The 115,343-nt window shown below is 59.5% G+C and carries 99 protein-coding genes, 2 tRNA genes and 1 other RNA gene (1 of these 102 running past the window's edge); 41 read left to right on the forward strand and 61 right to left on the reverse strand.

Annotated features, from left to right (window positions below; all coding sequences use genetic code 11):
- Window positions 1-93: 93 nt before the first annotated feature.
- The 9 genes from msrQ to mrcB form a co-directional block, all read right to left on the reverse strand.
- Entirely contained in the window at window positions 94-714 is a 621-nt protein-coding gene (gene msrQ, locus ACVWVP_RS18560) for a protein-methionine-sulfoxide reductase heme-binding subunit MsrQ (RefSeq protein WP_457407534.1), read from the reverse strand.
- Window positions 714-1,727: a protein-methionine-sulfoxide reductase catalytic subunit MsrP gene (gene msrP / locus ACVWVP_RS18565; protein WP_259175199.1), complete on the reverse strand. Its 1,014-nt coding sequence runs from the start codon at window positions 1,725-1,727 to the stop codon at window positions 714-716. Before msrP ends, msrQ begins: the two co-directional genes overlap by 1 nt.
- A gap of 63 nt (window positions 1,728-1,790) precedes the next feature.
- Window positions 1,791-2,648, reverse strand: coding sequence for a CDP-diacylglycerol--serine O-phosphatidyltransferase (gene pssA, locus ACVWVP_RS18570; protein WP_178919572.1), 858 nt, complete (start codon window positions 2,646-2,648; stop codon window positions 1,791-1,793).
- Between the two features lie 143 nt (window positions 2,649-2,791).
- Complete coding sequence (gene ilvC, locus ACVWVP_RS18575; RefSeq protein ID WP_003194132.1) at window positions 2,792-3,808, reverse strand: ketol-acid reductoisomerase; 1,017 nt, start codon at window positions 3,806-3,808, stop codon at window positions 2,792-2,794.
- A 47-nt stretch (window positions 3,809-3,855) separates the two neighbouring features.
- On the reverse strand, window positions 3,856-4,347 hold the full coding sequence (gene ilvN, locus ACVWVP_RS18580) for an acetolactate synthase small subunit (RefSeq protein ID WP_003176102.1): 492 nt from the start codon (window positions 4,345-4,347) through the stop codon (window positions 3,856-3,858).
- Window positions 4,348-4,349: 2 nt separating this feature from the next.
- Window positions 4,350-6,074, reverse strand: coding sequence for an acetolactate synthase 3 large subunit (locus tag ACVWVP_RS18585; protein WP_178919571.1), 1,725 nt, complete (start codon window positions 6,072-6,074; stop codon window positions 4,350-4,352).
- Between the two features lie 431 nt (window positions 6,075-6,505).
- Entirely contained in the window at window positions 6,506-6,835 is a 330-nt protein-coding gene (locus ACVWVP_RS18590; RefSeq protein WP_178919570.1) for a YqcC family protein, read from the reverse strand.
- A complete protein-coding gene (locus ACVWVP_RS18595) occupies window positions 6,835-7,569 on the reverse strand; it encodes a tetratricopeptide repeat protein (protein WP_457407536.1) in 735 nt (244 codons plus the stop codon). Before ACVWVP_RS18595 ends, ACVWVP_RS18590 begins: the two co-directional genes overlap by 1 nt.
- A gap of 16 nt (window positions 7,570-7,585) precedes the next feature.
- Window positions 7,586-9,910, reverse strand: coding sequence for a penicillin-binding protein 1B (mrcB, locus tag ACVWVP_RS18600; protein WP_457407537.1), 2,325 nt, complete (start codon window positions 9,908-9,910; stop codon window positions 7,586-7,588).
- Between the two features lie 118 nt (window positions 9,911-10,028).
- On the opposite strand from mrcB, the gene ACVWVP_RS18605 reads away from it, so the two are divergent.
- The 3 genes from ACVWVP_RS18605 (at window position 10,029) to ACVWVP_RS18615 (ending at window position 12,499) form a co-directional block, all read left to right on the forward strand.
- Window positions 10,029-11,585 (forward strand): bifunctional aminoglycoside phosphotransferase/ATP-binding protein, encoded by a 1,557-nt coding sequence (locus ACVWVP_RS18605; protein WP_178919567.1) that lies wholly within the window; start codon window positions 10,029-10,031, stop codon window positions 11,583-11,585.
- 93 nt (window positions 11,586-11,678) lie between these two features.
- The gene (locus tag ACVWVP_RS18610) at window positions 11,679-12,023 is read left to right on the forward strand and encodes a pentapeptide repeat-containing protein (protein ID WP_178919566.1); all 345 of its coding nucleotides are present in this window, start codon (window positions 11,679-11,681) and stop codon (window positions 12,021-12,023) included.
- Window positions 12,024-12,226: 203 nt separating this feature from the next.
- Window positions 12,227-12,499 carry a TfoX/Sxy family protein gene (locus ACVWVP_RS18615; RefSeq protein WP_176998402.1) on the forward strand — a complete coding sequence of 91 codons (273 nt, stop codon included), beginning with the start codon at window positions 12,227-12,229 and terminating at the stop codon, window positions 12,497-12,499.
- A 243-nt stretch (window positions 12,500-12,742) separates the two neighbouring features.
- On the opposite strand, the gene ACVWVP_RS18620 is transcribed toward ACVWVP_RS18615, so the two are convergent.
- Genes ACVWVP_RS18620 through ACVWVP_RS18630 form a run of 3 tightly spaced genes read right to left on the reverse strand, consistent with a single transcriptional unit; the run spans window position 12,743 to window position 15,422 of the window.
- Complete coding sequence (locus tag ACVWVP_RS18620) at window positions 12,743-13,510, reverse strand: heme ABC transporter ATP-binding protein (protein WP_178919565.1); 768 nt, start codon at window positions 13,508-13,510, stop codon at window positions 12,743-12,745.
- Window positions 13,510-14,493 carry a FecCD family ABC transporter permease gene (locus tag ACVWVP_RS18625; RefSeq protein WP_457407659.1) on the reverse strand — a complete coding sequence of 328 codons (984 nt, stop codon included), beginning with the start codon at window positions 14,491-14,493 and terminating at the stop codon, window positions 13,510-13,512. Before ACVWVP_RS18625 ends, ACVWVP_RS18620 begins: the two co-directional genes overlap by 1 nt.
- Before the next feature lie 50 nt (window positions 14,494-14,543).
- Window positions 14,544-15,422, reverse strand: coding sequence for a heme/hemin ABC transporter substrate-binding protein (locus ACVWVP_RS18630; RefSeq protein WP_457407538.1), 879 nt, complete (start codon window positions 15,420-15,422; stop codon window positions 14,544-14,546).
- A 156-nt stretch (window positions 15,423-15,578) separates the two neighbouring features.
- Here ACVWVP_RS18630 and ACVWVP_RS18635 point away from each other — a divergent pair, with 156 nt between their 5' ends.
- On the forward strand, window positions 15,579-15,896 hold the full coding sequence (locus tag ACVWVP_RS18635) for a Rieske (2Fe-2S) protein (protein ID WP_178919563.1): 318 nt from the start codon (window positions 15,579-15,581) through the stop codon (window positions 15,894-15,896).
- On the opposite strand, the gene sfsA is transcribed toward ACVWVP_RS18635, so the two are convergent.
- Complete coding sequence (sfsA, locus tag ACVWVP_RS18640; RefSeq protein ID WP_457407539.1) at window positions 15,893-16,606, reverse strand: DNA/RNA nuclease SfsA; 714 nt, start codon at window positions 16,604-16,606, stop codon at window positions 15,893-15,895. The two genes, ACVWVP_RS18635 and sfsA, sit on opposite strands and share 4 nt — an antisense overlap.
- Window positions 16,606-17,778, reverse strand: coding sequence for a pyridoxal phosphate-dependent aminotransferase (locus tag ACVWVP_RS18645; protein ID WP_259175187.1), 1,173 nt, complete (start codon window positions 17,776-17,778; stop codon window positions 16,606-16,608). The genes sfsA and ACVWVP_RS18645 overlap by 1 nt, the downstream gene beginning before the upstream one ends.
- Before the next feature lie 321 nt (window positions 17,779-18,099).
- Between ACVWVP_RS18645 and dksA the strand changes: the two genes are divergently transcribed.
- The 14 genes from dksA to ACVWVP_RS18715 all read left to right on the forward strand — a co-directional run bounded on the left by dksA (window position 18,100) and on the right by ACVWVP_RS18715 (window position 37,677).
- A complete protein-coding gene (gene dksA / locus ACVWVP_RS18650) occupies window positions 18,100-18,543 on the forward strand; it encodes an RNA polymerase-binding protein DksA (protein ID WP_065910298.1) in 444 nt (147 codons plus the stop codon).
- A gap of 84 nt (window positions 18,544-18,627) precedes the next feature.
- Entirely contained in the window at window positions 18,628-19,515 is an 888-nt protein-coding gene (gene gluQRS / locus ACVWVP_RS18655) for a tRNA glutamyl-Q(34) synthetase GluQRS (RefSeq protein WP_457407541.1), read from the forward strand.
- A 62-nt stretch (window positions 19,516-19,577) separates the two neighbouring features.
- Window positions 19,578-19,754 carry a hypothetical protein gene (locus ACVWVP_RS18660; protein WP_003176118.1) on the forward strand — a complete coding sequence of 59 codons (177 nt, stop codon included), beginning with the start codon at window positions 19,578-19,580 and terminating at the stop codon, window positions 19,752-19,754.
- Window positions 19,738-22,692 (forward strand): sensor histidine kinase, encoded by a 2,955-nt coding sequence (locus ACVWVP_RS18665; protein WP_176998409.1) that lies wholly within the window; start codon window positions 19,738-19,740, stop codon window positions 22,690-22,692. Before ACVWVP_RS18660 ends, ACVWVP_RS18665 begins: the two co-directional genes overlap by 17 nt.
- Before the next feature lie 22 nt (window positions 22,693-22,714).
- Window positions 22,715-24,145 (forward strand): sigma-54-dependent transcriptional regulator, encoded by a 1,431-nt coding sequence (locus ACVWVP_RS18670; RefSeq protein ID WP_178919559.1) that lies wholly within the window; start codon window positions 22,715-22,717, stop codon window positions 24,143-24,145.
- 697 nt (window positions 24,146-24,842) lie between these two features.
- Window positions 24,843-26,246 (forward strand): polynucleotide adenylyltransferase PcnB, encoded by a 1,404-nt coding sequence (locus ACVWVP_RS18675; protein ID WP_457407542.1) that lies wholly within the window; start codon window positions 24,843-24,845, stop codon window positions 26,244-26,246.
- A 2-nt stretch (window positions 26,247-26,248) separates the two neighbouring features.
- The gene (folK, locus tag ACVWVP_RS18680; RefSeq protein WP_457407543.1) at window positions 26,249-26,734 is read left to right on the forward strand and encodes a 2-amino-4-hydroxy-6-hydroxymethyldihydropteridine diphosphokinase; all 486 of its coding nucleotides are present in this window, start codon (window positions 26,249-26,251) and stop codon (window positions 26,732-26,734) included.
- A gap of 365 nt (window positions 26,735-27,099) precedes the next feature.
- Window positions 27,100-27,900 carry a 3-methyl-2-oxobutanoate hydroxymethyltransferase gene (gene panB, locus ACVWVP_RS18685; protein ID WP_176998413.1) on the forward strand — a complete coding sequence of 267 codons (801 nt, stop codon included), beginning with the start codon at window positions 27,100-27,102 and terminating at the stop codon, window positions 27,898-27,900.
- On the forward strand, window positions 27,897-28,748 hold the full coding sequence (panC, locus tag ACVWVP_RS18690; RefSeq protein ID WP_178919556.1) for a pantoate--beta-alanine ligase: 852 nt from the start codon (window positions 27,897-27,899) through the stop codon (window positions 28,746-28,748). Before panB ends, panC begins: the two co-directional genes overlap by 4 nt.
- A 241-nt stretch (window positions 28,749-28,989) precedes the next feature.
- Window positions 28,990-30,654, forward strand: a complete 1,665-nt coding sequence (gene pgi, locus ACVWVP_RS18695; RefSeq protein ID WP_176998415.1) for a glucose-6-phosphate isomerase — start codon at window positions 28,990-28,992, stop codon at window positions 30,652-30,654.
- Window positions 30,655-30,777: 123 nt separating this feature from the next.
- Window positions 30,778-32,715, forward strand: a complete 1,938-nt coding sequence (acs, locus tag ACVWVP_RS18700; protein ID WP_457407544.1) for an acetate--CoA ligase — start codon at window positions 30,778-30,780, stop codon at window positions 32,713-32,715.
- A gap of 16 nt (window positions 32,716-32,731) precedes the next feature.
- On the forward strand, window positions 32,732-33,601 hold the full coding sequence (locus ACVWVP_RS18705; RefSeq protein ID WP_178919554.1) for an oxygenase MpaB family protein: 870 nt from the start codon (window positions 32,732-32,734) through the stop codon (window positions 33,599-33,601).
- A 56-nt stretch (window positions 33,602-33,657) separates the two neighbouring features.
- Window positions 33,658-34,674, forward strand: coding sequence for a class I SAM-dependent rRNA methyltransferase (locus ACVWVP_RS18710; protein ID WP_457407545.1), 1,017 nt, complete (start codon window positions 33,658-33,660; stop codon window positions 34,672-34,674).
- A gap of 87 nt (window positions 34,675-34,761) precedes the next feature.
- Window positions 34,762-37,677 (forward strand): DUF748 domain-containing protein, encoded by a 2,916-nt coding sequence (locus ACVWVP_RS18715; RefSeq protein WP_457407546.1) that lies wholly within the window; start codon window positions 34,762-34,764, stop codon window positions 37,675-37,677.
- Between the two features lie 295 nt (window positions 37,678-37,972).
- Here the strand turns inward: ACVWVP_RS18715 and ACVWVP_RS18720 are convergent, their stop codons facing one another.
- The 16 genes from ACVWVP_RS18720 to rlmE form a co-directional block, all read right to left on the reverse strand.
- The gene (locus tag ACVWVP_RS18720) at window positions 37,973-38,593 is read right to left on the reverse strand and encodes a BON domain-containing protein (protein ID WP_178919551.1); all 621 of its coding nucleotides are present in this window, start codon (window positions 38,591-38,593) and stop codon (window positions 37,973-37,975) included.
- A gap of 295 nt (window positions 38,594-38,888) precedes the next feature.
- Entirely contained in the window at window positions 38,889-40,994 is a 2,106-nt protein-coding gene (pnp, locus tag ACVWVP_RS18725) for a polyribonucleotide nucleotidyltransferase (RefSeq protein WP_178919550.1), read from the reverse strand.
- 196 nt (window positions 40,995-41,190) lie between these two features.
- Complete coding sequence (gene rpsO / locus ACVWVP_RS18730; RefSeq protein WP_003177875.1) at window positions 41,191-41,460, reverse strand: 30S ribosomal protein S15; 270 nt, start codon at window positions 41,458-41,460, stop codon at window positions 41,191-41,193.
- A 115-nt stretch (window positions 41,461-41,575) separates the two neighbouring features.
- A complete protein-coding gene (truB, locus tag ACVWVP_RS18735) occupies window positions 41,576-42,493 on the reverse strand; it encodes a tRNA pseudouridine(55) synthase TruB (RefSeq protein WP_176998421.1) in 918 nt (305 codons plus the stop codon).
- Between the two features lie 3 nt (window positions 42,494-42,496).
- Entirely contained in the window at window positions 42,497-42,892 is a 396-nt protein-coding gene (gene rbfA, locus ACVWVP_RS18740; RefSeq protein WP_016973761.1) for a 30S ribosome-binding factor RbfA, read from the reverse strand.
- A gap of 159 nt (window positions 42,893-43,051) precedes the next feature.
- Window positions 43,052-45,577 carry a translation initiation factor IF-2 gene (gene infB / locus ACVWVP_RS18745; protein ID WP_178919549.1) on the reverse strand — a complete coding sequence of 842 codons (2,526 nt, stop codon included), beginning with the start codon at window positions 45,575-45,577 and terminating at the stop codon, window positions 43,052-43,054.
- A 27-nt stretch (window positions 45,578-45,604) separates the two neighbouring features.
- Window positions 45,605-47,086: a transcription termination factor NusA gene (gene nusA / locus ACVWVP_RS18750; RefSeq protein WP_178919548.1), complete on the reverse strand. Its 1,482-nt coding sequence runs from the start codon at window positions 47,084-47,086 to the stop codon at window positions 45,605-45,607.
- A gap of 47 nt (window positions 47,087-47,133) precedes the next feature.
- Window positions 47,134-47,592: a ribosome maturation factor RimP gene (rimP, locus tag ACVWVP_RS18755; RefSeq protein ID WP_176998424.1), complete on the reverse strand. Its 459-nt coding sequence runs from the start codon at window positions 47,590-47,592 to the stop codon at window positions 47,134-47,136.
- 140 nt (window positions 47,593-47,732) lie between these two features.
- A tRNA-Met gene (locus ACVWVP_RS18760) sits at window positions 47,733-47,809 on the reverse strand.
- A gap of 96 nt (window positions 47,810-47,905) precedes the next feature.
- Window positions 47,906-47,991, reverse strand: a tRNA-Leu gene (locus tag ACVWVP_RS18765).
- Window positions 47,992-48,013: 22 nt separating this feature from the next.
- Window positions 48,014-48,397, reverse strand: a complete 384-nt coding sequence (gene secG, locus ACVWVP_RS18770; protein ID WP_010206600.1) for a preprotein translocase subunit SecG — start codon at window positions 48,395-48,397, stop codon at window positions 48,014-48,016.
- 4 nt (window positions 48,398-48,401) lie between these two features.
- Entirely contained in the window at window positions 48,402-49,157 is a 756-nt protein-coding gene (gene tpiA / locus ACVWVP_RS18775) for a triose-phosphate isomerase (RefSeq protein WP_016973764.1), read from the reverse strand.
- A gap of 66 nt (window positions 49,158-49,223) precedes the next feature.
- A complete protein-coding gene (gene glmM, locus ACVWVP_RS18780) occupies window positions 49,224-50,561 on the reverse strand; it encodes a phosphoglucosamine mutase (protein ID WP_178919547.1) in 1,338 nt (445 codons plus the stop codon).
- Between the two features lie 16 nt (window positions 50,562-50,577).
- Window positions 50,578-51,429, reverse strand: a complete 852-nt coding sequence (folP, locus tag ACVWVP_RS18785; RefSeq protein WP_457407548.1) for a dihydropteroate synthase — start codon at window positions 51,427-51,429, stop codon at window positions 50,578-50,580.
- Between the two features lie 8 nt (window positions 51,430-51,437).
- On the reverse strand, window positions 51,438-53,348 hold the full coding sequence (gene ftsH, locus ACVWVP_RS18790) for an ATP-dependent zinc metalloprotease FtsH (RefSeq protein ID WP_178919545.1): 1,911 nt from the start codon (window positions 53,346-53,348) through the stop codon (window positions 51,438-51,440).
- A gap of 200 nt (window positions 53,349-53,548) precedes the next feature.
- Window positions 53,549-54,199: a 23S rRNA (uridine(2552)-2'-O)-methyltransferase RlmE gene (gene rlmE / locus ACVWVP_RS18795; protein ID WP_010206606.1), complete on the reverse strand. Its 651-nt coding sequence runs from the start codon at window positions 54,197-54,199 to the stop codon at window positions 53,549-53,551.
- Between the two features lie 105 nt (window positions 54,200-54,304).
- On the opposite strand from rlmE, the gene ACVWVP_RS18800 reads away from it, so the two are divergent.
- Entirely contained in the window at window positions 54,305-54,613 is a 309-nt protein-coding gene (locus ACVWVP_RS18800; RefSeq protein WP_178919544.1) for a YhbY family RNA-binding protein, read from the forward strand.
- A gap of 9 nt (window positions 54,614-54,622) precedes the next feature.
- Here ACVWVP_RS18800 and ACVWVP_RS18805 read toward each other — a convergent pair whose 3' ends face one another.
- The 8 genes from ACVWVP_RS18805 to grpE all read right to left on the reverse strand — a co-directional run bounded on the left by ACVWVP_RS18805 (window position 54,623) and on the right by grpE (window position 65,091).
- Window positions 54,623-55,027 (reverse strand): MFS transporter, encoded by a 405-nt coding sequence (locus tag ACVWVP_RS18805; RefSeq protein ID WP_178919543.1) that lies wholly within the window; start codon window positions 55,025-55,027, stop codon window positions 54,623-54,625.
- Window positions 55,028-55,055: 28 nt separating this feature from the next.
- On the reverse strand, window positions 55,056-55,532 hold the full coding sequence (gene greA / locus ACVWVP_RS18810; RefSeq protein WP_017139258.1) for a transcription elongation factor GreA: 477 nt from the start codon (window positions 55,530-55,532) through the stop codon (window positions 55,056-55,058).
- Complete coding sequence (gene carB / locus ACVWVP_RS18815; RefSeq protein WP_176998429.1) at window positions 55,529-58,750, reverse strand: carbamoyl-phosphate synthase large subunit; 3,222 nt, start codon at window positions 58,748-58,750, stop codon at window positions 55,529-55,531. Before carB ends, greA begins: the two co-directional genes overlap by 4 nt.
- A gap of 105 nt (window positions 58,751-58,855) precedes the next feature.
- On the reverse strand, window positions 58,856-59,992 hold the full coding sequence (carA, locus tag ACVWVP_RS18820; RefSeq protein WP_457407550.1) for a glutamine-hydrolyzing carbamoyl-phosphate synthase small subunit: 1,137 nt from the start codon (window positions 59,990-59,992) through the stop codon (window positions 58,856-58,858).
- 259 nt (window positions 59,993-60,251) lie between these two features.
- Window positions 60,252-61,058 (reverse strand): 4-hydroxy-tetrahydrodipicolinate reductase, encoded by an 807-nt coding sequence (gene dapB / locus ACVWVP_RS18825; protein ID WP_122486192.1) that lies wholly within the window; start codon window positions 61,056-61,058, stop codon window positions 60,252-60,254.
- A 10-nt stretch (window positions 61,059-61,068) separates the two neighbouring features.
- Complete coding sequence (dnaJ, locus tag ACVWVP_RS18830; protein ID WP_178919542.1) at window positions 61,069-62,193, reverse strand: molecular chaperone DnaJ; 1,125 nt, start codon at window positions 62,191-62,193, stop codon at window positions 61,069-61,071.
- Between the two features lie 318 nt (window positions 62,194-62,511).
- A complete protein-coding gene (gene dnaK, locus ACVWVP_RS18835; protein ID WP_457407552.1) occupies window positions 62,512-64,428 on the reverse strand; it encodes a molecular chaperone DnaK in 1,917 nt (638 codons plus the stop codon).
- 102 nt (window positions 64,429-64,530) lie between these two features.
- Window positions 64,531-65,091: a nucleotide exchange factor GrpE gene (grpE, locus tag ACVWVP_RS18840; RefSeq protein WP_457407553.1), complete on the reverse strand. Its 561-nt coding sequence runs from the start codon at window positions 65,089-65,091 to the stop codon at window positions 64,531-64,533.
- 254 nt (window positions 65,092-65,345) lie between these two features.
- On the opposite strand from grpE, the gene recN reads away from it, so the two are divergent.
- Window positions 65,346-67,019, forward strand: coding sequence for a DNA repair protein RecN (gene recN, locus ACVWVP_RS18845; RefSeq protein WP_178919540.1), 1,674 nt, complete (start codon window positions 65,346-65,348; stop codon window positions 67,017-67,019).
- Window positions 67,020-67,104: 85 nt separating this feature from the next.
- On the opposite strand, the gene fur is transcribed toward recN, so the two are convergent.
- Complete coding sequence (gene fur, locus ACVWVP_RS18850) at window positions 67,105-67,509, reverse strand: ferric iron uptake transcriptional regulator (RefSeq protein WP_083360362.1); 405 nt, start codon at window positions 67,507-67,509, stop codon at window positions 67,105-67,107.
- A 98-nt stretch (window positions 67,510-67,607) separates the two neighbouring features.
- Here fur and ACVWVP_RS18855 point away from each other — a divergent pair, with 98 nt between their 5' ends.
- Window positions 67,608-68,135, forward strand: a complete 528-nt coding sequence (locus tag ACVWVP_RS18855; RefSeq protein ID WP_178919539.1) for an outer membrane protein assembly factor BamE — start codon at window positions 67,608-67,610, stop codon at window positions 68,133-68,135.
- A 63-nt stretch (window positions 68,136-68,198) separates the two neighbouring features.
- Here ACVWVP_RS18855 and ACVWVP_RS18860 read toward each other — a convergent pair whose 3' ends face one another.
- Complete coding sequence (locus ACVWVP_RS18860) at window positions 68,199-68,501, reverse strand: RnfH family protein (RefSeq protein WP_178919538.1); 303 nt, start codon at window positions 68,499-68,501, stop codon at window positions 68,199-68,201.
- Entirely contained in the window at window positions 68,494-68,928 is a 435-nt protein-coding gene (locus ACVWVP_RS18865; RefSeq protein ID WP_016973780.1) for a type II toxin-antitoxin system RatA family toxin, read from the reverse strand. Before ACVWVP_RS18865 ends, ACVWVP_RS18860 begins: the two co-directional genes overlap by 8 nt.
- 165 nt (window positions 68,929-69,093) lie before the next feature.
- Here ACVWVP_RS18865 and smpB point away from each other — a divergent pair, with 165 nt between their 5' ends.
- Window positions 69,094-69,576, forward strand: coding sequence for an SsrA-binding protein SmpB (gene smpB / locus ACVWVP_RS18870; protein WP_176998554.1), 483 nt, complete (start codon window positions 69,094-69,096; stop codon window positions 69,574-69,576).
- 36 nt (window positions 69,577-69,612) lie between these two features.
- On the opposite strand, the gene ACVWVP_RS18875 is transcribed toward smpB, so the two are convergent.
- A complete protein-coding gene (locus ACVWVP_RS18875; RefSeq protein ID WP_176998436.1) occupies window positions 69,613-70,380 on the reverse strand; it encodes a GntR family transcriptional regulator in 768 nt (255 codons plus the stop codon).
- A 250-nt stretch (window positions 70,381-70,630) separates the two neighbouring features.
- Here ACVWVP_RS18875 and ACVWVP_RS18880 point away from each other — a divergent pair, with 250 nt between their 5' ends.
- From ACVWVP_RS18880 to ssrA, 4 genes are all read left to right on the forward strand, one after another.
- On the forward strand, window positions 70,631-72,325 hold the full coding sequence (locus tag ACVWVP_RS18880) for a lactate permease LctP family transporter (protein WP_457407556.1): 1,695 nt from the start codon (window positions 70,631-70,633) through the stop codon (window positions 72,323-72,325).
- A gap of 70 nt (window positions 72,326-72,395) precedes the next feature.
- On the forward strand, window positions 72,396-75,206 hold the full coding sequence (locus ACVWVP_RS18885; RefSeq protein WP_457407557.1) for an FAD-binding and (Fe-S)-binding domain-containing protein: 2,811 nt from the start codon (window positions 72,396-72,398) through the stop codon (window positions 75,204-75,206).
- Between the two features lie 136 nt (window positions 75,207-75,342).
- Window positions 75,343-75,624: a hypothetical protein gene (locus ACVWVP_RS18890; RefSeq protein WP_457407558.1), complete on the forward strand. Its 282-nt coding sequence runs from the start codon at window positions 75,343-75,345 to the stop codon at window positions 75,622-75,624.
- Window positions 75,625-75,725: 101 nt separating this feature from the next.
- Window positions 75,726-76,122, forward strand: a transfer-messenger RNA (tmRNA) gene (ssrA, locus tag ACVWVP_RS18895).
- Between the two features lie 245 nt (window positions 76,123-76,367).
- Here ssrA and ACVWVP_RS18900 read toward each other — a convergent pair.
- On the reverse strand, window positions 76,368-77,063 hold the full coding sequence (locus ACVWVP_RS18900; protein ID WP_457407559.1) for an EcsC family protein: 696 nt from the start codon (window positions 77,061-77,063) through the stop codon (window positions 76,368-76,370).
- A gap of 204 nt (window positions 77,064-77,267) precedes the next feature.
- Here ACVWVP_RS18900 and ACVWVP_RS18905 point away from each other — a divergent pair, with 204 nt between their 5' ends.
- The gene (locus ACVWVP_RS18905; protein ID WP_457407561.1) at window positions 77,268-78,293 is read left to right on the forward strand and encodes a hypothetical protein; all 1,026 of its coding nucleotides are present in this window, start codon (window positions 77,268-77,270) and stop codon (window positions 78,291-78,293) included.
- A 135-nt stretch (window positions 78,294-78,428) separates the two neighbouring features.
- Window positions 78,429-79,862 (forward strand): ArnT family glycosyltransferase, encoded by a 1,434-nt coding sequence (locus ACVWVP_RS18910; protein WP_457407563.1) that lies wholly within the window; start codon window positions 78,429-78,431, stop codon window positions 79,860-79,862.
- Window positions 79,863-79,877: 15 nt separating this feature from the next.
- Here the strand turns inward: ACVWVP_RS18910 and ACVWVP_RS18915 are convergent, their stop codons facing one another.
- Complete coding sequence (locus ACVWVP_RS18915; protein WP_457407564.1) at window positions 79,878-80,366, reverse strand: TIGR00645 family protein; 489 nt, start codon at window positions 80,364-80,366, stop codon at window positions 79,878-79,880.
- A gap of 163 nt (window positions 80,367-80,529) precedes the next feature.
- Here ACVWVP_RS18915 and ACVWVP_RS18920 point away from each other — a divergent pair, with 163 nt between their 5' ends.
- On the forward strand, window positions 80,530-82,353 hold the full coding sequence (locus tag ACVWVP_RS18920; protein ID WP_178919523.1) for a hypothetical protein: 1,824 nt from the start codon (window positions 80,530-80,532) through the stop codon (window positions 82,351-82,353).
- A 3-nt stretch (window positions 82,354-82,356) separates the two neighbouring features.
- Here the strand turns inward: ACVWVP_RS18920 and ACVWVP_RS18925 are convergent, their stop codons facing one another.
- Window positions 82,357-82,686, reverse strand: a complete 330-nt coding sequence (locus ACVWVP_RS18925; protein ID WP_178919521.1) for a PA4575 family protein — start codon at window positions 82,684-82,686, stop codon at window positions 82,357-82,359.
- Between the two features lie 318 nt (window positions 82,687-83,004).
- Window positions 83,005-85,443, reverse strand: coding sequence for a Lon protease family protein (locus ACVWVP_RS18930; protein ID WP_178919519.1), 2,439 nt, complete (start codon window positions 85,441-85,443; stop codon window positions 83,005-83,007).
- 267 nt (window positions 85,444-85,710) lie between these two features.
- Here ACVWVP_RS18930 and ACVWVP_RS18935 point away from each other — a divergent pair, with 267 nt between their 5' ends.
- The 6 genes from ACVWVP_RS18935 (at window position 85,711) to ACVWVP_RS18960 (ending at window position 90,980) form a co-directional block, all read left to right on the forward strand.
- Complete coding sequence (locus ACVWVP_RS18935) at window positions 85,711-86,199, forward strand: DUF3015 domain-containing protein (RefSeq protein ID WP_176998451.1); 489 nt, start codon at window positions 85,711-85,713, stop codon at window positions 86,197-86,199.
- A gap of 91 nt (window positions 86,200-86,290) precedes the next feature.
- On the forward strand, window positions 86,291-88,144 hold the full coding sequence (locus ACVWVP_RS18940; protein WP_259175151.1) for an Lnb N-terminal periplasmic domain-containing protein: 1,854 nt from the start codon (window positions 86,291-86,293) through the stop codon (window positions 88,142-88,144).
- A gap of 112 nt (window positions 88,145-88,256) precedes the next feature.
- The gene (locus tag ACVWVP_RS18945) at window positions 88,257-88,556 is read left to right on the forward strand and encodes a chorismate mutase (RefSeq protein WP_259175150.1); all 300 of its coding nucleotides are present in this window, start codon (window positions 88,257-88,259) and stop codon (window positions 88,554-88,556) included.
- A gap of 217 nt (window positions 88,557-88,773) precedes the next feature.
- Window positions 88,774-89,859, forward strand: a complete 1,086-nt coding sequence (locus ACVWVP_RS18950; protein WP_259175149.1) for a type I restriction endonuclease — start codon at window positions 88,774-88,776, stop codon at window positions 89,857-89,859.
- A gap of 205 nt (window positions 89,860-90,064) precedes the next feature.
- Entirely contained in the window at window positions 90,065-90,421 is a 357-nt protein-coding gene (locus tag ACVWVP_RS18955; RefSeq protein WP_457407566.1) for a hypothetical protein, read from the forward strand.
- A 70-nt stretch (window positions 90,422-90,491) separates the two neighbouring features.
- Window positions 90,492-90,980, forward strand: coding sequence for a GreA/GreB family elongation factor (locus ACVWVP_RS18960; RefSeq protein WP_457407567.1), 489 nt, complete (start codon window positions 90,492-90,494; stop codon window positions 90,978-90,980).
- On the opposite strand, the gene gdhA is transcribed toward ACVWVP_RS18960, so the two are convergent.
- The gene (gene gdhA, locus ACVWVP_RS18965; protein WP_178919513.1) at window positions 90,977-92,314 is read right to left on the reverse strand and encodes an NADP-specific glutamate dehydrogenase; all 1,338 of its coding nucleotides are present in this window, start codon (window positions 92,312-92,314) and stop codon (window positions 90,977-90,979) included. The two genes, ACVWVP_RS18960 and gdhA, sit on opposite strands and share 4 nt — an antisense overlap.
- A gap of 360 nt (window positions 92,315-92,674) precedes the next feature.
- Window positions 92,675-94,339 carry an energy-dependent translational throttle protein EttA gene (ettA, locus tag ACVWVP_RS18970; protein ID WP_178919511.1) on the reverse strand — a complete coding sequence of 555 codons (1,665 nt, stop codon included), beginning with the start codon at window positions 94,337-94,339 and terminating at the stop codon, window positions 92,675-92,677.
- Window positions 94,340-94,623: 284 nt separating this feature from the next.
- On the opposite strand from ettA, the gene ACVWVP_RS18975 reads away from it, so the two are divergent.
- Window positions 94,624-98,475: a sensor domain-containing protein gene (locus tag ACVWVP_RS18975; RefSeq protein ID WP_178919510.1), complete on the forward strand. Its 3,852-nt coding sequence runs from the start codon at window positions 94,624-94,626 to the stop codon at window positions 98,473-98,475.
- A 240-nt stretch (window positions 98,476-98,715) separates the two neighbouring features.
- The gene (gene glyA / locus ACVWVP_RS18980) at window positions 98,716-99,969 is read left to right on the forward strand and encodes a serine hydroxymethyltransferase (RefSeq protein ID WP_058427701.1); all 1,254 of its coding nucleotides are present in this window, start codon (window positions 98,716-98,718) and stop codon (window positions 99,967-99,969) included.
- Window positions 99,970-100,025: 56 nt separating this feature from the next.
- Here glyA and ACVWVP_RS18985 read toward each other — a convergent pair whose 3' ends face one another.
- The 5 genes from ACVWVP_RS18985 to ACVWVP_RS19005 all read right to left on the reverse strand — a co-directional run bounded on the left by ACVWVP_RS18985 (window position 100,026) and on the right by ACVWVP_RS19005 (window position 105,033).
- Window positions 100,026-100,766 carry a hypothetical protein gene (locus tag ACVWVP_RS18985; RefSeq protein ID WP_457407569.1) on the reverse strand — a complete coding sequence of 247 codons (741 nt, stop codon included), beginning with the start codon at window positions 100,764-100,766 and terminating at the stop codon, window positions 100,026-100,028.
- Between the two features lie 110 nt (window positions 100,767-100,876).
- A complete protein-coding gene (locus tag ACVWVP_RS18990) occupies window positions 100,877-101,533 on the reverse strand; it encodes a YopT-type cysteine protease domain-containing protein (RefSeq protein ID WP_256732816.1) in 657 nt (218 codons plus the stop codon).
- A gap of 101 nt (window positions 101,534-101,634) precedes the next feature.
- On the reverse strand, window positions 101,635-102,597 hold the full coding sequence (gene yjiA / locus ACVWVP_RS18995; RefSeq protein WP_457407571.1) for a GTPase: 963 nt from the start codon (window positions 102,595-102,597) through the stop codon (window positions 101,635-101,637).
- 156 nt (window positions 102,598-102,753) lie between these two features.
- A complete protein-coding gene (locus tag ACVWVP_RS19000) occupies window positions 102,754-102,951 on the reverse strand; it encodes a YbdD/YjiX family protein (protein WP_003194308.1) in 198 nt (65 codons plus the stop codon).
- Window positions 102,952-102,966: 15 nt separating this feature from the next.
- Window positions 102,967-105,033 (reverse strand): carbon starvation CstA family protein, encoded by a 2,067-nt coding sequence (locus tag ACVWVP_RS19005; protein WP_178919504.1) that lies wholly within the window; start codon window positions 105,031-105,033, stop codon window positions 102,967-102,969.
- A 175-nt stretch (window positions 105,034-105,208) separates the two neighbouring features.
- Here ACVWVP_RS19005 and ACVWVP_RS19010 point away from each other — a divergent pair, with 175 nt between their 5' ends.
- The gene (locus tag ACVWVP_RS19010; protein ID WP_178919502.1) at window positions 105,209-105,577 is read left to right on the forward strand and encodes a PilZ domain-containing protein; all 369 of its coding nucleotides are present in this window, start codon (window positions 105,209-105,211) and stop codon (window positions 105,575-105,577) included.
- A gap of 3 nt (window positions 105,578-105,580) precedes the next feature.
- Here ACVWVP_RS19010 and ACVWVP_RS19015 read toward each other — a convergent pair whose 3' ends face one another.
- The 4 genes from ACVWVP_RS19015 to katB all read right to left on the reverse strand — a co-directional run bounded on the left by ACVWVP_RS19015 (window position 105,581) and on the right by katB (window position 109,929).
- Window positions 105,581-106,306, reverse strand: a complete 726-nt coding sequence (locus tag ACVWVP_RS19015) for a hypothetical protein (protein ID WP_457407572.1) — start codon at window positions 106,304-106,306, stop codon at window positions 105,581-105,583.
- Window positions 106,307-106,322: 16 nt separating this feature from the next.
- Window positions 106,323-107,690: a DNA repair protein RadA gene (gene radA / locus ACVWVP_RS19020; RefSeq protein WP_016973846.1), complete on the reverse strand. Its 1,368-nt coding sequence runs from the start codon at window positions 107,688-107,690 to the stop codon at window positions 106,323-106,325.
- A 35-nt stretch (window positions 107,691-107,725) separates the two neighbouring features.
- Window positions 107,726-108,265: an ankyrin repeat domain-containing protein gene (locus ACVWVP_RS19025; RefSeq protein WP_457407573.1), complete on the reverse strand. Its 540-nt coding sequence runs from the start codon at window positions 108,263-108,265 to the stop codon at window positions 107,726-107,728.
- A gap of 122 nt (window positions 108,266-108,387) precedes the next feature.
- On the reverse strand, window positions 108,388-109,929 hold the full coding sequence (gene katB, locus ACVWVP_RS19030; RefSeq protein WP_457407574.1) for a catalase KatB: 1,542 nt from the start codon (window positions 109,927-109,929) through the stop codon (window positions 108,388-108,390).
- A 287-nt stretch (window positions 109,930-110,216) separates the two neighbouring features.
- Here katB and mscL point away from each other — a divergent pair, with 287 nt between their 5' ends.
- Window positions 110,217-110,636 carry a large-conductance mechanosensitive channel protein MscL gene (mscL, locus tag ACVWVP_RS19035; protein WP_178919494.1) on the forward strand — a complete coding sequence of 140 codons (420 nt, stop codon included), beginning with the start codon at window positions 110,217-110,219 and terminating at the stop codon, window positions 110,634-110,636.
- A 44-nt stretch (window positions 110,637-110,680) separates the two neighbouring features.
- Here the strand turns inward: mscL and ACVWVP_RS19040 are convergent, their stop codons facing one another.
- A complete protein-coding gene (locus ACVWVP_RS19040) occupies window positions 110,681-111,457 on the reverse strand; it encodes a ferredoxin--NADP reductase (RefSeq protein WP_259175141.1) in 777 nt (258 codons plus the stop codon).
- Between the two features lie 444 nt (window positions 111,458-111,901).
- Here ACVWVP_RS19040 and ACVWVP_RS19045 point away from each other — a divergent pair, with 444 nt between their 5' ends.
- Together ACVWVP_RS19045 and ACVWVP_RS19050 are read left to right on the forward strand one after the other, a co-directional pair.
- Window positions 111,902-112,612, forward strand: a complete 711-nt coding sequence (locus tag ACVWVP_RS19045) for a helix-turn-helix transcriptional regulator (protein ID WP_178919491.1) — start codon at window positions 111,902-111,904, stop codon at window positions 112,610-112,612.
- Window positions 112,613-112,783: 171 nt separating this feature from the next.
- Window positions 112,784-113,908, forward strand: coding sequence for a methyltransferase (locus tag ACVWVP_RS19050; protein ID WP_178919489.1), 1,125 nt, complete (start codon window positions 112,784-112,786; stop codon window positions 113,906-113,908).
- A 65-nt stretch (window positions 113,909-113,973) separates the two neighbouring features.
- Here ACVWVP_RS19050 and ACVWVP_RS19055 read toward each other — a convergent pair whose 3' ends face one another.
- The 3 genes in view from ACVWVP_RS19055 to ACVWVP_RS19065 are tightly spaced (at most 12 nt apart) and all read right to left on the reverse strand, a layout consistent with a single transcriptional unit that may run on beyond the window.
- Window positions 113,974-114,141: a DUF2474 domain-containing protein gene (locus ACVWVP_RS19055; protein ID WP_457407577.1), complete on the reverse strand. Its 168-nt coding sequence runs from the start codon at window positions 114,139-114,141 to the stop codon at window positions 113,974-113,976.
- A 12-nt stretch (window positions 114,142-114,153) separates the two neighbouring features.
- Window positions 114,154-115,161: a cytochrome d ubiquinol oxidase subunit II gene (cydB, locus tag ACVWVP_RS19060; RefSeq protein WP_176998469.1), complete on the reverse strand. Its 1,008-nt coding sequence runs from the start codon at window positions 115,159-115,161 to the stop codon at window positions 114,154-114,156.
- A gap of 1 nt (window position 115,162) precedes the next feature.
- Window positions 115,163-115,343, reverse strand: partial view of a cytochrome ubiquinol oxidase subunit I gene (locus ACVWVP_RS19065; protein ID WP_457407578.1) — the end only. Its footprint extends 1,259 nt past the window's final position; 181 of the gene's 1,440 nt are visible here — the last part of the coding sequence; its start codon lies off the right edge, out of view; it ends in the stop codon at window positions 115,163-115,165.

Here is a 115,343-nt window from a genome sequence, read left to right on the forward strand (position 1 = left end):
ACTTAACTCATTGAAACTCAAGGAGTTTTCCGTTTCGACTGCGCCGGAAGTGGGGCGAATTATAGGCTTCCAGAATCTGCCGTCAACCCTTAATTACGCTTTTGTTGCAGAAACTGGTTTTTTCGCAATAAGGCGTGGAATTCTGCGCATTACCGGCGGTATCCGCAGCATCAGGAGCAAAGCACCTATAAAGGCATAGACAGCCCATTCCTTTAGATCCGCTCGCACAATCCACAACATATGCAGCAAGCCGAGCCCGAGAATCACATAGACCAGACGGTGCAATTTCTTCCAGCGACTCCCAAGCCGACGCTGGCTATAGCGGTTCGACGTCACCGCCAGCACTAATAAGGACAGAAAACCCAAGGTACCCACAATAATGTAGGGACGTTTACGCAATTCCACCCCAAGCTGCGACCAATCGAGCCCCAGAACAAACACACAATAAGCCGCCAGGTGCAGCACGACATACGTAAAGCACCACAACCCCAATTGCCGGCGCACCGCTATCCACCCTGCCCAACCGCTCAATTTCTGCAGCGGTGTCATTCCCAAGGTAATCAGCAGCAGAATCAGAGTGCCCAACCCCAGGCGATCAACCAGCACTTTGCCCGGATCCGGCCCTAAGGCAAAACTCCATGCTTCGTACAACCAGAAAAGCGGCCACACAGCCACGGCTATAAAGACGCTAATGCGCCAGATGGGATAGCGCATCAGTAGTTCTTCCGCAAATCCAGATTGGTATACAGAGAGGCAACCTCATCCGAGTACCCGTTGAACATCTGCGTCTCGCGCACGTTGGGACTGAATAGACCGCTCGGCAACCGGCGCTCCCGAGCCTGGGTCCAGCGAGGGTGGTCGACTGTCGGGTTCACATTCGCATAAAACCCATATTCGTCCGCTGCGATGCTTTGCCATGTAGTTTTCGGCTGCTCGTTCACCAGACTGATTCGCACGATGGACTTCACACTCTTGAAGCCATACTTCCATGGCACCACCAGCCGCAATGGCGCGCCGTTCTGATTCGGCAACTCCCGCCCATACATGCCAACGGCAAGAATCGCCAAAGGGTTCATCGCTTCATCCAAACGCAGCCCCTCTACATAAGGCCAATCGATCAAACCGAAGCTTGATCGCTGACCAGGCATGCTCTTGGGATCTTTAAGGGTTTCAAAGCGGATGTATTTGGCTTTGGACGTAGGCTCCACCTGCTTGAGCAAGGCCGAGATGGGAAAGCCCATCCACGGAATGACCATCGACCACGCCTCGACACAGCGCAAACGATAGATTCGCTCCTCCAGTTGGTAAGGCTTCATGAAGTCTTCCAGGGCATAGCGCCCCGGCTTCGCAACCTCGCCATCAATCACCACACTCCAGGGTTCGGTTTGCAGCGACCCCGCATTGGTTGCAGGGTCGCCTTTGCCGGTGCCAAATTCATAGAAGTTGTTGTAGTGGGTCGCGTCCTTGAACGGGGTAATCGCCTCCCCCGTCACGGTCACAGCCTGCCACTTGGTCTCGGGAAGTTTGTCGGCAAACCAGCTGGGCGCCTTGCCTGCCTCGACATCGGCATAACGCGAAGCATCGTTGGCACTTGCCCAACGCGGTAAGCTGCTGGCCGCAATGCCAGCAAGCGCCCCACCGAGCAAGCTACGGCGTGAGAGATAGAAGGATTCAGGTGTGACGTCCGATTCGTGGCAATCGGACGCTTTGGGCAATTTGATTAGCATGGCAACTCCGCAGTATTGGAGAACTGATGCACCAATAGACTGCGGAGTATGGGGGAAATTACATTAAGGCAATGTTTTGTCCCGACGCAGATGCAGCAAGTACTGAACCGGCCCCGAAGCCGCGTAGATCAGGAACGCCAGCAGCAGAATGCGAGGTGGGTCGCTGAACACGACGGCGAACACAAGCACCACCACCAGGATCGCCACGAAAGGCACGCGCCCCTTGAGGTCGAACTCCTTGAAACTGTTGTACTTGATATTGCTGACCATCAGCATGCCGGCCGCCGCCACCATCAAGGCCACCAGAAACGACATCTTGGAACCCTGGATGCCGTAGTCACTGAACGCCCAGACAATGCCCGCCACCACTCCGGCAGCTGCCGGGCTGGCCAGGCCGATGAAGTAGCGCTTGTCGGCAGTACCCACCTGGGTATTGAAACGCGCCAGGCGCAAGGCTGCGCCCGCGACATAGATGAAGGCAACCATCCACCCCACCTTACCCATGTCTCCCAGGGCCCAGGCAAACGCCAGCAGAGCAGGAGCAACGCCAAAGGCGACCATGTCCGACAACGAATCGTACTCGGCGCCGAAGGCACTTTGGGTGTTGGTCATGCGCGCGACACGGCCATCAAGGCCGTCGAGCACCATGGCCACAAAAATAGCTATGGCCGCAAAACCGAAGTATTTGCTGGCACTCGCCGCATCACCCGCTGCCAGCGCACTCTGCGCACTCATGGAGTTGATGATGGAATAGAACCCGGCAAACAAGTTCGCCGTGGTGAACAGATTGGGCAGAAGATAGATACCACGATGCCGGACCTTGCGACCTTCCGCATCATGCCCTTCTTCGACATGCTCATCGATCGGTAGCAGGCTATCGGCGTCAGAGGCCTGGCCCGGCTCTTCGGGACGTTCGGTCATGGACTTTACCTTGCAACGGTGTGAAAAAATTCGACAAATACTTGCAGAGCGCGTTCGCCTGCAAACGATGCAGCTTTATACCAGAACCCGCCCCCAAACGAAAAAACGCGGCCTAAGCCGCGTTTTTCCTTGATGCGTACGACTTAGTTCTTGGCTTTGTCGACGATCTTGTTGGCACCGATCCACGGCATCATGGAGCGCAGTTGCTCGCCGATGACTTCGATGCCGTGAGCGGCGTTGTTACGACGCTTGGCGGTCATCGAAGGGTAGCCGGTTGCGCCTTCGCTGATGAACATTTTGGCGTACTCGCCGTCCTGAATACGTTTCAGGGCGTTGCGCATGGCCTGACGGGACTCGGCGTTGATCACTTCCGGGCCAGTCACGTACTCGCCGTATTCGGCGTTGTTGGAGATCGAGTAGTTCATGTTGGCGATACCGCCTTCGTACATGAGGTCAACGATCAGCTTCAGTTCGTGCAGGCATTCGAAGTAGGCCATTTCCGGCGCGTAGCCGGCTTCAACCAGGGTTTCGAAACCGGCTTTGACCAGCTCAACGGTACCGCCGCACAGAACGGCTTGTTCGCCGAACAGGTCGGTTTCGGTCTCGTCCTTGAAGGTGGTTTCGATGATGCCGGTACGACCGCCACCCACGCCAGCAGCGTAGGACAGGGCGACGTTCTTGGCGTTGCCCGACGCGTCCTGGTAGATCGCGATCAGGTCAGGGATACCGCCGCCTTTGACGAACTCGGAACGCACGGTGTGGCCCGGTGCTTTCGGCGCGATCATGATCACGTCGAGGTCAGCGCGCGGCACAACCTGGTTGTAGTGGATCGCGAAGCCGTGGGAGAAGGCCAGGGTGGCGCCCTTCTTGATATTCGGCTCGATTTCGTTCTTGTACAGCGAGGACTGGAACTCGTCCGGGGTCAGGATCATGACCAGGTCGGCAGCCGCAACAGCAGAAGCAACGTCAGTCACTTTCAGGCCATGGGCTTCAGCCTTGGCAACAGTGGCCGAGCCTTTGCGCAGGCCGACAGTCACGTCAACGCCGGAATCTTTCAGGTTGCACGCTTGTGCATGACCCTGGGAACCGTAGCCGATGATGGCGACTTTCTTGCCCTGGATGATCGACAGGTCACAATCTTTATCGTAATAAACTTTCATGAGGTTCCTCTATATATCCAGGCCGTAAGGCCATTCGCTAATTTGGGTTAGATGCTGAGTACTTTGTCGCCACGGGCAATCCCGGTGACACCACTGCGTACCGTTTCCAGAATCGAGGCCGTCCCGATCGACTGGATGAAGCTGTCCAGCTTGTCGCTTGTACCGGTCAGTTGAACGGTATAAACGCTGGCGCTCACATCGACGATCTGCCCGCGATAAATGTCGGTAGTCCGTTTGATCTCGGCACGTTGGGCACCCGTGGCCTTGACCTTGACCAGCATCAGCTCGCGCTCGATGTGGGCACTTTCCGACAGGTCGACCAGCTTGACCACTTCGATCAGCTTGTTGAGGTTCTTGGTGATCTGCTCGATCACCTCATCGTGACCCACGGTGGTCAACGTCAGACGCGACAGAGTCGGGTCTTCGGTCGGGGCCACGGTCAGGCTTTCGATGTTGTAGTTGCGTTGCGAAAACAGGCCGACAACACGAGACAGAGCGCCGGGTTCGTTCTCCAGAAGCAGGGAGATAATGTGCCGCATGATTAAGTACGCTCCGTCTTGTTCAGCCACATGTCGCGCATAGAGCCGTCTTTGATCTGCATCGGGTAGACGTGCTCGCTGGTATCCACCTGAATATCGATGAACACCAGGCGGTCCTTCATGGCGAACGCCTCTTCCATCTTCGGCTTCAGATCTTTCAAATCGGTGATGCGAATGCCGACGTGGCCATAGGCTTCAACCAATTTTACGAAATCCGGCAGCGACTCCATGTAGGAATGGGAGTGACGGCTGTTGTAGCTCATGTCCTGCCACTGACGAACCATGCCCAGCACGCCGTTGTTCAGGCAGACGATCTTCACCGGAAGGCCGTACTGCAGGCACGTCGACAGTTCCTGGATGTTCATCTGGATGCTGCCCTCACCGGTGACGCACGCGACATCGGTGTCCGGAAAGCTCAGTTTCACGCCCATGGCCGCAGGGAAACCAAAGCCCATCGTGCCCAGGCCACCGGAGTTGATCCAGCGGTTAGGCTTGTCGAACTTGTAGTACTGCGCGGCGAACATCTGGTGCTGGCCCACGTCGGAGGTCACAAAGGCGTCGCCCTTGGTCACTTCGCACAGGGTCTCGATCACGGTTTGTGGCTTGATGATGCTGCCGTCGCCCTTGTCATAAGGGAACAGGCCGCGGTCACCGCGCCATTCGTCGATCTGCTTCCACCAGCTGGCAACGGATTCCTTGTTCGGCGTCTCGCCGATGTCCTTGAGCGCGGCAACCATTTCGGTCAGCACGCTTTCCACAGGACCCACGATCGGCACGTCGGCCTTGATGGTCTTGGAGATGGACGCCGGGTCGATGTCGATGTGGATGATCTTGGCGTTCGGGCAGAACTTGCTCGCGCCATTGATCACACGGTCATCGAACCGCGCGCCCACGGCCAGGATCACGTCGGCGTGGTGCATGGTCAGGTTGGCTGTGTAGCTACCGTGCATGCCGAGCATGCCGACGAACTGACGGTCCGTACCCGGGAATGCGCCGAGGCCCATCAAGGTGTTGGTCACTGGCAGGTTGAGCAGCTTGGCCAATTCGGTCAACGGTGCGGAACCGCCGCCCAGAATCACGCCGCCACCCGAGTACAACACAGGGCGCTTGGCCGCCAGGAGCATTTCTGCGGCCTTGCGGATTTGCCCCGAGTGCCCACGAACGGCCGGGCTGTAGGAGCGCAGCTTGGCTTTCTTCGGGAAGACGTATTCGAATTTTTCAGCCGGGTTGGTCATGTCTTTCGGCACATCGACCACCACAGGGCCCGGGCGACCGGACTGTGCGAGGTAGAAAGCCTTTTTCATGACTTCCGGGATTTCCGATGGGTGCTTGATCATGAAGCTGTGTTTCACGATCGGCCGGGAGATACCGATCATGTCGGTTTCCTGGAATGCATCGGTACCCACCATGGTGCTAGGCACCTGGCCGGAGATGATCACCATCGGGATGGAGTCCATGTACGCAGTCGCGATGCCGGTGATGGCATTGGTTGCGCCTGGGCCGGACGTTACCAGTACCACACCGGCTTTACCGGTGGCACGGGCGTAACCGTCAGCCATATGGGTTGCAGCTTGTTCGTGGCGAACCAGGATGTGGTTGACAGCCGGTTCCTTGAACAGTGCGTCGTAAACATGCAGCAGAGCACCACCTGGGTACCCGTAGATATAGTCGACGCCTTCGTCACGCAAAAAGCGGACGAGCATCTCACCACCAGATAAAAGCTCCACGTTGTTCACCTCTAAAACGCCAGAATACCGTCCGTTGAAAACCGACGGGTCTTAATAGGTTTACTTCTCAACAGAGCATGAGCGACGGTGGTCGCCGACTACGTCAGCACTGACTGAGCAAGTATTGGGATCGTCCCAAGTGTTGCGGGCTTTTCCCACCCAGCGCGAGGTAACGCGTTGCGGGTGTTACAGGTCGGCGCGGATGTGCGCCTCATGATCTGCTGAGCGGGCCTGCTTCTGGCAGTCCCGATACAGCGGACTTTGGATTCTTCTGTTTCAGGCCCTTCAAGTCAAGCAATAATTGCGCTTTTTTCCAACTAAGCGCATGAGAACGTAGAAGAAAGGGCTTTGAGGAGGGATAAAACTCGCCTGAATGTCGTCAAGCGGTAGAAATGTGCGCAAGACTGCCGGAAAAACCGGCAGTCAGGCAATTAACGAGCGTCGACGATCAGTTGATCGAACTTTTTCAGCGCGTTACGCAAGCCAAGGCTCTCTTGCGGGCGATCGGCGTAGACCATCTCGGCCATCTCCAGGATCCCCGACGCGTTGGGCAATGGCAGATCCTGCTCGAGGATCTGCTTCATACGCACCAGGAAGATCCATTGCAGCCACTGGTGAAAGTCCAGGGTATCGACCGAAAACGGCTCGACACTGCTGAGCGCCTCGACGCTGGGGGACACTTCGTCCCACCAGCCTTGCACGCGCAACTCGCGCTCGATCAGCAACAACTGTTCGGCAATTGCTGGAAACCGTGCATCCATCAGAGGCTGACCTTGGCTTTTTGTCGAGCCTGGGCGGCACCGGCAGCATCACCCTGGGCGGCACGTGCATCACCGATCAAGGCCCACAGATTGGCTTGCAGATCGGGGCGACCGTTGGCCAGGGACAGGCCGCGACGGGCAAATTGCTCGGCTTGCGGTGCATCCCCCTGGGCCATGCGCACCTGAGCCAGGCGATACAGGACTTGCGGTTCACGCGGCGCCACGCGCTGGGCGCGCTCCAGGCTCGACGAGGCGCCATTCAGGTCACCACCCGCCTGCTGCTGCTGGGCGGTAGTAAGCAATGCCAGCACCGGGCCGTCCAGTTGCTCGTCAGCCGAGAGGCCGCCGGCGTTGGACGAAGACGGAATACCGCTCGGCGTCGACGGCATGGTGTAGGTGCCCTGGTTGATCGGCGCCGTTTGAATCGGCGTGGAATCGATCGGCCCCGATGTGCTTGGCCCAGGCGTCCATGGCTCGGCACTGATCGGCGCCGATGTGGTAGCGCCACCACCCGGCACCATCACCACCACGCCGGAATCCTGCGGCATGGCTTGAGGCCTGGCTTGGGCAGGACGGTTCGTCACGGTCTGGCGGAAACCGCCATTGGCCGAGATGCGATCGTTGTTGGAGACGGTCGTGCTTGAGTCCACCACCGGAATCGAACCGCGCTGCACGCTGGCGCAACCGTTGAGCAAAGCCAGAGCTGTAATAGCTGGAATCCACCACTTGTTCACTTGAAACCCTCTTTGCTTAATTCATCCAGCCCTTGACCCAATCCATCACCGACTCCGCACTGGCAGGGGCACCGCTACCGCAGGCGGGGCCGGCAGGTGGCTCGCTGCCGCGAATATACGGCATCTGCACCGCACCCGGGCAGTTGGCATCAGAGCCCTGCCCTGTGTGCGGATCGATCCACGCCTGCACGATGTTATCCGGCTGCGGCATATTAAGCGGCAGCGGGTCGGCTTTGCGCATGAAACTTGTCCACACCTGCAACGCGCCCGTCGCACCCGTGAACGGCGTCTTGCCGTTGTCGTCACGCCCCATCCAGACCACCGCCAGCACATCCTGGCCGAAACCGGCGAACCAGCTGTCACGCGAGTCGTTACTGGTGCCGGTCTTGCCCGCCAAGGTCAGGTTGGACGGCAGCACTTTATAAACAGAGCTGCCGGTGCCTTCACGCATCACGCGCTGCATCGCGTTCTGGATCAGGTAGATAGAGCCTGCATCAAAGCGCTGCTGAATCTGGAACGGGTAACGCTTGAGCGGCTCGCCCTCAGCGGTCAGCACACTGCGAATGCCGCGCATCGGTGTATTGAACCCACCGTTGGCGATCGTCTGGTACATCGTAGTGACTTCCATCGGCGTCATAGCGCCGGCGCCCAGCAGCATTGATGGGAACGCCGGGAACTCGCGGTTGATGCCTAGGCGTCCGAGGGTTTTCAACACATTCGGCACGCCGACTTCAAGCCCGAGGCGCGACGTGGAAATGTTGTAGGAATGCGCCAATCCCTGATAGAGGAAAATCGTACCGTTGGAGCGACGCTCGAAGTTTTTCGGCGTCCACACCTGGCCATCTGCCAATTTGACCGACAACGGGTCATCCGACAGCCAACTGGTAAGGGTGTATTTGCTCGGTTTTTCCAACGCAGTAAGGTAAACCGCCGGCTTGACCAGCGAGCCGATCGGCCGCACAGCGTCCAGCGCACGGTTGAACCCGGCAAAACTGGCCTGGCGACTGCCGATCATGGCCTGGACTTCACCGGTTTCCGGGTTGGTCACGACCATGGCCGCTTCAACGTCATCGATGCCCTTACGACCGGTCATGCGCTTGAAGGTGTCATTGACCGACGCCTCGGCCTTCATCTGCAGGATCGGGTCGAAACTGGTGAAGATCCGCAGGCCTTCTTCGGTCAAGTCTTCGTCGCGATAGTCTTCACGCAACTGGCGTTTGACCAGGTCGATGAAGCCGGGGAAGGAACTGTCCGCCAGCTTGCCGCGCGTGGTAACGCCCAACGGCATCCTCTTCGCCGCCGCCACCTGCTCAGCCGTGGCCACGCCCTGCTGTTCAAGCACATCGAGCACCAGGTTGCGACGCTCCAGCGCACGCTCAGGGTTTCGACGTGGGTTGTAATAGGACGGCCCCTTGACCATGCCGACCAGCAACGCCACCTGATGCAGCTTCAACTCGGACAGCGGCTGGCCAAAAAAGAACTGACTGGCCAGGCCGAAACCATGCACGGCCCGCTGGCCGTCCTGGCCGACGAATACTTCGTTGAGGTACGCCTCGAGAATTTCCTGCTTGCTGTAGTGCAACTCAAGCAGCATCGCCATCATCGCTTCGGTCAGTTTGCGGGTCAGGCTGCGTTCGTTGGTGAGGTAGAAGTTCTTGACCAACTGCTGGGTCAGCGTACTGCCGCCCTGGGTCATTTTGCCGCCGGAGGTGTTCACCCAGATGGCCCGGGCAATCGACTTGGGCGAAACGCCCCAGTGGCTGTAGAAATCGCGGTCTTCCACCGCAACCAACGTCTCCAGCAGGTACGGCGGAACCTGATCGAGCTTGATGAGGATGCGGTCTTCAAGATTCTTGGGATAAATGCCGCCGATCAGCAGCGGTTCAAGGCGCACCACTGGCAGTTTCGAGCCATTGAGGGACGACAGCTCGGCAACATAATCACCAGAGAAGCGCACGCGCACCGGCTGGGCTTTCTCCAGGCCTTCATAGAACTGGAAGCCTCGGGTGTTCAGGTCGACGGTGTTACCGCTGACCGCCGCCGCGCCCGGGCCATTGCTCACGGGTTCGCGGCGGTAGCCCAGTGCATCCAGCTCAGTGAGAAAGTCATCCTTGCTCAGCTTCTGGCCGGTAAACAGCTCCAGCGGGCGTGCATACACCTTGGCCGGGATGGTCCAGCGCTTGCCGGAGAACTTCTCCTGCACCACGGCATCGAGGTACACCGCAAAGCCGGCGAGCACCACAAGGCCGACCAGGCCGAGCTTGAGCGCCCAGCCCAGCCAAGGGCGCAGGCCGCGGGAAGGAGGTTTTTTACGGGAACGGGGAGATCGGGTTCGAGTCATGGCGGCGGATTATACGCACTTTATTGATCATCAACATGAGCCGGACAGCGGTTTGCACGACCGCTCGTAGCGGCCATAATGCCCGCCATGATTTCCCCCCGACTTTGAAGGATCGCCCGTGAGCCAGTCCCTGATCGCTGCCCTGCAAAACCCGGCTTTATACCCACACCCGGTTGAAGCGTTTCAAGTCATCGAAACCCATATCTCCTGGGTGATCCTGACCGGCCCCTACGCCTATAAATTGAAGAAGCCGATGAACTTCGGCTTTCTCAACTTCACGGCCCTGGAAGACCGCGGCCACTTCTGCAACGAAGAACTGCGCCTGAACGGGCGCCTGACCGAAGATTTGTATCTTGAAGTGTTGCCGATTACCGGTACCGCCGAAGCCCCGCAATTGGGCGGTGAAGGCCCGGTGATCGAGTACGCGCTGAAAATGCGCCAGTTCCCACAAAGCCAACTGCTAAGCACCTTGCAAGCCAATGGCGAACTGACCAGCGCGCACATCGATGAGATGGCCAAACAGATTGCACACTTTCACCTGACAGCCCCGAAAGTGCCGCAGGATCACCCGGCCGGTACACCGGACGAAGTGATGGCACCGGTGCGGCAGAACTTCGAACAGATCCGCCCGTTCCTCAGCGACAAGGCCGACCTGGTTCAACTCGAAGCCCTGCAAGCCTGGGCCGAAAGCAGTTTCGAGCGTCTCAAGCCCTTGCTCGCCCAGCGCAAGCTCGACGGCTTCACTCGCGAATGCCACGGTGACATCCACCTGGGCAACGCCACCTTGATCAATGGTCGTGTAGTGATCTTCGACTGCATCGAATTCAACGAGCCGTTCCGCTTCACCGACGTCTACGCCGACACCGGCTTCCTGGCAATGGACCTGGAAGACCGTGGCCTCAAATCCCTGGCACGCCGCTTCATCAGCCAGTACCTGGAATTGACAGGCGACTACAAAGGCCTTGAAGTGCTGAACTTCTACAAAGCCTACCGCGCCCTGGTCCGTGCCAAGATCGCACTGTTCAGCATGCCAAGCGAGGCCAGCCCGGTACAACGCGCCACCACCCTGCGCCAGTACCGCAACTACGCGAACCTCGCAGAAAGCTACAGCACCATTCCGTCGCGCTTCCTGGCCATTACCCACGGCGTTTCGGCTGTCGGCAAAAGCCAGGTCTCGATGCGACTGGTGGAAGCCTTGGGCGCCGTGCGCCTGCGTTCAGACGTTGAACGCAAGCGCCTGTTCGGTGAACAACAGGTGGAAAACACGCCACAAGCCGGCATTTATGCAGCCGACGCCAGTGCAGCGACCTACGCCCGCCTGAATGAAATTGCCGATACCGTGCTGCGTGCAGGCTTCCCTGTGGTGCTGGATGCCACGTTCCTGAAGCACGAACAGCGCAGCGCCGCCGCCAAAGTGGCTGAAGCGACTGGCGCTCCTTTCCTGATCCTGGATTGCAACGCACCACAGGCCGTTATCGCCAGCTGGCTGGCACAACGTCAGGCGGACAAGAACGATCCTTCCGACGCAACACTGGCGGTCATTGAGGAGCAACAAGCCAACCGTGAGCCACTGACCGCCGAGGAACTGCTGCTCAGCCATCGTGTCGAGACCAATGAAAGCGGGACACTCGACGCCTTGGTCGCCCACATTCGCCAGCGCCTGCCAGGCCTGTAAGAAATATTTCTTGGTCGTGTCACCGACTTAGGGCGCACGACCAGGCAATAGTGGCACTATAATGGCGTCATAAATCCAACAGGAGTCGCCGTCATGAGTCAGCCCAAGCTTCTTGATACCCCGCTCTACTCGCTCCTGCATAAAGATGACATCCGAGGTTTCAACCAGGAGCGCCCCAAAGACGGTGCCATCAATATGCGTGGCGGCGACTTCCGCGGGCTCGACCTGCGTGAGCTGAACGCTACCGGTGTGGACTTCACCGACGCGTACTTTCGCTCCGCTGACCTACGCGGTTTGGACTTGCGCGACTGCTCACTGGAAGGCGCCAGCCTGGCCCATGCACAGATCTCAGGGGCTTACTTTCCGCCTGAACTGACCGCCGATGAGATCCTAATGTCGGTCAATTTCGGTACCCGCCTGCGTTACCGCACCAAGTAATGCCATTACCCAAAACCCCGGTCACGCCCAGGCGCGCCGGGGTTTTATGCCTGCCTTTTGTCAAAATCCTCGCGCCATTCTTATAAGCTTTTCAGCCGTTCCTGACCAAAGAACTACGCTTTTCCTACTGAGCGCTACACTCCTTTTCAGGCTTGCCTGGTCACGATACCCACCGCACCATTCGGCCGTCGCAAGGAGGCTTGATGAACGATGAGCTGCAACACCTGAAAAATCTTGGCAAGACGTCGGCGCAGTGGCTGCATGCGGTGGGCATCCACAGCGCGTCCGATCTGCGCCGCTTGGGAGCGGTCGACGCCTACCGAGCCGTGCGGACGCGTGGATTCCGGGCGTCCAAAGTGCTGCTGTATGCCATCGAAGGCGCATTGATGGATGTGCACTGGAACGACATTCCGTCGGAGCGCAAGGAAGCGTTGAACCGTCAGTTGGATGCTATTTCAGCGCGGCAGAAGAATTAGATTCACGATCAGACCCAGCCTTTACGGGCATGACAAACACCTGTTTGAGAAAACTTGAGGAGCAAGGAAAAACAAAGGTTGACTCTCAAATGAGAATCGTTATGATTATCACAACTGGTCGCGAGATCAGCCGATAACTGAAAGACCATTGGTTCGGACTCTCAGATTATCTCCTCATCAGGCTAATCACGGTTATTTGACCCGGCTCTTGCCGGGTCTTTTTTTGCCTGCAATAAATCGACTTCAGCGCGCAATAATCAATGGGTGGCCACGTTCGGGATGCGGCTGCACCAACACCTCCAGGCCAAAGACAGCCTTGAGCGGCTCGGGCAGCAAGACCTTCGAAGGTATATCCAGCGCATGAGGGCGTCCCTGTTCCAGCAACAGGATACGATCGCAGTAACGCGCTGCCAGGTTAAGGTCATGGAGGATCACCAGCACCGCCGCCCCCCGATCCGCAAAGTGGCGGATGGCCTGCAGGGTGGTGTGCTGGTGCAACGGGTCGAGCATCGATGTGGGCTCATCCAATAGCAGCGTCTGGCCAGCTTCACCCGGCCATAACTGTGCGAGAACCCGCGCAAGATGCACCCGTTGACGCTCCCCACCCGACAGCGCCAGGTAGCTGCGGCCACTCAAGTGCCCCACATCCGCCGCCTGCAGGGCCGCGCTGATGATTTCATCATCACGCACCCGACCCGTCTGATGAGGCAAGCGCCCCATGCCGACCACCTCTTCGACACGGAAGGCAAAGTCCAGCGTCGATACCTGCGGCAGCACTGCCAGCCGCTGCGCACGTTGCGAACCACTCCAGTCAGCCAACACGTGCTGGTCAAGCCAGACATTGCCCTTATCCGGCTGCAACTCTCCACACAACGCGCCAAGCAACGTACTTTTGCCCGCCCCGTTGGGGCCCAGCACACCCAACACTTCCCCCGGCAACAGGTCCAAGGTGACATCAGCCAGAACCGTCTTGTGACCGCGCCGGATCTGCAGCTCTTCCACTCGCAGCATCAGGCACGCCCCCGCAACAACAGGTAGAGAAAAAATGGCGCACCAATAAACGCAGTCACGATACCAATCGGCAACTCAGCCGGCGCCAGCGCCAAGCGAGCCACCAAATCGGCGAACAGCAACAGGCTCGCCCCTGCCAATACCGATGCGGGCAACAACACCCGGTGATCCGGTCCGGCCAGCAACCGCACCAGATGTGGAACCACCAGCCCGACAAAACCGATCATGCCGGCTGCCGCCACGGCGGCTCCCACCCCCAGCGCGGTACAGAAGACCAGCTCACGCTTAAGCCTCTCGACATCAACACCCAGGTGATTGGCCTCGGACTCTCCCAGCAACAGCGCATTCAACGCCTTGGCCCGCCGCGGCAACCACAGCGCCACACCGCCACTCACCAACAGCAACGGCCACAACCGCGAATAGCTCGCACCATTGAGGCTGCCCAGGTTCCAGAAGGTCAGCGTGCGTAAAGTGGCGTCATCCGCCAGGTAGGTAAACAGCCCAACCGCCGAACTGGCGAGGGCTGTAAGGGCAATACCGGCGAGCAGCATCGTTGCCACGTTGGTCTGGCCATTACGTCGCCCCAGGCGGTAGACCAGGGCCGTCACCCCGAGCCCCCCGAGGAACGCACACAGCGACAATAAATACGGCCCAACCGCATCCGGCAGGCCGCCAAAGAACGAACCACCGACTATCGCAATCGCCGCCCCCAGCGCAGCACCGCTGGACACCCCCACCAACCCTGGATCGGCCAGCGGGTTGCGAAACAGTCCCTGCATCGCCACACCCGACAGTGCCAAAACGCCCCCCACCGCCAGCCCGAGCAACGTTCGCGGCAGGCGAATCTGCCCCAGGATCAACTCGGCCTGCTCCAACCCTTGCGCCTCAATCGGTATACCCATCAAGCGCAACGCAGCCTTGAGCGTATCCACCAGCGGTAGGCTGACCGGCCCCAAGGCCAATGAGAGCCAGGTCGCCAACACACACAGCAACGCCAGCCCGATAAACAGTGTTTTGGGTTTAACCAGCGTCGTCATGGGGCGGGCTTGGCCTGGGACGGGTAAAACCCGGCAGACAGCTTCACCAGGCTTTGCGGCAGACGCGGTCCGAGCCCACCCACCAGCAGCGTCGGATCCACTTCAAACACCCGGCCCTGCTTGGCGGCCGGTGTGGAAGCCAGAATCGGGTTTTCCTTGAATAGCGCTGCACGCGCCGCATCACCGGTAAGGGCACGATCAGCAAACACCAGAACATCCGGACTCAAACCTGCCAGCGACTCCACCGAAAACGGCTTGTAACCACTGTGGGTTGCCAGGTTATGTCCGCCAGCCTGTTGCAGCATCCAATCGGCAGCCGTGTCTTTACCCGCGATCAGCGGCTTGCCACCCGCGTGACCGAGCAACAGCAGCACACCCGGGGATTTCTGCGTGGCCTGGGCCTTGGCAACCCAACTTTTCTGCTGCTCAAGAGCCTGTTCATATCCAGTAAACAATTCGTTGGCTTTCGCCTCGCTGCCCAACAGTTTGCCCAAGTGCTGCAAGTTGCCTTTCAACGTCGGCAGGTCCGGTTGGGCCGAGAACAACTCCACCTGCACACCAGCACCGCGAATCTGGGCCAACACGGGCGGCGGCCCCATTTCCTCGGTGCCTACCAGAATCTGCGGGCGCAAACTCAGAATGCCTTCAGCCGACAACTGCCGCTGGTAGCCAATGCTCGGCAGCGCCTTGAGCGACTCGGGATGCTGACTGGTGGTATCAACCCCCACCAACTTCGACTCCGCGCCAAAGGCCGTCACCCATTCCGACAGCGCACCACCGGCACTCACCCAGCGTTGTGGCAGTTCGGAGGCGACTGCCCCATGGTTGACCAGCAGTGAGGCAACAAGCGCAATAGCGCTGGTACTCAGGCGCATAACAGGGTTTCCTTCCAGGGGCAGGGCCAATCAAGCACTCAGGGATGTGACAGACAACACCTGCCAGGCATCGTATTGAGCGCCCGGTCAGCCGACGGGCGAAGCCGGCATTTGATAATTGTTTGCATTTGAACGTCAAGGCACTTAAGGATTGAAATGAAGTTTCTCTGCCCCTCCGCCACCCTCGCGCCCAATAGCAGCCTTGGTTTTGAAATCGATGGTTGCAAATTGTTGGCCGTGCGCCGGGGCGGCGTCGCCTACTTCTATATCAACCGCTGCCCCCATCGCGGCATCCCGCTGGAATGGCAGCCCGACCACTTCCTCGACACCAGCGCCAGCCTGATCCAGTGCGCCACCCATGGCGCGCTGTTCCTGATCGAAAGCGGTGAGTGCATCGCCGGCCCTTGCGCCGGCCAAAGCCTCACCGCCCTGCCCGGTCGCGAGGACGAACAGGGGTTGTGGGTGGAACTCTAGTCGCCCATCACGACATCCAGGCGCCGGTCGACGTAAATTTCTTCAGGCGTTACCCGCACGCCATAGGCCAACACCTCCACACCGGCAGCCTTGGCCTCACGCAATGCCGCGGCGTAACCGGCATCTATTTCAACGGCCGGGCGCACCGCATCCACGCCCGACAGATTGACGCAATACAACTGCACCGCCCGCACGCCTTCACGCGCCAGATGCGCCAGCTCCCGCAAATGCTTGGCACCGCGCTGGGTGACGGCGTCGGGGAAAGCCGCGACCGTCGAGCCATCAAAACCCAGCGTGACGCTCTTGACCTCGACGTAAGCCGAGCCCTGGGGATAATCGAGCCAAAAGTCGATGCGGCTTTTTTCTTGGCCGTAGGGCACTTCACGCTTCAGGGCAGTAAAGCCGTTGAGCTCAGTGATGACACCCGCGTGTAGCGCCTCCTCAACCAACTGATTGGCCCGCGCCGTATTGACGCACGCGAGGCGCCCCTGGGGCGTTTCGGCGATTTCCCAGGTGCCCGGCAACTTGCGCTTGGGGTCCGTTGACCGGCTGAACCAGACCTGCCCACCCTCCACCATGCAATTGAGCATCGAGCCGGTGTTCGGGCAGTGAATGGTCAGCAACTCGCCGGTAACGGTTTCGATATCGGTGAGAAAACGCTTGTAGCGGCGAATCAGCCGCCCTTCTTCGAGGGGAGGATGAAAGCGCATCAGCCTTGCCAGCTCCGCAAGCCACGGGCGATACGTTCCACCGCCTCCTGCAGTCGATCGAGGTTTTGCGTGTAGGCAAAACGCACATGATGCCCCGCCTGATGGCGGCCAAAGTCCAGCCCGGGGGTAAAAGCGACATGCTCGGTTTCGAGGAAATGCCGGCAGAACGCGAAGGCATCACCGCCAAACGCGCTGATATCAGCGTACAAATAGAACGCCCCCTCTGGCTCCACTGCAATGCCGAACCCCAGTTCACGCAGCGCTGGCAGCAGGAAGTCGCGACGACGGCCAAACTCGGCGCGGCGCTCTTCCAGAATGCTCAGGGTTTGCGGGGTGAAACAGGCCAAGGCCGCGTATTGGGCCATGCTCGGCGCGCTGATGTAGAGGTTTTGCGCCAGCTTCTCCAGCTCGCCCACCGCCGCCGGTGGCGCCACCAACCAACCCAGGCGCCAGCCGGTCATGCCGAAATACTTCGAAAAACTATTCAGGACAAAGGCGTCATCGTCGACTTCCAGCACGCTGGCAGCGTCTGTGCCATAGGTGAGGCCGTGGTAGATCTCGTCGACCACCAGGTGACCATTACGTGCCTTGATCGCATTCGACAGGCTGGCCAACTCATCTCGCGCAAGAATGGTTCCGGTCGGGTTGGCGGGCGACGCCACGAGCGCGCCAACACTGTCCTGGTCCCAATGCCTGGCCACCAGGTCGGCGGTCAGCTGATAGCGAACCTCAGGCCCCACCGGCACCAATTGGGCCGCGCCCTCCACCAGCCGCAGGAAATGCCGATTACACGGGTAACCTGGGTCCGCCAGCAGCCAATGTTTGCCCGGGTCGACCAACAGACTGCTCGCCAGCAACAGCGCGCCCGAACCACCAGGGGTGATCAGGATGCGCTCAGGGTCCACGCTCAAACCGTAGCGTTGCCCGTAAAAACCGCTGATGGCCTCACGCAATTCCGGCAGGCCACGGGCTGCGGTGTAGCGCGTCTTGCCGTTCGCCAGCGCGGCCTGGCCGGCCTGGATGATCGGCTCGGCCGTGGTGAAGTCCGGCTCGCCGATCTCCAGGTGGATCACGTCATGACCCGCAGCCTGCAGCTCATTGGCGCGCGCCAGCAACGCCATGACATGAAAAGGTTCGATGGCGCGACTGCGCGCACTGTAGGGCTGAGCCATTAGCCTTCCTTAGACGGTGAGGACAAAATCTGGATTCTACCGAACCCGCGCCGTAAAACATGTTCTATTGCCTGCCCCGTGGCCTGCGATGAACCGGGCAGGCGCTTGCAAAACGACTAAAATCAACACTCGAGGCTCCTCATAACCAGCCATGCCGGGCTGCTACCGTTTGCAACCCGCGCGCGATGGGCCTCGACAACCGGGAGTGGCGCACCCCGAATCTATCTGGTAAGTTCGCCCGCTTGCAGCCGCAGGGCCGGCAGGTGTCGGTGACGTTGCAATCCTGCGCAATGGATTAGAAGAGTGAGAGGCGGTCTATTCATGTCCACCCAAGCAAAGCAACAACAATCCTCAGGCCTCAGCGGCTTCACACCCTATGTCGAGGCAAAGGGTGAGGAGTACATGAGCGAGCCCATGCGCAAGCACTTCTCCAATATTCTGAAGAAGTGGAAGCAGGACTTGATGCAGGAAGTCGACCGCACGGTTGACCACATGAAGGACGAAGCAGCCAACTTTCCTGACCCGGCAGACCGTGCCAGCCAGGAAGAGGAATTCGCCCTCGAACTGCGCGCCCGTGATCGCGAGCGCAAGCTGATCAAGAAAATCGACAAGACACTGCAACTGATCGAAGACGAGGAATATGGCTGGTGCGAATCCTGCGGCGTCGAGATCGGTATCCGTCGCCTGGAAGCACGCCCTACCGCGGACCTCTGCGTAGACTGCAAGACCTTGGCTGAAATCAAGGAAAAACAGGTCGGCAAGTAATCCCTGCCGGGCTGAACGAATGGGGCGTGCAAACGCCCCATTTTTGTTTCTGGCGTTTACCGATTTTCCAGTAGTATCCGGCCCATGACTGCCTCTACCTATATCGGGCGCTTCGCCCCCACACCCAGCGGCCACTTGCACTTCGGCTCCCTGGTCGCCGCCCTCGCCTCCTACCTCGACGCCCGCGCCAACCATGGCCGCTGGCTGATGCGCATGGAAGACCTCGATCCCCCTCGCGAAGAACCCGGCGCCCAGGCCGCGATCCTGCACGCCCTGGAAAGCTATGGCTTCGAGTGGGACGGGGAACTGGTCCGACAAAGCGAGCGGCACGAAGCCTACGCCAAAGTACTGAACGACATGTTCAACCATGGCCTGGCCTACGCCTGCACCTGTTCACGCAAACAACTGGAAGCCTACAACGGGATTTACCCGGGGCTGTGCCGCAATGCCGGGCACGACCAGCAGGACGCCGCCATTCGTTTGCGCGTGCCTGAGCTTGCATATCACTTTACCGACCGTGTGCAGGGCGAATTCCGACAACACCTCGGCCGCGATGTAGGAGACTTCATCATCCGCCGTCGCGACGGCCTCTATGCCTACCAATTGGCCGTAGTGCTCGACGATGCCTGGCAGGGTGTGACCGATATCGTGCGCGGCGCCGACTTGCTTGACTCCACGCCACGCCAACTCTACCTGCAAGAATTGCTGGGCCTGCGCCAACCGCGCTATCTGCACGTGCCGCTGATCATCCAACCGGACGGCAACAAGCTGGGCAAATCCTACCGATCACCGCCATTGACACCTGACCAGGCCACGCCTTTGTTATTGAGAGCACTGCGCGCCCTGGGCCAGCAGCCGGGCAACGAGTTGCTGTACGCCAGCCCACGGGAGCTGCTGGATTGGGGGATTGCGCACTGGGACGCGACAAAGATCCCGCGCACACTCACGCTGGCCGAAGCGCATTTGAACTGAAGGCGCTTGCAGCTTGCCAAGCATCCGTTACCATCGCCCCACGTTTTTACACAGAGGCCAACATGTACATCTATCGATTGGTCCTGCTGCTGGTCGTCGGGATCTACCTGTTTTCTCCCGCCATCATGGATTGGTGGATCGACGCCACGGGCGCCTGGTATCGCCCCTATCTGCTGTGGCTGATCCTGATCGTCGTGACCTTCATCCTGCAGAGCCAAAAAGATGCCGATGAGCTTTAGCCTCACCCAGATGCTGCTGATCAGCGCCGCCTACCTGGCCGCGTTGTTCGGGGTGGCCTGGATCAGTGAGCGCGGAATGATTCCGCGGGCGATCATTCGCCATCCGTTGACCTACACCTTGTCCCTGGGCGTCTACGCCAGTGCCTGGGCGTTTTATGGCACGGTGGGCCTGGCCTACCAGTACGGCTACGGCTTTCTCTCCAGCTACCTTGGCGTGTCCGGCGCGTTCCTGCTGGCGCCGGTGCTGCTGTACCCGATCCTGAAAATCACCCGCACCTATCAGCTATCCTCCCTGGCCGACCTGTTCGCCTTCCGCTTCCGCAGCACCTGGGCGGGCGCCTTGACCACCGTGTTCATGCTGATCGGCGTGCTGCCGCTGCTGGCCCTGCAGATCCAGGCCGTGGCGGACTCCATCAGCATCCTGACCCGTGAGCCGGTGCAGCACCGGGTCGCGCTGGCCTTCTGTGCGCTGATCACGCTGTTCACGATTTTCTTCGGCTCGCGCCATATCGCCACTCGCGAGAAACACGAAGGCCTGGTCTTTGCGATCGCCTTCGAGTCAGTGATCAAGCTGATCGCCATCGGCGGCGTCGGACTCTATGCGCTCTATGGCGTGTTCGACGGCCCACAACAGCTCGAACTGTGGCTGCTGCAGAACCAGACCGCCCTCGCCGCCTTGCACACGCCGCTGCAAGAAGGCCCGTGGCGCACGCTGTTGCTGGTGTTCTTCGCCTCGGCGATCGTGATGCCGCACATGTACCACATGACGTTTACCGAGAACCTCAACCCGCGCTCGCTGGTCAGCGCCAGCTGGGGCTTGCCACTGTTTTTGCTGCTGATGAGCCTGGCGGTGCCGCTGATCCTGTGGGCCGGTTTGAAACTGGGCGCAACCACCAACCCCGAATACTTCACCCTCGGCATCGGCATTGCCGCCAACAACCCGGCCCTGGCGCTGCTGGCTTACGTTGGCGGGCTTTCCGCCGCCAGCGGGTTGATCATCGTCACCACCCTGGCGCTGTCGGGCATGGCGCTCAACCACCTGGTGCTGCCGCTGTACCAGCCGCCCGCCGAGGGCAATATCTACCGCTGGCTGAAATGGACACGCCGCGCGCTGATCGTCGCGATCATCATGGCCGGCTACGGTTTCTACCTGCTGCTGGGCGCGGGGCAAGATCTGGCCAACCTGGGCATCGTCGCGTTCGTCGCCACCTTGCAGTTCCTGCCGGGAGTGCTGTCGGTACTCTATTGGCCAACCGCCAACCGTCGCGGTTTTATCGCCGGCTTGCTGGCGGGCATCCTGGTGTGGATCGTCACCATGCTCTTGCCGTTGGTCGGCAATCTGCAGGGCTTCTACATCCCGCTGCTGAACATGATTTACGTACTGGACGACACCAGCTGGCACATGGCGGCCATCGCCTCGCTGGCCGCCAACGTTCTGATGTTCACCCTGATCTCGCTGTTCACCAACGCCAGCCCCGAAGAAACCAGCGCCGCCGAAGCCTGCGCAGTGGATAACGTGCGCCGGCCGCAACGCCGCGAACTGCATGCGGCGTCGCCCCAGGAGTTCGCCACGCAACTGGCCAAGCCCCTCGGCGCCAAGGCCGCACAAAAAGAAGTCGAGCAAGCGCTGCGCGACCTGTACCTGCCGTTCGACGAGCGGCGCCCTTACGCGCTGCGTCGTCTGCGTGACCGCATCGAAGCGAACCTCTCGGGCCTGATGGGCCCGAGCGTGTCCCAGGACATGGTGGAAACCTTCCTGCCCTACAAGGCGGGCGGCGAAAACTACGTCACCGAAGACATTCACTTCATCGAAAGCCGCCTTGAGGACTACCACTCGCGCCTCACCGGCCTGGCCGCCGAACTCGATGCCCTGCGCCGCTACCACCGTCAGACGCTGCAAGAGCTGCCGATGGGCGTGTGCTCCCTGGCCAAGGACCAGGAGATCCTCATGTGGAACAAGGCCATGGAGGAACTCACCGGTATCGCCGCCCAGCGCGTGGTGGGCTCGCGCCTGAACACCCTGGGCGAACCGTGGAAGGAGTTGCTGCAAGGCTTCATCAACCTGCCCGACGAACACTTGCACAAGCAGCACCTGGCCCTCGATGGCCAGACCCGTTGGCTCAACCTGCACAAGGCTGCGATCGACGAGCCGCTGGCACCGGGTAACAGTGGCCTGGTGTTGCTGGTGGAAGACCTGACCGAAACCCAGATGCTCGAAGACAAGCTGGTGCACTCCGAGCGACTGGCCAGTATTGGCCGCCTGGCAGCGGGCGTCGCCCATGAAATCGGCAATCCGATCACCGGTATCGCCTGCCTTGCGCAGAACCTGCGGGAAGAGCGCGAAGAAGACGGCGAAATCACCGAAATCAGCGGGCAGATCCTTGAACAGACCAAGCGTGTTTCCCGCATCGTGCAGTCGCTGATGAGCTTTGCCCATGCGGGCGCCCATCAGAATCAGGACGAAGCGGTATGCCTGGCCGAAGTGGCGCAGGATGCCATTGGGCTGCTGGCCTTGAACCGGCGCAATTTCGAAGTACAGTTCTTCAACTTGTGTGATCCGGACCATTGGGTCGACGGCGACTCACAACGCCTGGCCCAAGTGCTGATCAACCTGCTGTCCAACGCCCGCGACGCAACACCGGCGGGTGGCGCGGTAAGGGTCAAGACCGAGGCTTTCGAGCACACGGTCGACCTGATCGTCGAGGACGAGGGCAGCGGCATTCCACAGAACATCATGGACCGATTGTTCGAACCCTTCTTCACCACCAAGGACCCAGGTGAAGGTACCGGTCTGGGCCTTGCACTGGTCTATTCCATCGTTGAAGAGCATTATGGACAAATCACCATCGACAGCCCGGCTGACACCGAAAGCCAACGCGGCACCCGTATTCGGGTGACCTTGCCGCGTCATGTCGAAGCGACGTCCGCTGTGAACTGAGACCGTCGAGAGAATTGAATCAATGCCGCACATTTTGATCGTCGAAGACGAAACCATTATCCGCTCTGCCTTGCGTCGCCTGCTTGAACGTAATCAGTACCAGGTCAGCGAAGCCGGCTCGGTGCAGGAAGCCCAAGAGCGGTTCAGCATTCCCACGTTCGACCTGATTGTGAGTGACCTGCGCCTGCCGGGCGCTCCGGGCACCGAGCTGATCAAGCTTGGCCAGGGCACCCCGGTGCTGATCATGACCAGCTACGCCAGCCTGCGCTCGGCGGTAGACTCCATGAAGATGGGCGCGGTGGACTACATCGCCAAGCCTTTCGACCATGACGAAATGCTCCAGGCCGTGGCCCGCATCCTGCGTGACCGTCAGTCGGCCAGCAGCGCACCGGCCGAACAGCGCCCTGCGGGCAAGGCGGCCGACAAGCCGGGGGTGGATAACAGCAACGGCGAAATCGGCATCATCGGCTCATGCCCGCCGATGCAAGACCTGTATGGCAAGATCCGCAAAGTCGCGCCTACCGATTCCAATGTCTTGATCCAGGGCGAGTCGGGCACCGGTAAAGAGCTGGTGGCACGCGCCCTGCACAACCTGTCCAAGCGCGCCAAGGCGCCGATGATCTCGGTGAACTGCGCAGCCATCCCTGAATCGCTGATCGAATCCGAATTGTTCGGCCACGAAAAAGGCGCGTTCACCGGCGCCAGCGCCGGACGTGCGGGCCTGGTCGAAGCGGCAGATGGCGGCACGCTGTTCCTTGACGAGATCGGCGAGCTGCCCCTGGAAGCCCAGGCCCGCTTGCTGCGTGTGTTGCAGGAAGGCGAGATTCGCCGCGTCGGCTCGGTGCAGTCGCAGAAGGTAGATGTACGCCTGATCGCGGCGACTCACCGTGACCTGAAAAGCCTGGCCAAGATCGGCCAGTTCCGTGAAGACTTGTATTACCGCCTGCACGTGATCGCCCTCAAGCTGCCGGCCCTGCGTGAGCGCGGCGCCGACGTCAACGAAATCGCCAATGCGTTCCTGTTGCGCCAGAGCGCCCGCATCAACCGTACTGACCTCAAGTTTGCCCCGGACGCCGAACAGGCCATCCGGCATTACTCGTGGCCGGGTAACGTGCGGGAACTGGAAAACGCGGTCGAACGCGCGGTGATCCTGTCGGAAAGCCCGGAAATCTCTGCCGAGCTGTTGGGTATCGATATCGAGCTGAGCGACCTGGAAGACGACGATTTCATTGGCCTGGCCCCGCAACAGGGCGGTGGTAGCAATACCAGCCATGAGCCGACGGAAGATTTGTCACTGGAAGACTACTTCCAGCATTTCGTCCTCGAGCACCAGGACCACATGACCGAGACCGAACTGGCTCGCAAGCTGGGCGTAAGCCGCAAGTGCCTGTGGGAACGCCGCCAGCGCCTGGGCATTCCACGGCGCAAGACCGGTGTGGCCAGCGAGAGTTGAGGGTGTTCCCCCACAGGTAACACCCTCAGATGTGAAAAAACTGTTACCGCTGAATTTTTACGTAACAAAAGCCGGGGCTTACGGTAACGAAGCCCCGGCTTTTTTTGGCCTGTCAAAAACCAAATTCCTCTCCAAACCCCCGGTTTCATTGGCCGACGCAAAAGTTGGCACGCACCCTGCTATATGCTTAGTACAAAAACAATAACAAGCTTTGTACAAGACAATAAAAATAAGACGAATCGACTCACGCATAACAAAAACAACACGGCGGAGGCGCAGCTAACTGATTCTTTTGGAGAGGCGTTGCATTTGGGGCTTGCCCCGCAACCAGGCCGAGAACAACAAAAACTGCTCTAAGGCAGAGCCTGAACTGGTTGGATCGTAGATCAGCAACACAGCGACCAAAGCAATCCGTTTGCTCTTGACTCCCGATTGGGAGTGTCATGAAGGTGAAGCTTCATGGCGAGGGCGATCAACAAAAACAAGAAGCCCGAAATCAATAATAAAAATAGAGCACGCAACTACTTCTGGGGGAGCTTCGGCTCCCCTTGTAGTTTCTGCGATTTGACCTTCCAAGGCTTATGGCGCAAGGCCTGCAGCTTGTTCCTACACCATCCCCTGACTAAATGCTAGAATCCCCGCCCATCATGCGGTCATTCTTCGTTATGGCCGAACATTCCTTCAAACAGTGCATCCCATGCTGAAGAAGTTGTTCCAGTCATTCCGTTCTCCCTTGCGTCGTACGCAACACAAACGCAGCACGCCTGAAGTGCTCAACAGCAGCCAGCATTCGCTGCAACGCGCTCAATTCAGCCGTTATGCAGTGAATATCGTCGAACGCCTGCAGAACGCCGGCTACCAGGCTTATCTGGTCGGTGGCTGCGTGCGCGACATGCTGCTCAACATCACGCCCAAGGATTTCGACGTCGCCACCAGTGCCACGCCCGAGCAAGTGCGTGCCGAATTCCGCAATGCGCGAATCATCGGCCGTCGCTTCAAGCTGGTGCACATCCACTTCGGCCGCGAAATCATCGAGGTCGCCACCTTCCGCGCCGGTCATCCGCAAAACGATGAAGAGGAAGACACCAACCAGTCTTCCCGCAACGAGAGCGGCCGTATCCTGCGCGACAACGTCTACGGCACCCTGGAAGAAGACGCACAGCGCCGCGACTTCACCATCAACGCCTTGTATTACGACCCGGTCAGCGAGCGCATCCTCGATTACGCCAACGGCGTACACGACATCCGTAACAACCTGATCCGCCTGATCGGTGATCCGGTCCAGCGCTACCAAGAAGACCCGGTGCGCATGCTGCGTGCAGTGCGGTTTGCCGCCAAACTGAACTTCGGTATCGAGAAACACACCGCCGCGCCGATTCGCGACCTGGCCCCGATGCTGCGCGAGATCCCTTCGGCACGCCTGTTCGAAGAAGTGCTCAAGTTGTTCCTCTCGGGCTACGCCGCCGACACCTTCGAAATGCTGGTGGACCTGCAGTTGTTCGATCCACTGTTCCCGGCCAGCGCCGAAGCACTGGAATACAACCCGACATACACCCACACCCTGATCAGCGAAGCCCTGATCAACACCGACCTGCGCATCAAGCAGAACAAACCGGTCACCCCGGCGTTCCTGTTTGCCGCCCTGTTGTGGCCGGCCCTGCCAAAACGCGTATTGCGCCTGCAGGACCGCGGCATGCCGCCGATTCCGGCCATGCAGGAAGCCGCGCACGAGCTGATCGCCGAGCAGTGCCAGCGCATCGCTATTCCGAAGCGCTTCACGATGCCGATTCGCGAGATCTGGGACATGCAGGAGCGCCTGCCACGTCGCAGCGGCAAACGCGCCGACCTGCTGCTGGACAACCCACGCTTCCGTGCGGGCTACGACTTCCTGCTGCTGCGTGAAAGCGCCGGCGAGCAGACCGACGGCCTGGGCGACTGGTGGACCGACTACCAGGACGCCAATGACAGCGAGCGTCGTGACATGATCCGTGATCTCGGCAGCAAGGGTGACGGCGAAGGCACAGGCCCGAAAAAGCGTCGTCGCAGTGGTACCAAGCGCAAACGCAGCGCCGCTGACGCCTCAGGCGCCTCGGGCGATTAAACGTGGAACGCATCTACATCGGCATGGGCAGCAACCTGGCTGCCCCGGACCAGCAATTGCGCAGTGCCATCGAAGCACTGGCGCAGTTGCCCGGCACAACCGTCGCCAGCGTGTCGGCCTTCTACCAAAGTGACTCCCTGCTCCCGGGCCAACCGCGCTACACCAACGCGGTGGCCGCCTTGGACAGCAGCCTCGCGCCGCTGGAACTGCTCGATGCCCTGCAAGCCATCGAGAACGATCAGGGTCGCGAACGCCTTGAACGGTGGGGCCCGCGCACCCTGGACCTGGACATCCTGCTGTTTGGTGATCGCCTCATCGAGGAGCCGCGCCTGAAGGTGCCGCATTACCAGATGCACCTGCGGGCCTTTGTGCTGTATCCGCTGGCCGAACTGGCCCCCGCCACGCTGCAACTACCCGGTGGTCAGCGACTCAGCGACCTGTTGGCCGCGTGCCCATTCGTCGGCCTGGAACGCCTGCCCCAAGACTGACTCGGTCAATGTGGGAGCGGGCTTGCCTGCGATAGCATCACCTCGGCCTCACTGAAAGACCGAGGCGCCTGCATCGCAGGCAAGCCAGCTTCCACATTTTGATCCCATGTAGCCTGAAAACGCCGCTGAAGTTGCTGAATCGCGTCAGTAACAGCGGTAACACCGCCGTCGTAACAATGCGGTAACACATCCAATTGACTTCCCGTGTCCCCATCACGACTATAGGCGTCCCGCTGCCGTCAACACGGCGCTCAAGGGCGCAATCCAGGCCTTATAAGCACTGCTCTCAAGACAGTGCGCCTGTATAAACGAAGACTCACGCGCGTTACTCGCTGTTTCCAAGCGCCTGAACGAGGACCCTTTTCATGCCAGACATTACCCTGACCACCTTGCAGAGCCTCAAGCTCAAAGGTGAAAAAATCACCATGCTGACCTGCTACGACGCCACCTTCGCCCACGCCAGTTGCCAGGCGGGCGTGGAGGTGTTGCTGGTGGGTGACTCCCTGGGCATGGTTCTTCAAGGGAATGACAGCACCCTGCCTGTTACGACCGATGACCTCGCTTACCACACCGCCAGCGTCAAACGCGGCAACGACGGTGCGTTCATCATTGCTGACCTGCCGTTCATGGGTTACGCAACACTCGAACAGACCTTTCAGAACGCCGGCAAGCTGATGCAAGCCGGTGCGCACATGATCAAAGTGGAAGGCGCCGTGTGGCTCGCCGAGTCCATCCGCCTGCTGGCGGAACGTGGCGTGCCGGTGTGTGCGCATATGGGCCTGACGCCGCAGTCGGTGAACATCCTCGGCGGCTACAAGGTTCAAGGCCGTAATGAGGCTCAGGCACGCCAGATGCGTGCCGATGCGATTGCCCTGGAACAGGCCGGCGCCGCAATGATCCTGCTCGAATGCGTGCCCAGCGAACTCGCCGCCGAAATCACCCAGGCCGTCAAAGTGCCGGTCATCGGCATTGGCGCAGGTTCGGCCACCGACGGCCAAGTGCTGGTGGTGCATGACATGCTCGGCCTGTCGATCAGCGGCCGCGTACCCAAGTTCGTGAAGAACTTCATGGCCGGCCAGGACAGCATCCATGCCGCGTTGAGCGCCTACGTCGCTGAAGTCAAAGCCGTTACCTTCCCTGGCGTCGAACACGGATTCTCTGCATGAACACCGTAAAAACCGTACGTGAACTGCGGGCTGCCGTGGCCCACGCCCGCAGCGCCGGCAAACGCATTGGCTTTGTGCCCACCATGGGCAACCTGCACAGCGGCCACGCCACCCTGGTGACCAAGGCTGCGCAACAGGCGGACTTCGTGGTGGCGAGCATCTTCGTCAACCCGCTGCAGTTCGGCGCTGGCGAAGACCTGGACAAGTACCCGCGTACCTTGGCGGCCGACCAGGAAAAGCTGCTGCAAGCCGGCTGCAACCTGCTGTTCGCGCCCACCGTCGAAGAGATGTACCCCGGCGGCATGACCGGCCAGACGCGGGTCAGCGTGCCGCAACTCTCCGAAGGCCTGTGCGGCGCCAGCCGCCCTGGGCATTTCGAGGGCGTGGCGACAGTGGTGAGCAAGCTGTTCAACATGGTCCAGCCCGACATGGCCGTGTTTGGCCAGAAGGACTACCAGCAACTGGCGGTGATCCGCGCCATGGTCCACGACCTGAACATGCCGATCCAGATCATCGGCGAGCCCACCGTGCGCGCCGACGACGGCCTTGCGCTGTCGTCGCGCAATGGTTACCTCACCGAAGAGCAGCGCGCCATTGCCCCAGTGCTGTACCGCAGCCTCAGCCAGATTGCCGAGGCGATCAAAGCCGGTGAGCATGATTTCGCCAAGCTGCGCGCCGAGCAGGTCCAGCAGATCGAAGCCGCCGGCTTGCGCATCGACTACCTGGAAGTTCGCCAAGGCGTGCACCTGCGCCCTGCCACGGCCGAGGACCGCGACATCGTGATTCTGGTGGCCGCCTACTTGGGCGCCACGCGGCTGATCGACAACCTGCACCTGAACCTGGCCTGACACTCCCCGCCTTTTCCCACCTCAAAAACAGCACGCCTGTTGCCCTGCCCGCTGTGCCGGTATAAAAAAGTACCGGCTACAGCGCAGACAAAGCCAAGACATATTCACACGCTAGGTTTAATGTAATCGCCCTGCGCTCTTGGTTAGCGCTGTCCGGGGTCGGCCGCTTGAACAAAGCAGGACGTTCCGGACTTTGAAGTGTCCTAAAGGCAGTCCCCGTAATAAAAGGAAACCCGCAGCGATGGCGTACTACCGCACTCCTCATGACGTTACCGCTCTGCCCGCCTGGCAAGCGCTCAATCAACATCGCCAAGCCATGCAGGATTTCAGCATGCGCGAAGCGTTCAATGCCGATCCTCAGCGTTTCTCCCAGTTCACCTTGAGCAGCTGCGGACTTTTCCTCGATTACTCGAAAAACCTGATCACCAGCGAAACCCGCGACTTGCTGGTGGGTTTGGCCAAGGAAGTCGGTCTTAAAGATGCGATTAACTCGCTGTATGCAGGCGAGCCGGTCAACTCTTCCGAGGGCCGCCCTGCCCTGCACACCGCCTTGCGCCGCCCAGTGGGCGACAAGCTGTCGGTCAACGGCGTGAACATCATGCCGGACGTGCACAAGGTGCTGAACCAGATCACTGACTTGGTCGGCCGTATCCACGACGGCCTGTGGCGTGGCTACACCGAGAAGCCGATCACCGACGTGGTGAACATCGGTATCGGTGGTTCGTTCCTCGGCCCGGAGCTGGTGTCCGAAGCGCTGTTGTCCTACGCCCATAAAGGCGTGCGCTGCCACTACCTGGCGAACATCGACGGCAGTGAGTTCCACGAGCTGACCATGAAGCTGCGCGCCGAGACCACGCTGTTCATCGTCTCGTCGAAATCCTTCAACACCCTGGAAACCCTGAAGAACGCCCAGGCCGCCCGTGCCTGGTACCTGGCCCAGGGTGGCTCGGAAGCCGAGCTGTACCGCCACTTCATCGCGGTATCGAGCAACAACGCCGCGGCCGTGGCGTTCGGTATCCGCGAAGAGAACATCTTCCCGATGTGGGACTGGGTTGGCGGCCGTTACTCGCTGTGGTCGGCCATCGGCTTGCCCATTGCGCTGGCCATCGGCATGTCCAACTTCAAGGAGCTGCTGTCCGGTGCCTACACCATGGACCAGCACTTCCAGAACGCGCCGTTCGAACAGAACATGCCCGTACTGCTGGGCCTGCTGGGCGTGTGGTACGGCAACTTCTGGGGCGCGCAGAGCCACGCGATCCTGCCGTACGACCACTACCTGCGTAACATCACCAAGCACCTGCAACAACTGGACATGGAATCCAACGGCAAGAGCGTGCGCCAGGACGGCACGCCCGTGTCCACCGATACCGGCCCGGTGATCTGGGGCGGCGTCGGCTGCAACGGCCAGCACGCGTACCACCAGTTGCTGCACCAAGGGACCCAACTGATCCCGGCCGACTTCATCGTGCCGATCGTCAGCTTCAACCCGGTCTCTGACCACCACCAGTGGCTGTACGCCAACTGCCTGTCCCAGAGCCAGGCGCTGATGCTCGGCAAGACCCGCGCCGAAGCCGAAGCCGAGTTGCGCGACAAGGGCATCCCGGAAGCCGAAGTGCAGAAGCTGGCCCCGCACAAGGTGATCCCGGGCAACCGTCCGAGCAACACCCTAGTGGTTGAGCGCATCAGCCCGCGTCGCTTGGGCGCGCTGGTCGCCATGTATGAACACAAAGTGTTTGTGCAGAGCGTGATCTGGGGTATCAACGCCTTCGACCAATGGGGTGTGGAGCTGGGTAAAGAGCTGGGCAAAGGCGTGTACAACCGCCTGACCGGCGCCGAAGAAACCTCGGCCGAGGACGCTTCGACCCAGGGCCTGATCAACTACTTCCGTGGTCGTCACCGCGGCTAAGGGATCGGCACTACACTGATGGTCTGAAATGGCGGGAGCACACCGCCCTGTGTAGGAGCCGGCTTGCCGGCTCCTACACAGGGCGCTCCCCTCTTGTCCCTAAAACAAGAATAAGGACCGCTCATGTTCGATATCAGCTCGTTTCCCACCACCGATGCCGTCCGCCGAGCTGCGCAGCTCAGCCAAGAGGACTACAAGCGCCTCTATCACCAATCCATCGAACAGCCCGACACCTTCTGGGCCGAACAGGCCAAGGGCTTCCTCGACTGGATCAAACCCTGGCACACCGTTCAACGTTCGGACATCAAGACCGGCGCAGCGCAATGGTTTGCCGGTGGCCAGCTGAACGTCAGTTACAACTGCATCGACCGTCACCTGGCACAACGTGCCGATCAACCGGCCTTCATCTGGGAAGGCGATGACCCGACAACATCATCCAAAATCACCTACCGCCAACTGCACCAAAACGTATGCCGTCTCGCCAATGTGCTGAAAAGCCGTGGCGTGAAGAAAGGCGACCGCGTGTGCATCTATATGCCAATGATTCCGGAAGCAGCCTACGCGATGCTGGCCTGTACGCGTATTGGTGCGGTGCATTCCGTGGTGTTTGGCGGGTTCTCGCCCGACGCCTTGCGCGACCGCATTCTCGACGCCGACTGCCGCACCGTGATCACCGCCGATGAAGGCGTGCGCGGCGGCAAGCCGGTGGCGCTGAAACAGAACGTCGACAAGGCACTGACCAGTTGCCCGAATGTGAGCACCGTACTGGTGGTGGAGCGCACCGGGGCGGCCGTCGGCTGGAGCGAAGGCCGCGACCTCAAGTATCAGCCCGCCGTGGAGGCGGCGAGCGACGACTGCCCGCCCGAGCCAATGGACGCCGAAGACCCGCTGTTCATCCTCTACACCTCCGGCAGCACCGGCAAACCCAAGGGCGTGCTGCACACCACCGGTGGCTATCTTCTGCAGGCGGCGATGACCTTCAAGTACGTGCTCGACTACCGCGACGGCGAAGTGTTCTGGTGCACCGCCGACGTGGGCTGGGTCACCGGCCACAGCTATATCGTGTACGGCCCGCTGGCCAATGGCGCCACCTCGCTGATGTTCGAAGGCGTGCCCAGCTACCCGGACAGCTCGCGCTTCTGGCAAGTGATCGACAAACACCAAGTGAACATCTTCTACACCGCGCCCACCGCCTTGCGCGCCTTGATGCGTGAGGGCCACGGCCCGCTGGAAAACACTTCCCGTGCAAGCCTGCGGCTGTTGGGCAGCGTCGGCGAACCGATCAACCCGGAAGCCTGGGACTGGTATTTCAATGCCGTGGGCGAGCAGCGCTGCCCCATCGTCGACACCTGGTGGCAGACCGAGACGGGCGGCATCATGCTCAGCCCCTTGGTCAGCGCACAGCGCATCAAGCCCGGTTGCGCCACCCAACCGATGTTCGGCGTGCAGCCGGTGCTGTTGGATGAGCACGGCAAGGTGCTGCACGGGGCTGGCAGCGGCGTATTGGCGATCAAGGCCAGTTGGCCCGGGCAGATCCGCAGTGTCTACGGCGACCCGCAGCGCATGATCGATACCTACTTCAAGCCCTACCCCGGCTACTACTTCACCGGCGATGGCGCTCGCCGCGATGAGGACGGCGACTACTGGATCACCGGGCGCATCGATGATGTGATTAACGTGTCCGGCCACCGTATCGGCACCGCCGAAGTGGAAAGCGCACTGGTGCTGCACGACCAGGTCGCCGAGGCCGCAGTGGTGGGTTACCCCCATGACGTCAAGGGCCAGGGCATCTATGCCTTCGTCACCCCCATGAATGGCGTAGAACCCAGCGACACACTGAAAAAACACCTGTTGGAACTGGTCAGCAAGGAAATCGGCAGCTTTGCCAAGCCGGAACTGATCCAATGGGCGCCAGCCCTGCCAAAAACCCGCTCCGGCAAGATCATGCGGCGTATCTTGCGCAAGATCGCCTGCAACGAACTCGACAGCCTGGGCGACACCTCGACCCTGGCCGACCCGAGCGTGGTGGACGGCCTGATCGACAAACGCCTGAACCGATAGGAACCCTTGAGTCGCCATGGAATTTATCCGCAGCCGTATCGAAACCCAGTTGATGAGCCTCACCGGCCTGTCACTGGGCCAACTGGACTTGGAAAACCCCAAGGGCGATCCTGGCCTGTTCGGGCCCGACTCGGTGAGCTGGCAAGTGCATGGCGACTTCAGCAGCATGTTGATCGGCGGCATCAGCGCCTTGATGTTGCAAGCCTTGCACCCACTGGCCCTGGCGGGTGTGTGGGACCATTCGAATTTCCGCCAGGACATGCTCGGGCGTTTGCGGCGCACTTCGCAATTCATCTCCGGCACCACCTTCGGCTCCCGCAAAGACGCCGAATGGCTGATCGAAAAAGTGCGCACCATTCACTTGCAAGTGGTCGGCCACGCACCGGATGGGCGACCTTACGCGGCCAGCGACCCAGAGTTGCTGACCTGGGTGCACGTGGCGGAAGTCAGCAATTTTCTGGCGGCGCACCTGCGCTATCGCAACCCTCATCTCTCGGGGCGGGATCAGGACCGCTACTACAGCGAAATCGCCTTGGTGGCTGAACGCCTGGGCGCGCGGCATGTTCCCCGTTCACGGCAGGACGTTTCGGATTATCTGGAGCGTATCCGCCCTCAACTGCTGTGCGATGAGCGCAGTCGCGAAGTGTTGCGCCTGCTGGTCAATGCGCCCGCCCCTAGCACCCTGGCCAAGCCCTTTGGCAGCTTGATGATGCAGGCCGGGATCGATCTGCTGCCGGAATGGGCGAGCACCCTGCTCGAACAGCACCAAAGCCCGTTGCAGCGCCAGATGATCCGCGCCGGGGTAAAACGCAGTGCGCCACTGCTGCGCTGGGCCATGCGCAATGGTTCAGTGCAGCGCGCCCATCGGCGGATGGGGTTGATGTAGGCAACGCCGCATAACTGTTAAACTTCGCGCCCTCTTTTCCCAGAAAGGCGCGCTCCATGTCTCCTCTGAATCAGGCGCTGCGCGCCGCCCTCGACTATCGCCAAGACCTGATCAACGAGCTGCACGCCCAAGGCACCGACTGCTACCGGTTGTTCCACGGCAGCCAGGAGGGCGCTGGAGGCCTGACCATCGACCGCTATGGCCCACAACTGCTGGTGCAAAGCTTCCACCAGTCGCTGGAAACCGCCGACCTGCTGGACCTGCATCAACTGATCAACCAGTACATGGGCCTGGAATTGTTGCTGGTCTACAACGACCGCTCCCGTGGCAATTCGCGGATCGACCGTGAAGACACGGTGTACCGCGCCGAACCCGCGGCATTGGAAGACCTGGTCGGCCAGGAGTGGGGCCTCAACTACCGTGTGCGCGGTCGGCATGCCGGGCAAGACCCGCTGCTGTTCCTCGACTTGCGCAACACGCGCGGCTGGGTCAAGGCCCACAGCGCCGGCAAGAGCGTGCTGAACTTGTTTGCCTACACCTGCGGCGTGGGCTTGAGCGCGGCAGCCGGGGGCGCCCGCGAGGTGTGCAACCTGGACTTTGCCGAGGGCAACCTGGCGGTCGGGCGCGAAAACGGCCTGTTGAACCCGCAATTGCCCACCATGGAATTCGTGCAGTCCGACTACTTCCCGGCGATTCGCCAATTGGCGGGGCTGCCGATCACTCAGCGGCGCGGCCAGAAGTTGCCGAGTTATCCACGCCTGGAGCAGCGTCAATACGACCTGGTGTTACTCGACCCTCCGGCGTGGGCCAAGAGCGCTTTCGGCACCGTCGATTTGTTGCGCGACTACCAAAGCCTGCTCAAGCCGGCATTGCTGGCCACCGCCGACAACGGCGTGCTGATCTGCTGCAACAACCTGGCGAAGGTCAGCATGGATGACTGGCGTGAACAGGTACTGCGCTGCGCCGAAAAAGCCGGTCGACCGGTCCGCGAATGGACCGTCATGACCCCGGGCGCCGACTTCCCGTCCCGTGACCAGCAGCCGCCGTTGAAAACCCTGATCCTGCAACTGTAGGAGTTATCCCAACGGAGCCTGTTCTTCGGAACCGAAAACCCGTGCCATACTCCAAGGCACTCTCGTTCGACACAGATGGCGTCACCCATGCCCAAAGGATTGATTCGCGCCGTCGGCGCCTTGTTGACTGCTCTGGCTCTGTACAGCTTGCTGGGCTTTTTGATTTTGCCCGGCATTGCGCTTCGCATCGCCAACCAACAGTTGGCCCATTACGCTACCGTGCCGGCGCGCATCGAGCGCATCGAGCTCAACCCGTTCAGCCTGGAGCTGACCGTGTGGGGCCTGCAAATCGGTGAACCCGGCAAGGAACAAGTCGGCTTCGAACGCCTTTACGCCAACCTGCAGATCGACAGCCTCTGGACCCGCGCCCTGCACCTGGCAGACGTCGAGTTGGACAAACCCAAGACCGAGCTGCTGTTCGACAAGTCGGGCCAACTGAACCTGGCGCAACTGTTCAAGCTGCCGCCGAGCGAGCCGACCCCGGCCGATCCCAACGCCAAACCATTCCCGCTGCGCATCGAGCGCATCAAGCTGGCGAGCGGCTATGTGCATTTCCAGGATCTGCGTCCCAGCGAGCCGATCGAATTCCTCTACGACAAACTCGACTTCGAGCTGAAAAACCTCAGCACCCTGCCCGAAGACAACGCCGACATGACGTTGGTGGCCGCAGGCCCTGAAGGCGGGCAAATCGACTGGAAAGGCAATTTCAGCCTGGTGCCGATCATGTCCGAGGGCACCCTGAAAGTCACCGATGGCAAGATGAAAGCCTGGTGGCCGTATGTACGTGATGCCTTGCCGCTGGTGCTTGAAGACGGTGTATTGAATTTCAGCACCGACTATAAGTTCAGCCTGGCCAAAGAGACCGAACTCAACCTGACCAACACCGCAGCGAGCATCGCGCCGTTTGCAATCAAGGCCCCGGACGGGCGGCCGTTGGCGCGTCTGGAGCGCCTGGACGTCAGCGAAACCACGGTTGACCTGGCCAAGCAGCAGGTGGTGGTCGGCAAGATCCGCAGCAACAAGCTCGAAACCTGGGCCGCCCGCGAAGCCGATGGGCAACTGGACTGGCAGAAGCTGTTTGCCAGTCAACCGAGTAAACCGGCCAAGGCGGAACCCGCCACCGCACCGGCCACCGCTGACTCGCCCAAACCTGAACCTGCCGCGCCGAGCAAACCCTGGCAGGTGCTGCTCAAAGACGTACAGCTGCGCAATTATCAGGTGCACCTGGCCGACCGCCAGGTCAAACCTGCCGTCGCGCTGGAACTGGGCCCGCTGAATGTCGATGTACAGAACTTCGACAGCCTAAACCAGAACCCCTTCACCTTGAAGGTCGACACCGGCCTGGGCAAGCAAGGCAAGATCTTCGCAACCGGCGAAGTGAACCTCAACCCGATCAGCGCCAAGCTGAAAGTGAACACCCAGGACATCGACCTGCGGGTTGCCCAGTCCTATATCAGCCCGTTCATTCGCCTGGAACTGCGCAGCGGCATGTTGGGCAGCAACCTGGATGTGAACCTCAAAAGCGCGGACCCGCTGAAACTGCAGGTCACCGGCCGTGCGCAAGTCGATCAATTGCATACCCTGGACACCCTCAAGACCCGCGACTTCGTCAAATGGCAGCGTCTGGTGCTGGAGGGCGTGAACTACCAGCATGGCGACAGCCTGTCGATCGACAAGGTCAACCTGCTGCAACCGTATGCGCGCTTCATGATCAACGACGACCGCACCACCAACGTCGATGACCTGTTGATCCCGCAACCCGCCGACAAAACATCCAAGCCCGCCAGCAAGGAAAAGCCGTTGGGCATTCGTATCGGGCAAATTGCGATCAATGACGGGTCGGCCAACTTTGCCGACTTCAGCCTGACACCCAACTTCGCCACGGCGATCCAACAGCTCAACGGCCAGATCGGCACCATTGACAGTCGCCAGGCCAAGCCGGCCAGCGTCAACATCAACGGCAAGGTGGACCGCTATGCACCCGTGACCATCAAGGGCAGCGTGAACCCGTTCGACCCGATGGCCGCGCTGGATATCGCCACCAGCTTCAAGCGTGTCGAACTGACCACCCTGACCCCCTACTCCGGCAAGTTTGCCGGCTTCCGTATTCGCAAAGGCCGGCTGAACCTCGACCTGCACTATGTAATCACCAAGGGCCAGCTCAAAGCCGAAAACAAAGTGGTGGTCGAGCAACTGCAACTGGGTGAAAAAGTCGACAGCGCGGACGCCGTGGACCTGCCGATTCGCCTGGCCATTGCCTTGCTCAAGGACAGCGATGGCAAGATCTCCATCGAGCTGCCGGTGACCGGCGACTTGAACAACCCGCAATTCAGCGTGATGCCGATTGTGTGGCAGACCCTGCGCAACCTGGTGGTACGTGCCGCTACGGCCCCCTTCAAATTCATTGGTGGGCTGATTTCCGGCGGCGGTGCTGAGGATTTGGGCAACGTGTCCTTCGCTGCAGGTTCCAGCGATTTGAGCAAGGATGCCGAAGGCGCCTTGAACAGCCTGGCCAAAGCCTTGAAAGAACGCCCAGCCTTGCGCCTGGAAATCGAAGGGACCGCAGCCGCCAGCAGCGACGGTCCTTTCCTGGCGGCACAACGCCTGGAGCGTGAATACCAATACAACTACTACAAGATCCTGCAGCGTCGCGGCGATAAAGTCCCGGCCCAGGCCTCGCTGTTGGTCGTACCGGAGAAAGAGAAAGCGCCGTTGCTGGAAGGCATTTATCGCACCCGCCTGAAGCAACAACCGCCAGCAGAGTGGAAAGACCTGAGCAACGACGACCGCTCTGCGAAGCTGCGTGAGGGCGTGATCAAGTTCTGGAGCACCAGTGACGTCTTGCTGCGTCAACTGGGTCAGGACCGCGCCAGCACGATCAAGGACTACTTGGTGGACAAGGGGCAGCTTGAAGACGAACGGGTGTACTTCATTGATGCGAACATGGGACAGGCGGAGAAAGATGGCCGGGTGGTGACCCCGATGCATCTGGATGCTGAGTAACCTCCTCAGCACCTCATCCAACTGTGGGAGCGGGCTTGCCCGCGAATGCGGTGAATCAGTCGACCCATCGGTTAGCTGACACGACGCTTTCGCGGGTAAGCCCGCTCCCACATGGGATATCTGTTGTGATGAAGTTTTTTTATCCAACCTCAAATAGAACAGGCCCCGACACGAATGCCGGGGCCTGTAATGACCACATCCTTGTGGTCGGTCGCATGAACTCCAGAGGTGCATTGGGTGGATATCTAACTCACCTTAAGCCGCCGCCGTCTAGTTCAAGACGAATCCTTAAGCATTACTCTGCCTTCAGGCCATCGGCCGATACAGCTTTAACGCCTTTGATTTTCTTGGTGATGTTCACCGCGGTGGTTTTCTGGGCTTCAGTGACGGCTACAGCCGAAGACAGGGAAACTACACCTTTGTTGGTTTCGACTTTGATGTCGGTGCCAGGAATGCCTTTCTCGGTTACCAGATCAGCTTTCACTTTGGTGGTGATCCAGGTATCAGAGGTCGACTCTTTAGCGCTGGCAGCGGCGCCCTTGGTCTTGTCGATGCCGTCAGCCTTGGTAGCACCGCCAGCCATCAGGCCATCAGCGGATACGGCGGTTACACCTTTGATTTTCTTGGTGATCGCTACGGCAGTGGCTTTCTGCGAATCAGAGATAGCGACTGTGGACGACAGGGAAACCACGCCTTTGTTGGTTTCAACCTTGATGTCCGAGCCTGGAATGCCTTTCTCGGTCAGCAGATCGGATTTAACTTTGGTGGTGATCCAAGTATCCGAAACGCTTTCTTTAGCCTTGGTCGCTTCACCAGCCGCCAAAGTCATAGGGGCTTGGGAAGTCTGAGCAAAGGCTACGTTAGCACCCATGGCCAGAGTCAGAGCGGTAGCAGTAGCGAGAGCGAACTTCTTCATACGAGTAACTCCTGTTTTATTAAAAGTCCGCAGCACATGAACCTTGATGCTGCAGCGTTAACAGGGATATTGCAGGCAGTGTGCCAAGTCGCGACAGACATTTAAATCCATATAAATCAATAACTTATAAAAACACGCAATTTTCGAAATCGTGCAACTTGCATGAAGCCCATCGTGCCTGCATGCAAGTTGCGGCTTTTGACTCCGGGTAAATGGCTGATTTCCCTTCACTTTCCCGCTCCCATAAAAAAAGGACCCCGAGGGGTCCTTTTTTCAGCGTGAAGCCTGGGGTTGATTAAACGCCCGACGCCTTGGCTGCTGCGACGTCCTTGATGGACAGCTTGATACGGCCGCGGTTGTCCACGTCCAATACCAGTACTTCGACTTCCTGGCCTTCTTTCAGGATGTCGGTCACTTTCTCAACGCGAGCGTCGCTCAGCATGGAGATGTGAACCAGACCGTCTTTGCCCGGCAGGATGTTCACGAATGCGCCGAAGTCGACGATGCGCTCAACCTTACCGACGTAGATCTTGCCGATCTCGGCCTCAGCGGTGATGCCCAGTACGCGCTGACGTGCAGCTTCAGCCGCTTCCTTGGTTTCGCCGAAGATCTTGATGGAGCCGTCGTCTTCGATATCGATCGAAGCCTTGGTTTCTTCGCAGATCGCACGGATGGTCGCGCCGCCTTTACCGATGACATCACGGATTTTGTCGGTGTCGATTTTCATCGCGATCATGGTCGGAGCATTTTCCGACAGCTCGGTACGGGACTGACCAATGATCTGGTTCATCTGGCCGAGGATGTTCAGGCGCGCTTCCAGGGCTTGGCCCAGGGCGATTTCCATGATCTCTTCGGTGATGCCCTTGATCTTGATGTCCATCTGCAGCGCGGTCACACCTTTGGCGGTACCGGCTACTTTGAAGTCCATGTCGCCCAGGTGGTCTTCGTCACCCAGGATGTCGGTCAGGATGGCGAACTTCTCGCCTTCTTTAACCAGGCCCATGGCGATACCGGCAACCGGCGCCTTCATCGGCACACCGGCGTCCATCAGCGCCAGGGAAGCACCGCAAACGGAAGCCATGGAGCTGGAACCGTTGGATTCGGTGATTTCCGACACAACACGAATGGTGTAAGGGAACACGTCAGCAGCAGGCAGCATGGCCTGTACCGAACGGCGCGCCAGACGGCCGTGGCCGATTTCGCGACGACCAGCGCCACCCATGCGACCACACTCGCCCACCGAGAACGGAGGGAAGTTGTAGTGCAGCATGAACGGGTCTTTTTTCTCGCCTTCCAGGGTGTCCAGCAACTGCGCGTCACGGGCAGTACCCAGGGTCGCGACCACCAGGGCCTGGGTTTCACCACGGGTGAACAGCGCCGAACCGTGAGTCTTCGGCAGAACACCAACTTCGATGTTCAGCGGACGTACGGTGCGGGTGTCGCGGCCGTCGATGCGTGGCTTGCCGTTTACGATGTTTTCGCGAACGGTGCGGTATTCGATCTCGCCGAAAGCCGCTTTGACGTCGCTGGCGGAAGGCTGGCCTTCTTCACCGGACAGCTTGGCCACAACCTGGTCTTTCAGCTCGCCCAGGCGAGCGTAACGGTCGGCCTTGACGGTGATGGTGTAGGCGTCGGAGATGGCAGCGCCGAACTCGGAGCGGATAGCGCCCAGCAGTTCGGTGGCTTCAGCTTGTGGCGCCCAGGTCCAGGTTGGCTTGGCCGCTTCGGCAGCCAGCTCGGTGACAGCCTTGATAACAGCCTGGAACTCGTCGTGGGCGAACAGCACGGCGCCCAGCATCTGGTCTTCGGTCAGCTCTTTGGCTTCCGATTCAACCATCAATACGGCTTCCGACGTACCGGCAACGACCATGTCCAGGCTCGAAGCTTTCAGTTGCTCGTAAGTCGGGTTCAGCAGGTAGCCGGTGCTTTCGTGGAACGCAACGCGGGCAGCGCCGATCGGGCCATCGAAAGGAATGCCGGAGATGGCCAGGGCAGCCGAGGTACCGATCATTGCAGCGATGTCCGGATCGGTCTTCTTGCTGGTGGAAACGACGGTGCAGACAACCTGCACTTCGTTCATGAAGCCTTCTGGGAACAGCGGACGGATCGGACGGTCGATCAGTCGGGAAGTCAGGGTTTCTTTCTCGGAAGGACGACCTTCGCGCTTGAAGAAACCGCCAGGGATCTTACCGGCAGCGTAAGTCTTTTCCTGGTAGTGAACGGACAGAGGGAAGAAGCCTTTGCTCGGGTCAGCGGTCTTGGCGCCAACCACGGTCACCAGAACGGTAACGTCGTCGTCAACGGTAACCAGCACTGCGCCGGAGGCTTGACGGGCGATACGGCCTGTCTCGAGGGTAACGGTCGACTGACCGAACTGGAATTTTTTGATAACCGGGTTCACGGTGTCCTACCTTCTTTGTGGCTCTTGGGGGAACGTGTCTTCTTGCGAAATTCTTGGGCAATGTCGGGAATCGGCCCGAACCAGGTCCAGGGGTAAAACGTGTATCCAGATAAAACTTGAGGCTGGGAGCCTACCATGAGCCAGCGGGAATCCCACTGACACACGGCAGACAACCAACCTCTAGCGCAATCGCTTATTAGCGACGCAGACCCAGGCGACCGATCAGAGTCTGATAACGACCCAGATCCTTGCCTTTCAGGTAGTCCAGCAGCTTACGGCGCTGGTTTACCATGCGGATCAGACCACGACGGGAGTGGTGATCTTTACCGTTGGCCTTGAAGTGACCTTGCAGCTTGTTGATGTTGTGGGTCAGCAGTGCAACTTGCACTTCTGGCGAACCAGTGTCACCAACAGCTTGCTGATAGTCAGCAACGATTTGTGCTTTTTCTTGAACGTCGAGAGCCATGAGGCAATCCTTTTTTCAGGAAACCACCCAAAGGGCAGTTTCAACAGGCCAGGGACAAATCCCTGTATCTAAAAATGAGTGTTGACCGTGCCTGTTAACAGCCACACTCGTTCGGTCATTCTGACCGAATCAGTCGACGTGGCGCGATGCGCCCGTCTTCGCTCACTTCACCGATCCCGATGAAGCGACCATTATGATCCTGTACCCGCACCATGCCGAACTTCGGGGCATCCGGGGCACGTACCGGCTGGCCGTTGAGCCAGTAGAACGCGCTGTGCTCCGAGAAGTGCAGTAATGGCCAATCCAGCAAACCGCTGTCCGATGGCATCAGGAAGCGATCAACCGCTTCATTGCCGCCTTCGGCGTGTACCGCTTCCAACTCTTCCAGCGTGACCGTCTGGGCCAGGGTGAAAGGGCCGGCCTGTGTGCGTCGCAACTCTGCAACGTACGCACCGCAACCAAGATGTTCACCAATATCTTCCACCAGGGTACGGATATAGGTGCCTTTGCTGCAGTCCACGGCCAGACGCGCGGTGTCGCCTTCACAGGCGAGCAATTCCAAGCGCGCAATAGTAACAGAACGCGCTTCGCGCTCCACTACTTCGCCCGCACGTGCCAGCTTGTAAAGGGGTTGCCCATCACGCTTGAGAGCCGAGTACATCGGCGGTATCTGACTGATTTGCCCACGAAAACCGGGTAACGCAGCCTCGATATCAGAGCGACCAACGGTCACGTCGCGAACCTGCAGGACATCACCCTCGGCATCAGCCGTGGTGGTGGTCTTGCCCAGTTGCATCAGGGTTTCGTAACCCTTGTCGGAATCGAGCAGGTATTGCGAGAACTTGGTGGCCTCGCCAAAGCACAACGGCAATACACCGGTGGCCAGTGGGTCGAGGCTGCCGGTGTGCCCGGCCTTTTCGGCATTGAGCAGCCAGCGAACCTTCTGCAACGCGGCATTGGAGGTGAAGCCAATGGGCTTGTCGAGCAGAATGATGCCGCTGACGTTGCGACGGATACGTTTGACCTGAGCCACCGCTTACTCCTTGGCGTCTTCAGGTGTGGACGGGTGCTGGCTGTCTTCAGCCACGGCGCGCTCGATCAGTGCCGACAGGTGCGCACCACGCACGACGCTTTCGTCGTAGTGGAAGTGCAACTGGGGAACACTGCGCAGCTTCATTTCGCGGGCCAACTGCATGCGCAGGAAACCTGCGGCAGAGTTGAGCACCTTGATGCTTTGCGCGATTTCTTCGCTGCTGTCCTGGCCCATCACGGTGATGAAGATCTTGGCGTGACCCACGTCACGGCTCACTTCTACGGCGGTGATGGTGACCAGGCCAACACGGGGGTCTTTGACTTCGCGACGGATCAGTTGGGCCAGCTCACGCTGCATCTGATCGCCGATACGCTGGGTACGGCTGTATTCTTTTGCCATGTCTTGTTACCTGTTACTGCCACACGGTGAAACCCGTGGGGTCTGAAAGCGGCAAACGCCCGGCCTGACAAAAGCCAGACCGGGCGTTGCGTTTAGAGTCCGTACGCTGCGCGGGGCATTTGCATGCCCACACGCCGCGTGGCTCCGGAAGTGCGCGAGTTAGAGGCTGCGAGCAACCTGGACCTTCTCGAAGACTTCGATCTTGTCGCCAACCTTGACGTCGTTGTAGCTCTTGACGCCGATACCGCATTCCATGCCGGCACGTACTTCGGAAGCGTCATCCTTGAAGCGGCGCAGGGATTCCAGCTCGCCTTCGAAGATAACGATGTCTTCACGCAGTACACGGATTGGGCGGTTACGGTACACGGTGCCTTCAACCACCATGCAGCCGGCGATCGCGCCGAATTTCGGCGAGCGGAACACGTCACGCACTTCGGCGATACCCAGGATGTTCTCCCGGACGTCGCTGCCAAGCATGCCGGTGAGGGCTTTCTTGACGTCTTCGATGATGTCGTAGATGACGTTGTAGTAACGCATGTCCAGGCCTTCCTGCTCGACGATCTTGCGAGCGCCGGCATCGGCACGTACGTTGAAGCCGAACAGTACAGCGTTGGAAGCCAGTGCCAGGTTGGCGTCGGACTCGGTGATACCACCGACACCGCCACCGACAACGCGCACTTGCACTTCGTCGTTACCCAGGCCGTTCAAGGCGCCGTTCAACGCTTCGAGGGAACCACGTACGTCAGATTTGAGGACGATGTTGAGCGTCTTCTTCTCTTCCTGGCCCATGTTCTCGAAGATGTTTTCCAGCTTGCCGGCGTGAGCACGGGCCAGTTTGACTTCGCGGAACTTGCCTTGACGGAACAGAGCCACTTCGCGGGCTTTCTTCTCGTCGGCAACCACGCTCATCTCGTCACCAGCGTCCGGAGTACCGTCCAGGCCGAGGATCTCGACCGGGATAGCAGGACCTGCTTCCTTGATTGGCTTGCCGTTCTCGTCGAGCATGGCACGTACACGGCCGTAGTTCGAACCGACCAGGACCATGTCGCCTTGGCGCAGGGTACCGTCTTGAACCAGGACGGTCGCAACCGGGCCACGGCCCTTGTCGAGGCGGGATTCAACCACGACACCACGACCTGGGGCCGATGGCGTAGCAGTCAGTTCCAGCACTTCGGCTTGCAACAGAACGGCTTCGAGCAGTTCGTCAACGCCGGTACCCATTTTCGCGGAGACCGGTACGAATGGAGTGTCGCCACCCCACTCTTCGGAGGTCACGCCGTGAACCGACAGTTCGCTACGGATGCGATCGAGATCGGCGCCCGGCTTGTCGATTTTGTTCACTGCAACCACCAGAGGAACGCCAGCCGCCTGAGCGTGCTGAACAGCCTCGATGGTTTGTGGCATCACGCCGTCGTCCGCTGCAACCACCAGGATCACGATATCGGTCGCCTTGGCACCACGGGCACGCATTGCGGTAAACGCGGCGTGACCCGGGGTATCGAGGAACGTCACCATGCCACGGTCGGTTTCAACGTGGTATGCACCGATGTGCTGGGTGATACCACCGGCTTCGCCAGCAGCCACCTTGGCACGACGGATGTAGTCGAGCAGGGAGGTCTTACCGTGGTCAACGTGGCCCATTACGGTCACGACTGGTGCACGGGAAACCGCTTCACCTTCAAACTTCAGGGACTCGGCCAGGGAATCTTCCAGGGCGGTGTCGCTGACCAGGGTCACTTTGTGGCCCAGCTCTTCAGCAACCAGTTGGGCAGTTTCCTGATCCAGTACCTGGTTGATGGTGGCCGGAGTGCCCAGCTTGAACATGAACTTGATGATTTCAGCAGCCTTGACCGACATCTGCTGTGCGAGGTCGCCAACAGTGATGGTCTCGCCGATCTTCACTTCACGCACGACAGGGCCGGTTGGGCTCTGGAAACCGTGGGCGTTGCGCTTTTTCAGCTTGGCCTTGCCGCGACCACCACGACGGAAGCCATCGCTTTCTTCGTCGGTAGTACGTGGGGCAACGCGTGGAGCAGGCGCTTTCTCTTTGACCGAAGCACGATGCGGAGCGTTTTTGCGCTCACCATCGCCACCACCACCGCGACGATTGTTATCGTCAGCACGTGGCTTGTCCGGACGACGAGGTTCGTCACGCTTGCGAGTGTCTGCAGCAGGTGCTGGCGCAGGTGCAACCGGAGCGGCCTCACGTACAGCTTCTACTGGCGCGCTAGGCGCAGCGACCGCTTCAGTAACAGCAGGTTGCGCAGCAGCAGGCTGGCGACGCGCTTCTTCTTCGGCGCGACGCTTGGCTTCTTCTTCAGCCTTCTGACGAGCAGCATTTTCTACTGCGCGACGTTCTTCCAGTTCGCGTTTGCGCTCGGCTTCGATTTCTTCCGGGCTGCGCTGTACGAAGACTTTCTTCTTGCGTACTTCAACGCTGATGCTCTTGCTACCCGCAACACGCAGGGTGCTGGTGGTTTTGCGCTGCAATGTAATCTTGCGCGGTTCTTCCACTTTCGCCTTGTGGCTGCTCTTCAAGTGAGTCAGCAAAGACTGCTTCTCACTGTCGCTCACACCTTCATCGGCGGCGGTGTGCGGCAGACCTGCCTCACGCATCTGCTGCAACAGGCGCTCTACCGGTGTTTTGACCTCATCGGCCAGTTGTTTCACCGTGACTTGCGTCATGCACTTCTCTCCTCAGGCCGCGCCTAGTTACTCGAACCAATGGGCTCGGGCGGCCATGATCAACTTGCCGGCACGATCATCGTCAATGCCGTCGATGTCGAGCAGATCGTCAATAGACTGCTCGGCCAGGTCTTCGCGGGTAATTACGCCGCGCACCGCCAGTTCCATCGCCAAATCCTTGTCCATACCCTCAAGCGAGAGCAGGTCTTCGGCCGGATGGGCGTCTGCCAGCTTTTCCTCAGTAGCGATGGCTTTAGTCAACAAGCGATCCTTGGCCCGAGCGCGAAGCTCGTTGACGATTTCCTCGTCAAAGCCGTCGATGTTGAGCATTTCTTCCAACGGTACGTAGGCAATCTCTTCCAGGCTGGTGAAGCCTTCATCTACCAGCACCTGTGCCAGCTCTTCGTCGACTTCCAGCTCGTCGATGAAGTTGCGCAGGATGTCACCGGTTTCAGCTTGCTGCTTAGCCTGGATGTCCGATTCGGTCATCACGTTCAGGGTCCAGCCGGTCAGTTGGCTGGCCAGACGCACGTTCTGACCACCACGACCAATGGCCTGAGCCAGATTGTCTGCGCCAACGGCGATGTCCATCGCATGGGCATCTTCGTCAACGATAATTGCCGCCACTTCAGCCGGCGACATGGCGTTGATCACGAACTGCGCCGGGTTGTCGTCCCACAGGACGATGTCCACACGCTCACCACCGAGCTCGCCAGACACTGCTTGCACGCGCGAACCGCGCATACCGATGCAGGCGCCTTGCGGGTCAATGCGTTTGTCCTTGGAGCGGACCGCGATCTTGGCGCGCGAACCCGGGTCGCGGGATGCAGCCATGACTTCGATCAGGCCTTCGGCGATTTCCGGTACTTCGATACGGAACAGCTCGATCAGCATTTCCGGCGCGGTACGCGACAGGATCAACTGAGGGCCGCGGTTTTCGGTACGGATTTCCTTGAGCAGCGCACGCAGACGCACGCCAACACGGAAGGTTTCGCGGGAGATGATGTCTTCGCGGGCCAGCAACGCCTCGGCGTTGTTGCCCAAGTCGACGATCACGTTGTCGCGGGTCACTTTTTTCACGGTGCCGGAGATGATTTCACCCAGGCGCTCGCGATAGGCGTCAACGACTTGAGCGCGCTCGGCTTCGCGAACCTTCTGCACGATGACCTGTTTGGCGGTCTGTGCAGCAATACGGCCGAATTCGATCGATTCGATCTTTTCTTCGACGACATCACCGACCTTGGCGCCAGGATGCGTTTGCGCAACCTTGCTCGGCCAGGTTTCGATGGCCGGATCATCAAGATCGGCCTCTTCGACGACCGTCCAGCGACGGAAAGTCTCATAGGCACCGGTGTGGCGGTTGATTTCCACACGCAGATCAACTTCGTCTTCAAAACGCTTTTTGGTAGCAGTGGCCAGAGCCAGCTCCAGCGCTTCAAAAATCACGTTTGCCGGTACGCCCTTTTCATTGGATACCGACTCAACAACCAGCAGTACTTCTTTGCTCATCGTACGCCTCGCCTTTCGCAAGCCATTGGATCCGCGGGATCCGCGTCTCAGTCAAAACTGGGAATAATGTTGGCCTTGTCGATCATATCGATCGGCAACAGGAACTCATGGTCGTCTACCTGCACCACGACATCCTGTTCTTCTACACCGCGCAGAAGGCCCTGAAAGTTGCGTCGCCCTTCAAAGGGAGATCGCAGCCTGATCTTCACTTGTTCACCGGCAAATTTTGCAAACTGATCAATAGTGAACAGTGGGCGTTCCATGCCTGGCGAGGAAACTTCGAGGGTGTATTCAACGGAGATTGGATCTTCAACATCCAGGACACCGCTGATCTGACGGCTGACAATGGCACAATCGTCCACCAGCACGCCGCCCTCTTTATCGATATAAACGCGCAACATTGAGTGGCGACCTTGAGCCGAAAACTCAATACCCCAGCATTCATAGCCTAGGGCCACGACCACCGGGGCCAACAAGGCCTGCAACTCTTCTAGCTTGCTCGACACCTGAACCCCCTCGTGCATGTATGTGCATGCTGTGCAAAATAAAAAAATGGGCGAAACGCCCATCCTTGAAACGCCGTCGAACAGCGGCGTTGAAAGTGTCCAGCTAACAAAAAGCCCCTTAAAAGGGGCTCCGCTAAAACTGGTTGCGGGGGCCGGATTTGAACCGACGACCTTCGGGTTATGAGCCCGACGAGCTACCAGACTGCTCCACCCCGCGACAAAGCTGGGGCGGAAGTATACGACCGATCCCTTACAGGGTCAATGTAACCTTCCACCTACAAGAAAGCCCGCAACAGCGGGCTCTCCTGATAATTGGTACCGAGAAGGGGACTCGAACCCCTACACCCTATGGGCACAACCACCTCAAGGTTGCGTGTCTACCAATTCCACCACCTCGGCAATACAGCGTTTACAACCCTTCTTACTTTTGCTCTTGAGCTGGAGGTACGTCAGTCGCTGGAGTAGCCGACTTTTGCTCTTGAAGCACCGGGACATCATCAGAAGCCGGTTTTGCTTTTGGTACTTCCAACACCGCTGGGTTTGGCAAACCTACTTGAGTCAGCACATGAGCTTTCTCTTTAGCAAAGTAACCTAACCCTAAGCTGGTTATGAAGAAACCTGCGGCAAGTATAGCAGTAAACTTACTAAGAAAGGTAGAGGAACCTTGGCTTCCGAACACAGTATTTGAAGCACCTGCACCGAAAGACGCACCAGCATCCGCACCTTTACCCTGTTGCAACAAAACCAGGGCAACTACGCCCAGGGCAGCCAACAGATGAAAAACGACTACGACTGTTTCCAGCATTTTTTCAGTTTCCCGCGGCGCGACAGATCGCACCGAACTCATCTGCATTCAGGGAAGCTCCACCAATGAGCCCCCCATCGATATCCGGCATGCCGAACAGTTCGACCGCATTGGCCGCCTTCACGCTGCCGCCGTATAGAAGCCGCACACCTTGCGCGACCTCAGAATTCTCTGCCGCCAACTGTGCGCGGATGGCTGCGTGCACATCCTGCGCCTGTTGCGGTGTAGCAGTCAGCCCGGTACCAATGGCCCAGACCGGCTCGTAAGCAATTACTGCCTTTGCAAACGCACCAACACCCAGCTCCTCGATGATGCTGCCCAGCTGACGCGAGACAACTTCAAGAGTCTTGCCCGATTCGCGCTCTGCAAGGGTCTCCCCTACGCACAACACTGGAATCAAGCCACAAGCCTGTGCCGCTGCGAACTTGCGATTGAGTGTCCCATCACGCTCGCCCATCATCTGACGGCGCTCGGAGTGCCCGACGAGCACATAGGAACAACCCGCATCAACCAGCTGACTCGGCGAAATCTCACCGGTCAACGCACCTTGCATCGGCTCCACCGCAGAGTTCTGCGCGCCGACCTGGATCGACTTGCCTTTCAAGCCATCAACCACTTGGTTGATATGCAAGCAAGGTGGGAAAACCGCGACATCGACACCGCTTGGCAAGGCCAAGTGACGAAGGCCGTTGATCAGCTCAGCGACACTGGCGCGGGTACCGTGCATCTTCCAGTTACCAGCTACCATAGTGCGACGCATGCTGTACCTCGTCGGTCAAAGTGGGCGCAGATGTTACCCAACCACATCACCACTGGCAAGCCGAATTCAGGCGCAAACTTCAGTTACCAGTTTTGCCAGGTCTTCGGCATGGCCGCGAACCTGTGTTTCGTCGTCGCCTTCGACCATGACACGCACCAAAGGCTCTGTGCCGGACTTGCGCAGCAGCACCCGCCCACGCCCCGCCATTGCCAGGGTCACACGCTCGCAGGCCTCTTTGACAGCCGGATGCTCGATCGGGTTTTCACCGCCCGAGAAGCGCACATTGAGCAACACTTGAGGGCACTTGCGCAGCGCCTGGCGGGCCTGGGCAAGGCTTTCTTCACGACGACGCAAGGACAGCAAAACCTGCAGCGCGGCAATAATGGCATCGCCCGTCGTGGTGTGATGGAAGCACACAACGTGCCCGGAGTTTTCACCCCCCACCTGCCAGTTGCGCTCCAACAGTTCTGCGATCACATAACGGTCGCCCACATTCGCACGAACGAAAGGAATACCTAAATCTGCCAGGGCCAGTTCCAGCCCAAGGTTGCTCATCAGCGTGCCCACGACGCCACCTTGCAGCTTGCCCCGCTCATGCAGGTCGCGAGCAATGATGAACAATAACTCATCACCGTCCACCACAGCGCCGGTGTGATCAACCATCAGCACGCGATCGCCATCACCATCAAAGGCGATACCGAGATCCGCATGCTCAGCCAGTACGGCTGCCTGCAGTTGCTCTGTATGGGTGGAGCCACAGTTTTCGTTGATGTTCAAACCATTTGGCTGAGCCGACAGCACCGTCACATCGGCGCCCAGCTCCTTGAACACACTCGGCGCGACCTTGTAGGTAGCGCCGTGAGCACAGTCGACAACAATTTTCAGACCGGCAAAATTGGTGCTGGTCGGCACGCTGCTCTTGCAGAACTCGATATAGCGGCCGGAAGCGTCATTGATGCGCGACACCTTGCCCAGCTTGCTGGAATCTACCACCGTCATCGGCGCATCCAGCAGCTCTTCAATCATCAACTCGATCTCGTCTGGCAGCTTGGTGCCTTGGCCCGAGAAGAACTTGATGCCATTGTCATCATGAGGGTTGTGCGAGGCACTGATCACGATACCGGCTTCAGCGTGAAAGGTACGCGTCAGGTAAGCGATCGCCGGCGTCGGCATAGGGCCCAGCAGCATTACATCAGCACCGGCAGCGGACAAACCGGCCTCCAGCGCAGATTCAAACATGTAACCCGAAATACGGGTGTCCTTGCCCACCAGGATGCGGCATGCGCCCATGCTGCGGAACGCCATACCTGCCGCCCAACCGAGCTTGAGCATGAAATCAGGAGTAATAGGAAACTCGCCGACCCGACCACGGATACCGTCGGTGCCAAAGTATTTTTTAGTCATAAGTGCTCCATCATTCTTATTCGGCTGATTCTACAGCGGCAATCATACGCACCACGTCCACAGTCTCGGCGACATCATGCACACGCAAGATACGCGTGCCCTTGGTTACCGCCAGCGCCGCCAGCGCAAGGCCGCCATACAGTCGCTCACCCACCGGACGGTTCAAAGCCAGCCCTATCATGCTCTTGCGCGAAACGCCGACCAACAAGGGCCGACCAAGGGCATGCAAGGACTCCATGTGCTTGAACAGGCTTAAATTGTGTTGCAGGGTCTTGGCGAAACCAAATCCCGGATCAAGGATGATCTTTTCCGCAGGAATCCCGACCGCAGCGCACTGCACGACCCGCTCAGCCAGGAAGCCACTGACCTCACCCACAAGATCATCATAGTGCGGGCTGTCTTGCATATTTCCAGGCTCGCCCAGCATGTGCATCAGGCATACCGGCAACCCAGTCGCTGCAGCAGCATCCAAGGCACCCTCGCGCTGGAGGGAGCGCACATCGTTGATCAACCCAGCACCCAGGCGCGCAGTTTCACGCATTACGGCTGGCGTTGAGGTATCAACCGAAATGATCACGTCCAACTCGCGAGCAATCCGCTCGACGATAGGCGCCACCCGCTCCAACTCCTCCAAAGGAGAGACCACGCGGGCGCCGGGACGAGTCGACTCACCACCGACATCGATCAAGGTCGCGCCAGCCGTCACCATCGCCTCGGCATGACGCAAAGCTGCATCAAGCTGGCTGAAACGGCCGCCATCGGAAAAGGAATCGGGGGTTACATTGAGAATGCCCATGACGTGCGTATGGGCCAAATCAAGAACCCGATTGCCGCAAGGCAACCGGGTGGAGGACAACACAGAAGTCATTTCAAGCCTTAGTGGTCAGCTGCCGGCCCGCCGATCGGGGCTTCAGGGCGTTCATTCTGAACCACTGGCGGGGTGCCAGAGGTGCCCGAACCGCCCTCCCAATCGCGAGGCTCACGAGGTGCGCGCCCCGCCATGATGTCGTCAATCTGATCGGCATCAATGGTCTCATACTTCATCAGCGCATCAGCCATGGCATCCAGCTTGTCGCGGTTGTCGGTCAGAATCTGCTTGGCCGTGCCGTAGCACTGGTCAATGATGCTGCGCACTTCGGAGTCGATCAGCTTGGCTGTCTCACCGGAGAAACTGGCATTTTGACCGCCACCACCACGCCCCAGGAACACTTCGCCCTCTTCTTCGGCGTACATCAACGGACCGAGCTTCTCCGACAAGCCCCACTTGGTGACCATATTCCTGGCAATCTGGCTCGCACGCATGATGTCGTTGGAAGCGCCGGTAGTGACACCGTCGAAGCCCAAAGTCATCTCTTCGGCAATACGACCACCGTACAGCGAGCATATCTGGCTGATCAGCGCACGCTTGGAGAGGCTGTAGCGATCCTCTTCCGGCAGGAACATGGTGACACCCAGTGCCCGACCACGAGGAATGATCGACACTTTGTAGACCGGGTCATGCTCAGGCACGACGCGACCGACAATGGCGTGGCCGGCTTCGTGATAAGCCGTGTTCTGTTTTTCTTTCTCGGACATGACCATGGACTTGCGCTCGGCGCCCATCATGATCTTGTCTTTTGCCAACTCGAATTCTTTCATTTCAACGATGCGCTTGCCGGTACGAGCCGCAAACAGCGAGGCCTCGTTGACCAGGTTGGCCAGGTCGGCGCCGGAGAAGCCTGGAGTACCCCGAGCGATCACGGCCGGAGCCACGTCGTCGCCCATTGGCACTTTGCGCATGTGTACTTTCAGGATCTGTTCGCGGCCACGGATATCCGGCAAGCCCACCACAACCTGGCGGTCGAAGCGGCCTGGACGTAGCAACGCAGGGTCCAATACATCCGGACGGTTGGTTGCAGCGATGACGATGATGCCGTCATTCATTTCAAAGCCGTCCATCTCAACCAGCAACTGGTTGAGGGTCTGCTCACGCTCGTCATGACCGCCGCCCATGCCGGCGCCACGATGGCGACCAACGGCGTCGATTTCATCGATGAAGATGATGCACGGTGCGTGCTTCTTCGCCTGCTCGAACATGTCGCGAACACGGCTGGCACCGACACCCACGAACATCTCGACGAAGTCAGAACCGGAAATGGTGAAGAAAGGCACCTTGGCTTCGCCCGCAATAGCCTTGGCCAGCAGGGTTTTACCGGTACCCGGAGGCCCCACCATCAGCACGCCGCGAGGAATGCGACCGCCCAGACGCTGGAACTTGCCCGGATCCCGGAGGAATTCCACCAGCTCGCCCACTTCTTCCTTGGCTTCATCGCAACCTGCGACGTCAGCCAGGGTGGTCTTCACCTGATCTTCGGACAGCAGGCGCGCCTTGCTCTTACCGAAACTCATCGGTCCGCCCTTGCCCCCCGCGCCACCTTGCATCTGGCGCATGAAGAACATGAACACGGCGATGATCACCAGGATCGGGAAGCTGGCGACCAGCAATTGGGTCCAGATGCTTTGCTGCTCAGGCTGCTTGCCTTCGACAACCACGTGATTATCCACCAGGTCACCGATCAGACCGTTGTCCTGAATGGCCGGACGAATGGTCTTGAAGCTATCGCCATCGTTGCGTTTGCCGGTGATCACGTAGCCATCAACCGCTACGCGCTCGACCTTGCCATCCTTAACTTGCTGGATGAAGTCGGAATAGTTGAGGGTCTGCGGCTCGTTAGGGCTGGAGAAGTTGTTCATCACCGTCACCAGGACAGCCGCGATGATCAACCACAGGATCAGATTCTTTGCCATATCGTTCAATTAACTACCCTCTGAAGCAAGCTCCGCTACTGGCGCGCGCTTCGCATGATATTCACCGGCCTAACTTACTACATTACCTACAACTCTGGCAGGCGCCGTCTGTAACCCTTTGTGAAACTTTGACTACACAATATTCGTAAAGCTTCGTGACGAAAGCGATATAAAAAAACCTATCGACTCCCTTCAAACCTTTAAAGACGCTCATCGCTGGCGGCGCCTTCGATGCCACGGAACCCCCGCGCCAACAGGTATTGCTCGCGAGACCGGTCCCGGGAAGAGTCCGGTTTGCGCATTTGCACCTTGTCGAACAGCTTGCGGATATTCTTGTGGTACTCGTCGAAGCCTTCACCCTGGAAGACCTTGACCAGAAAATCACCACCCGGACGCAATACCCGCCCCGCCAGATCCAGCGCCAACTCGCACAGGAACATGGCTCGCGGCATATCAACAGCCGGTAATCCACTCATATTGGGGGCCATGTCGGAAATCACAAGGTCTACCTGCGAATTTCCCACGGCCTCCAGAATCTCGGCGAGTACGGCGTCCTGGGTGAAGTCTCCATGAACGAAGGTCACGTCCGGGATGCTGTCCATCTCAAGGATGTCGGATGCGATCAACCGGCCTTGCCCACCAATCAGACGACTGGCCACCTGGGACCAGCCACCCGGGGCGGCACCCAGGTCGATGACGCTCATGCCGGGGCGAAACAATTTGTCCTTGTCCTGGAGCTCCAGCAGCTTGTAGCTGGCCCGGGAACGGTAACCGTCCTTCTGCGCCTTTTTGACGTAAGGATCGTTGAAATGCTCTTGCAGCCACTTAAGGCTAGTTTTGGAACGGGCCACGGGCCACCTCGAAAATAAAACGGGTCGTGATTAACTGGGCGGTCCCGGACTCCCTCGGGTAAACTGGCCGCCGCTTTTTACAAGATCAGACGCAGGGGTCAGATTATGCCGCTCACTCAAGAGCAGAAGAAACAGTACAAATCCATTGGCCACCATCTGAAACCAGTTCTGATTGTGGCAGACAACGGTTTGACTGAAGGTGTGTTAGCCGAATTCGAACGCGCGCTGAACGATCACGAATTGATCAAGATCAAGGTCAACATCCTCGACCGCGAGGCGCGCCTGGCTGCCATTGCAGAACTGTGCAAGGTTGGCAAAGCGGACCTGGTCCAGGTCATCGGCAAGATGGCGCTGCTGCATCGCAAGAACTTCAGCGTCAACAAGCAACTGTCGAACGTTCATCGCTTCAAATGATTCAAAGGGTCACGGGCGTGCTTCGCGCGCCCCGCCACTCCACCCGGGCGCCGGCTGTATAACCAGCACCAGGCCGGAAAACCCTAGCACAAGATAGCTGAATAGCTGCCAGCGCAACGCTTCCGGCAGCCAGACATGCACCGCGCAAAACATTGCGCACGCATACAGCGCCATCAACAGCAGTTGGCCGCGAATATCCCGCCACAAACTCCCCAGACCTTCAGCCTTGATCAGCACCAGCGCCTGGAGAATCACGCACGCCGCCGCAAAACCCACCAGCAGCGCACTCAGTAATCCGTCGATCTCATCGATCAGCAACGGCGCCAGGCCAATCAGGCCCAACGCCGGCAAAACACCAATATGCAACAGCCATAGGCCGCCCACCCAAAGCATCTGGGCGAGCTGCCACAGCATAGCGCCCGCACGAAGCGGGCGCCGTCTTTCAGACGTGACGAACTTCAACAATCTCGTACTCGGTCACGCCGCCAGGCGTCTTGACGGTCACCACATCACCCTCTTCCTTGGCAATCAAGGCACGGGCCAGTGGCGAGCCAACGGAGATTTTGCCGAGTTTAAAGTCAGCCTCGTCTTCGCCCACGATGTGGTAAACCACGCTTTCGTCAGTTTCAACGTTGGCGATTTCCACGGTCGTACCGAAAATCACCTTGCCGGTCTTCGGAATAGTCGTCACATCGATGACCACCGAGTTCTGCAGGCGGCCTTCGATGTCACGGATACGCGCCTCGACCATACCCTGCTGCTCGCGAGCAGCGTGGTATTCGGCGTTTTCCTTGAGGTCACCCAGCTCGCGGGCCGTACCGATGTCCTGGCTCAGCTTTGGACGTACGACCTTGGTCAGATGGGCGTGCTCCTCTTCCAGGGCCTTGAAGCCCTGGACGGTCATTGGGTATTTGGTCATGCCTTCAATCCTGCGTGTAGATCCTGCAAGCGACGCACGGTTTTTTCCGGACCGAACTTGAGCGCTTCGCAGATGGCTTCGCCAGCAGCAATGGTAGTGGTGCAGTAGATCTTGTGCTGCAAGGCGTTACGACGGATGGAGTAAGAGTCCGCGATCGACTGGCGACCTTCAGTGGTGTTGATGATCAAGGTGACTTCGTCATTCTTGATCATGTCGACCACGTGCGGACGGCCTTCCGTCACCTTGTTCACGCGACGCACTTTCAGGCCGGCCGCTTCGATCAGCTTGGCGGTCCCGGCGGTGGCCACGACTTCGAAGCCCAAGTTGATCAGATCACGGGCCACACCCGCAACCAGAGGCTTGTCGTCGTCACGCACGCTGATGAAGGCTGTACCGCCGGTCGGCAGCACTTCGCTGGCGCCCATCTGGGCCTTGGCGAACGCTTCACCGAAGGTGTCACCCACACCCATCACCTCACCGGTGGACTTCATCTCTGGGCCCAGGATCGGGTCCACACCCGGGAATTTGGCGAATGGGAACACCGCCTCTTTCACGCTGTAGAAGTTAGGAATGATTTCCTTGGTGAAGCCGATTTCCTTCAGGGTCTTACCAGCCATCACGCGCGCAGCGATCATGGCCAGGGACACACCGATGCACTTGGAAACAAACGGCACGGTACGGGAAGCACGCGGGTTGACTTCGATGACGTAGATGTCTTCGCCTTGCAGCGCCAACTGTACGTTCATCAGGCCGACCACGCCCAATTCCAAGGCCATTTTCTTGACCTGGTCGCGCATCACGTCCTGGATGTGCGCCGGCAGCGAGTACGGAGGCAGCGAGCAAGCCGAGTCACCGGAGTGAACGCCCGCCTGTTCGATGTGCTGCATGATCGCGCCGATCACCACGTCGGTGCCGTCGCAAACAGCGTCCACGTCCATCTCGATGGCGCAGTTGAGGAAGTGGTCCAGCAGCACCGGGCTGTCGTTGGAGACTTTCACCGCATCGCGCAGGTAACGCTTGAGCTCTTCTTCTTCGTAAACGATTTCCATCGCACGACCGCCCAGTACGTAGGACGGACGCACTACCAGCGGGTAGCCGATCTTGCTGGCTGCACGGATGGCTTCGTCTTCGCTGCGCACGGTGGCGTTTGGCGGCTGACGCAGGTTCAGGCGCTCAACCATCTGCTGGAAGCGCTCACGGTCTTCGGCACGGTCGATGGCGTCAGGGCTGGTGCCGATGATCGGCACGCCGGCCGCTTCCAGGGCGCGAGCCAATTTCAGCGGGGTTTGGCCGCCGTACTGGACGATCACACCCTTTGGCTTCTCGACGCGCACGATTTCCAGTACGTCTTCCAGGGTCACTGGCTCGAAGTACAGGCGATCGGAAGTGTCGTAGTCGGTGGAAACGGTTTCCGGGTTGCAGTTGACCATGATGGTCTCGTACCCGTCTTCGCGCAGGGCGAGGGCGGCGTGTACGCAGCAGTAGTCAAACTCGATACCCTGGCCGATACGGTTAGGACCGCCGCCCAGGATCATGATCTTGTCGCGACCCGACGGCGCTGCTTCGCACTCTTCCTCGTAGGTGGAGTACAGGTAGGCGGTGTCGGTGGAGAACTCGGCGGCGCAGGTGTCAACGCGCTTGTAGACCGGGAAGATCTCCAGCTTGTGGCGATGGGTACGCAGGTTCTTCTCGGTCACACCCAGCAGCTTGGCCAGACGCTGGTCGGAGAAGCCCTTGCGCTTGAGACGGAACATCATGTCGCGGTCGATGCTGGCCAGACCCAGGGTCTTGACCTTCTCTTCTTCCTTGATCAGGTCTTCGATCTGCACCAGGAACCACGGGTCAATCATGTTCATGCCAAAGATATCTTCGACGGTCATGCCCGCACGGAAGGCGTCTGCGACGTACCAGATACGCTCGGCGCCCGGCACGGTCAGCTCACGCTTGAGCACACTCATGCTTTCCGGGTTGGCCAGGTCGAGTTTCTCGTCCAGGCCGCAAACGCCCACTTCCAGGCCACGCAGGGCTTTCTGCAGGGATTCCTGGAAGGTACGGCCGATGGCCATGACTTCACCCACAGACTTCATTTGGGTGGTCAGGCGGGCGTCGGCCTTGGCGAATTTCTCGAAGGCAAAACGTGGCAGCTTGGTGACGACGTAGTCGATGGACGGTTCGAAGGACGCCGGGGTCTTGCCACCGGTGATGTCGTTCGACAGCTCGTCCAGGGTGTAACCCACCGCCAGCTTGGCCGCGACCTTGGCGATCGGGAAGCCGGTGGCTTTCGAAGCCAGTGCCGACGAACGGGAAACCCGTGGGTTCATCTCGATCACGACCATGCGGCCGGTGTTCGGGCAGATGCCGAACTGAACGTTGGAACCACCGGTTTCCACGCCGATCTCGCGCAGTACCGCCAGGGAGGCGTTACGCAGGATCTGGTATTCCTTGTCAGTCAGGGTTTGCGCTGGAGCCACGGTGATAGAGTCACCGGTGTGCACGCCCATCGGGTCGAAGTTTTCGATGGAGCAGACGATGATGCAGTTGTCCTTCTTATCGCGGACAACCTCCATCTCATATTCTTTCCAGCCGATCAGGGATTCGTCGATCAGCAGCTCTTTGGTCGGCGACAGGTCCAGGCCACGGGCGCAGATTTCTTCGAACTCTTCACGGTTGTAAGCGATACCGCCACCGGTGCCGCCCATGGTGAAGGACGGACGGATAATGCACGGGAAGCCCAGGGTCTCGAGGACCGCGTTGGCTTCTTCCATGCTGTGGGCGATACCGGAACGCGGGCACGCCAGGCCGATGGACTTCATGGCCTTGTCGAAACGCGAACGGTCTTCAGCCTTGTCGATGGTGTCGGCGTTGGCACCGATCATCTCTACGCCGAATTTTTCCAGGACGCCTTCGCGCTCCAGGTCCAGGGCGCAGTTCAGTGCAGTCTGGCCACCCATGGTTGGCAGCAGTGCGTCCGGACGCTCTTTTTCGATGATCTTGGCAACGGTCTGCCACTTGATCGGCTCGATGTAGGTGGCGTCGGCCATGGCCGGGTCGGTCATGATGGTGGCCGGGTTGGAGTTCACCAGGATGACGCGATAGCCCTCTTCGCGCAGGGCTTTACAGGCCTGGGCGCCGGAGTAATCGAATTCGCAGGCCTGGCCGATTACGATCGGGCCAGCGCCGAGAATCAGGATGCTTTTTATGTCTGTACGTTTTGGCATGGGTTTGTCACTCAAATCCGCAGGTCAGTCGGCAAGCCGTCTTGAACAATCTTTGAAGAGCCTGCGGGGGCCACCGGTGCTCGGGGCCACCCGCAGACCACTCACTCAGCGTCGCTTGGCCATCTCATTGATGAAACGGTCGAACAGCGGCGCTACGTCGTTCGGGCCCGGGCTTGCTTCAGGGTGGCCCTGGAAGCTGAACGCGCTCTTGTCGGTGCGCTCGATACCTTGCAGGGAGCCGTCGAACAGCGACTTGTGAATCGCACGGACGTTGCTCGGCAAGGTGGCTTCATCTACCGCAAAACCGTGGTTCTGGCTGGTGATCATCACAACGCCGGTATCCAGGTCCTGCACAGGGTGGTTGGCACCGTGGTGGCCGTGGCCCATTTTCAGGGTCTTGGCGCCGGAAGCCAGGGCCAGCAGTTGGTGACCGAGGCAGATGCCGAATACCGGAATCTCGGTTTCCAGTACGTCCTTGATAGCCTGGATGGCGTAGTCGCATGGCTCAGGATCGCCCGGGCCGTTGGACAGGAACACGCCGTCCGGCTGCAGGGCGAGCACGTCGCTGGCCGGGGTCTGCGCCGGCACTACGGTCACGCGGCAACCGCGCTCGACCAGCATGCGCAGGATGTTGTATTTGACGCCGTAGTCGTAGGCCACCACGTGGTAAGGCAGGTCAGCGGCTTCGATGGTCGCGTGACTGTCGGTTTTCAAGTCCCAGACAGTGGAGCGCCACTCGTACTGCTCTTTAACGCTGACAACTTTCGCCAGGTCCATGCCTTTCAGGCCAGGGAAACCTTGCGCTGCGGCGATCGCCGCCTCTTCGGAGATATTGTCACCGACCATGATGCAGCCGTTCTGCGAACCTTTTTCACGCAGGATACGCGTGAGGCGGCGCGTATCGATACCGGCGATCGCCACAACATTGTTGGCTTTCAGGTAATCGGACAGCGACATCGTGTTACGCCAGTTGCTCGCGACCAGTGGCAGGTCACGAATCACCAGACCGGCCGACCAGACACGATCAGACTCGACGTCTTCCGGTGTAGTACCGGTGTTGCCGATGTGCGGATAGGTCAGGGTAACGATCTGTTGGGCGTAGGAAGGATCGGTAAGGATTTCCTGATAGCCGGTCATGGCAGTGTTAAACACTACCTCTCCAACGGTTTGACCGTCGGCTCCAATGGCTTCGCCGCGAAAAATGCTGCCATCAGCAAGGGCGAGTATGGCTGGCTTAGTCAAGAAGACCTCCCGTAAATAAAGCCTGAAAGGGCGATCGCAGGTTGTAAAAAAGCGGAGTGACGTATGGACACGTCACCCCGCTTGTTCACTGAATTATTCTGCGCGCTTTTAGTGGACACACTAAAGCTGTAGCTTACAGAAAAAGGCTTTTTTGGTCCACCGCTAATGAGCCTTAAAGGCAGGGGAATGCGACAGGACGTCGCTTAGCGGGTAAAAACGGGGCCTAAGCATAAGCTTGAGGCCCCGTTTTAGCTACTGATTAGTGCAGATCCAGCACGTCGCGCATGTCGTACAGGCCAGGCTCGCGCCCCTCCAGCCAAAGCGCAGCGCGGACCGCCCCCTTGGCAAAGGTCATGCGACTGGAAGCCTTGTGCGTGATCTCCAGGCGCTCGCCTTCGGTGGCGAACAACACAGTGTGATCACCCACCACATCACCACCGCGCACCGTCGCGAAGCCGATAGTGTCACGCGCACGCGCGCCGGTATGACCTTCACGGCCATACACAGCCACTTTAGACAGATCACGCCCCAACGCATCGGCAATTGCCTCACCCATGCGCAGCGCAGTGCCCGACGGCGCATCGATCTTGTGACGGTGATGGGTCTCGATGATCTCGATATCCGCCTCATCACCCAGCACGCGAGCTGCCAGATCCAGCAACTTGAGCGACAGGTTCACACCCACACTGAAGTTGGCCGCGAAGACGACAGGAATATCCTTGCCCGCCTCCACCAGCAATTGCTTCTGCTCAGCCGTCAAACCGGTTGTGCCGATCACCATGGCCTTGCCCGCCTTACGGCAAAACGCCAGGTTTTTCAGCATCACCTCCGGCAGAGTAAAGTCGATCAGCACGTCAAACTCATCGGCCACCTGCTCCAGGTTGCCCGACAGCGAAACACCGATGCGACCCAGCGAGGCCAATTCACCCGCGTCCGCGCCGATCAACGTACTGCCAGGTCGAACGATCGCCGCTGTCAGCCCGGAGGCCGGCGAGCGCTGCTGCACCGCTTCGACCAGCGTCTTGCCCATGCGCCCTGCAGCGCCCATCACGGCTATACGTCGCATACTCAATTCCTTACAGGTCGCCGAAGAAGCGCTTCACACCATCGAAAAAGCCCGCGGTTTTCGGCGAGTGGGAGTCATCCCCCTCCATCGAACCACGGAACTCTTCAAGCAGTTCGCGCTGACGACGGTTCAGGTTGACCGGCGTTTCTACCGCCACGCGACACATCAGGTCGCCAGCACCGCCGCCACGCACCGGCGCAACGCCTTTGCCACGAATGCGGAACTGCTTGCCGGTCTGGGTGCCTTCCGGGATCTTGAGCTTGACCCGACCATCCAGGGTCGGAATCTCCAGCTCGCCACCCAGGGCCGCATCGACAAAGCTGATCGGCACTTCGCAGAACAGGTGCTTGCCGTCACGCTGGAAGATCGAGTGCTCGCGCACATTGATCACCACATACAGGTCGCCCGTCGGGCCACCCTGAGTCCCCGCCTCGCCTTCACCCGACAGGCGAATGCGGTCACCGGTGTCCACGCCCGCAGGCACTTTCACCGACAGCGTCTTGTATTCTTCTACGCGGCCTTCGCCGTGGCAGGAATCGCACGGGTCGGAAATGATCTTGCCCTGGCCATGGCAGCGCGGGCAGGTCTGCTGCACCGAGAAGAAGCCCTGCTGCATGCGCACCTGGCCGATACCGCCACACGTAGGGCAGGTGATCGGCGAGGAGCCCTTCTTGGCACCCGAACCATCGCACGGTTTGCAGTTGACCAGCGTCGGCACACGGATATTGACGCTGGTGCCGCGCACGGCTTCTTCAAGATTGAGTTCCAAGGTGTAGCGCAAGTCGCTGCCACGCTGGGCACCGCCACGCTGACCACCCCGGCCACCACCGAAAAAGTCGCTGAATACGTCGCCGAAAATATCGGAGAAGTTCTGACCACCAAAACCGGCACCGCCGCCACCCATGCTCGGGTCGACGCCGGCGTGGCCATACTGGTCGTAGGCCGCACGCTTATTGGGATCAGACAGGCATTCGTAGGCCTCGTTGGCCTCTTTGAACATTTCTTCGGATTCTTTGCTATCCGGATTACGGTCCGGGTGATGCTTCATCGCCAGGCGACGGTAAGCCTTCTTCAGGTCCGCCTCGCTGGAGCCGCGCTCCACACCCAACACTTCGTAATAGTCACGCTTTGCCATAAGTCTTTGCACTCTTAAGGACGTTCAGCCAGACCCTCCTGAGCCTTGCCAAACTCGTTGAGCCCCAATACAGGCCCGGACCCAACTCACGTCAATTCAACGATCCTGGTCATTACTACTTTTTAGCCAGGGACCCGGCCAAAAGTGCGGTATTTACTGCTCGGAAAGCAGGAGCATTCCCGATCACACCGCCAGCATCCGCACGTTGTCGCATGCTGTAAAAATTCGCATACCCCAGACACGCCAACGCGGGAGCAAGCTCCCGCGCGGCGACATCCTACCAGTCACCGCTTGATAGCGGTCAACCGGGCGACCAACTTACTTCTGGTCTTTGACTTCTTCGAACTCGGCATCGACAACATCGTCGTGCTTGGCTTCAGGCTCTGCGTGCTGTGCAGCACCGTCAGCCGGCTGACCTTGCTCGGCGTACATTTTCTGGGCAACCGGCGCGGAGACTTTCGACAGTTCCTCAACCTTGGCTTCGATGGCAGCCTTGTCGTCGCCTTTGATAGCGGCTTCCAGGGCAACCACGGCAGCTTCGATCGCGGTCTTCTCTTCGGCAGTCACTTTGTCGCCAGCATCAGCAACCATTTTGCGCGTCGAGTGAACCAGGGCATCACCTTGGTTACGTGCACCGGCCAACTCAGCAAACTTGGCATCTGCATCGGCGTTGGCTTCAGCATCGCGAATCATCTGTTGAATTTCTTCATCAGACAGACCGGAGTTTGCCTTGATGGTGATCTTCTGCTCTTTGCCAGTGGCCTTGTCCTTGGCACCTACGTGCAGGATGCCGTTGGCGTCGATGTCGAAGGTTACTTCGATTTGTGGCACGCCACGTGGAGCAGGTGGAATCTCGGCCAGGTCGAACTTGCCCAGGGACTTGTTCTGAGCAGCCTGCTTACGCTCACCTTGCAGCACGTGAATGGTCACAGCGCCCTGGTTGTCGTCGGCAGTCGAGAACACTTGCGATTTCTTGGTAGGAATCGTGGTGTTTTTCTCGATCAGCGCAGTCATCACGCCACCCATGGTTTCGATACCCAGGGTCAGTGGGCTCACGTCCAGCAGCAGTACGTCTTTCACGTCACCGGCCAATACCGCGCCCTGGATGGCAGCACCCATGGCAACCGCTTCGTCCGGGTTCACGTCTTTACGTGCTTCTTTGCCGAAGAACTCGGTTACTTTCTGCTGAACCAGTGGCATACGGGTCTGACCGCCCACCAGGATCACGTCGTTGATGGAACCAACGTCGATACCGGCGTCTTTCAGAGCGATGCGGCAAGGTTCGATGGTGCGCTGAACCAGGTCTTCAACCAGTGCTTCCAACTTGGCGCGAGAGATCTTCACGTTCAAGTGCTTAGGACCGGTGGCGTCTGCAGTGATGTACGGCAGGTTCACGTCGGTCGAATTGCTCGAAGACAGTTCGATCTTGGCTTTTTCAGCAGCTTCTTTCAGACGCTGCATCGCCAGCGGATCACCTTTGAGGTTGATGCCGCTTTCCTTCTTGAACTCGTCAACGAGGTAGTCGATCAGACGGATGTCAAAGTCTTCACCACCCAGGAAGGTGTCGCCGTTGGTGGCCAACACTTCGAACTGGTGCTCGCCGTCAACTTCAGCGATCTCGATGACCGACACGTCGAACGTACCGCCACCCAGGTCATAAACGATCACAGTGTGGTCGCCTTTGGCCTTGTCCATACCGTAAGCCAGAGCAGCTGCGGTGGGTTCGTTGATGATACGTTTTACGTCCAGGCCCGCGATGCGGCCGGCGTCTTTGGTCGCCTGGCGCTGGCTGTCGTTGAAGTAGGCCGGAACGGTGATCACCGCTTCGGTCACTGTTTCACCGAGGTAGTCTTCAGCCGTTTTCTTCATCTTTTTCAAGACTTCAGCCGAGATCTGCGGAGCAGACATCTTGTTGCCATTGACTTCAACCCAGGCGTCACCGTTGTCAGCCTTGGCGATTTTGTAAGGCACCATCTTGATGTCTTTCTGTACGACTTCTTCGTCGAACTTACGGCCGATCAGACGTTTTACCGCGTACAGGGTGTTGTGCGGGTTGGTCACAGCCTGGCGTTTGGCCGACTGACCAACCAGGATCTCGCCGTCATTTGCGTAAGCAATGATCGACGGCGTGGTACGCGCGCCTTCGGCGTTTTCGATAACTTTGGCTTTGCCGTTTTCCATGACGGAGACGCAGGAGTTGGTGGTCCCCAGGTCGATACCGATAATTTTGCCCATGATTTACTCTCCCGAAACTTGAATTTGGTTGCCGCAGCAGTGGTGGCTAACTGCGGTAGCACTTAAACGCTTGACTTATAGATGGGGGCCTTGCGGCGTATTTCAAGCCTGCTCATCAATAGAAGGCGAAACCGGTGCAGGCGCCTTGCTCACCACAACCATCGCCGGGCGCAGCAAGCGACCATTGAGCAGGTAACCCTTCTGGAATGTTTTGAGCACGCTGTTCGGCTCCAGGTCATGGCTTTCCTGCATGGCCATGGCCTGGTGATGCTCAGCGTTGAACGGCTCGCCGCCTTGTGGATCGATCGCTTCCAGCTGATAACGCTTCAGGGTGTCCTGGAACATTTTCAGGGTCAGTTCGATCCCTTCGCGCATCGGACGGATGTTTTCGTCGTCCGGGTTGGACAATTCAAGGCCACGCTCCAGGCTGTCGATGATCGGCAGCAAGTCATTGGCGAATTTTTCCAGCGCGAACTTGTGAGCCTTTTCTACATCCTGCTCGGCACGGCGGCGGACGTTCTGCAGATCAGCGGCAACACGCAAAGACTGATCCTTCTCAGCGGCCAATTGCTCTTCAAGCACTTGCACGCGGGTTGCCAGCTCATCGCCGACAGCCGAATTGGCGTCTGGAGTTTGCGTATCCTGCGTCTGTTCGTCAGCCATAGTTTTCTCCTTTCAAAATCATGCGCGAACTCGACTCGCGCTTCTGTTCCGGTATATGGGGCCACAATTTCCAGGTTCAAGGGTGCAGGCGTTACCAAAAGTCTTTCAGGTGCTCAGGATCAATTCCCGCACTGTCATTCCTCGTCGCACTTAAAAAGCAGGCCATTCAAGCAAATCGAGCTAAGCATCAGGATTGTCAGCCCTGAACAAAACACTGTATAAATAACCAGACCTAACACCTGGGAGCGGTCTTCATGCTCGTGCACCTGTCCGTACATAACTACGCCATCGTTGAACATCTGGATCTCGAACTGGATCGCGGGATGAGCGTAATCACAGGCGAGACCGGCGCCGGCAAGTCGATCATGCTCGACGCCCTGGGCCTTACTCTCGGTGACCGCGCTGACAGCGGCGTTGTGCGCCCTGGCGCCGACAAAGCCGATATCCTGGCCACGTTTGACCTGGCGGACATTCCCGAGGCAGAAGCCTGGCTGGCAGAACGCGACCTGAATATTGAAGGCCCCTGCATCCTGCGCCGGGTCATCACCGCCGAAGGGCGCTCCCGCGGCTATATCAATGGCACGCCCTGCCCCCTGGGAGACTTGAAAGCACTGGGCGAACTGCTGATTGATATCCACAGCCAGCATGAACACCAGTCCCTGCTGAAAACCGACACCCACCGCCGCCTGCTCGACGAATACGCAGGCGCAACGGACCTTGCCCGACAAGTACAACTTGCTGCCCAACGCTGGCGCCAGACTCGCCAGGAACTGGAGCGCCTCTCCAATTCCGGCGACGAACAACGCGCCCGCCACCAACTACTGAGCTATCAGCTTGAAGAGCTCGAAAGCCTGGGGCTTGGCGAGACCGAACTGGAGCAGTTGGAGCAGGAACACAAAAACCTGACCAATGCAGAAACCCTGCTGGGTATTTGCCGCCAGGTCGTGGAGCAATGCAGCGAGAGTGATTCCGGCAACGTGCTCAATGCGCTGACCGCGAGCCTCAATCGCCTGTCCAGCGTGAACAGCGGGTCTGGCGCCTTGGGCGAAGCCACCACCTTACTGACCAGCGCGCAGATTCAGGTCGAAGAAGCGGTGGGTGAACTCAACCGTTTCCTGGATCACTTCGATGCCGACCCGGCACGCCTGCAAGAAATAGAAGAGCGCCTGGATACCATCTACACACTGGCGCGCAAACACCGAATCCAGCCTACTGAAGTTGCAACCCTGCAGCAGAAACTGCTGGATGAGATCGAAACCCTGAATGCCAACGACGAATCCATCGAGCGATTGGGCGAGGAACTCGCCTCATTTGCACGTCACTATCAGGAGAAAGCGCGTGAACTGAGCGACCTGCGCCAGCAGGCAGCCACCAGCCTGGCCAGCGCAGTGGAGCAGGAAATTCAGCGACTGGGCATGCCTGGCGGTCGATTCACCATTGAACTGCGCGCCAACGCCAGCAACGAATTGCAACCTCATGGCCTGGAGCAAGTCGAGCTACTGGTCAGCGCCAACCCCGGGCAACCGCTCAAGGCATTGGCAAAAGTCGCCTCTGGTGGCGAGCTGTCGCGAATCAGCTTGGCGATTCAGGTGATCACCGCCCAGACCTCACGCGTACCCACCCTTGTGTTCGACGAAGTGGACGTGGGTATTGGCGGCCCGACGGCGGAGATTGTTGGCCAGTTGTTACGTCGCCTGGGCGATCGCGGGCAGGTGCTCACGGTAACGCACTTGCCGCAAGTGGCCGCCCAAGGGCATCAACATTTGTTTGTGCATAAAGTGCGGGGAAGCGACGCGACGCACACCGCCGTGTCGAAGCTGAACAAGTCGGAACGCGTGGAAGAAGTGGCACGAATGCTTGGGGGTATCGACCTGACCAAGGAGTCCCTGGCCCACGCGAAGAAAATGGTCGTGGCCGCCAAGGCTTAAACTGGCATTTTCCTCTCTCATAGAAAGCACGAAGGCGACCTCTGGGTCGCCTTCGATCATTGCGCAGAACAAATCTGCAGCTTTTTTACTTTTTCTTACGGATGTACAGCACTAGGTTGTGGTCCACCAAATCGAATCCATGCTCCTCAGCAATTTGGTGCTGGAGCTTCTCGATTTCCGGGCTGGTGAACTCGATAACCTCATTGGTATCCAGGTCAACCATGTGGTCGTGATGACCACCGTCAGCCAGTTCGAACACTGCATGACCGCCGTCGAAATTATGACGAACCACCAGTCCTGCGGCTTCAAACTGGGTCAGCACACGGTAGACCGTGGCCAGGCCAACGTCCTCGTTAGACTCCATCAGCGCCTTGTAAACATCCTCGGCACTCATATGACGCTGCTCAGCAGAATCGAGCATTTGTAGAATCTTGACTCGCGGCAGAGTCACTTTGAGACCGGCTTTGCGTAGTTCGCTATTTTCAACCATGGTTAGCTTTCTCGCGGATGCTGCTTCGCAGCTTCTCTTAATACGGGTATGATCGGCGTTTACGTTGTCCCAGCCAAGATAGTGGAAGTCGCCCACCGATGCAAAACACCAAGCTCTTGCTAACCAGTTTCACCTTTGTGGGACTGCTCGCACTCGCCGGTTGTTCATTCCCCGGGGTTTACAAAATCGACATCCAGCAGGGCAATGTCGTCACGCAGGATATGATAGACCAGTTGCGCCCGGGAATGACCCGACGGCAAGTACGGTTTATCATGGGTAACCCCCTGCTGACCGACACTTTCCATGCCGATCGCTGGGATTATCTCTACAGCATTCAACCGGGTGGCGGTGAACGCCAACAAGAGCGTGTCAGCGTCATCTTTAATGGCAATGACCAGCTTGTCAGCCTGTCCGGTGACTTCATGCCCGGCGTAAGCCGTGATGAAGCCCTGCTTGGCAAGGACAACGGTACCAATGTGACGGCCCCTGCGCAGGACGCGGAAAAGCCGAAATCCGAAGTACCGGCCAAGCCAGGCTCCTTGCTCGACCAGATCCAGAAGGACGTCGACGGCGTGAAAACCGTTCCAGTCCCGACGCCAGAACCTCTGGACGCCAGCCCGCAGTAATAACGCGGCGCTCAACAAAAAGCCCGGCATGCCGGGCTTTTTGTTGTCTGTCGTTTGGCTCGCCTAAGTATTCTGCTGCTTGGCCAATGCCGCCTTGACCGCGCGCAGCCGCCGCACTTCTTTAGGATCAGCCAGTAGCGGCCGGTAAATCTCGATGCGATCGCCGGCCTTCACTGCTTGCGTATCCGGGTCGACTACCACCTTACCGAAAATCCCCAGCGGACAATCCGCGAGTTCCAGGCCAGGAAACGCCCGAGCAATATCCGACGCCAACACTGCTGCCCTCAAGCTGGTACCCGACGCAACCGCAACCGCGACCAGCACCTGACGGTCTTCGGCGGCATACACCACCTCAATCTCAACCATGCAGTTGCTTGGCCCGCTGACAGAACGCATCCACCAACGTATTGGCCGCTTGATTGAACAAAGGCCCCAACGTCGCCCGCACGATAGGGCCTGCGTAATCAAAGGACAGGTCCAGGCTGATCTTGCAGGCTTTGTCCGTCAGTGCCTTGAACACCCACACCCCATGCAACTGGGTGAACGGCCCTTCCTGCAGGTTCATTTCGATGGACTTGCCCGGCACCAGCACATTGCGCGTAACAAAATGCTGGCTAAGACCGCCCTTCGCCACCCCGACACTGGCAACCATATGCTCATCGCTGCTTTCCAGCACCTCGGCGGCAGAGCACCACGGCAAGAATTCCGGGTAACGCGCCACGTCGTTGACCAGGTCATAGAGCGCCTGCGCCGGATAAGGCAGCAAGGCCGAGCGTTGAATGTGCGTCGTCATGTGAGCGTTATTTCCACTGCTGAGGCAAACATCGCGAAAAAACAGCCCGATCCGCGAGAGAAAAAACCAAAGAATTGCCCGCATTGTCCGGGATTCGTCCAACACGCTCAAGCACGCAGGTTGACCGTAGCCGACACGCTCGCAACTCCCTATAATGCCGCCCCTATGGCTAAACAAAAGAAACACCCCACAGGGACCATCGCGCAAAATAAAAAAGCGCGACACGATTACTTCATCGAACATCGTTTCGAGGCTGGTCTGGTCCTGGCCGGCTGGGAAGTAAAGAGTCTGCGTGCCAACAAGCTGCAGCTGGTCGACAGCTATGTGCTGCTCAAGGATGGCGAGGCGTGGCTGCTCGGCAGTCATATCACCCCGCTGACCACCGCGAGCACCCACGTAATCGCCGACCCAGTGCGTACACGCAAGCTGCTGCTCAATGCCCGCGAACTGGAAAAGCTCGCCGCGTCCGTGCAGCAAAAAGGCTACGCGTGCGTCTGCCTGTCCTGGTACTGGAGCAAGCATCTCGTCAAATGCGAGATCGCTCTGGGCAAGGGCAAGAAGGAGTACGACAAGCGCGACACCGAGCGCGAGCGCGATTCCAACCGTGAATTGCATCGCGCTGTGCGCAACAAGGGCAAGGAAGAGTAATTCCTGCAACGCCGTAGCCTTGGAACACATCCCAGGCTACAGGCCCTTGCGACGCTCCGCTCGCGCTACGCGCTGCACTTCCTGACGCACTTCTTCCAACACTTCCTGCACGTACAGCAGGTGACGTGTTGAGACTTCCCGCGCCTGCTCCGCCCGCCCTTCGATAATCGCCAGGTACAAATCCCGATGCTGATTGATCAGCATGTCGCGGGTTTCCGTACGCTGCTGGTACATGCCACCGATGTTGGTCACCACGTTTCGCTTGAGCAGATCGAACAAGCCGCGAATGGTGTGCAGCAACACCGCGTTGTGGCTGGCCTCGGCAATCGCCAGGTGAAACCTTGCGTCGGCCGCCCCTTCCTCCGCCCGGCTCACCTCATCGGCGCGCGTGTAACAATCCTGCAAGGCTTCGAATGCGGTGGTCAGTCGCTCACGATCAACTTCGGTAGCACGCAACGCCGCGTAATAGGCACAAGACGCCTCAAGCGTCTGGCGAAATTCCAGCAGGTCACGCTGCGCCTCGGGGTTGTTTTCCAGCAGGTGCAGCAGCGGGTCACTGAAGGTTGAGCCCAGGGACTCGGCCACATAGTTGCCGCCGCCCTGCCGACTGACCAGCAACCCCTTGGCCGCCAGTTTCTGAATCGCCTCCCGCAACGACGGGCGAGACACGCCAAACTGCTCCGCCAATGCGCGCTCAGCGGGCAAGCGCTCGCCCGACTTCAGCGTGCCCTCAAGGATCATGCCCTCAAGCTGCTCGACAATATCGTCAGACAAACGGCGCGAACGCACCTGATCAAACCCCATCACTCATTCTCCACAACCCCGACCACTCGCCAGGGCCTCTATTCTGGCCTATCGCCGCGCTCGCAGCACCTATCAGAACGCCTTCGATTGACCCGATCAGAACCCCACCCCCTCGCACCTACGACCAAAGTTTCGCGGGCGGCAAATTGACACACCCCTGGCAAGGCTTTTACTCTAGCCGACAGCAACTGTAAATTGGTATTACCAATTATCCAAGCTGACCAAACAACAACAATCAGGGCCATCCCCTATGCAAACCTGGCAACAGCTCTACAGCCCACTCGGCAGCCTCGGCCTGTCCGCATTGGCCGCCGTTATTCCGATCGTGTTCTTCTTCCTGGCACTGGCCGTGTTCCGCCTCAAAGGCCATGTGGCCGGCAGCATCACATTGGCGCTGTCGATCCTGGTGGCGATCTTCGCCTTCCAGATGCCGGTGGACATGGCGCTGGCCGCCGCGGGCTACGGCTTTGCCTACGGCCTTTGGCCGATTGCGTGGATCATCGTCGCAGCAGTCTTCTTGTACAAACTCACCGTCAAGAGCGGCCAATTCGAAATCATCCGCAGCTCAGTCCTGTCGATCACTGACGACCAACGCCTGCAGGTATTGCTGATCGGTTTCTGCTTCGGCGCGTTCCTGGAAGGGGCTGCCGGTTTCGGCGCGCCGGTGGCGATCACTGCCGCGCTGCTGGTCGGCCTGGGTTTCAACCCGTTGTACGCTGCAGGCCTGTGCCTGATCGCCAACACCGCGCCGGTAGCCTTCGGCGCCCTGGGCATCCCGATCATCGTGGCCGGCCAAGTCACTGGCATTGACGCGTTCAAGATCGGCGCCATGACCGGCCGCCAACTGCCCCTGCTGTCGCTGTTCGTGCCGTTCTGGCTGGTGTTCATGATGGACGGCCTGCGCGGCGTTCGCGAAACCTGGCCGGCCGCATTGGTCGCGGGTTTGAGCTTTGCCGTCACTCAATACTTCACGTCCAATTTCATCGGCCCGGAACTGCCGGACATCACATCCGCCCTGGCCAGCCTGATTGCCCTGACCCTGTTCCTGAAAGTCTGGCAACCCAAGCGCACGGCCGGTGCGCAAATCGCAGGCGCCACCTCCAGCGCCGCGATTATCGCCAGCGTCGGAGGCTTCGGCCAGCCGCGCAGCACAATCGCCTCGCCCTACAGCCTGGGGCAGATTTTCAAAGCCTGGTCGCCGTTCCTGATCCTCACGGTGCTCGTCACTATCTGGACCCTCAAGTCCTTCAAGGCGATGTTTGCCGCTGGCGGCTCGATGTACAGCTGGGTGTTCAACTTCGCAATCCCGCACCTTGATCAGCTGGTGATCAAAGTTGCCCCAATCGTGACCAACCCGACCGCCATTCCTGCGGTGTTCAAGCTGGACCCGATTTCTGCGACCGGCACTGCGATTTTCTTCTCCGCACTGGTCTCGATGCTGGTGCTCAAGATCGACATTAAAACTGGTCTTACCACTTTAAAAGAGACCTTCTACGAACTGCGCTGGCCAATCCTGTCCATTGGCATGGTGCTGGCGTTCGCGTTCGTCACCAACTACTCCGGCATGTCATCAACCATGGCACTGGTCTTGGCGGCGACGGGTGCAGCCTTCCCGTTCTTCTCGCCATTCCTCGGCTGGTTGGGGGTTTTCCTGACAGGTTCCGATACGTCATCCAACGCCCTGTTCAGTTCGTTGCAAGCCACCACCGCACACCAGATCGGTGTCAACGACACCCTGCTGGTCGCGGCAAACACCAGTGGTGGCGTGACCGGCAAGATGATCTCGCCGCAATCGATCGCCGTGGCCTGTGCGGCAACCGGGCTGGTGGGCAAGGAATCCGACCTGTTCCGCTTCACCCTCAAGCACAGCCTGTTTTTCGCCACCATCGTCGGGCTGATCACCCTGGCCCAGGCCTACTGGTTCACCGGTATGCTGGTGCACTGAGACCTGCACGTCACAGGGTAAGAATCGACGCCGGACACTGCGTCCGGCGTCTGCTATTTCTGGAGGACCGATGAGCCTGCCTGCTGCTTTTCTGAGCGACGTCGCACAACAGATCCCGAAAGATCGACGCTTCGACGATCCCCTTTCCACCCTCGCCTTCGGCACCGACGCGAGCTTTTACCGACTGATCCCACAGTTGGTTATCCGCGTGGAGTCGGAAGACGAAGTGGTAGCGCTGTTGCAACTGGCCCAGCGCGATCGCGTGCCGGTAACCTTCCGCGCGGCTGGCACCAGCTTGTCCGGCCAAGCCATCAGCGATTCGGTCCTGCTGGTACTCGGCGACAACTGGAACGGTCGCGAGATTCGCGGGCAAGGCACCCAGATCCGCCTGCAACCCGGTGTGATCGGCGCCCAGGCCAACGCGTGGCTGGCGCCGTTCGGCCGCAAGATCGGGCCCGACCCGGCCTCGATCAACGCCTGCAAGATCGGCGGCATCGTGGCCAACAATGCCAGCGGCATGTGCTGCGGCACTGCGCAAAACACCTACCACACCCTGGCGGGCATCCGCCTGGTATTGGCCGATGGCAGCCGCCTGGATACCGAAGATGCGGCCAGCGTTATCGCGTTTAGAAAGCAGCACGGCCCCCTGCTGGAACGCCTCGCCGCACTCGGGCGCGAGACGCGGGCCAACACTGAACTGGCTGCAAGAATCCGCCACAAATATCGCTTGAAAAACACCACCGGCCTGTCACTCAACGCCTTGGTGGATTTCGATGAGCCGCTGGACATCCTGAGCCACCTGCTAGTGGGTTCCGAGGGCACGCTGGGGTTCATCAGCGCGGTGACCTACAACACCGTAATCGACCACCCGAACAAAGCGTCGGCGCTGATTGTGTTCCCGGATGTCGAGACGTGCTGCAACGCAGTGACCGTGCTGAAGACCCAACCGGTCTCGGCTGTCGAACTGCTGGACCGACGCAGCCTGCGCTCGGTGCAGAACAAACCAGGTATGCCCGCCTTCGTACAGCACCTGTCGGAAAATGCCTGCGCGCTGTTGATCGAATCCCGCGCCGCGTCGCCCTCATTGCTGCAGGAACAACTGACCCTGATCATGGCGTCCCTGGCCGCTTTCCCTGTGGAAAAACAGGTCGACTTCACCGAAGACCCCGTGGAAAACGCCCGCCTGTGGGCCATCCGCAAAGACACCTTTCCCGCCGTCGGCGCCGTGCGCAAAACCGGCACAACGGTGATCATCGAAGACGTGACCTTTCCGGTCGAGCAACTGGCCATTGGCGTGAACCGCTTGATCGAGTTGTTCGACAAACATCACTACGACGAAGCCATCCTTTTCGGACACGCCCTGGAAGGCAATCTGCACTTTGTGTTCACCCAAGGCTTCAACAGCAGCGAAGAAGTCACACGCTACCAAGCGTTCATGGACGACGTTGCACAGTTGGTGGCGGTGGAGTTTGGCGGCTCGCTGAAAGCCGAGCACGGCACCGGCCGCAACATGGCGCCCTTTGTCGAGCTGGAATGGGGCAGCGAAGCCTATCAACTGATGTGGCAACTCAAACGCCTGCTCGATCCCAACGGCATCCTCAACCCCGACGTGGTGCTCAGTGAAGATCCGCAGATCCACCTCAAGCACCTCAAGCCCCTGCCGGCCGCCGACGAGCTGGTGGACAAGTGCATCGAGTGCGGCTTTTGCGAACCGGTGTGTCCCTCCAAAGGCCTGACGTTAAGCCCACGCCAGCGCATCGTGATCTGGCGCGATATTCAGGCTAAAAAACGGGCGGGCATCGACACCACCGAGCTGGGAGCGGCCTACCACTATCAAGGCATCGACACTTGCGCCGCCACCGGCCTGTGCGCCCAGCGCTGCCCTGTGGGCATCAACACCGGCGACCTGGTGAAAAAGCTGCGCGCCCAGGAGGCGGATCGTCCGAAAACCGCCGAATGGCTCGCCAGCCATTTCTCGACCGCTCTGCAAGGCGCGCGCTTTACCCTGCACGTCGCCAATGGCGCCCGCATACTGCTGGGGGCGCCGCGCCTGGCGAAGCTGTCAGCGAAAATCACCCAGTTGTCCAAAGGGCAGATCCCGCAGTGGACCAACGCCATGCCGCAACCGGAAAAAGCCATTCGCTTCAGCCCCGCCGTCGCCGACGAACGACCGCGCGTGGTGTACCTGGCGGCCTGCGTCTCACGGGCGATGGGCCCTTCCGCCGACGACAAGGAACAGATGTCGCTGTACGACAAAACCCGTGGCCTGCTGGAAAAAGCCGGTTACCAAGTGGTGTTGCCGGATAACCAGGACAGCCTCTGCTGCGGCCAGCCCTTCGCGTCCAAAGGCTACGCCGAACAGGCCGAGCACAAACGCCAGGAACTGATCGGCGCCCTGCTCCATGCCAGCCGTGGCGGCCTCGACCCGATCTACTGCGACACTAGCCCCTGCACCCTGCGACTGGTGCAGGACCTCGGCGAAACGCGGCTGGACCTGTACGACCCGGTGCGTTTTATCCGCACCCATTTGATGGATCGCCTGGACTTCACCCCACAGGAAGCCCCCATCGCCGTACACGTCACCTGCAGCACCCAGCACCTGGGCGAAAGCCAGGCCTTGATTGACCTGGCGCGGCACTGCGCCAAAACCGTGGTGGTCCCGGAAGGCATTCATTGCTGCGGCTTTGCCGGCGACAAAGGCTTTACCACACCGGAACTCAACGCCCACTCACTGCGATCGCTCAAGGACGCCGTGCAATATTGCACTGAAGGCATCTCCACCAGCCGCACCTGCGAGATCGGCCTGAGCCAGCACGGCGGCATCGATTACCACGGGCTGGTGTACCTCGTGGACCGGGTCACCCAGGCCCGCGCCCACTGATCCTGCAAAAAAACAGAACCCTTGCGCGCCGGCGCAGTCATCTGCATAGGCCTCGACGAACGAGGCCCATCCGTGATGTCGCTGGCAGCCGTTAAACGCCAGCAGCGTCGAGCCCTTTTGCGCAAGGAGATACCCTATGAAGCGTTCCGCTCTTGCTGGCTTGTTCGTTACCGCTGCGATGCTGGCCTCCCCTGTTTTCGCGGCCGGTGAAACCGACCTGTGCAAAATCAACCTGGACAAAATCAATAACGGCCAAGCGCTGCTCGCCACCGACACCAGTGGCAAAAAGGGAGAAATCGACACCGCCGTCTCCCAGGCCAAGGCAGCCCATGCGGCCGGCGATGACAAGAAGTGCATCGAGATCACCTCCAAAGCCCTGCAAGACCTGCAGAACGGCGACAAAGGCGGCAATCAGTAACCACGGATGCTCAAGGTCAACCTTCGGGTTGGCCTTCTGTGACCGTTTGGCGTACACTGCATGAGCTTGTCACTCACTAAGAAACAACGAGTTACAAGCACGGGGCCGTTTAGGATTCGACGCCGGTTGCGAAACTTTAGGTGCATGCCGAGTTGGTAACAGAACTCGTAAATCCACTGTTGCAACTTCTTATAGTTGCCAATGACGAAAACTACGGCCAGGAATTCGCTCTCGCTGCGTAAGCAGCCTTAGCCCTGAGCTTCTGGTACCTTCGGGTCCAGCAATCACCAGGGGATGTCTGTAAACCCAAAGTGATTGTCATATAGAACAGAATCGCCGTGCAGTACGTTGTGGACGAAGCGGCTAAAACTTACACAACTCGCCCAAAGCACCCTGCCCTTCGGGTCGCTGAGGGTTAACTTAATAGAAACGGCTACGCATGTAGTACCGACAGCGGAGTACTGGCGGACGGGGGTTCAAATCCCCCCGGCTCCACCAAATGATCAAAAAAAGACGTCCACGGACGTCTTTTTTTGTGCCTGAAAATCAGTAAATACCAGGAATTCCGAACCGTCAGAACTCCTAGGCATCCTTCGGCACCTATGCAAACGTTTTTTCCAAGATTCCTGGTTTTGATTTTTTTGAATACACAGATATAGGCTGGAAATTTCCAAGGTCCATAGATAATCCACTTTATGGATTTTCCAGCATTCAGAACTCGTCCCTTTAATCCTTTACTAAAATCAAGCAGGTTCCTGAACCTCCTCGGTGACTTTCATCGGGACGATAAAAATATCGCGTGCAACATTACCTACTGTGTTGGTGGTCACTGAGTCAAACGCTGCGCCCAAGATGCCTCCCAGTAAAGGTACCGCCTTACCCAGATTGATAGCACCAGTACTACCGAACTTGGTCAACAGGCGAAAACCCACAGCCTGGTTTATTTTAGTCAAGGTCACGCCGCTGATTTTGTTGATCGACGTGACAGCCAGTTTGCTGGCCACATTGATGCCGACGTCCTTGAGAATGTCTTTGGCCGCATTGCCGGCCAGACAGGTGTAGACCAAGGTTTTGACGCGATCATCCAGAGGGTCGTGGCCACCGATATAAGCAATTGCCGTAATCATGCGCAACTGAACGTACATCACGCTTGCGAGGTTGGCCGGAATCGCCACGGGGAGCGTGATAATGCCGCCAAGTCCCGTTAGAAATCCTGACGTTGCAGCCTTAGTGTTCTGCCAGCGAATCAGGGAGTTCATTGCGTCCAGAGGGGTATCATTATTTTTGCTGTATTCAGCAGCGAATTCTTGAGCGGTGCCCGTTCCTGGTATGCCGTTCATTGCCTTTTCGAAAGCCCAATCCAGTGCCTGGGTGAGCGTTGACATCGTTAATTCAGTTGCCATTATGTTTACCTGTCCCTGTAAAATTGCCGCCAACATATCAAAATGCCACCATCAAATCCATGATCCTTGAGGATTTCCCGAGGCTTTCATCGAAACAGCTTACTCATCTTTCTGGCGTGATCGATAGAACCCGAGCAGTGCCGGTTTTGTTGGTTACGGGGATTGGAGAGCCCTCTGGAATCCCCCCACACTTCCCATTACCCTGCCCCCCTCTATCAGACAATCGGAAGTCCGATACCCGTGCTCAAGCCCCTCGCCGTTCTCGTACTCGCCTGCACCCCGTTAATCGCTACCGCTGCCGACCTCGTCGGCGTGTGGCAAGGCACCTTGGGAAAATCCGCCATCACCGCGTGCTTCAACGGCGCGCATGGCGCCAATGGCAGTTACTACTATCAACGCATCCTCACGCCGATCCAGCTGACCCAAGCCAACGCGAGTGAACCCTGGGCTGAAGAGGGCAACAGCGGTTTCTGGCAATTGGACGAACCCCAAGGCGATACGCTGACCGGGACCTGGAGCAAGACCCCGGGCGGCAAGGGATTGGCGTTGTCGCTGAAACGCATAGACGTCGACAGCTGTGCCAGCGATGCCTACAACAACGCCATCGAAGCGCTGCCACCGCCGGTGAAGGTGGAGAAAAGTACCTTCCATGAACACGCCTATCAGGTGAAAACCCAAGGCGGCCAGGTCATCCTCAAGCTCGAAGGTGACGGCGCGGCCATCGACAAGATCAACCGGGACCTGGCGCGCATGGCCATCAGCCCGGACGGCCAGACCGATTTCTACCGGGAGCGGCGTAACTCGCTGGAGCAGGGCGGCGGCACGTCGACCAGCGAGATCAGCGTGGAGCCGCACTACTGGTCCTCGCACTGGATCACCGTGCGGTTTTACCGCTGGACGGCCGGCTACGGTCGCGGTGGCATCAGTTGGGGCCTGCAGACCTGGAACCTGCAAACCGGCGACAGCGTCGACCCGTGGACCTGGCTGGGTGGCCGTGAAGAATGGGACAACCCCTACTCCGGCCAGATCAAGTTGCCTGCGCCCTTCAGCGCATGGCTCGCCAAACAGACCAGCACTGACGAAGGCTGCCCGGCAGTGACCAGTTACTCCACCTTCGACTTGAGCTTCAATACCGAAGGGATGCAGCTTTCGACGCCCGCCCAAGGCGATGGCTGCGACAACGAATTGAGTTTTACCTGGGAACAGTTGGAGCCGGTGCTGACGGCAGAAGGCAAAGCCGCACTGCCCAGCTTGAAGGCGCCCTGACCGCCAGAGCAGGTACACAAGGGCGCCTTACAAAAAACTGACACTCATTCACGAAATATTCAGAAACGCTCACCGATACTAGCCGATTGCCACGGCCGTTCCCCCGAACGGTCCCTTGCCTCGGTTGCCAGTACTATGACGCGTCCTGCTCCTCTGCTGCTCCTGCTCGCTGGTTTGTTGTTTTTCTTTGCCCTGGGTAACCATGAACTGCAGGGCTCCACCGAAGCCCGCGTCGCCGGGATCGCCATGGCCATGCACCTGGATAACAACTGGGTGGTGCCCCAGTTGTTTCGTGAACCCTTCCTTGAAAAACCGCCCCTGAGCCTGTGGCTGGACGCCGGCGCCATTCGCCTGTTTGGCGCCAGCACCGGCGCGGTGCGCCTGGCCTCGGCATTTGCCGGGCTGTTCAGCGTGATGCTGTTCTACGGGATGCTGCGCACCTTTGGCCGCCCGAAAACATTGGCCTTCTGCGCAGCCCTGATCCTCGCGACCATGGCCAGTTACTGGGGCAACGTACGTGGTGTTGGCGAGGACTCCTTGCTCAGCCTGGGCGTGACCACTGCGTTGCTGGGGTTCTATCAGGCGGTACGACCCGACCGTCAAGGCTCCACTGCCTGGGCATGGGCGTTGTTTACTGCCGGGATGGTCATCGCCACCCTGAGCAAGGGCGTGCTGGGCCTGGCAATGCCGGGCATTGTGATCTTCGTGTACCTGATCGTGACCACGGTGATGGACAAGCGCCTGCGTATCGGTGACTGGCTCAAACCGGGGCTGTTCACCTTGCTGGCGCTGGTGCCGCTGATGATCTGGCTGGGTTTCCTGTTCCAGCGCGGTGGGATGCAGGCCGTGGGCGAAGTGTTGTGGACCAACAGCGTCGGCCGCTTCAGCGGTTCATTCGTCGAGGCTGGGCATTACGAGCCGTTCTACTACTACATCGCCAAGCTGCCCGAAGCGTTCCTGCCGTGGAACATCCTGGTGTACCTGGGGCTTTGGCACTTCCGAAAAAGCCTGGTGCGCAACCGCTACTACCTGTTTTTCAGTATCTGGCTGGTGGCGCAATTCACCCTGCTGACCCTGGCCTCCAGCAAGCGTACGGTGTACCTCATGGCCCTGACGCCGGCCGCCGCCGTGCTGGCCGCCGAATACGCACGGGTCCTGTTGGAATGGGCCAAGCAGCACAAGCCGTCGCTGTACACACACCATAAGGCGGTGATCGGCAGCGTGTTCACCCTGGCGGTCGCTTGCTACCTGATTGCAGCCTTCTGGTTTGCGCCCAAAGCGGACGTGCGCCAGTCCTTCGTCCCGGTGATCAGCCAGGTGCAGGCGCTGCAAGCGCAAGGAAAGGAAGTGGTGCTGTTCCAGCCCAACGAGCGGATTGCCGGGGCCAGCGTGTTCTATCTGCAGGCTTACTTGCCGATCCTGCAAACCGAGGCGCAGTTGCGCACATTCCTCACGGCCAAGCCGGGCAACGTGGCGCTGATGGACCGTACCGAACAACTGACCGAGAAGGTCACGGTCATCAAGCAGATGTCGATCAATCGCCAGCCTTACTACTTCGTCGAGCAGTAAGGCCGCCGCAAGGCATCAGTGCTTGGTGACCTTGTCCAGGTAACCCATGGCGAACGCCGAGATCACGAAGGTCATGTGGATGATGACGTACCACATCAGATGCTGCGGATCGACGTTCTTGGCGTCCATGAAGATGCGCAGCAGGTGGATGGAGGAAATCGCCACGATGGACGCCGCCACCTTCATCTTCAGCGACGAAGAGTCCATGGTGCCCAGCCAGTTGAGCTTTTCCTTGGTTTCATCGATATCCAGCTGCGAGACGAAGTTCTCGTAGCCGGAGATCATCACCATCACCAGCAAGCCGCCGACCAGAGCCATGTCGATCAACGACAGCAGCACCAGGATCAGCTCGGACTCGGCCATCGAGAACACGCTCGGCAGCAGGTGAATCACTTCCTGGAAGAATTTCAGCGCCAGCGCCAGCAACCCCAGGGACAAGCCGAAATAGATTGGCGCCAGCAGCCAGCGCGAGGCGTACATAGCATTTTCGATAAAGCGTTCCATTGGATCTCACACAGCTTGGCTAAAAATGGCCGCGAGTATACCAGCCGCTACAGAACACCTGTCACCGCGAGAAAACTGACCTGGGCGGCATCTGTAAGAGAATTTTTCTGCTAGTGTCGAGCCCATCAAATCGGCTCACTGACGTCGAACAGGAAAAACTCAGATGATGGATGTGCGATCCCATTTGGCCACTATCGGCCTGGGTGCGATGCTGTTGATGAGCGGCGGCTGCTCCCCCAAAGAAGAGCAGAAGCAAGCCACCCTCGAAGAGAGAACCGCCAAGTTCGAGCAGTCCCTGGACAGCATCCAGGACCCCAAGCTGCGCGACGCCATCGCCGACCTCGGCGGTTCGCTGCTCCTGCTGGAGCGGGCGCGCGTGAAGCTCGCCGAAAAGCCCGTCGAAGCCGAATACGGCGAAGACACCCTGGCCCTGATCAAACACTACCCCACACCACAAGCCTTGGTGGACACCTACATCAACGGCCTGTTCGTGCTGCGCAAAGCCTCGCACTCCGACTACCTGACCGATCTGCAGCCGGTCTTCCCGTTCAACTTCAACAGCCCCGACCAGTTCCCTTTCCCCCATGGCCTGGAATGGCAGTCGGTGACCTTGAGCAACAACAAGGTCATACCCTTCCAGCCTGAATGGTCGGAAACCGACCCGGGTATCCAACTGAGCCCCAGCAGTTCCAACCTGACCAACCCCGACGACCTGACGGTGACCTACCCGTTCATCGATGGCGTAGAGACCGAGAACAAGAGCCAGCCGCAACCGGTCAGCCTCAAGGGCGCGGTCGAAGTGATTGCACCCGGCAAGGTGCTGACCTTCGACCTGTCGAAAAAAGACGTGGGCCGCAAACGCACCGAGGGCACTATCACCCTCAACCTGCTGCTGCTTGAAAAGAACTACGCCGAGATCGAACTGACCAACAGCGAACCCCTGGCGCCGGAAGTGGGCGACGAATCGCCGAACCCTCTGCTGGTGCAGGCTCGGGACACCACCGGGCAATTCCTCACCCGCGCGGGCTCGATCAACGAGAGCAGCGCCCAGGTGGCGTTCTACGAGAAACAGCTGGCCGAGATGCAAAAGCAGAAGGCCTGGTCCGACGCATTTGAAAAGCAGCTGGACGACGAACAAAAGGCGTTCGAGCACAAACAGAGCAGCCACTACGCCAAGGTGTACTTCAACGGCGTGATCGATAGCCTGCAGGTCAACGTTCTGGACTTCTCCAAGGCCACGGTCACGCACAAGGACCTTGACCTGCCGGTGTTGCGCTTCGACAAGAACAGCCTGCAAAAAAACGTGCAAGCCTTGCCGATGCCCGTCACGGTGTATGACGACAGCGCCGCCAACTGGCTCAAAGACGCGACCCTGACTGAAGACCAACTGAAAAAAAGCGTCACCATCACCCAGTCGACCGAAGACGCCAGCGCCGCGCACATCGTGTTCGACCACCCGTTCACCTTCAACGACGACCTGATCGGCAGCGAACGCAACAGCAGCGAAGCGCCCATCACCTTCTTCACGGCCGACGACAAGGGCGAGCGCGGCGAACCCATCGAGTTGCCAGCCGAAGCGTTTGAGCTCGACGCAGCCCGTGGCACGCTGACCTACGACCTCAACCTGTTCCCGGAAAACCCGGCGTTCGTGGTGGGTTCGATCCCGCTGTTCCTGGCCAACATCGAAAAAGCCACGATTGACGTCGCCAAGTTGCCCAAGGGCCTGACGCTCAAAGACAACGCGCTGATCGTCGACCAGAAGGCATTCCCGTCCGACAGCTGGCGCTTTTACGCCAAGGACGCCAGCGGCAACTACCTCAAGGAAATCCTCGGCGTCAGCCACCGCGCCGAGGAGTACGGCACGGCGATGTTTGACGTGCACTATTTCTACGGCCAGCCGACCGTGCTGGAAAGCTACCAGCGCACCGACCTGAATACCGTGCAGTACGGCTTCGAGGTCAAGCTGGACAAGCCGCCGGCGCAATAACCTTCAGTGATGGGTATCACTGACGGTCTGTGAACGCCCGCCGTTGAGCTGTCGCAGGTGGGCCTGCATGTGCAGGCTCCAGATCTGCGGGTCGCCCGCTTTCTCGTAGCCGTGCAGCGTGAGGCTGTCGACAATCGATTCCAGGATGGTTTCTGCCACGAAGGGCCCATGAAACGGGCCCTGGGACTTGATGGTGGACGGCTGTTCGCCGGTCATTCCGGCCGCAAACAGCAAGGTCCACATTCCGTTATCCCCGGCAAGCGGGCGAATGGAGCATTCGATACGGGTGACCAGGCCCAGGCATTGACGGGTAAGGCAAAGGTTGCGCGGCATGGCGGCGACCCTCGGTAGATCGGTGTTCAACCTCAGCGCACGGCGAGGCTGTCTCTATCCAGCGACTCCTGTGGATATCCCTTGAGCAGAGAATAGAAGAAAACCGCGACAAACCAAGGTTGTAGGGACCAACGGACGTTGCCCCCTGACAAACGAGTCAAAAATATGGCGAACTACCCGCCATTCCCAAGCACACCACTGAACCCATGTGGGAGCGGGCTTGCTCGCGAAGGCGGTGGATCAGCCACTTATAAGTCGACTGACACACCGCCTTCGCGAGCAAGCCCGCTCCCACATTGACTGCACTCCGACTAAAAATCAGGTGGGTTTGGCTTCGGCCAGTGCTTGCTGTGCCAGCTCCTTTTCCGCCTCTTTCAGGTCTTCCTCGCTGATCATCTCGGCAATCGCACGCAAGCGCTCGACCACACGGGCATTGACGGTGCCCTCCGGGAATTGCCCCTCGGCATCCGGCTCACCGGCATCCTCGCCCACCAACAGGCTCAACGCCTCGTCCGCCTGGCGCACCGCATAAATATGGAACTGCCCGGCCCGCACGGCCTGCAGCACCTTCTCATCGAGCATCAGCGTGGCCACGTTGGCCTGGGGAATGATCGCCCCTTGCTCACCGGTCAAGCCGCGCGCTTCGCACAGGCGGAAGAAGCCTTCGATTTTCTCGTTGACCCCGCCCACCGCCTGCACTTCGCCGAACTGGTTGATCGAGCCGGTAATGGCAAAGCACTGCTTGAGCGGCGTCTTCGACAGGGCCGAAATCAAGGTGCAGGCCTCGCCCAGGGACGCACTGTCGCCGTCCACATAACCGTAGGACTGCTCCAGCGCGATGCTCGCCGAGATCGCCAACGGGAATTCCTGGGCATAACGGCTGCCCAGGTAACCGGTGAGGATCATCACGCCCTTGGAGTGAATCGGCTGACCGAGGTTGACCTCACGCTCGATGTCGACAATGCCGCTGCCGCCCGGGTACACCGTGGCGGAAATCCGCGCCGGCACGCCGAAGGCCGAGTCGCCGACTTCCAACACCGTCAGCCCGTTGCACTTGCCCACAGCGGCACCTGCGGTGTCGATCAGAATGACCCCGGCGAGCATGTCGTCGAGAATCCGCGCCGACACGCGCCCGGTGCGCGTGGCCTTGGCCTTGAGCGCCCGCTCGATATGCCCCGCGTCGGTCATCTCGTCGCCCGCCAGGTGACGGATGAAATCCGCCTCGCTGACCAGCTGGAACAAGTCGCCAATACGCGCCGACAAACGGCCCTGATGCTCGGCCAAGCGTGCGCTGTAGGTGGCCAGGCGCGCCACCGCGTCCGACGTCAGCGGCGCCATGCCTTCTTCCGAGGTGCGGGTTTTGAGCAACTGGGCGAACTGCTCCAGGCTCTCGTCCACCATCGGGATGTCTTCGTCGAAGTCCACCAGCACCCGGAACATCTCCTGGAAGTCCGGATCGGCGTCTTGCAGCGCGTAGTACAGCTGGCGCGAACCGATGATGATCACCTTGACCTGCAACGGAATCATCTGCGGGTTGAGCGTGACGGTGGCCAGGCGGCCCAGTTCGCCCAACGGCGACTCCATCTTCAGCTTGCGCGACTGCAGGGAACGCTTGAGCGCATCCCACACAAATGGCTCGCCGAGCATTTTCTCGGCTTCGAGGATCAAAAAGCCGCCATTGGCGCGGTGCAAAGCGCCAGGGCGCAATTGCCGGTAGGTGGTGTAGAGCGCGCCCTGGTCGGTGCTGTACTCGATACGGCCGAACAGGTTGTCATAGGTCGGGTGCGGTTCAAACACCACCGGCGCGCCGCCGTTGATCGGGTGGCCCACCACCAGGCTCGGGCAGTATTGCTCCTCAAGCAGCTTGCGCGCCTGGGCGTCGGTCTTGGCATCATCCACCAATTGCTCGACCACGGTTTTCAGCAGGTACACCTGCATGGCTTGCAGGTAGCCGCAGACTGCCGCGTTTTCTGCGTACTTTTCCGACAGCGGTGAGAGCAACGGCTGCAGGGCCAGGGTGATGGTTTCTTCGTTGAACTGACGCAGTTGGTTGTTCGACTCGCGCTTCCACTGCGGCAGGCTGGCCAACTCTTCGTTGAGGCGCTCTTCCAACTCGGAAATATCCGTGTGGAAGCGCTCGCGGTCGGCCTCCGGCAGCTGCGAAAACTCGGCTTCGTCCAGCGCCTTGCCGTCGAGCATCGGGGTGAAGGCGATGTTCGAACTGTCGCGGTACAGCGCCACGTCCTTTTCCAATGCCAGGCGTTCGATCACGTCCAGGGCCTTGTCGTAGCGCTGGTTGAAGGCGCGGTCGATGGCACTTTTGCGCTGTTGGTAGGTGGGGTGTTCGAACACGGCCGGGAAGGTGGCCACCAGGTTGTCGATCAACCCGCTGATGTCACTGATGAACGCCGCCGCGCCGCCCGCTGGCAATTCCAGCGCACGGGGTTCGCGGGGCTCATCGAAATTATTCACATAGACCCAGTCCGACGGGGTCTGTAGGCGTTTACCTTCTGCCTTCAGGTAGCGTTTGACGAACGAAAAGCGGCCAGTACCGGGCTCGCCCATGACAAACACGTTGTAACCGGGGCGTGGCATGGCCACACCGAACTGCAAGGCTTCAACCGCACGTTCCTGGCCAAGCACACCGCGAAAGGGCTCCAAATCATTGGTGGTCGAGAAGCTGAACTGTTCAGCGGAAAAAGGACGAGTCAGCGCTTCGGGCGCTAGACGCAAGCTGGCAGCAACAGGATCAGGCATCGGGCTTCCTTACATCAGGCGGGGCAGATAACGGCATTCTGGCTCTCGCTTGCGCGCTCTGGCAAGGCGAGCCTTTGGGAAAGCATAGACACGGGAGGCGTCCTACAAATAATTCGCGACATCGCTGATTGTTTTATAAAAAATCACGGAACCCCGGGAACGTGCCTAAACTCCAAACTGCGCGGGTTGGACTAATAACCGATCCCTAGGGCGCTGCAACGCGCCTGAACCCTTGTCCATTGGTTTGCACACAAAGAGAACAAAGCTATGAAACGGATCCTTCTTGGTACTCTCTTCACCGTCGTCTCCCTCAATGCAATGGCAGAAGCACCAGGCGGCCCGAACTGCGGTTGGGGCAACATGTTGTTTGAAGGCCAACGCGGTACTCCCGCTCACTTCCTGGCGTCCACCACCAACGGCACCTCCGGTAACGCCACTTTCGGCATGACCTCGGGCACCAACGGTTGCAGCACCAACAGCGCCCTGACTTATGGCGGCAAGTCCTGGATTGCCATGAATGGCATGATGAACGAGCTGTCCGAAGACATGGCCAAAGGCAATGGCGAAGCACTGACCACCTACGCGGTGGTACTGGGCGTTGCTCCAGAAGATCGCGAGCACTTCGCTGCCGTGACCCACGAGCACTTCCAACAGATCTTCAGCAAAGCCGACGTGACCGCTGACGACGTGCACACCAACACCCTCGCCGTCCTCAAGGGCGACGCCCGCCTGGCGAAATACGCCACCCAGGCTTAAGCTCGACCTGCCCGCGCCTTTCGAGGTGCGGGCTTTATTTTTGGACCCGCCTCCCCTTTGGGTCTCACTTTTTACGACTTAAGTTGCCCCTATGCTCAAACGCTTTGCCCTGTTGGCACTCTTCGCCTGCGCCCCGCTGTACGCGGCCCCGCATATTGATGATCAACGTTTGCAGCAACTGGCCAATGATCCGTTCTGGTTGTCCCTGGGCCATTACGAAGCCGGCAAGCTCAAGGGCTGGCGCAGTTACGTCAGCGACAAGAAATTCTTCCTCGCCCCCGACGGCGCCCACCATCCGGACGCCGAACTCAAGGCCACCGTTGACGCGTTGTACGCGCCGGCCAGCCTGGGCGAAAAACACGCCCAATGCGTTTACCCCGCACGCACCCGCTGGCTCAAGGATCAGTTACAACTGACCGACCTGCCTGCTGTGGACTGCAAAGAATTCAAGCAATGGTTCAAGGACGTCGCCCCCCATAGCGCGGTGATGATCTTCCCGGCGGCCTACCTCAACAGCCCGTCCTCCATGTTCGGCCACACCCTGCTGCGCATCGACCAGGCCGACGTGCAACGGGACAAGACCGCCCTGCTCAGCTACGCGATCAACTTCGGCGCCTACATCGAAGGTTCGGACAACAGCATCCTCTACGCCTGGAAAGGCCTGATGGGCGGCTACCCCGGTCTGTTCGCCCTGGTGCCCTACCAGGAAAAACTCTCCGAGTACCGTAGCTTGGAAAACCGCGACCTGTGGGAATACCGCTTGAACCTGACCCAGGTCGAGACCGAGCGCATGGTCGAGCACGTGTGGGAGCTCAAGCAGATCCAGTTCGATTACTTCTTCTTCGATGAAAACTGCTCCTACCGCCTGCTGGAGCTGCTGCAAGTGGCCCGCCCCGGGCTGCGCCTGACCGAGCAATTCCCGCTGACCGCCATCCCCACCGATACGGTCAAGGCGGTAAAGGATGCAGGGCTGGTGGAAAAGATCGACTACCGCCCTTCCCGCGAGCGCGAGCTGCTGGAGCGCGCCAAACCGCTGAGCAGTGAAGAGCAACAATGGGTACTCAAGGTCAGCGATGACCAGAAGCAACTGCAGGAGCCGGCCTTCAAGGCCCTGCCCCGCGAGCGCCAGGCCCTGATCATCGACGCCGCCTACCGCCTGGGCCGCTACCGCGCCAACGGCTTGGAGCGTGACACCGAACGCTCCCAACGCAGCTTCGAACTGCTGCGTGCGATCAACCAGAACCCGGCGCCCGACCTGAACGTCGAACGTCCCGGCCTGCCGGAAGACGGCCATGAGTCCCGCACTTGGCAAGCAGGTATCGGCACTCGTGGCGATAAAGCCTTCGGTGAATACGGCCTGCGCATGGCCTACCACGACCTCAACGACAACGCCGAAGGCTTCCCCCTCGGCGCGCAGATCGAAATCCTGCAGATGAAACTGCGCCAGTACGAAGGCAATCACTGGCAACTTCAGCAACTGGACCTCGCCACCATCCGCTCCCTGACCCCGCGCAACGCCTTGTTGCAGCCGTGGTCCTGGCAAGTCACCGGCGGCCTGGAGCGGGTACCCGGCAAGCACGACGACGAAACCCTGGTGGCCCACGTCAACGGTGGCGCCGGCGGTACGTGGCAACTGAGTGACGACATGCTCGGCTTCGCCCTCGGCACCGTGCGCGTGGAACACAACAACGACTTCAGCGAAGCCATCTCCCCCGCGGCCGGCTTCAACACCGGCGTTTTGTGGAAAAACCCGCTGGGTAACCTGAGCCTGGAAGCCAAGGGCGACTTCTTCACCAACGGCGAAGTGCGCCGCAGCCTCAGCCTGAACCAGCAATGGGAACTGTCCCGCAACCTGGGCCTGCGCCTGAGTGCCCAACGCGAGTACAGCCACCTGTCCACCCCGGTGAACGAAGTGCTGCTGGAAGTGAAGTGGTATCACTACTGACCCCAAAAACTGTAGGAGCCGGCTTGCCGGCGATCGCATCACCTCGCGGCAACTGATACACCGAGGGGCCCGCATCGCCGGCAAGCCGGCTCCTACAAGGAGATCTACCAACATGGCCGTTACCTGCTCCACCCTCGAAGAAGTCCGCAGCAACATCGACCGCCTCGACCAGCAAATCGTCACCCTGCTGGCAGAGCGCGGCCACTACGTCTCCCAAGCCGCGCGCTTTAAAAAAGACACCGACAGCGTCAAGGCGCCGCAGCGCGTCGAACAGGTGATCGCCAAAGTGCGAGCGTTATCCCAAACGGTAGGTGCCAACCCGGAGGTCACCGAGCAGGTGTACCGCGCAATGATTGCCGCGTTTATCAGGCAGGAATTGGAAGAGCATGCCGCGCTGATAGAAAGCCGCTAAAAATTACCAAATTTATCCGTCCCTTCAGAAACTTCTTCAGCCTTCTTCAAGTTACTGATAACTAAGCAGGAAATCTTGAAGGATTTTTTAGCTTTTTTGAGGAATCAAAGACTTGCTTGGGCTTAGCCTCGCTTTATGAAAATTTATGTCTAGTCTCGGATAGCAATCACATTGCCACCACGTCTATACACGGATCTGAATAGGTAAGAGGCTTACTATGGAATTTTTTGAAAAGCTCATGAGTCTGGCTGCAAAGGTTCGGTTGCAAGGCCCCGCCATTCAAACAGAAGAAGCGACAAAAAATGCTTTTGTAATGCCGTTCATCAATACGGTGTTGGGCTATGACGTATTTGACCCGCAGGAAGTAATGCCTGAATTTGTTTGCGATGTAGGCACGAAGAAAGGCGAAAAAATCGATTACGCGATCATGAAGGATGGCGAGGTTCAGATACTCATCGAATGCAAAAAAATCGGCGAGTCATTGAGCATCAATCACGCGTCTCAGCTTTTTCGATACTTTCATGTCACCAGCGCAAGAATCTCAATTCTCACTAATGGCCAGGTCTACAGGTTTTTTACCGACTTGGACGCGCCCAATAAAATGGACGAAAAGCCATTCTTGGAGTTGGATCTCCTGGATATTGATGAATATTCGGTGCCGGAACTGATCAAGCTTACCAAGTCGGCGTTCGATGTAGAGTCCATCATCAACGCCGCTGGGGAGTTGAAGTACGTCAGCCAGCTCAAAAAGCTCATCGGCACTCAAGTCAGCAAGCCAGAAGATGACTTTGTAAAATTCTTCGCATCTCGTGTCTACGAAGGGGTCATCACGCAAAAGGTGCGCGAGCAGTTTTTCGAACTGACTCGAAAAGCCTTGGCTCAGTTCTTGAATGATCAGATCAATGATCGCCTGAAGTCGGCAATGAGCGGGGCTATTCAACCAACAATGGCTTCAATACCTGTAGCAAACAGCACAAATGCAGATGCACAGGATAGAGACGAATCAGAAGACAAGATTCTTACTACGTTAGAGGAGCTGGAGGGTTATCACATCGTCCGGGCCGTCGTCCGCTCAGTGGTCGATGCTAAACGGATCGTTCAGCGAGATACACAGAGCTATTTTGGGATATTGCTGGACGACAACAACCGTAAGCCGATTTGCCGCCTTCATTTCAATCGCAGCCAGAAATATCTAGGCATATTCGACCAGGAAAAAAATGAGACACGACATGCGATCTCGTCCATTGATGAAATTTACGAGTACGCGGATCACCTTAAAAAGACTGTGGGCTACTACGAGTAAAACCTGACGACTATCGACAGGATGATGAATATGTAGTGAGCGGGCTTGCCCCGCGCGGGGCAAGCCCGCTCACTACAAAAGCATCACCAGGCCCTAGCAAGCCAGCGCCGACGGACCACACCGTTCTCACCTTCCTTTCACATCTCTCCGACGAATCCCCTTCTAGACTTCCCCTATCAGCCGTGACACGGCGAGGGAGCAGGCAATGTGGCGGTATGCGGTAATGCTGTGTGCGATGGTTTGGTTGGCCGGTTGCCAGTCCACCCATCAGGATTTGCTGGCCAAGGGTTATCCACCGGCCTTTGCCGATGGCTTTGACGACGGTTGCAGCAGCGGCCGCCAGGCGGCTGGAGTGATCAGCGGGGAATTTCGCAAGAATGTGCCGCGTTACCTCAAGGACCGCGAGTACGCCGAAGGCTGGGAGGACGGCTTCCGCCAATGCAAGGCCATGCGTGAAAACGAAGCGCTGCGCGACTACAAGGACCATCACTGGGATGACCGTGAGCGTGCCTGGCAGCAGGAGAAGGACCGCGACGCCGCCAGGGCCTATCGCTCGCAATAGGTCGCGTTCAGACATCCATCGAAACTAAAGCGCGGCGACTATGGCCCAAACGCCATAGAGGGAGAACGTCATGAGCCGAGCTTTTGTAAATGAAGACAACGCCGCCGCCCAGGCCGACCAGCCGGTGGAGCGCCAGGTCAGTGAGCAGCCCAACCGGGTGACGGCCCAAGGGTTGGCGCAGTTGCAGGCCAAGGTGGCGCAGTTGCAGCAGGCGTACAGCGTCGAATCTGCCAAAGATGACAAACAGCGCCTGGCCGACCTTGAGCGCGACCTGCGCTACTTCAATCAACGGGTGCAAAGCGCCCAGGTCGTCGCACCGGCGACTTCCACCGACAAAGTACAGATCGGCAGTTGGGTCACCTTCGCCAATGAACAGGATGAGCAGCAGCGCATCCAGCTGGTCGGCGAAGACCAGGCCGATGCCACTGCACACTTGATCAACTGGGGCTCACCGTTGGGCCGTGCATTACTGGGCGCCCGGCTCGGCGACGAAGTGCTGTGGAAACGCCCCGTCGGCGATCAGTTGATCGAAGTGCTGCTGATCGAGCCCGAGGCTTAGACGATGCCTTGGGCCAGCATCGCGTCGGCGACTTTTACGAAGCCGGCGATGTTCGCGCCTTTCACGTAGTTGACCCGGCCGTTTTCTTCGCCGTAGTGCACGCACGCATGGTGGATCGACTGCATGATGTTGTGCAGCTTGCTGTCCACTTCACCGGCAGTCCACAGCAGGCGCATGGCGTTCTGCGACATTTCCAGCCCGCTCACGGCCACGCCACCGGCGTTGGAGGCTTTGCCCGGGGCAAACAGAATGCCCGCGTCGATAAAGATATCCACAGCCTCCAGCGTGGTCGGCATGTTGGCGCCTTCGGCCACGCAGATGCAGCCATTGCGCAACAGGGTGCGCGCGGCCTCGGCGTCGAGTTCGTTCTGGGTCGCGCAGGGCAGGGCAATATCACACGCCAGCTGCCAAGGGGTCTGGCCCTTGCGGAACTCCAGGCCGAAGCGCTCAGCCAGCTCGCTGATACGCCCGCGCTGGACGTTCTTCAGTTCCAGCAGGGCCGACCATTGCGCCTCGGTCAAACCGCTTTCGGCGTAAAGAGTGCCTTCGGAGTCGGACAGGGAAATCACCTTGCCGCCCAGGTCCATGACTTTACGCGCTGCGTATTGCGCCACGTTGCCCGAACCCGACACCGCCACGCGCTTGCCTTCCACCCGCTGGCTGTTGCGCTTGAGCATCTCTTCGGCGAAGTACACACAGCCGAAACCGGTGGCTTCCGGGCGGATCAGGCTGCCGCCGTAGTTCATGCCCTTGCCGGTCAATACGGAGGTGAACTGGTTGCTCAGGCGCTTGTACTGGCCGAACAGGAAGCCGATTTCACGGGCGCCCACGCCGATATCGCCGGCTGGTACGTCCACGTCTGCGCCGATATGGCGGTACAGCTCGCTCATGAAGGCCTGGCAGAAGCGCATCACTTCGGCGTCGCTCTTGCCCTTGGGGTCGAAGTCCGAGCCGCCCTTGCCCCCGCCCATGGGCAACGAGGTCAGGGAGTTCTTGAAGGTCTGCTCGAAGGCGAGGAATTTCAGCACACCCAGGTTTACCGAAGGGTGGAACCGCAGGCCGCCCTTGTAGGGACCGATGGCGCTGTTCATCTGGATGCGGAACCCACGATTGACCTGAACCTTGCCGTGATCATCCACCCACGACACCCGGAAGGTAATGGCACGTTCCGGCTCGCAGATGCGCTCCAGGATGCCCGACGTCAGGTAGTGGGGGTTGGCTTCAAGAAACGGCCAGAGGCTGCGTAGGACTTCTTCTACGGCCTGATGAAATTCCGGCTGGTCGGGGTCGCGTTTCTTGAGGCGAGAAAGGAAAGATTCGACAGATTCGATCATGGGAAGTCTCGGCAAATTGATTGTTTTTAAATGAGATTGAGCCGGACCTTAGCAACTCATGCTGCACCTGAAAAGGGCAAAATGTCGCCTTTGTGAATTTAAATGGTGCATTAGATATAAATAAATCAGGAAAACAGGACTTTTGTGCACCTTAAAAGGGATTACCAACTCTAGGCATGCACCAGCCCGTAAATTGTCTTCGCAGGCAAGCCAGCTCCCACATTTGATCGATTTCTACTGTTGGAATGCGGTCGAATGTGGGAGCTGGCTTGCCTGCGATAAACCCACCTCGGTCCACCTGAAAAAATGCAAAAAAAAACGGAGCCCGAAGGCTCCGCTTTTTCAAACCACAGGCCCGAATCAGGCCAGTTTCTTATGACGCACACGGTGCGGCTGGGCAGCGGCTTCGCCCAGGCGCTTCTTGCGATCGGCTTCGTACTCGGTGTAGTTGCCTTCGAAGAACACCGCTTGGGAATCGTCTTCGTACGCCAGGATGTGGGTCGCGACGCGGTCAAGGAACCAGCGATCGTGAGAGATCACAATGGCGGCGCCCGGGAAGTCCAGCAGGGCTTCTTCCAGGGAACGCAGGGTTTCAACGTCAAGGTCGTTGGACGGTTCGTCGAGCAGCAACACGTTGCCGCCTTCTTTCAGGGTCAGGGCCAGGTGCAAGCGACCGCGCTCACCACCGGACAGGTCCTTGACGAACTTCTGCTGGTCGCCGCCCTTGAAGTTGAAGCGACCCACGTAGGTGCGCGACGGGATTTCATAGTTGCCGATGCGGATCTGGTCGGAGCCGTCGGAAATCTGCTGGAACACCGTCTTGCTGCCGTCCAGGTCCTCGCGGCTCTGATCAACGCAAGCAAGCTGCACGGTTTCGCCGACTTCGATGGTGCCCGAATCCGGGGTTTCCTTGCCCATCAGCATGCGGAACAGTGTGGATTTACCCGCACCGTTACCACCGATAACGCCGACGATCGCGCCTTTTGGCATGGAGAACGACAGGTTGTCGATCAGCACGCGGTCGCCATAGCCCTTGGTGACGTTCTTGAATTCGATGACCTTGTCACCCAGGCGCGGACCGGCCGGAATGTAGATCTCGTTGGTTTCCGAACGCTTCTGGAATTCCTGGGACTGCATTTCTTCAAAGCGCTGCAGACGCGCCTTGGATTTGGACTGGCGGGCCTTGGCGCCTTTGCGCACCCACTCCAGTTCTTCCTTCATGGCCTTTTCGTGAGCCGATTGCTGCTTGGACTCCTGGGCCAGACGGTCGGACTTGGCTTCCAGCCAGCCGGAGTAGTTGCCCTCGTAAGGGATACCGGCGCCGCGGTCGAGCTCGAGGATCCAGCCGGCGACGTTGTCCAGGAAGTAACGGTCGTGCGTGATCGCAACCACGGTGCCCGGGAAATCGTGAAGGAAATGCTCCAGCCAGGCGACGGAATCGGCGTCCAAGTGGTTGGTCGGTTCGTCGAGCAGCAGCATGTCGGGCGCCGACAGCAGCAGGCGGCACAGAGCCACACGGCGCTTCTCACCACCGGACAGGTGTTCGACCTTGGCATCCCACGCCGGCAGGCGCAGCGCGTCGGCGGCGACTTCCAGCTGGCGCTCCAGGTTGTGACCGTCGCCGGCCTGCAGGATGGCTTCCAGCTTGGCCTGTTCGGCGGCCAGCTTGTCGAAGTCGGCATCCGGCTCGGCGTAGGCGGCATAGACCTCGTCCAGGCGCGCCTGGGCGTCCTTGATCACGCTGACGGCCTCTTCGACCACTTCACGCACAGTCTTGGACGGGTCCAGCTGCGGCTCCTGCGGCAGGTAGCCGATGTTCAGGTCCGGCATCGGGCGGGCTTCGCCTTCGAACTCGGTGTCGACACCCGCCATGATTTTCAGCAGCGTGGACTTACCCGAACCGTTGAGGCCGAGTACGCCGATCTTGGCGCCCGGGAAGAAGGACAGCGAAATGTTTTTCAGGATTTCCCGCTTCGGCGGAACAACTTTTCCCAGCCGATGCATGGTGAAGACGTATTGAGCCATGGTAAACCTAGCGTCAGTGACTGATGAATTGAGCGGGCGGAGCCCGTGCAGGCCATGCGCCGCGCGGGCCGTTGACGGTGATCAATGCCTGCGTGCGGAAAAAGCCTGAATGTCTGGGGCTGGAACGCCCCGCGTAACCGGCAAAGCTACCTGAATGCGCTTGGTCAGTCCAGCCAGGCAAGGGCTGGCACTTTGCCACAAGTCAAGGCATGCTAGCCGCCCTCCGGGCGTCCGGCTTATAGTGCACGTCGCGCGCCAGTCCAGCCAAACCGCAGGATCACAGCTTGTCCAAAGTCACGCCGCCAACTCCCCTGCGCGCCGCTCATATAGCGCCGGGAGCGCCCCTGCACGGCACCCTCAAAGGCGCATTGGCGACGCTTGTCCTCATGTTGCTCGCACTGTTGTTCTGGCAACTGCTGGACCAGTTGCAGCAAAACCAGAAAAACCAGCAGCAATACACCATCGACTACAGCGCCGACCTGGCTGAACAGATCAGCCTGAACATGGCCCTGAGCGCAAAGATCGCGCTGAACCTGCTCCCGATGGTCGAGCCGCCGCGCAACGATGAACAGCAACAGGCCCTGATGCGCACCCTGCAACGCTCGTTGCCGGAGCTGCGCAGCGTCGCCCTGCTGGCCCCCAGCGGTGCGATGATCAGCGACAGCGCCAAGGACAGCCAGGACGGCGCCTGGCTGGAAGAGTTGGTGCAACGCAGCCACTCCCAGCCTTATTACCTGAGCAACAACAACGACGGCACCATCATCTACCTGCTGCTGCACCAGCCCAGCGGCGGTTCGCGGATGTACTGGGCGCTGCGCCTGGCACCCAGTTACCTGACCAACCTCACCCGCCAGGACGGCCAGGGTCAGCGCCCGGTGTGGGCCATCGAGAACCGCGTGAACCATCGCGTGGTCGCCCGTGACAGCGGCATGCCGGCGCAATGGGCCTCCGCCCTCACCCCGGACGAATTGAACAAGAGCGTGCTGGTCACCCCCCTGAGCAAAAGCGATTGGCAACTGCGCGGCCTGTTCGACCGCACGGCGGTGCTTGAGCAACTGCTGCCGGCGTTTATTGGCAAATGCCTGCTGGGCCTGGCGTTCTCCCTGATCCCGGTGATCGTGCTGCTGAACATGCGCCGCCGCCAGCGCCAGGTGCATGAAGGCCGGCGGCGCTACCAGGATATTTTCGAAGGCACCGGCGTGGCCCTGTGCGTGCTCGACCTGTCGGGGCTCAATGCGTTCTTCGACAGGGCGCAGTTGCACAGCCGCGAGCAATTGCACGACTGGCTGCAGGACAACCCCGCCGAGCGCCAGCAACTGCTCAAGGAACTGCGCATCACCGAGGTCAACCAGGTGGCGGTGCGCCTGCTCAACGTAGGCTCGTGCGAAGAGGCGTGGGAGCGCCTGATCGACGATTGCCCGCGCAACGCCACGGCCATCGGCTACCAGGTGCTCGAGGCGGTGCTGACCCAGCAGAAGCAGCTGGAACTGGAAATCCAGCTCAACGATGTCGCCGGCAACGAACAGTACCTGTGGCTGGTGATGCGCCTGCCGGAGCAGCAGGATGACTTCAAGGCGGTGATCCTCAGCATCAGCGACATCACCAGCCGCAAGCTGATCGAACTGTCGCTGGTGGAGCGCGAGAGCTTCTGGTCGGACGTGGTACGCACCGTGCCTGACCACCTGTATGTGCAGGACGTGATCAGCCAGCGCATGATTTTCAGCAACCACCACCTGGGCCACACCCTCGGCTACAACAAGGCCGAACTGCAGCAAATGGGCGAGTACTTCTGGGAGATCCTGCTGCACCCCGAAGACGCCGAGCATTACCACGACCTGCGCCAGCAGCAGCGCCAGGCCGGCTACAGCACCCAATTGCAATGCCAGTTGCGCTTTCGCCACCGCAACAACCAGTGGCGTCGCTTCGAGATCCGCGAACAGGCCCTGGCCCGGGACAAGACCGCCGTGGTCACGCGGATCATCGGCGTGGCCAAGGACGTGACCGACCAGATCGAAGCCAGCGAATCCCTGCGTGACAGCGAACAGCGCTACCGCATGCTGGCCGAAAGCATCAGCGACGTGATCTGCTCCACCGACAGCCAGTTGGCCCTCAACTACATCAGCCCGTCGGTCAGTGCGGTGCTGGGTTATGACGTGGACTGGGTGTTCAAGAATGGCTGGCAGTCGATCATCGCCAACCCGCAGCAACTGAGCGGCATTTATAGCCTGGTGGAGCGGGTCAGCCGCGCACTGGGCGATACCGCAGCGCTGAACCAGCTGCGCGACGAAGTGCAAACCCAACTGTTCCTGTTCGACTGCCTGCGCGCCGATGGCCGCAAGGTGCCGATCGAACTGCGCCTGGTGCTGGTGTGGGACGAGCACGGTGCATTTGAAGGCATCCTCGGCGTCGGCCGCGACATCAGCCAACAACGCCGCGCCGAGAAAGACCTGCGCATGGCGGCCACAGTATTCGAGCACTCCACCTCGGCGATCCTGATCACCGACCCGGCCGGCTATATCGTGCAGGCCAACGAAGCGTTCAGCCGGGTCAGCGGGTATGCGGTGAGCGATGTGCTCGACCAGTTGCCCAACATGCTCACCGTCGACGAGCAACAGGAAGCCCACCTACGTTATGTGCTCAAACAGTTGCACCAGCACAGCACCTGGGAAGGCGAAGTGTGGCTCAAGCGCCGCAACGGTGAGCACTACCCGGCCTGGGTCGGCATTACCGCCGTGTTCGACGATGAAGGCGACCTGGCCAGCTATGTGTGTTTCTTCAGCGATATCAGCGAGCGCAAGGCCAGCGAGCAGCGCATCCACCGCCTGGCCTACTACGACGCCCTGACTCACCTGCCCAACCGCACGCTGTTCCAGGACCGCCTGCACACCGCGCTGCAATCGGCCGAGCGGCAGAAGTCGTGGGTGGTGCTGATGTTCCTCGACCTCGACCGCTTCAAGCCGATCAACGACTCCCTGGGCCACGCCGCCGGCGACCGCATGCTCAAGGAAATGGCCACCCGCCTGTTGGGCTGCGTGGCCGAAGACGACACCGTGGCGCGCATGGGCGGCGACGAGTTCACCCTGCTCCTGCAACCGCGGGTCAGCCGCGAAATGGCGCTGAACCGGGCGATCCACGTGGCCGAGCAGATCCTGGCCAGCCTGGTAAAGCCCTTCGTGCTCGAAGGCCGTGAGTTCTTTGTGACGGCCAGTATCGGCATCGCCTTGAGCCCCCAGGACGGCAACGAGCTCAGCCAACTGATGAAAAACGCCGACACGGCGATGTATCACGCCAAGGAACGCGGCAAGAACAACTTCCAGTTCTACCAGGCCGACATGAACGCCAGTGCCCTGGAGCGCCTGGAGCTGGAAAGCGACCTGCGCCACGCCCTGGACCAGAACGAATTCGTGCTCTATTACCAACCGCAGTTCAGCGGCGACGGCAAACGCCTGACCGGCGCCGAAGCCTTGCTGCGCTGGCGCCACCCGCGTCGCGGGCTGGTGCCGCCAGGGGACTTCATCCCGGTGCTGGAAGAGTTGGGGCTGGTGGTGGACGTGGGCGACTGGGTACTCAGCGAAGCCTGCCGCCAACTCAAGACCTGGCACCAGAACAAGGTGCGCGTGCCGAAGGTGTCGGTGAACATCTCCGCGCGGCAGTTTTCGGACGGCCAGTTGGGTGAGCGCATTGCCACCATCCTCAAGGACACCGGCCTGCCACCGGCGTGCCTGGAGCTGGAGCTGACCGAAAGTATCCTGATGCGTGAAGTCAACGAAGCGATGCAGATCCTCGACAGCCTGAAAAACCTGGGCCTGAGCATCGCGGTCGACGACTTCGGCACCGGTTATTCGTCGCTCAACTACCTCAAGCAATTCCCCATCGACGTGCTGAAGATCGACCGCACCTTCGTCGACGGCCTGCCGTCCGGCGAGCAGGACGCGCAGATCGCCCGCGCCATTATCGCCATGGCCCACAGCCTCAACCTGGCGGTGATCGCCGAAGGTGTGGAAACCCACGAACAACTCGACTTCCTGCGTGAGCATGGGTGCGATGAGGTTCAGGGCTACCTGTTCGGGCGGCCGATGCCGGCGAATCGGTTCGAGGCGCAGTTCAGCAATGATGCGCTGTTCATGTTCGATTGAGACTGTGTAGTGAGGCCACTGGCCTCTTCGCGAGCAAGCCCGCTCCCACACTCGACCGCATTTCAAAGATGGAACTCGGTCAAGTGTGGGAGCGGGCTTGCTCGCGAAGGGGCCCTCACAGGCACCACTCATCCCTAAGTGAACCCCACTTGTCCGCGACATGATGTCCTTTCATATGCCATCTAAAACCCATTGGGTTAGAATGCCCTCCTTTTCTGCCCCCGATCCTTGAGGACCGCCATGTTCAGCCGTGATTTGACTATTGCCAAGTACGACGCCGATCTCTTTGCCGCCATGGAGCAAGAAGCCGTGCGCCAGGAAGAGCACATTGAGCTGATCGCTTCGGAAAACTACACCAGCCCAGCGGTGATGGAGGCTCAAGGTTCGGTCTTGACCAACAAGTACGCCGAAGGTTACCCAGGCAAGCGCTACTACGGCGGTTGCGAGTACGTCGACGTGGTTGAGCAACTGGCCATCGACCGCGCCAAAGAGCTGTTCGGCGCCGACTACGCCAACGTCCAGCCGCACGCCGGTTCCCAAGCCAACAGCGCCGTGTACCTGGCCCTGCTGCAAGGCGGCGACACCATCCTGGGCATGAGCCTGGCCCACGGTGGTCACCTGACCCACGGCGCCAGCGTTTCCTCCTCCGGCAAGCTGTACAACGCCGTCCAGTACGGTATCGATGCCAACGGCCTGATCGACTACGACGAAGTCGAGCGCCTGGCGGTCGAGCACAAGCCAAAAATGATCGTGGCCGGTTTCTCTGCCTACTCGCAGATCCTGGACTTCCCACGCTTCCGCGCTATCGCTGACAAAGTCGGCGCCTACCTGTTCGTCGACATGGCTCACGTAGCCGGCCTGGTGGCTGCGGGCGTCTACCCGAACCCGGTGCCTTTCGCTGACGTCGTGACCACCACCACCCACAAGACCCTGCGCGGTCCACGTGGCGGCCTGATCCTGGCTCGCGCCAACGCCGACATCGAGAAGAAGCTGAACTCTGCCGTATTCCCAGGCGCCCAAGGTGGCCCGCTGGAGCATGTGATCGCTGCTAAAGCGATCTGCTTCAAGGAAGCGCTGCAGCCTGAGTTCAAGACCTACCAGCAACAAGTGGTCAAGAACGCCCAGGCCATGGCCAGCGTGTTCATCGAGCGCGGCTTTGACGTAGTGTCTGGCGGTACCGAGAACCACCTGTTCCTGCTGTCGCTGATCAAGCAGGACATTTCCGGTAAAGATGCTGACGCTGCCCTGGGCAAAGCCTTCATCACCGTGAACAAGAACTCCGTGCCAAACGACCCACGTTCCCCGTTCGTCACCTCCGGCCTGCGCTTCGGCACCCCGGCTGTGACCACTCGTGGCTTCAAGGAAGCAGAGTGCAAGGAACTGGCCGGCTGGATCTGCGACATCCTGGCAGACCTGAACAACGAAGCCGTGATCGACGCGGTCCGTGAGAAGGTCAAGGCCATCTGCAAAAAGCTGCCGGTCTACGGCGCCTGATTGCAGTCGCTTGAAAAAAAGCGCTGACGGCAACGTCGGCGCTTTTTTTTGCCCGTTTAAAAGCTGCCCGAAGGTGGCAGCGCACCGCCTATCTCACGGTAGAAGTTGCTCACACCGCTATCAAAAGACTTGCCCGACAGGTGGGCGGCAAAGGTTTCCGCCACGAACTCCAGCGGGTTGGTCATGGCGTACATGCTCACCGCCGTACCGTTGTTGGCCGCCTTGAGCGTGATCGACGGGTCTTGCGCACCGAGCTTGAAGGTCCAGAACGTCTCGGGCTGATTCATCTCGTGAAGGATATGGCCGATTTCGTGGATCACCACGGTCGCGGCATGCCCATGCATCTTCGGGTCGCCGAACCAACGCTGGGTGCCGTCGTACACCTGGTCGGCGACGCCCCTTCCCGGGTCCTTGCCCAAGCCACCTTCAATGCCGTTGAGCTGGATCTGCGGGTTGTGCTGCCCGGTCTTGGGGCCCATGAAGACGGTGTATTCGGGGCCGCCGCGCAGGTTACCCATGCAGGCAATGCACGGCACGCCCTCGGTGGCCGAGCAGAGGAAGGTGATCGGCGGCAGGCTGAAGCCCTTGGCCGCCAGCACTTGCAGGGCCTTATCGATGGAAGTGCGTTTCAACTGGGCGAGCGGGTCACCGTTTTCGCTGCCGATGCTCATCATCGCCGCGCCAGGCCCGGTATAGGCCTGGTAGGTGAAAGTCATCATGCCGGTCTTGGCCCGGTAGGTCTGGGCCAGTTTGCCGTCACTCTTTCTGCCCGCTTGGATCTGTGCTGCCGTGGCCATGGGGTCGATCTCCGACGTCTGAACGTGCCTGTTGAAATAACAGTCGGTGATCGCGGTTTATTCCGACGGCCTGGGCTTCGGCTTGATGAGCAGGCCAACAGGGTGCCCGACTACAGGCGTCCCAGCTGAATCAGGTACAGCTTGTCGAATTGAAGGTCGGCCTTGACGCCTTTCATCGACACGTAATGCCGGTAGTGGTTGTACAGCTGCTTGAAGAAGGCCAGCTTGCCCTTCGACCCGATACGGTACTCGCCCGAGTTGGGGTCGAAAAAACTCATCCCGCTGCCGTCGGCGTACAAGGCAAAAGCGTGGGACGTGACGCCCTCGGTAAAGGTGCATTCCCACAGGTAATAGCCCGGCAGGGTCTCGTCGAGATGACTGGCCAATACCTCCAAGCCCGTCAGCCCGCTCGCTTCGATGGCCGAACGGCTCGACATGCCGCAGATATTGGGCGCTGCCGCGACAATTCGTTCGATGCCACGGGCGGACCTGTAGTAGCAGCGATTGAAGGAGCTGCAATCCACATCGACCTTGTACAGCGTGTCTTCCTGCCCCAGGTACTGTATGCGCCGCTGCGGCGTCTCCGACGGTTGCTGCAGCCTGCGCCGCAACCACGCAAACGCCAGCCCGATGCAGGCGCCGTTCTGCACGCCGGGCATCTCCTTGATCGCGGCGTTATTACTCAACGCCGAGCGCTGTTTGAACTTGGCGACCCGGTGCACTTTCATGCCGATCGGGGTTTTCCAGGAAACATAATTAGCCGGCATTGGCACTGCCCCCAATGCCTGCGTTGATCCGTGCCACTTTCACCATGGGTCTGCCTCTGCGATCTCACCTGCCTGATGAGATAACAGTTCGCAAGGGCAGTTTATTCCGGCTGGTACAGCTGCTGGAAACCTTGGCGGATCTTGTCTTCGGGCAGTTCATCGGCAATGAATACGATCACGCTTTCACGCGCTTCGTCCTCGGCCCATTCGGTGTCCCAATCGAAACCGTAGAGCTTGAGCACGCCCTGGAACACCAGTCGCCGGTCTTCCCCGGCGATGTTCAGCACGCCTTTGTAGCGCAGCAGCTGCTTGCCATGGTCTTCCAGCAACGCGTTCATGAACTCGCTGAGGCGGTCGATATCCAGCGGCTGGTCAGTGCGCAACACCAGGCTGGAGATGCGATCGATGGACGGCGCAGCACTCACCGGGCGCAAGCTCATGCCGGCGTTGAGGTTGAAGCCGCGCACATCGAGCAGCTCGGCCAGGTCGATGTTGCCGTGGTCGACCACACGAATCGGCGCACGGCGGTTGATACGGGTGAGACGCTGGCTGAGGGCGTCGAAGGTGGCGTCGTCCACCAGGTCACGTTTGCTCACCAGCAGGCGGTCGGCAAAGCCGATCTGGGCCTGGGCGATGGTCTGGGTCAGATGATGCTCGGCGTGAGCCGCGTCCACCAGGGTAATGATGCCGTCGAGGATGTAGCGCTCGCGCAGCTCTTCATCGATGAAAAAGGTCTGGGCCACGGGCGCTGGGTCGGCCAGGCCGGTGCACTCGATCACCAGGCGGTCGAAGGCGATTTCGCCGCTGTCCAGGCGTTCGAGCAGCAGGTACAGGGCTTTGGTCAGGTCGGTGTGGATGGTGCAGCACACGCAGCCGTTGGACAGGGTCATGACTTGCACCGGCTCGGCGCCCAATAGCTGGGTGTCGATACCGGCGTCACTGAATTCGTTTTCGATCACGGCGATTTTCAAGCCGTGCTCGGCCTTGAGCAGGTGGCGCAGCAAGGTGGTCTTGCCGGCGCCGAGAAAGCCGCTGAGGACTGTGACGGGGATGGGAGAGGACAAAAGCAGTTCTCCTTATAACTGAAGGAACACAAAACAAATGTGGGAGCGGGCTTGCTCGCGAAGGCGGTTTATCAGTCAGCACATACATCAACTGACAGACCGCCTTCGCGAGCAAGCCCGCTCCCACAGTGGATCACCGCCAGCCCGAATACCGGGTCAGCAGCACTTGGGCCCACCCTTGCCACCGTAACGGGCTTCCTGGCGTTCCCGGAAGAACGCCTTGTAGTCCATCACCGGTTTGTCCGGGTGTTTGGTTTGCATATGCTCGACGTACGTGTCGTAGTCGGGCATGCCGACCATCAGGCGCGCGGCCTGACCGAGGTATTTACCGAGGCGACTGATGTCATTGAACATGGTTGCAATCCTCGATCATGCGTCCGGTACGGCCTGGAACGGGGCTTCTTTATCCGTACGTTCCTTGTTGCCCCAGGCGGCGACACCGACCTTGAGCGCATAGAACAGGATGCTGAAGACCACGAACAGGAACAGCGCCGTCAGCGTTGCGTTGGTGTAGGCGTTCCAGATCACGTGCTGCATCTGGTCGATGCTCTTCGCCGGGGCGAGGATCTGGCCATTGGCCAATGCATCACTGTACTTCTTCGCCAGCGACAGGAAGCCGATCGCCGGGTTGGCGTCGAACAGCTTGATGAAGCCCGCGGTGGTGGTGCAGATCAGCAGCCACACGGCCGGCAGCATGGTCACCCAGATGTAGCGCTGGCGTTTCATTTTGATCAGCACAACGGTGGCAAGCATCAGCGCGATACCGGCCAGCATCTGGTTGGAGATACCGAACAGCGGCCACAAGGTGTTGATGCCACCCAGTGGGTCGATCACGCCTTGGTACAGCAGGTAACCCCACATCGCCACGCAACCTGCGGTCGCGATCAGGTTGGCGGTCCAGGACTCGGTACGTTTGAGCGCCGGAACGAAGGAACCCAGCAAGTCTTGCAGCATGAAACGACCGGCGCGGGTACCCGCATCCACTGCCGTGAGGATGAACAGCGCCTCGAACAGGATTGCAAAGTGGTACCAGAACGCCATGGTGTTCTCACCCGGCAACACGCTGTGCAGGATCTGCGCGATCCCCACTGCCAAGGTCGGCGCACCACCGGCACGGGCCAGGATCGTGGTTTCTCCGATGTCATGGGCGACCGCCGTCAAGGCTTCCGGGGTAATTGCGAAGCCCCAGCTGCTGACAGTTTGCGCCACAGCCACCACATCGCTACCCACCACGGCAGCCGGGCTGTTCATGGCGAAGTACACGCCAGGCTCGATCACCGATGCGGCAACCATCGCCATGATGGCCACGAACGACTCCATCAACATGCCGCCGTAACCGATGTAGCGCGCGTTGGTTTCGTTATCCAGCAACTTGGGCGTGGTGCCCGAGGAGATCAGCGCGTGGAAACCCGAGACCGCGCCACAGGCAATGGTGATGAACAGGAACGGGAACAGGCCGCCCTTCCACACCGGGCCGGTGCCGTCGATGAATTGGGTCAGGGCCGGCATTTTCAGCTCTGGCATGGTGACCAGGATGCCGATCGCCAGGGCGATGATGGTGCCGATTTTGAGGAAGGTGGAGAGGTAGTCACGCGGTGCCAGGATCAGCCACACCGGCAGTACCGCAGCGACGAAACCGTAGCCGATCAGCATCCAGGTGATCTGGATGCCCGTGAAGGTGAAGGCCTTGGCCCAGACCGGGTCGGCGGCAATCTGCCCGCCCAGCCAAATGGAACCCAGCAGCAACAGCACGCCGATGATCGAGATCTCGCCGATGCGGCCCGGACGGACGTAACGCATGTACACGCCCATGAACATCGCGATCGGGATGGTCGCCATCACGGTGAAGATGCCCCATGGGCTCTCGGCCAGGGCCTTGACCACGATCAGCGCCAGCACCGCGAGGATGATGATCATGATCAGGAAGCAGCCGAACAGCGCGATGGTCCCCGGGATACGCCCCATTTCTTCGCGGACCATGTCCCCCAGGGAACGGCCGTTGCGACGAGTGGACAGGAACAAGACCATGAAGTCCTGCACCGCACCGGCCAGCACCACGCCGGCAATCAGCCAGAGCGTGCCGGGCAGGTAGCCCATTTGCGCCGCCAGCACCGGGCCGACCAGCGGGCCTGCACCGGCAATCGCCGCAAAGTGGTGACCGAAAAGGATGTGTTTGTTGGTCGGCACATAGTCCAGACCGTCATTGTTGAGCACTGCGGGGGTGGCCCGTCGTGGATCGAGTTGCATCACGTTATTCGCGATGAACAGGCTGTAGTAGCGGTATGCAACCAGGTAGATGGCCACCGCAGCGACCACAATCCACAAGGCGTTGATCGCCTCGCCGCGGCGCAAGGCCACTACGCCCAGGGCGCACGCTCCTACGATTGCCAGCACCAGCCAGGGTAGGTGGCGTAGCAGGCTATTATTATTTTTCATTTTTATATTCCAGCCAGGGTGGACAGAAAGGACAGCCATCCCGAGTTTAGCGCTGTTGGCTTCAAAGACCACCCCCCTACGTTGGTCTAGAGCCTTGCCATCGCAAAAAAAGCAGAAATAAAAGCCGGGTGATGGCGCAAGGCTACAATCCTTCTATTCACAGAGGGTTTAACCAATGACCGAGCAACCGTCTGACCGCCGCCGTTTTCGACGTATCGCCTTTGATGCCAGGACGACCATTGCCCAGGACAGCTGGAATTCGCCGGTGCAACTGGTGGACTTGTCGCTGCACGGGTTGCTGGTGGAGCGCCCTGACGACTGGCGAGGCAATGGCAAGCGCCTATTTGACGTGGATATCCGGCTGGACCCACAGGCGCATATCAAGATGCAGGTAAAGCTGGCCCATGACGATCACGGGCAGTTGGGTTTTGTGTGCAAGGAAATTGACTTGGAATCGATCAGCCACCTGAAGCGACTGGTCGAACTGAACCTGGGCGATGAGGATGAGCTGCACCGCGAACTGGGTGCATTGCTCGAGGTTTAGCCTTCAGGGAAACGCCGTACGTGCCGGGAAGTCGCCTTCCGACTCCCAGAAGCCGGCTTTCTGAGTCGACGCAGCCTGCCACAGGCCGTCGGCAAAACGGTAGGTGGTGTAACGGGTGACAAAGTCTTCGTCGCCGTCACCGTCCATGAAGGACGACACTTGCAGCAGTTCATCCACGCCGCCAGCGGCGGGCGTCGCAGCTTGCCAGGCGGCCTTGCCGGTCTGGGCCAGGGTCAGTGGCTTGACCTTGCCATCGGTGCCTTTGAAAGCCATTGGTTTGAGGTGTTGTGTGGCGGGCATCAGCAGTTGCGTGGCCGGGCCGCTGTAGCTGCCCATGGGCGCGGTCTGGTCGATGGTCAAAAAATACACAGGTTGCGGCAACCCCTTGAGCGACGCCTTTTTGAGTTCGGCCAGCGGGTAGCCGAGGTCTTCGTGGGCGATCACCTCGCCGGAAGCCGACACCAGCTGCACCTGGGCCTCCAGCAACGGGTTTTCCACCAGGTCGCCAGGCTCGTCGAAGGAGTCCTCATCGAGCCCGTTGCCCCAACTGTCCTTGTGCAGTTGAGCGCTGATGCGCTGGTCCTCCAGCACCTGCAGGACACTGCCGTCCTCCGTCGCCAGCTTTTGCGCCAGGCGGTAACCCGCTGGCAGTTCAGCCCATGCCAACGCGGGCAACCCGGCCAAGGCCACAAACAGGGCGAGCGCGCCCCAGTATTTCGAACGTTGCATGGCATCCCTCCCTGGCTTATTCAAAAAGTGCATCCAACGCCTGCTCCAGGCGCGTGACAGCAATGATCTGCAAGCCCGGCGGCGACTCCTTAGGCGCGTTGCCCTTGGGCACGATCGCGCGTTTGAAGCCGTGCTTGGCCGCTTCCTTCAGGCGCTCCTGGCCACTGGGCACCGGGCGCACTTCGCCCGACAGGCCCACCTCGCCAAACACCAGCAGGTCGTGAGGCAACGGCCGGTTGCGCAGGCTCGACATGACCGCCGCCATCAACGCCAGGTCGGACGCGGTCTCCAGCACCTTGACCCCGCCGACCACGTTGAGGAACACGTCCTGATCGTGGGTCGGAATGCCGCCGTGACGGTGCAACACCGCGAGCAACATGGCCAGGCGGTTCTGATCCAAGCCCAACGTCACGCGGCGTGGGTTGGCCAAGTGGCTGTCATCGACCAGGGCTTGCACCTCCACCAGCATTGGCCGGGTGCCTTCCCACGTCGCCATTACCACGCTGCCCGGGACTTCTTCCTGAGCACGTGTGAGAAAAATCGCCGATGGATTGGAGACTTCTTTCAAGCCCCGGTCGGTCATGGCAAACACGCCCAACTCGTTCACTGCACCGAAACGGTTCTTCACCGCGCGCAACAGGCGCAGGCGGCCATCGGACTCGCCTTCGAAATACAGCACGGTGTCGACCATATGCTCCAGCACCCGTGGCCCGGCCAGCGCGCCCTCTTTGGTCACATGGCCCACCAGGAAGATCGCCGTGCCACTCTGCTTGGCATAGCGCACCAGCAGTGCCGCACTTTCGCGCACCTGGGACACGCCGCCCGGCGCCGATTGCAGTTGTTCGGTGAAAATCGTCTGGATCGAGTCGATCACCATCACCTTGGGCTTTTCGATGCGCGCCGTGGCGATGATGCTTTCAATGCAGGTTTCGGTCATGACCCGCAGCTGGTCCTGGGGCAGGCCCAGGCGCCGTGCGCGCATGGCCACTTGTTGCTGGGATTCCTCACCGGTGACGTACAGCGCCGGCATGCGGCTGGCGATGCTGCACAGGGTCTGCAGCAGGATGGTCGACTTGCCGATGCCCGGGTCGCCGCCGATCAACACCACCGAGCCGTCCACCAGGCCGCCGCCGAGCACTCGGTCCAGCTCACCGGAAGCGGTGGAGAAGCGCGGGATTTCTTCGACGCTGACTTCGGCCAGGGTCTTGATCTGCGCCTGCTGCCCGGTCCAACCGGCACGGCCGGTGGGGGCCGCGGCGCCACCGCTTTCGATCATGGTTTCAGTCAGGGTGTTCCACGCACCGCACTCGGTGCACTGGCCGGCCCACTTGGGAAAGGTCGCGCCGCACTCCGTGCAGCCGTACATGCGCTTGGCCTTTGCCATTTGAGAACCTCCAACCGAAAAACCGCGATGATAGCTCAGCGCGGCGCCGGGGTCCGGATTTCACCACTGGCCAATCGTGAAGCACTGTTGCCGATCGGGTCTTCGGCATTCAGGTCGGCGCCCTTGGCCTTGAGGGTATCGAGCAGCTCGACCCGCTTGAACAGCCCGGCGTACATGGCGGCGGTCTGCCCGGCACCGTTGCGCTGGTCGGGGTTGCAGTCGGTGGCCAGCAGGCGCTGGGCGATTTTCAGCTCACCCTTGAAGATCGCGCCCATCAGTGCGGTGTTGCCGCGCTTGTCCTGCACACAGGCGTCGGCGCCGGCGCTGAGCAAGCGCTCCACGAACGGACCCTGGCCGTGGTAGGCGGCGAGGATCAGCGCGGTGTAGCCCTTGTCGTCTTGGGTGTTGAGGCTGTAGCCGGACTCGATAAAGGTGTTGAGCATGTCGAGGTCGCCACGGCGGGCGGCGTCGAAGTAATAATCCTGCAGTTGTGCCTTGAGCTTCGCAGGGTCGGCAGGCTCGGCCCATGCGCCGAACGCCAGGCAAGCCAGCACGGCGCCCATCAAGATTCGCATCACACATCCTCCGTAAAACACGCCCTTTGTAGGAGCCGGCTTGCCGGCGATGAGGCCCTTGAAGATTGCATATATTTCAACGGCGCCATCGCCGGCAAGCCGGCTCCTACAGGGGTGTGGGGTTAGTCGGTGAGTTTTTCGGCCAGCGCCTTCACGCGTGCCAGATCGCCCTTGGCCACTTTGGTCACACCGGTGCCGTATTCCGGGTCCGCCTTGTAGAGGAACGACAGGATGATGTGCTTGCTCTCGTCATCGGTGCTGGCCAACGAGCCGCCAAAGTTTTCGATCAAGTCCTGGCGCTCTTTCTTGCTGTAGCTGCGGTAAAGATCACCGGCCTGCTTGAAGTTCTGCTCACGCTGGATCTTCGCCTGCTGGGTGCTGCCCGACAGCGGCGTCTGGCTGTAGCGCGCGGTTTGCGGTTCTTCCCGCGGTTCCAGGCGACTTGGCTGGTAGTTCACGCCGCTGGTGGTCTTGCCGATGTTCATCGCGCCATCCTGGTTACCGTTGTTGACGGTCACCCGGGGAGCGTTGATCGGCAGTTGCAGGGCGTTCGGACCCAGGCGGTACATCTGGGTGTCGGCGTAGGAAAAGACCCGACCTTGCAGCAGGCGGTCTTCCGACGGCTCGATGCCCGGCACCAGGTTGGCGGGGGCCATGGCCACTTGCTCGGTTTCCTGGAACACATTCGCCGGGTTGCGGTTCAGGACCATCTGCCCCACTTTGCGCTCGGGCACATTCGGCCAGATCTTGGTGGCGTCCAAGGGGTCGAAGTCGAACTTGGCCAAGTCCTCAGGCTTGAGCACTTGCACATACAAGTCCCACTTGGGGAAGTCGCCCTTGTTGATATGGGTGACCAAGTCATGGGTCATATGGCTGTAGTCACGCCCCTGTACGTCGGTGACTTGTTTGGGGTCCAGGTTCTTGATGCCTTGCAGGCTCTTCCAGTGGAACTTGACGTAGTGCACTTCACCCTTGGCGTTGACCAACTTGTAGGCATGTACGCCGTTGCCGTCCATTTCCCGGTAACTGGCTGGCGTGCCGGAGTCGGAATACAACTCGGTGAGCGTGCGAGTGGCTTCCGGAACATGGGAGAAGAAGTCGAAACGGCGCGAGTCGTCATCCAGGTTAGTGCGCGGGTCTGGCTTGAACGCATGAACCATATCCGGGAACTTGATGGCGTCGCGGATAAAGAAGGTCGGGAAGTTGTTGCCCACCAAGTCCCAGTTACCTTCGGCGGTGTAGAACTTAGTGGCAAAGCCGCGTGGGTCACGCAAGGTTTCCGGCGAATGGTTGCCGTGGACCACCGCCGAGAAGCGCACGAACACCGGGGTGGCTTCGCCAGCGGCGAACACCTTGGCCTTGGTCAGGTCGCTGAGCGAGTCGGTGACCGTGAAGGTACCGTGAGCGCCGGTGCCACGTGCGTGCACCACACGCTCCGGGATGCGCTCGCGGTCGAAGCGCTGCAGTTTCTGGATCAGTTGCACATCTTGCAGCAGCACCGGGCCGTTGGCGCCGGCCGTTTGCGAGTTCTGGTTGTCGCCAACCGCTGCGCCGTTATCGCGGGTCAGGTTGGCGGCTTGCACAGAGAGGGACAGCAGGCTGGCGGTGGCCAATGCCAGCGCGACTCGCGCGGATACAGGCCTGCGACTCATGGGGGTCTTCATCGAGGTTTCCTCTGGTTTTTTTAATGCACATTCAGTTGTGCTTGCCAGAGGCTAGTGACCCGAGCGCCGGAAGATAAATAGAAAAGCCGTACCAACCCGATTGATAAAATAAGATGGTAAGCCACTGAAATGGCGGCTATTTCGCGCGCGATTGGTGGCACTTTGCAAACTATTTGCGATTTAATGTGTCGATAAAAATCAACAGTGTTAACAGTTGTGTCGGGCAAGCCCTCTACGACTGACTTACACTGACCTCCACCCTTCTCATCTGTAACAAGGAATAACCTATGGGCGTGATCAGTGAGTTCAAGGCCTTCGCGGTCAAAGGTAATGTGGTCGATATGGCCGTCGGTATTATCATCGGCGCCGCCTTCGGCAAAATTGTTTCCTCGTTTGTAGGCGATGTGGTGATGCCGCCACTCGGCCTGCTGATCGGGGGGGTGGACTTTGGCGATTTGGCGATAACGCTCAAGGCGGCACAAGGTGACGCTCCGGCGGTGGTACTGGCCTACGGCAAGTTCATCCAGAGCATCATTGACTTCGTGATTATTGCGTTCGCCATCTTCATGGGCGTGAAGGCGATCAACCGCCTGAAACGTGAGGAGGCCGTGGCACCCAGCCTGCCGCCGACGCCGACCAAGGAAGAAGTGTTGCTGGGCGAGATCCGCGATCTGCTCAAGGCACAGAATGACAAGCCGCGCCTGTAAAGACCGGCTTGAGAAAAAGGCGCCTGCTGGAGGCGCCTTTTTTATTACCAGTAGTTTTCCACCGCCACCTGGCCGGGGCGCCGGCTCAAGCTCAGGTTCATACCGCGCTGCTTGAGCAATTGCCGTGTGTCATCGACCATCTGCGGGTTGCCGCAAATCAGCACGCGGGAATGTTCCGGGGTCAATTCGACACCGGCTGCACGCTCAAGCTCGCCATTTTCGATCAGTGTGGTGATGCGCCCATTCAAGGCGCCAGGGTGCTGCTCACGGGTGACAATCGGGATGTAGGTGAGTTTGTGCGCGTACTCAGCCAGGTATTCACGCTCGCCCAACGACTTGATCAGCGTTTGATACGCGAGCTCCTTGGCTTCCCGTGCGCTGTACACGAGGATGATGCGCTCGAATTTTTCCCAGACTTCAAAGTCCTGCAGGATCGACAGGAAGGGCGCCACCCCGGTGCCGGTGCCCAGCAGCCACAAGTCGCGCCCATCCACAAAGCGGTTCAGGGTCAGGAAACCCGTGGCCTGACGCTCCACCATCAAGGTATCGCCCACCTGCAAGCGGCTCAGCTCGCTGGTGAATTCGCCGCCCGGAACGACGATGGAGAAGAAGTCCAGATGCTCATCAAACGGTGAAGACACCAGGGAATAAGCGCGCCACACGGTACTGCCATCGGCCTTGGTAACGCCCAGGCGTACAAACTGGCCAGCCGTGAACCGAAAGCCGGAGTCGCGGGTTGTGCGCAAGGTGAACAGACTAGGGGTCAGCGATTGCACATCGAGCAAGGTTTGGCGGGTGAATTTCTCAGCACTGGCCGTCATGGGGAACTCCGTTTTGCACAGGCCGCTAGTGTCCCTCAAAGCGGCGCCCGCAAACACCGCTGTTTTGTACTGGCATTGTGGCGTTCAGGGTTTCTCCGGCCCTTTGAGTGGATTTGCGTAACTTTTTTGGAACAGTAATAGACAAACAGTCAAAACTAATCATTTCGCTATTAGGAAGCTCGGAATAATTCGCTAAATGTTGCTGGACACTTGTTAGCTATCACTTTGGCACTAGCGGTAAACCATTAAAATAAAAGATTTTTCTCGAAGACTGAATAATTCGTACCAAAAGCAACGCGTTGTACAAGGCATAAGCCTCTAAAGCCAAGTTTTCCATAACTTTTTTTTCACCAGCGTCAGTAGGCTATGTCCTACACTCAATTTCGTGCTGCTTTGGGGGATTAGGACGTACCCAAGTCACGGAGAACCTATGGAGATTTACTCATGCTTAACTGGCGCAACACACGGCTCCCCAAACTGGAAGGCGAGAGCGAGATCACCAGTGTGTTTGAAATGGTTGTCAACCACACCTACGAGCTCGGCTTCCAATTCTGCTCATTTACGATGAGTTCCCAATTACCTAAAAATCAAACTGAACCCATCCAGATAAACAATTACCCCAATGAATGGAACACGATTTATAAGCAAGCGCACTTCTATGATGTAGACCCCGTTGTAGGCCACTGTAAACGTTGCGTGCTTCCGATTGTCTGGGAGGAAAAAGCCTTCCATGCCACGCCCAACTTGTGGGACCTGGCGCAATCGTTCGGTGTGCACTTAGGCTGGAGCCAATCGGTCCACGACTTCCAGGGCGTATTCAGTATGTTGACCTTGGGGCGCGGCGAAGGTGATGTCAGCCTGGAAGAACTTTACGAAAAAGCCGGCCAGGTGTTGTGGATGTGCCACGCGATGCACGCGGTGGTCGCACAAAAATACGCAGACAAGCCCGCTCCACCGCCCCCCAACAAGCTATCGCCCCGAGAAACTGAGATTCTTAAATGGTCGGCCATGGGCAAGACCGCCGGGGACATCGCGACGATTCTTTGCCTCTCGGAACGTACGGTAGGCTTTCATTTGAAAAATTCTTTCATCAAGTTAGGGGTCAATAACAAGATTGCAGCTGTGCTCACGGCCTCGAAAGCAGGCTTGTTTTGAGTGTCCTATCAATCGCCGCATGTAATTACACCGAAAAAAAAGTAACATTTGCAGCCAATTCTGAGTGTTGACGCAGTGCTTCAAGCGCCGCTTCGCAGTTCACTCCGACGGTTCCGCCAGCGCCTACGCAGCCGGCCGAACACTCATCGATGACCCAGAGCCTCCCCCGCCATGCCCCTGCTCGACAGCCCCTTCGCCCAGCTCGATCTGATTCGCCAGCCAGAGCAACACAACGACCCCTTGCAGGCCTTCGATGCGGCCGACGAGTATTTGCTCAGCTACCTGGCCGAACAGCAGCCGGCAACCACAACCCGTGTGCTGGTGCTCAACGACAGTTTTGGCGCCCTGGCCGCCAGCCTCGAGGGGCACGTGCAGGTCACCTCCAGCGGCGACTCATTCCTCGCTGCCCTGGGCCTGGAGAAAAACCTGGCACGCAACGGCAAGGCGTTTGACGCGGTCACGTTCGTCCCGGCGAGCCAGGTGCCGAGCGGACCGTTCGATCGCGTGCTGATCCGCGTACCCAAGACCCTGGCACTGCTGGAGGAACAACTGATCCGCCTGCAAGGCCAATTGGCCCCGGGTGCCGAAGTGATCGCCGCGGGCATGGTCAAGCACCTGCCACGGGCCGCGGGTGACTTGCTGGAACGCTACATCGGCCCGATGCACGCCTCCCTGGCGGTGAAAAAGGCGCGGTTGCTGATCGCGACCCCAGCGGATCGCCCAACGGCGGTATCGCCCTACCCGACGCGTTATGCCCTGGAAGCGCCGGCCATCGAACTGCTCAACCATGCCAACGTGTTCTGCCGCGAAGGCCTGGACATCGGCACCCGTGCCTTCCTGCCCCACCTGCCAAAGAACCTGGGCAGCGCCCGTGTGGCAGACCTGGGCTGCGGCAATGGCGTATTGGCGATTGCCAGCGCCCTGCACAACCCCGACGCGCAGTACACCCTGGTGGACGAGTCTTATATGGCCGTGCAATCAGCCGCCGAGAACTGGCGTGCCGCGCTAGGCGAGCGCGAAGTGAGCGTGCGCGCCGGCGATGGCCTGGCCGGCCAGGAACCTCAATCGCTGGACGTGGTGCTGTGCAATCCGCCGTTCCACCAGCAACAGGTGGTGGGTGATTTCCTCGCCTGGCGCATGTTCCAGCAAGCCCGGGAAAGCCTGGTGGTCGGTGGTGCCCTGTACATCGTGGGCAACCGCCACCTGGGTTATCACACTAAGCTGGCGCGGTTGTTCCGTGGGGTCGAGCAAGTCGCCACCACGCCGAAGTTCGTGATCCTCAAAGCGCGCAAATAAAAAAACCCTGCCTTTCTTGCGAAAGGCAGGGTTGAAAACCGGGCCGCGAAGCCCGGATCGGGATGTCAGTGGGTGGTCAGGCCGGCTGCATTCATGAACATGCGCATCAGGCTGGCCACGACAAACAGGGCCAGCACGCTGCCGGTCCAGATCATCACCAACCACCCCAGGCGCCGCCACAACGGCTGTTTCTCGGCCTGTTCAATCTCGTGCAACGAAGGTTTGCCCGCCATGTCGCGACCCTCCTAGTGGTAGCCGTCTTCGTGGGTGACCTTGCCGCGGAACACGTAGTAGCTCCAGAAGGTGTAGCCCAGGATGAACGGGATGATGAATAGCGTGCCCACCAGCATGAAGCCCTGGCTCTGCGGTGGCGCGGCGGCGTCCCAGATCGATACCGATGGCGGAATGATATTCGGCCACAGGCTGATCCCCAGGCCGCTGTAGCCGAGGAAGATCAGCACCAGCGTCAGCAGGAACGGCGTGTAGTGCGCATTGCGCGCCACGGCGCGGATCAACCCGTACATGGTCACCAGCACCAGGATCGGCACCGGCAGGAACCAGAACAGATTCGGCAAGGTGAACCAGCGCGAGGCGATTTCCGGGTGCGCCAGCGGCGTCCACAGGCTGACGATACCGATCACGGCCAACACCACGAAGGCCAGGGGCCGCGCCAGGTTGTGCATCTGTTCCTGCAGCTTGCCTTCGGTCTTCATGATCAGCCAGGTGCAGCCGAGCAAGGCATAGGCCACCACCAGGGCCACACCGCAGAACATCGTGAACGGCGTGAGCCAGTCCAGGGAGCCCCCGGCAAACTGGCGGTCGACCACCGGGATGCCATCGATAAAGGCGCCCAGCGCCACGCCCTGGAAGAACGTGGCCGCCAGCGAGCCACCGATGAACGCCTTGTCCCACAGGTGACGCTTGTGGTCCTTGGCCTTGAAACGGAACTCGAAGGCCACGCCGCGAAAGATCAGCCCGATCAGCATCAAAATCAGCGGCAGGTACAGCGCCGACAACACCACCGAATAGGCCAGCGGGAACGCACCAAACAGCGCGGCGCCACCGAGTACCAGCCAGGTTTCGTTACCGTCCCATACCGGGGCGACGGTGTTCATCATCACGTCACGGTCAGTCTTGCCCGGGATGAACGGAAAGAGGATACCGATGCCCAGGTCGAAGCCGTCCATGACCACGTACATCATGATGCCGAAGATGATGATCACGGCCCAGATCAGCGGAAGATCAATACCCATCTCAATGCCCCTTGTGCTGGATGTGGGTGTGGTCGTCATCGCTGTCATCGTCTGCGGCAGACAGCGGACGGGCCGGCGTGCGTTTCTGGCCGGGGCCACCGTGGGTTGGCTCTGTGCCTTCATGGGTTACAGGGCCTTTGCGCACCAGGCGCATCATGTAGCCCAGGCCTGCACCAAACAGC

The organism is Pseudomonas sp. TE24901, from assembly GCF_054058375.1.

Bases quoted from the DNA above. Each gene is read 5' to 3' on its own strand.
- ftsH (WP_178919545.1), bottom strand. From the start codon at position 53,348: ATGGCAAAGAATCTGATCCTGTGGTTGATCATCGCGGCTGTCCTGGTG.
- ACVWVP_RS18590 (WP_178919570.1), bottom strand. From the start codon at position 6,835: ATGGATGCACGGTTTCCAGCAATTGCCGAACAGTTGTTGCTGATCGAG.
- infB (WP_178919549.1), bottom strand. From the start codon at position 45,577: ATGACGCAAGTCACGGTGAAACAACTGGCCGATGAGGTCAAAACACCG.
- ACVWVP_RS18935 (WP_176998451.1), top strand. From the start codon at position 85,711: ATGAAACGGATCCTTCTTGGTACTCTCTTCACCGTCGTCTCCCTCAAT.
- radA (WP_016973846.1), bottom strand. From the start codon at position 107,690: ATGGCAAAGGCCAAGCGCATGTACGGCTGCACGGAGTGCGGCGCGACC.
- ACVWVP_RS18900 (WP_457407559.1), bottom strand. From the start codon at position 77,063: ATGTTGGCGGCAATTTTACAGGGACAGGTAAACATAATGGCAACTGAA.
- glyA (WP_058427701.1), top strand. From the start codon at position 98,716: ATGTTCAGCCGTGATTTGACTATTGCCAAGTACGACGCCGATCTCTTT.
- ACVWVP_RS18875 (WP_176998436.1), bottom strand. From the start codon at position 70,380: ATGGGGTTTGATCAGGTGCGTTCGCGCCGTTTGTCTGACGATATTGTC.
- ACVWVP_RS18930 (WP_178919519.1), bottom strand. From the start codon at position 85,443: ATGCCTGATCCTGTTGCTGCCAGCTTGCGTCTAGCGCCCGAAGCGCTG.
- ACVWVP_RS18705 (WP_178919554.1), top strand. From the start codon at position 32,732: ATGGAATTTATCCGCAGCCGTATCGAAACCCAGTTGATGAGCCTCACC.
- ACVWVP_RS18915 (WP_457407564.1), bottom strand. From the start codon at position 80,366: ATGGAACGCTTTATCGAAAATGCTATGTACGCCTCGCGCTGGCTGCTG.
- panC (WP_178919556.1), top strand. From the start codon at position 27,897: ATGAACACCGTAAAAACCGTACGTGAACTGCGGGCTGCCGTGGCCCAC.
- smpB (WP_176998554.1), top strand. From the start codon at position 69,094: ATGGCTAAACAAAAGAAACACCCCACAGGGACCATCGCGCAAAATAAA.
- ACVWVP_RS19050 (WP_178919489.1), top strand. From the start codon at position 112,784: ATGCCCCTGCTCGACAGCCCCTTCGCCCAGCTCGATCTGATTCGCCAG.
- ACVWVP_RS18940 (WP_259175151.1), top strand. From the start codon at position 86,291: ATGCTCAAACGCTTTGCCCTGTTGGCACTCTTCGCCTGCGCCCCGCTG.
- carB (WP_176998429.1), bottom strand. From the start codon at position 58,750: ATGCCAAAACGTACAGACATAAAAAGCATCCTGATTCTCGGCGCTGGC.
- recN (WP_178919540.1), top strand. From the start codon at position 65,346: ATGCTCGTGCACCTGTCCGTACATAACTACGCCATCGTTGAACATCTG.
- ACVWVP_RS18880 (WP_457407556.1), top strand. From the start codon at position 70,631: ATGCAAACCTGGCAACAGCTCTACAGCCCACTCGGCAGCCTCGGCCTG.
- ACVWVP_RS18630 (WP_457407538.1), bottom strand. From the start codon at position 15,422: ATGCGCCTGAGTACCAGCGCTATTGCGCTTGTTGCCTCACTGCTGGTC.
- ilvN (WP_003176102.1), bottom strand. From the start codon at position 4,347: ATGCGGCACATTATCTCCCTGCTTCTGGAGAACGAACCCGGCGCTCTG.
- ACVWVP_RS18710 (WP_457407545.1), top strand. From the start codon at position 33,658: ATGTCTCCTCTGAATCAGGCGCTGCGCGCCGCCCTCGACTATCGCCAA.
- ACVWVP_RS19045 (WP_178919491.1), top strand. From the start codon at position 111,902: ATGCTTAACTGGCGCAACACACGGCTCCCCAAACTGGAAGGCGAGAGC.
- ilvC (WP_003194132.1), bottom strand. From the start codon at position 3,808: ATGAAAGTTTATTACGATAAAGATTGTGACCTGTCGATCATCCAGGGC.
- ettA (WP_178919511.1), bottom strand. From the start codon at position 94,339: ATGGCTCAATACGTCTTCACCATGCATCGGCTGGGAAAAGTTGTTCCG.
- ACVWVP_RS18955 (WP_457407566.1), top strand. From the start codon at position 90,065: ATGTGGCGGTATGCGGTAATGCTGTGTGCGATGGTTTGGTTGGCCGGT.
- ACVWVP_RS18920 (WP_178919523.1), top strand. From the start codon at position 80,530: ATGATGGATGTGCGATCCCATTTGGCCACTATCGGCCTGGGTGCGATG.
- gluQRS (WP_457407541.1), top strand. From the start codon at position 18,628: ATGACTGCCTCTACCTATATCGGGCGCTTCGCCCCCACACCCAGCGGC.
- ACVWVP_RS18925 (WP_178919521.1), bottom strand. From the start codon at position 82,686: ATGCCGCGCAACCTTTGCCTTACCCGTCAATGCCTGGGCCTGGTCACC.
- rbfA (WP_016973761.1), bottom strand. From the start codon at position 42,892: ATGGCAAAAGAATACAGCCGTACCCAGCGTATCGGCGATCAGATGCAG.
- ACVWVP_RS18670 (WP_178919559.1), top strand. From the start codon at position 22,715: ATGCCGCACATTTTGATCGTCGAAGACGAAACCATTATCCGCTCTGCC.
- ACVWVP_RS19040 (WP_259175141.1), bottom strand. From the start codon at position 111,457: ATGACGGCCAGTGCTGAGAAATTCACCCGCCAAACCTTGCTCGATGTG.
- ACVWVP_RS18960 (WP_457407567.1), top strand. From the start codon at position 90,492: ATGAGCCGAGCTTTTGTAAATGAAGACAACGCCGCCGCCCAGGCCGAC.
- msrQ (WP_457407534.1), bottom strand. From the start codon at position 714: ATGCGCTATCCCATCTGGCGCATTAGCGTCTTTATAGCCGTGGCTGTG.
- ACVWVP_RS18615 (WP_176998402.1), top strand. From the start codon at position 12,227: ATGAACGATGAGCTGCAACACCTGAAAAATCTTGGCAAGACGTCGGCG.
- ACVWVP_RS18720 (WP_178919551.1), bottom strand. From the start codon at position 38,593: ATGAAGAAGTTCGCTCTCGCTACTGCTACCGCTCTGACTCTGGCCATG.
- cydB (WP_176998469.1), bottom strand. From the start codon at position 115,161: ATGGGTATTGATCTTCCGCTGATCTGGGCCGTGATCATCATCTTCGGC.
- folP (WP_457407548.1), bottom strand. From the start codon at position 51,429: ATGACTTCTGTGTTGTCCTCCACCCGGTTGCCTTGCGGCAATCGGGTT.
- dnaK (WP_457407552.1), bottom strand. From the start codon at position 64,428: ATGGGCAAAATTATCGGTATCGACCTGGGGACCACCAACTCCTGCGTC.
- mrcB (WP_457407537.1), bottom strand. From the start codon at position 9,910: ATGACTCGAACCCGATCTCCCCGTTCCCGTAAAAAACCTCCTTCCCGC.
- dksA (WP_065910298.1), top strand. From the start codon at position 18,100: ATGTCCACCCAAGCAAAGCAACAACAATCCTCAGGCCTCAGCGGCTTC.
- ACVWVP_RS19015 (WP_457407572.1), bottom strand. From the start codon at position 106,306: ATGCAACGTTCGAAATACTGGGGCGCGCTCGCCCTGTTTGTGGCCTTG.
- ACVWVP_RS18860 (WP_178919538.1), bottom strand. From the start codon at position 68,501: ATGGTTGAGATTGAGGTGGTGTATGCCGCCGAAGACCGTCAGGTGCTG.
- ACVWVP_RS18945 (WP_259175150.1), top strand. From the start codon at position 88,257: ATGGCCGTTACCTGCTCCACCCTCGAAGAAGTCCGCAGCAACATCGAC.
- ACVWVP_RS18660 (WP_003176118.1), top strand. From the start codon at position 19,578: ATGTACATCTATCGATTGGTCCTGCTGCTGGTCGTCGGGATCTACCTG.
- fur (WP_083360362.1), bottom strand. From the start codon at position 67,509: ATGGTTGAAAATAGCGAACTACGCAAAGCCGGTCTCAAAGTGACTCTG.
- ACVWVP_RS19055 (WP_457407577.1), bottom strand. From the start codon at position 114,141: ATGGCGGGCAAACCTTCGTTGCACGAGATTGAACAGGCCGAGAAACAG.
- tpiA (WP_016973764.1), bottom strand. From the start codon at position 49,157: ATGCGTCGCACTATGGTAGCTGGTAACTGGAAGATGCACGGTACCCGC.
- ACVWVP_RS18910 (WP_457407563.1), top strand. From the start codon at position 78,429: ATGACGCGTCCTGCTCCTCTGCTGCTCCTGCTCGCTGGTTTGTTGTTT.
- msrP (WP_259175199.1), bottom strand. From the start codon at position 1,727: ATGCTAATCAAATTGCCCAAAGCGTCCGATTGCCACGAATCGGACGTC.
- ACVWVP_RS18855 (WP_178919539.1), top strand. From the start codon at position 67,608: ATGCAAAACACCAAGCTCTTGCTAACCAGTTTCACCTTTGTGGGACTG.
- secG (WP_010206600.1), bottom strand. From the start codon at position 48,397: ATGCTGGAAACAGTCGTAGTCGTTTTTCATCTGTTGGCTGCCCTGGGC.
- dapB (WP_122486192.1), bottom strand. From the start codon at position 61,058: ATGCGACGTATAGCCGTGATGGGCGCTGCAGGGCGCATGGGCAAGACG.
- ACVWVP_RS18985 (WP_457407569.1), bottom strand. From the start codon at position 100,766: ATGGCCACGGCAGCACAGATCCAAGCGGGCAGAAAGAGTGACGGCAAA.
- sfsA (WP_457407539.1), bottom strand. From the start codon at position 16,606: ATGCGCTTTCATCCTCCCCTCGAAGAAGGGCGGCTGATTCGCCGCTAC.
- ACVWVP_RS18865 (WP_016973780.1), bottom strand. From the start codon at position 68,928: ATGACGACGCACATTCAACGCTCGGCCTTGCTGCCTTATCCGGCGCAG.
- pssA (WP_178919572.1), bottom strand. From the start codon at position 2,648: ATGACCGAACGTCCCGAAGAGCCGGGCCAGGCCTCTGACGCCGATAGC.
- pgi (WP_176998415.1), top strand. From the start codon at position 28,990: ATGGCGTACTACCGCACTCCTCATGACGTTACCGCTCTGCCCGCCTGG.
- ACVWVP_RS19000 (WP_003194308.1), bottom strand. From the start codon at position 102,951: ATGTTCAATGACATCAGTCGCCTCGGTAAATACCTCGGTCAGGCCGCG.
- ACVWVP_RS19025 (WP_457407573.1), bottom strand. From the start codon at position 108,265: ATGCGAATCTTGATGGGCGCCGTGCTGGCTTGCCTGGCGTTCGGCGCA.
- nusA (WP_178919548.1), bottom strand. From the start codon at position 47,086: ATGAGCAAAGAAGTACTGCTGGTTGTTGAGTCGGTATCCAATGAAAAG.
- ACVWVP_RS18805 (WP_178919543.1), bottom strand. From the start codon at position 55,027: ATGCTGTGGCAGCTCGCCCAGATGCTTTGGGTGGGCGGCCTATGGCTG.
- gdhA (WP_178919513.1), bottom strand. From the start codon at position 92,314: ATGATCGAATCTGTCGAATCTTTCCTTTCTCGCCTCAAGAAACGCGAC.
- ACVWVP_RS18620 (WP_178919565.1), bottom strand. From the start codon at position 13,510: ATGCTGCGAGTGGAAGAGCTGCAGATCCGGCGCGGTCACAAGACGGTT.
- glmM (WP_178919547.1), bottom strand. From the start codon at position 50,561: ATGACTAAAAAATACTTTGGCACCGACGGTATCCGTGGTCGGGTCGGC.
- mscL (WP_178919494.1), top strand. From the start codon at position 110,217: ATGGGCGTGATCAGTGAGTTCAAGGCCTTCGCGGTCAAAGGTAATGTG.
- ACVWVP_RS18665 (WP_176998409.1), top strand. From the start codon at position 19,738: ATGCCGATGAGCTTTAGCCTCACCCAGATGCTGCTGATCAGCGCCGCC.
- ACVWVP_RS19005 (WP_178919504.1), bottom strand. From the start codon at position 105,033: ATGAAAAATAATAATAGCCTGCTACGCCACCTACCCTGGCTGGTGCTG.
- ACVWVP_RS18950 (WP_259175149.1), top strand. From the start codon at position 88,774: ATGGAATTTTTTGAAAAGCTCATGAGTCTGGCTGCAAAGGTTCGGTTG.
- katB (WP_457407574.1), bottom strand. From the start codon at position 109,929: ATGAAGACCCCCATGAGTCGCAGGCCTGTATCCGCGCGAGTCGCGCTG.
- rpsO (WP_003177875.1), bottom strand. From the start codon at position 41,460: ATGGCTCTCGACGTTCAAGAAAAAGCACAAATCGTTGCTGACTATCAG.
- ACVWVP_RS18715 (WP_457407546.1), top strand. From the start codon at position 34,762: ATGCCCAAAGGATTGATTCGCGCCGTCGGCGCCTTGTTGACTGCTCTG.
- ACVWVP_RS18675 (WP_457407542.1), top strand. From the start codon at position 24,843: ATGCTGAAGAAGTTGTTCCAGTCATTCCGTTCTCCCTTGCGTCGTACG.
- ACVWVP_RS18610 (WP_178919566.1), top strand. From the start codon at position 11,679: ATGAGTCAGCCCAAGCTTCTTGATACCCCGCTCTACTCGCTCCTGCAT.
- ACVWVP_RS18990 (WP_256732816.1), bottom strand. From the start codon at position 101,533: ATGCCGGCTAATTATGTTTCCTGGAAAACCCCGATCGGCATGAAAGTG.
- ACVWVP_RS19010 (WP_178919502.1), top strand. From the start codon at position 105,209: ATGACCGAGCAACCGTCTGACCGCCGCCGTTTTCGACGTATCGCCTTT.
- ACVWVP_RS18885 (WP_457407557.1), top strand. From the start codon at position 72,396: ATGAGCCTGCCTGCTGCTTTTCTGAGCGACGTCGCACAACAGATCCCG.
- ACVWVP_RS18635 (WP_178919563.1), top strand. From the start codon at position 15,579: ATGAAGTTTCTCTGCCCCTCCGCCACCCTCGCGCCCAATAGCAGCCTT.
- greA (WP_017139258.1), bottom strand. From the start codon at position 55,532: ATGACCAAATACCCAATGACCGTCCAGGGCTTCAAGGCCCTGGAAGAG.
- ACVWVP_RS18890 (WP_457407558.1), top strand. From the start codon at position 75,343: ATGAAGCGTTCCGCTCTTGCTGGCTTGTTCGTTACCGCTGCGATGCTG.
- panB (WP_176998413.1), top strand. From the start codon at position 27,100: ATGCCAGACATTACCCTGACCACCTTGCAGAGCCTCAAGCTCAAAGGT.
- acs (WP_457407544.1), top strand. From the start codon at position 30,778: ATGTTCGATATCAGCTCGTTTCCCACCACCGATGCCGTCCGCCGAGCT.
- grpE (WP_457407553.1), bottom strand. From the start codon at position 65,091: ATGGCTGACGAACAGACGCAGGATACGCAAACTCCAGACGCCAATTCG.
- dnaJ (WP_178919542.1), bottom strand. From the start codon at position 62,193: ATGGCAAAGCGTGACTATTACGAAGTGTTGGGTGTGGAGCGCGGCTCC.
- ACVWVP_RS18645 (WP_259175187.1), bottom strand. From the start codon at position 17,778: ATGGCTCAGCCCTACAGTGCGCGCAGTCGCGCCATCGAACCTTTTCAT.
- ACVWVP_RS18800 (WP_178919544.1), top strand. From the start codon at position 54,305: ATGCCGCTCACTCAAGAGCAGAAGAAACAGTACAAATCCATTGGCCAC.